Below are 109,757 nucleotides of genomic sequence, written 5' to 3'. Positions count from 1 at the left end.
GTTCTCGAGGCAACCGCTGCATCGACGGCCTCGGCATGTTGCTGCACCAGGGCCGGCCGGGTTTCGAGGCCTGGTTCGGAGTCAGGGTCGACGTCTCGGCGGCGCAGCGCCATGCGGTCGCGGCCGATCTCGGAGCCTGACCCGTGGACGACAGCAACCTGCCAGTCTCCGATCCACCAGCCGGCTACAAGCCGCTGTTCCGCACCAGCCCGTTCCTCGACCATAACGGGCCGTTTTTCTATCGCGAGAACGCCGACGGCACGTTCGTGGTGGGATTGCGCATCCAGCCCAAGCACGCCAACGCACGCGGTGTCGCCCATGGCGGCATCCTCATGACCCTGTGCGACATCTCGCTGGGCTATCGCACGACACGCAGCCAGACGCCCTCGCCGCTGATCGTCACCGCGAGCGTGAAGACCGATTTTGCGGGCTCCGCCAAGATCGGCGACTGGGTCGAGGCCCATGTCGACGTTCACAAGGTTGGCGGGCGACTGGCCTTCGCCAACTGCTACCTGAAGGTCGGCGAGGAGCGCATCGTCCACGCGAGCGCGGTATTCGCCAGGACGGGCGACCGCTCTTGAGGCTCGCCCTGACGGCGTTCCTGCCGTTTGCCCTCGGCTACTTCCTGAGCTTCCTCTTCCGCTCGCTCAATGCGGTGGTTGCGCCCGCGCTGCGCAGCGAGCTCGGTCTCGACGATGCCGCCATCGGCGTCGTGACGTCGATGTACCTGGCGGCCTTCACGGCGGCCCAGCTTCCCGCCGGCGTGGCGCTCGACCGCTTCGGCCCGCGCCGCGTGGCGCCGGTCATGCTGCTCGCGACCGCGCTGGGCGCCGTCGTCTTCGCCCTGGGGCAGGACGTCGTCACGCTCAGCATCGGCCGCGCACTGATCGGGCTCGGCCTGTCCGTCGCCCTGATGTGCGGCTTCAAGGCCAACGTCCTCTACTGGCCGATCGGTCGGCTGCCGCTGGTCAACGCCGTCATGATGACGTTCGGCGGACTGGGCGCCGCGATGGCGACGCGCCCGGTGCAGTGGCTGCTGGTCGACTTCGACTGGCGGCAGATCTTCCTGGGTCTCGGCGCCGTCACCGTCGCCGTCGCGCTCTACCAGCTGCTGGCCGCTCCCCGATACGAGCGGGGCGGAAAGGGGCGCCTGGCCGACGAGCTGCGCGGCCTGGCCGGCGTTCTCCGGACGCCGCTCTTCTGGAAGGCCGGGCTCGCGCCGACATTCTCGCTCGGCGTGTGGGTCTGCTACGCGAGCTTCTGGGCGGCGGGATGGCTGCGCGACGTGGCGCATCTCGATGAACCGTCGGTGGGCGTCGCGCTGTTTGCCCTCTCGATCGCCATCGTGCCCGGCTACTTCTTCAGCGGCATGATCGTCGACCTGCTGCACCGGCGCGGCGTGCGCGGCGGCCGGGTGCTGCTGATCTACGGGTTGCTGTTCCTCGCCATCCACGTGCCGATCGCGCTCAACGTCACGGCGGCGCCGAAGCTCCTGTGGTTCGCCTATGTGATGTTCGGCGGCATGTCGGTGGTCTGCTACGCGCTGGTGACGCGCGCCTTCGCGCCCGAGCTGGCGGGCCGGGTCAATACGACGCTCAACCTCATCTGCATGCTGATCGCCTTCGTGGTGCAGGCGGCGATCGGGCCGGCACTGGCCTGGATGGACGCAGCACATGGGCTGTCGCGCGCCGAGGCGCATCAGGTCGTGACGGTCGCGCTGCTGGCGGTGCAGGCGGTGATCTGGCTTTGGTTCGCCATGAGTCGGGAGGCTCGGGATCTGCCGTAAACAAGAAGAGCGCCGCTTTCGCGGCGCTCCTTTGAGTTCTTATCTATTCTGAGCCGTGCGGGTCGGCGCTGTTTACAGCGCCTGACTCGCGCTTGGTTACAAGCGCTGCCGCCCTATTGGTTCATCGACCCGAAGAAATCCTGGTTGGTCTTCGAGGTGCGCAGCTTGTCGAGCAGGAACTCGATGGCATCCACGGCGCCCATCGGCATGAGGATGCGGCGCAGCACCCACATCTTCGACAGCGTCGCGCGGTCGACCAGCAGTTCCTCCTTGCGGGTGCCCGACTTGGTGATGTCGATCGCCGGGAAGGTGCGCTTGTCGGAGACCTTGCGGTCGAGGATGATTTCCGAGTTACCGGTGCCCTTGAACTCCTCGAAGATGACCTCGTCCATGCGGCTGCCGGTGTCGATCAGGGCGGTCGCGATGATGGTCAGCGAGCCGCCTTCCTCGATGTTGCGGGCCGCGCCGAAGAAGCGCTTCGGACGCTGCAGGGCGTTGGCGTCGACACCGCCGGTCAGCACCTTGCCGGAGCTCGGCACGACGGTGTTGTAGGCACGACCCAGCCTCGTGATGGAATCCAGCAGGATCACCACGTCCTTCTTGTGCTCGACCAAGCGCTTGGCCTTCTCGATCACCATCTCGGCGACGGCGACGTGGCGGCTGGCCGGCTCGTCGAAGGTCGAGCTCACGACCTCGCCCTTCACCGTGCGCTGCATGTCCGTCACTTCCTCGGGGCGCTCGTCGACGAGCAGCACCATGAGGAAGACCTCGGGATTGTTGGCGGTGATGGCGTGCGCGATGTTCTGCAGCAGCACCGTCTTGCCGGTGCGCGGCGGCGACACGATCAGGGCGCGCTGGCCCTTGCCGATCGGCGCGATCAGGTCGATCACGCGGGTCGAGATGTCGAGCTGCTGCTGCGGCGTCGTGCCGGCCTTCTTGGTCAGGGTGCCGGTGCGGCGCGTGCCGACACGGCCCGACGAGGTCGCCTTCGAACCGCCGATGGCTTCCTCGGTGATGGCCGGGGCCATGGCGGCAGCACCGCCGTCGAGCTCGAGCTTCAGCTTCTCGTCGGGATAGAGCGGCGTCAGCGAGTCGAAGTTGATGCGATGGCGCAGCGCGTCGGGATCGTCGAAGTTGATCTTGTTGATCTGCACCATGGCGAAGTAGCGCTCGCCGTCCTTGGGGGCGCGGATCTCGCCTTCGACCGTGTCGCCGGTGCGCAGGCCGAACTTACGAACCTGCTGGGGGCTGACATAGATGTCGTCGGCGCCGGGCAGATAGTTGGCTTCCATCGAGCGCAGGTAGCCGAATCCGTCGGGGATCACCTCGATGGTGCCGACGCCGAAGATCGCCTGGTCGGCGGCGGCGAGCTTCTGGAGGATGGCGAACATCAGCTCCTGGCGGCGCATCATCGCCGCACCCTCCACGCCCTGCTCTTCGGCAAAGGCCAGGAGTTCGGGGGGCTTCTTCTTCTTGAGGTCCTGGAGATTCATGGGTCTTCGATCTGGTGGGGGAAATGACGCACGCGCTTGCAGCGACCGGGCGGCCGAGCCTTGAAATACAGCGCTGTGTCGTACTGGAAGGCGCCTCGTCGAGTTGCCGCCGGGGAGACGACGCCAGAGGCCCTGGGTGGCCTTTATATAAGGGCCGATTCCGGCGCTGTAAAGGCAGCCTCGTAGTGGCGGGCTACCGCATTAAGGGACCTTTGGGCCACACGGGTCAGCCCGATCTCAATAGAGAATCGGGCCTTACTTCTCCTCGGCCAGCATTTCGGCGTAGCGGAAGATCTCGGTGTGATCGGCACCCTTGCCCAGCTTGCCGTCGGCGTCGGTCCAGTAGGCCACCGCCTGCTCCAGGCCGGGCACATGCAGCTTGAGATGCGCCGCGACGTCGCCCGCGGTGCGCAGGTCCTTGGCCATCAGCGCGGTGGAGAATCCCGCCGAGAAGTTCCGCGGCACGACGAACTGGCGGCCCTTCACTTCGGTGGCGTTGCTCTTGCCGGTCGAGCTGTTGAACACGTCCACCATGGTGCCGGGATCGAGCCCGAACGATTCGCCGACAACCAGGGCTTCGCACATCGCGACCAGGCCGGCGGCCGAGAGATAGTTGTTGAGCGCCTTCAGCGCATGGCCGGCGCCGGCCGGGCCGCAGAGCGTGATGGTCTTGCCCATCGCGCCGAAAACGGGCCGCACCCGCTCGAGGTCGGCCGCCGCGCCGCCCACCATGATGCTGAGCGAGCCGTCGATCGCGCGCTTCACGCCGCCCGACACCGGCGCGTCGAGCAGGGCCACGCCCCGGGCGGCGAGGTCCTTCGCGAGCTTCTGCGTGTCCACCGGATTGGAGGAGCTCATGTCCATGACGACGGCGCCCGCCGCCAGCCCCTCGATCGCCGGGTCCCGCCCTTCGAGGATGGCCTGCCGCACGATCTTGCCGTCGGGCAGCATGGTGATCAGCGCCGCAGCGCCCTGGGCGGCGGCCTTCGCCGACGCCGTCGCCAGTGCCGAAGGATGGGCGCCGACGAAATCGGAGACCGCCTTCTGCGAGACGTCGAACACCCGCAGGGTGAAGCCGGCCTCGACGAGGCGTTTGGCCATCGGACGGCCCATCATGCCGAGACCGATGAAGGCGATGGTGGCGGGAGGCGCGAACGTGGTCATGACGAAGCTCCTGACGTGAGATCGTATTCATAGAACGGCAGGACGCGGCCGGGAATCGCATCCGACGGCTCGTTTCGCAGGAAGCGCGCGCCCATGCGCTCGTAGAACGGCGCGGCGTTCACGTCGGCGAGAATGGTCATGCGCCGGTATCCCAGCTCCCGCGCCAGCGCGACGGCGGCCTCGAACAGTTGGCGTCCCGTCCCGCCGCCCATGGCGGCAGGCTCGACGAACATCAGCGCGAGTTCGGCATCGTCGCCGTCGCGGCCCACACTGACGGTGCCGGCCGTCCGGCCGGTTCCGTCGATTGCCACCAGCACGCGGCCCTCGGCGATGCTCTGCTCCTCGACCGTGAGCGAGGGCACGCAGAGTTGCATGAACTCCGCGTCGTAGCCCCAATGGGCCTTCGAGCGCAGGCAAAGCGCGGTGAGGCCTGCCGCCTCACCGGGCCGTGCCGGCCGAGTCGCCGCCATGGTTCAGAGGCCGCGGTCCTTGAAGACGTCGCGGGCGGTCTTGAAGGCGTCGAGACTGGCGGGAATCCCGCAATAGATCGCGACCTGGAGGAAGATCTCCTTGATCTCGTCCTTGGTGAGGCCGTTGTTCAGCGCGCCGTTGATGTGCAGCTTGAGCTCGGGGCCGCGATTGAGCGCCGCCAGCATGGCGAGGTTCAGCATCGAGCGGTTCTTCTTCGACAGGCCCGGCCGCGTCCAGGCATAGCCCCAGCAGTACTCGGTGGTGATGTCCTGGAAGGCCATCATGAATTCGTCGTTGGCGGCGCCGGCCAGGGAATTGTCGACATAGGCCGCGCCCAGCACGGCCTTCCGCATCTTCATGCCCTCGTCGTAGAGCTTCTTGTTGCGCGGCTGGGGTTTGGCTTTCTTCGCCTTCGCGACAGCGGTCTTCTTGGCCATGTCTTGCTCCTCCGGATAAAAACCGGGGAGCTGTATATCAGATCGCTGCGTGGCCTGCGTGCGGCGACTGGGACGCCGAAACGGCGAGCCCCTTGGTGTGAGCCTGCCGGCAGAGATCCTCGATCGTGACGCTGTCGAGCTGCGCCATCATCTCCTCGCGCAGCTTCTCCCAAAGCGGCCAGACCACTTCATGGGCAAGCGGCGACCCGATCGACGGATCGCTGGGCTCGGTCTCGACCTCCAGATTTCGCACCACCCGCACGACCTCGCCCAGGGTGATGGTCGATCGGTCCCGCCCCAGGCGGTAACCGCCGCGCGGTCCACGCTTGCCGGCCAGGATGCCGGCCCGCACCAGATGCTGCAGCACCTGCTCGAGATACCGCTTGGGAATCCGCTGGCGCTCGGTGATGTCACCGCTGCGCACCGGATGTTCCCCGACATGGAAGGCCACGTCGAGAACCGCCTCGATGGCGAACATCGTCTTCTTGCTGAGGCGAGGCATCCCGTTCTCGTCCCCCTTCAGGCCCTCTTGAGTGAGCCGGCCGTTACTCCCGTCGAACCAAAGCCGCCCGCACCGCGCGCCGTCTCGTCGAGGGCGGAGACCTCTCGCCAGACGGCACGGGCATGCCGAGCAATGACGATCTGTGCAATTCGCATGCCGCGCTCGATGCGGAAAGGCTCCTTGCCGAGATTGATCAGGATGACGCCGACCTCGCCCCGATAGTCGGCATCGATGGTCCCGGGGGCATTGGCCACCGTGATCCCGTGCTTCGCGGCCAGGCCCGAGCGCGGACGGACCTGGGCCTCGAAGCCCACGGGCAGAGCGATCGAGAGACCCGTCGGAACGATTCGGCGTTCCAGCGGCGCCAGTTCGATATCCTGGTCGATGGCGGCCAGCAGATCGGCACCGGCGGCGGCGGCCGTCGCATAGTCGGGCAGTTGCAGGCCCTGCGCGTGGGGCAGCCGCACGATCTCGATCTCGATGCTCTCGACGCCCGTCATCGGCCCCCCGTTGAATTACTCTGCAGCCTGCTTCTTGCCTGCCTGCGCGAGATGTAGCGCGATCCGGCCAGCGAGCCGCATGGCGACGTCGCCCTTGCCGAGCGGCGGCCAGTCCTCGACCCCCAGGGCCGTGATCAGGTGCACCGTGTTGCGCTCGCCGCCGAAGGTGCCGGTGGCCGGCGACACGTCGTTGGCCACGATCCAGTCGCAGCCCTTGCGGGTCCGCTTGTCGATGGCATTGGCCACCACGTTCTCGGTCTCGGCGGCGAAGCCCACCACCAGCGCGGGCCGCCGGGGACCGGCCTTGGAGAGCGTCGCCAGGATGTCGGGGTTGGGCGCCAGTTCGAGCGCCGGCGGCGGGGCGCCTGCCTGTTTCTTGATCTTGCCGGTGGCGGGCCTGGCGGCTTTCCAGTCGGCAACCGCGGCGGCGCAGACGGCAATGTCGAGCGTCCCGGCATCGAGCCCCCCCGCGTCCAAACACGCCGCCAGCATCTGGTCGGCCGACTCGATGGGCACGACCTTCACACCCGGTGGATCGGGCACCACGACCGGCCCGCTCACCAGGGTCACGTCGGCGCCGAGCGCGGCCAGGGCCGCCGCGATGGCATGGCCCTGCTTGCCCGACGAATGGTTGGAGATGAAGCGCACCGGATCGAGTGCCTCGCGCGTCGGCCCCGAAGTGACCAGCGCACGCTTGCCGGCAAGCGGCTGGTCGCGCACCAGCATCGCCTCGATCGCCGCCACGATCTCGAGCGGCTCGGACATGCGGCCGGGGCCGAATTCGTTGCAGGCCATGGCGCCTTCGTTCGGCCCGACGAAGGTGACGCCGCGCTTCTTCAGGGTCTCGACGTTCGCCACGGTCGCGGCATGCGTCCACATGCGCACGTTCATCGCCGGCGCCGCGAGCACCGGCTTGTCAGTGGCGAGCAGCACGGTCGCGGCGAGATCGTCGGCCAGGCCGCCGGCCATGCGTGCCAGCAGGTCGGCGGTGGCGGGCGCCACGACCAGCAGGTCGGCATCGCGCGAGAGCTGGATGTGGCCCATCTCGCTCTCGTCGGTCAGCGAGAACATGTCGCTGTAGACGCGGTCCTCGGTCAGGGCCTGCAGCGAGAGCGGTGTCACGAATTTGGCGCCGGCCGCGGTCAGCACGCAGCGCACCGACGCGCCGCGCTCGCGCAGGCGCCGGATCAGGTCCAGCGACTTGAAGGCGGCAATGCCGCCCGCGACGATCAGCAGGATACGCTTGCCGTGCAACATGGCCGTCAGCCTATCACAAGAGCCGGGTGGCGACAGTATAGAGGCCGGTGGCCAGCAGCGCCCAGAACACGGCCTGGCGGAACTGCTCGACCGAAAGGCGCGAGCGGATCTGCTGGCCGAGCCACATGCCGCCGATGGCCGGCACGATCGCGGCGCCCGAAACGATCGCCCGCGGCCCGTCGAGCACGCCGAAGAACAGCAGCGAGGCCGTCAGGGTCAGGGAGGTGGCGCACAGCACCACCCCCAGGGTCTGGACCAGCTCGACCGGCTTGATGTCGAGCCCCTGGAGATAGGGCATCAGCGGGACGATCGGCACGCCGACCACGCCCGCCACGAAGCCCGACACGACGCCGATGACGGGCGCCAGCGGCTTCTCGAGATCGGCGTGGATGGTCAGTCTTATGCGGAACAGGCCGAGCGTGCTGTAGATGATCAGCACCGTGCCCAGCACCAGGAAGGCCCAGCCGGGGCCTTTCTGGCCGACCAGCCAGACGGTCAGGTAGAGCATCACCGAGAGCGGCAGGATCAGCGGCCACTGGCGGCGCACGATGTGCCAGAAATGGCCGCCGACCGATGCCTGCCAGACGTTGGTGACGACCGTGGGCAGCGCGATCAGCGCGATCGCCTCCGACAGCGGCAGGAAGAGCGACATCAACGCGATGGAGATCGCCGGCAAGCCAAGCCCAACCAGGCCTTTGACGGTGCCCGCGAGCAGGAAGATCGCCAGCCCGATGACGATTTGATCGGTGCTCACGAGGTCAGTGCCACCAGGCGGCGATGGCGGCGACCAGGGCGAGAAGAGCCACGAGCTCGGCGAAACGCGGGCGCAACCGGCCGCTTTGCGACGGCTGGTCCGCATCGCGCTCGGCCTTGCGTCGTTCGTGTTCGGCCACCACGTGCAGGCTGTCGATCAGGCGCGGCAGGCGTCGCAGGCCCTGCGCCAGATCCTCGATGGCGCGACCTGCCGTGGCGCGCGGGCCGAAATGGGTGACCATCCAGTCCTCGATCAGCGGCCGCGCCAGCTCCCAGATGTTGACGTTGGGATTGAGCTTGGTGCCCATGCCCTCGGCCATCAGCATGGTCTTTTGCAGCAGCAGGAGCTGCGGCTGCACGGTCATCTCGAACTGCTCTGTGACCCGGAGCATCTGCGCCAGCAGGCGGGCGATCGAAATCTGGTGGCTGGGCTTGCCGAAGATCGGTTCGCCGATCGAACGGCAGGCCTGGGCGAAAATCTCGAGCGACTGGTCGGGCGGCACATAGCCCGCCCGGAACTGGACCTCGGCGACGGCGCGATAGTCGCGCCGCAGGAAGGCGACCAGCAGCTCGGCGAGATAGCCGCGCGTATCGGAGTCGACCCGGCCCATGATTCCAAAATCGACCGGCACGATGGTGCCCTGGCGATCGACGAAGGCGTTGCCGCCATGCATGTCGGCATGGAAGAAACCGTCGCGGAACACCTGGTAGAAGAAGGCCTCGGCGCACTTGCGCATGATCTCGTGCGGATCGTGGCCGGCGGCGATGATGGCGTCACGATCGCCGATCGGGATGCCGTCGACCCGCTCCTGCGTCATCACGCGCTCGGCGGTGCGGTCCCAGTCGATGCGGGGGGCGCGATAGTTCGGATCGTCGGCGAAGTTCTCGCCCAGCTCCTCGGCCGCCGCGGCCTCCATGCGCAGGTCCATCTCGACCCGCACCACGTCGGCGAAGGCGCGCACCGACTCGACCGGCTTCAGGCGGCGGAAGCGCGGCTGCGTGCGCTCGACCAGCTCGGCCATCCAGTAGAAGAGGTCGAGGTCCCGCTCGAAGGCCTTCTCGATGCCCGGCCGCAGCACCTTCACGGCGACGTCGCGGCCATCGGTCGTGACCGCGAAGTGAACCTGCGCGATCGACGCCGCCGCCACCGGCACGTCGTCGAAGCTCGAGAAGATCGCGCCGAGCGGCTGGCCGAGTTCGCTTTCGATGATGCGGCGGGCCTCGGCGCCGGGAAACGCCGGGATATGATCCTGCAGGCGCGCGAGGTCGGCGGCGACCTCCTCGCTCAGCAGGTCGGCGCGGGTCGACAGCGCCTGGCCGAGCTTGATGAAGGACGGGCCCATATCCTGCAGCGCCGCCGCCAGCCGCTCGCCCGGGCGGCGCGGGTCGCGGCGCGGCGCGAAGAGACGGGCCCAGGCGATCAGCGCCGGCGCGATGCCCAGCGTCTCGAGCGGAAACAGCGCGTCATGGCGCGCAAAGCTCACCGCCATGCAGAGCAGGCGCCAGCCGTTGCGGAGTGCGCGGAACATCTAGATGCGCCAGCCCTGGTGCAGGGCCACGACGCCGAGCGACATGTTGCGCCAGGAGACGTTGGCGAACCCGGCTTTCCGCATGCGCGCCGCCAGCTCGTGCTGCGGCGGGAAGCGGCGGATGCTCTCGTGCAGATAACGGTAGGACTCGGCGTCCCGGGCGATGACCTTGCCGAAGAACGGCAGGGCGCGCTCGGAATAGGCATCGTAGACGCTGGCGACCGGTGCCGAGGTCACCTTGCTGAATTCAAGGCAGTAGAAACGGCCGCCGGGCTTCAGCACGCGCCAGGCGTCGCGCAGTGCCTGGTCGATGTCGGTGACGTTCCGCAGGCCGAAGGCGATCGTGTAGGCGTCGAACGAGCGATCCGGGAACGGCAGGTGTTCAGCATCGCCCGTCGCCCAGGTGAGCCCCTGCAGCAGGCCGCGATCGACGGCGCGGTCGCGCCCGACCTCGAGCATCGCCGGATTGATGTCGCAGACGGTGACGTCGGGCCGTTCGCCCTGACGGCGCAGCAGGCGGAAGGCGATGTCGCCGGTGCCGCCGGCCACGTCCAGCAGCTTCTCGCCCGGCCGCGGGTTCACGACGTCGACCATGGCGTTCTTCCAGAGCCGGTGCACGCCGCCCGACATCAGGTCGTTCATCAGGTCGTAGCGCGGCGCCACGCTGGCAAAGACCTCGCGCACCAGCCCGGCCTTTTCGGCCGCGGGCACGTCGCGGAAACCGAAGGAGGCACGCTCCTCCGGGGCCAGTTCCTCGAGGGTCTGGCCCTCGGGGCGGGCTGCGCTAGGATTGTCGGAGAAGGCACGGTCCATGGGGCCGCAACCTAGAGGAATCGCCATGCTGCTGAAAGACCGGGTCATCCTGATCACGAATGTCGAGAAATTCGCAGGCCACGGCACCACAAGGGTCGCCCTGGCCCAGGGCGCCACCGTTCTGGCGCACGATCCCTCGTTCGAGGCGCCGAGCGCGCGGCGCAAGTACGAGGCGGAGTTCCCGGGCGCCCATGCCCTCTCGGCGACCGAGCCGGCGACGATGGTCGAACTCGCCCTCAAGCGGCATGGTCACATCGACGCACTGGTCAACAACGACGCCTATCCCGCCCTGCGCGCGCCGCTCGGCGAGGCCCGCATCGAGGATTTCCGCGATGCGCTGGAAGTCATGGCCGTGGCGCCGTTCCGGCTGACGCAGCTCGTCGCGCCGTCGATGCGCAAGCGCAAGTCGGGCCGCATCGTGTTCGTCTCCTCGGCGGCTCCGCTGCGCGGCATCGCCAACTATGCGCCCTATGTCTCGGCGCGCGCGGCCGGCAATGGCCTCGTCTCCTCGCTCGCCAAGGAACTGGGACGCGACGGCATCACGGTGAACGCGGTCGGCTCCAACTACGTCGAGAACCCCGACTACTTCCCGCCGGCATTGCTTGCCAACAGCGAGGCCATGGCCAAGATGACGGCACAGATCCCGCTCGGCCGGCTCGGCAAGTCGGATGAGCTGGGCGCCACCATCTGCTTCCTCTGCTCCGACGGCGCCGGCTTCATCACCGGGCACGTCCTGCCTCACGCCGGCGGCTGGGCGTGACGGCCGTCAGCACCACATCGCGCAGCTTCGACAAGGCGCGTTCGATCTCAGCCTCGGGCGTTCCGGCGTAACCCAGAATGAGGCCGTGCCGCCGCACCTTGCCGGCGTAGCAGACCGAGAGCGGCTGGACGGTCAGCCCCTTGGCCGCTGCCGCAGCCGTCACGGCAACATCGTCGAAGCGTCGCGCGACCTGCGCGGCCGGACGCGCGATCAGGTGCATGCCGCCGGGATCAGGCGCCACCGTGAGCAGCCCGTCGAGGCGCTGCGCCGCCGCCTTCAACAGGGCTTCGCGGCGGCCGGCATAGAGCTGCCGCGTACGGCGAAGATGCGTGGCGAAATGGCCTTCGGCGATGAACCGCGCCAGCGCGCCCTGGCCCAGCAGCGGCGCGCGAACCGAGACGCGGTCCATGATCCGCCCCGTGGCTTCGACCAGCGACAATGGCAGGACGAGGAAGCTCAGACGCAGCGCAGGGAAGAGCAGCTTGGAGAAGCTGCTGAAGTAGGCGACGCGGCCGACGCGATCGAGGGTGCGCAGCGGCGGCAACGGCCGGCCGCTGTAACGGTATTCGCCGTCGAAATCGTCCTCGGCGATCCAGCCTTTGGTGCGCTCGGCCCAGCTCAGCAGCTCGAGACGGCGCTGCAGGCTGAGCACGGTGCCGAGTGGAAAATGATGGGCGGGCGCCACGATGGCCAGCCGCGCGTCAGGCGCAGCGGCAAGCGCAGCCTCGGGTGAGAAGCCCGACTCGTCGATGTCGACCGGCACGGCGTCGACGCCCGAATTCGCCAGCGCCTCGCGCACACCGACGAAGCCCGGCTCCTCGATCCAGGCTTGGTCACCAGCATCGAGCACGACCTGCGTGAATAGCGAGAGCCCGTGGCGGATGCCCGTGGTGACGACGACCGAACCGGGATCGCAGGTGAAGCCGCGCGCCACGCCGAGATAGGTGGCGATCGCCTCGCGCAGGCCGGCATGGCCGAACGGATGAACGGCGCTCGCCGCCTCGATGCCCGGCCGGCGCCATTCACGCTCCAGCAGCTTGGCCCACAGCGCGAAGGGAAACGCCTCGCGATCGGGCTGGCCGGTGGGAAAGGCCAGAGGCGGCCCGGCGGGAACAGGCGACGGTGTCTCGGCGAGCAGCGCCCGCGTACGACGCGCGACAGCCGGTTTGGCGACGGACTTGCCCTGCGTCGGTGCGCCGGTGCGCGGCACGGTCAGCATCTCGTCGGGCAGGTTGGCCGCGACCGACATGGCCGAGCCGGCCTGGCTCACGACATAGCCCTCGGCCACGAGCTGGTCGAAGGCCAGCACCACCGTGCCGCGCGCACAGTCGAGATCCTGCGCCAACACGCGCGACGACGGCAGGCGTGTACCGGGCTTCAGCCGGCCGTCGAGGATGGCGCGCCGCATCTGCTCGCCGATCTGCCGGTGCAGCGGCTCGGACGAGGAAGGATCGAGCGACAGGCCGAGCGGCGGGACGCGCCGGGCGCGGGCGCTCGAACGAGGTTTCAAAACTGGTCCAGTCACTTTCCACCAAACCGGCTCTTTCACCTGATCCGTATCGCGACGATGGTCGCCCCGCAAGCAACCCCTTTTCCGGTGCGCCAAAGGTCAAGCCATGAGCCCTCCCGATTCCGTCACGCCTCCCGACAGCTATCCCGTCACCAACGTCAACAAGGTGAAGCGCGTCCACGAGCGCGGCCGCTACGACAAGGAAACCATCCACGCGATCCTGGATGCGGCGCTGGTCTGCCACATCGCCTACGTGATCGACGGCCGCCCCTACTGCACGCCGACCGCCTTCTGGCGCGAGGGCAGCCACCTCTACTGGCACGGCTCGTCCGCGAGCCGCATGATCCGCAGCCAGAAGGAAGGCGTCGACGTCTGCCTCACCGTCACGCATCTCGATTCGCTGGTGATGGCGCGCTCGGGCTTCCACCATTCGGTGAACTACCGCGCCGTCATGGCCTTCGGTAAGGCGCACGTGATCGACGATCCGGAAGAGAAGCTGAAGCTGATGGACCGCTTCATCGACCGCATCTATCCCGGCCGCTCGAAGCTCATCCGCCAGCCGAACAAGCAGGAGTTCAAGGCGACGACCATGATCGGCATGGAAATCGAAATGGCGTCGGGCAAGATCCGCGACAAGCATGTCGCCGACGAAGAGGAAGACTACGCAGGCGTTCCCGCCTGGTCGGCCCTGTATCCGGTCACCCAGGTGATCGGCGAGCCGTCCGACTGCGCCCGCCAGCTTCCAGGCCTCACGCGGCCGGACGAGATGTGCGACTTCGTGCCCGGCGCGCGCCTCGACGAGGTGATGAGCAAGACCTACAAGCGGACCTTCGGCGAAGGCTGAGCCGCGCGGCGGACCCTCATGGTCTGACCCGTCGTTCTTTCGGCCTCCGCAATCGCCCACGTCACGAAGCGACTTACGCGCTCGTCGCCCGTCAGGGCGGCGGGCCAGCGCACGATATGGGCCTTGCTCGACGGCATGTCCCAGGACGACGGCAGTACGCGCACAAGCCGGCCGTCCTTCAGCGCATCGTGCACCAGCAGCGAGCGCGCCATGACAACGCCCGCTCCCTGCAACGCCGCCGAGATCGCGGTGTGGATGTTGGCGAAGCGTAACGCCGCCGTCGGCGGCTTGCCGGGGATGCCCAGCCGCTCGAACCAGACCGGCCATGACCATTCCGCGCCCTGGCCGCGGCCGGGCGTTCCCTTGTGCAGCAGCGGCAGCGTCGCCAGCGCCCTGGGATCGCGCAGCGTCCGGCCGGCCGGCAGCAGTTCCGGAACACACACCGGGAAGACCTGCTCCTGGAACAGGAGCCGCTGCGTCGAGGAGGAGCGCGCCGTCGCTGTGGGCTGCCACAAGATATGAATGTCGATGTCGGTCGCGCGCAGTTCGGCCTCGCTCTCCACGATGGTGAGTTCGACTTCCAGGCCGGCATTCGCGGCAGCAAAAGCCGGCAGCCGTCGCACGAGCCAGTAGTCCGCAAGCGCCGCTCCTACACCCACCCTGAGCCCGGACGGCATGGCAACCGCACGACAGCGCGCACGCAAATCCGAGAGGCCGTCGAGCAACTCGGTGAGACCAGCGGCCAATGTCGTGCCGGCCGGCGTCGCGCTGAGGCCGGTGCTGGAGCGATGGAGCAGCGGCGCACCGACATAAGCTTCGAGCCGGCGCAGCCGGTGGCTGACCGCGCTCTGGGTCATGCCGAGCTCGGCCGCCGCCCGCGTCATGCTGCGATGGCGGAGCGCGGTGTCGAAGGCGACCAGGGCGTCGAAAGGCGGGAGGGAGCGCATTTCCCGTATCATGAACCATATTCATGCCGAAGTGAATGCTTGGCGCTCGGGCCGGCGCGCGCGAGGCGTCATCACTGCCGTCATGAAAAGATTCCGGCGCACGCCCGCTCTCGCCCTCTCCTTCGCGGGCTTCCTCACCCAGCTCGACGTCACCGCCGTCGTGGTCGCCCTGCCGACCATCGGCGACGATCTCGGCTTCGGCCTCGCGGCCTATGCCTGGACGATGGATGCCTACAGCCTGGCCTTCACCGCCACCTTGCTCGCCTCGGGCGCGCTGGCCGACCGGCACGGGCGACGACGCGCGCTGCTGGCCGGCAATATGCTGTTCGCCGTGGCCTCGCTCGCCTGCGGGCTGGCGTGGGACGGCCCGAGCCTATGGGTCGCGCGCGTCGCACAGGGGCTCGGAGCCGCGTTCGTGATCACCGGCTCGATCGCGCTGACCGCCAGCGCCTATCCCGATCCGGCCGACCGTGCGCGCGCCTTCGGCCTCGCGGGAATCGTCTCGGGCGCGGCGATGGCGCTCGGCCCGACCCTGGGCGGTGCGGTCGCCGCCTGGTTCGGCTGGCGCTGGATCTTCCTCGCCAACCTGCCGTTCTGTCTCCTGGCCGCGTGGATCGTGCCGCGGCTCGTCGCCGAGGAGCGTGCCGACGCGGCAAGGCCGCTCGATCTCATGGGCATCGCCCTGCTCACCCTGGCGCTCGGCATCGCCATCGAGACGTTGCTGGCCGGCCGCACGACGCTGCATCTCGCGATCGGCACTGGGGCAAGCCTGGCCTGCGCCACTCTGTTCGTCATGCAGCAAAAACGCCGACCGCACCCGGTCCTCGATCCCGCGCTGCTGACCCAGCCGGCGATGATCGCCGTCGCCGTGCTGCTGATCACCGTGTCGATCGGCTATTGGGCGGTGCTGGTCTACCTGCCGCTGTTCCTGACGACGGCCTTCGGCCTCTCCACCGCGCAGGCCGGCGTCGCCCTCCTCGCAGCGACCGTGCCGATGGTCTTCCTGCCGCCGCTCGCCGGCCGCCTGGCGACGCGATGGGGATGGCGTGCGCTGTTCACCTGCGGGCTCGTGACGATCGCCGCGGGCGACCTTGCTCTGGCGCTGCAGCCCACCTGGACGATGGCACTCCTCGGCATGGCCGTGATCGCAACCGGCACGGCGCTCGTGCAGTCGCAGCTTTCGGGCGCGGTCGTCACGCTGGCGCCGCCCGCGCAAGCGGGCATGGCCTCGGCGCTCACCATTGTCATGCGCCAGGGCGGCTTCGCACTCGGGATCGCAGCGTTGGGTGCCGCGCTTGGGTTGGAACAGGAAGCGAGCGCCTACGCCTCGGTGTTCCTGCTCGCCTCCGCCGCATCCGGACTGGGTGCCGCGGCGGCGATCCTGCTTCTGCCGGCCGGTGCTACTCGGCCTTGATGCCGGCGGCCTTGATCACCTTTGCCCACTTGTCGGTGGCCTCCATGAGGATCGCGCCGAATTCCGCCGGCGTGCCCCCCATCGGCGTGCCGCCCAGCTCGACAATCCGGGTCTTGATCCTGTCGCTGGCGAGGCCGGCATTCAGTTCCTTGTTCAGCAGGGTGATGATCTCGATCGGCGTGCCCTTGGGTACGCCGATGCCGGCGAAGCCGCTGGCTTCGTAACCCGGCACGAATTCCGCCACCGTCGGCACGTCCGGCAATACCTCGAGACGCGTCTTGGTCGTCACCGCCAGCGCGCGCAGCTTGCCGGCCTTGACCTGCTGGATCGACTCCGACAGCGGCGCGAAGATGACCTGCACGTGGCCGCTGATCAGGTCGGCGACGGCCGGTGCGCCGCCCTTGTACGGGACATGGACCAGGTTCACGCCGGTCATCATCTTGAAGAGCTCGCAGGCGATGTTCTGCGGCGTGCCTTGCCCCGCCGATCCGTAGTTGATCTTGCCGGGGTTGGCCTTGGCGTAGGCGATGAACTCTGGCAGCGTCTTCGCCGGCACCGACGGATTCACCACGACGAGGTAGGCCAGTCGCGCGGAATAGATGACCGGCGCGATGTCGCGCATGAAGTCGAAGCTGAGATTGGAATAGAGCGCCGTGTTGATCGCATGCGGCGTCACGACCTGCAGCAGCGTGTAGCCGTCGGGCGCCGCCTTGGCGACCGTCTCGGTGCCGATGTTGCCGCTGGCGCCCGGCTTGTTCTCGACGATGAACTGCTGCCCGAGCCGCTCGGTCAGCCATTCGGCCATCAGGCGGCCCTGGATGTCGGTGGCGCCGCCGGCAGGAAAGCCGACAACGATGCGCGCGGTTCGTGACGGATAGGCCTGTGCCCGCGCCGGGCCGGGCGCGAACGGCAACGCGGCGGCACCGACGGCGAGATGCGCCAGAGAACGGCGACGAATTTTCATGCTTGCGGCCTCCACAGTTTCATTACGACGCGTGTACGCAACGCAACTGGATGCTCAGCTGAGGAAGCCTACATCGGTCGTGTGGGGAGGCGGAAGGGAGCAACGCTCCTATCGGAGCATCGAATCTTTTCGCTGCGCCGCAATATTTTCTGAGTGCCCGCGACGCCTGGGCCGCCCGGCCCAGGTTCACCCACTGACCTCATCCTGAGGAGCGCGCGCCGCGCGCGTCTCGAAGGATGGACAACAAGCGTGGTGTGTATAGCCCATGCTTCGAGACGGCTGCTCCGCAGCCTCCTCAGCATGAGGTGGTTATGAGTGCTGCGGATCCACCCGGGACGAACCTAGCTGAACGCCTCTTCCCAGGTGCCGCGCGTCGAGGCCTTGGAGTATTCGGTCGAGCGGTTCTCGAAGAAGTTGGTGTGCTCGATGGCGTTCAGCATCTGGTCCATCCAGGGCAACGGGTTCTTGGCGTCCGCGCGATAGATGGGCTGCAGGCTGAGCTGGGTCAGGCGGCGGTCGGCGATGTAGCGGATGTAGCGCTTCACGTCGACGGCGGTCATGCCCTCGATACCACCCTGCTCGAAGGCGAGGTCGATGAAGGCGTCCTCATGGTCGACGATGGTCGAGCAGGCAACGTAGATCTCGCGCTGCAGCTCCTCGGTCCAGACTTCCGGATTCTCCTGGATGAAAGTGCGGAACAGCTTGACGATCGAGTTGCAGTGCAGCGTCTCGTCGCGCACCGACCAGGTCACGATCTGGCCCATGCCCTTCATCTTGTTGAAGCGCGGGAAGTTCATCAGCATGGCGAAGCTGGCGAACAGCTGCAGGCCTTCGGTGAAGGCGCCGAACACGGCCAGCGTCTTGGCGATGTCGGCCTTCGAGTCGACGTTGAAGCCCTGCATGTAGTCGTACTTGTCCTTCATCTCCTTGACGGTGAGGAAGACGGAGTACTCGGTCTCGGGCATGCCGATCGTGTCGAGCAGGTGGCTGTAGGCGGCGACGTGCACCGTCTCCATCGCCGAGAAGGCGGCCAGCATCATCTGCACTTCCGTGGGTTTGAAGACCCGAGAATAGTGCCGCATGTAGCAGTTGTTCACCTCGACATCGGCCTGGGTGAAGAAGCGGAAGATCTGCGTCAGCAGGTGACGCTCGCTGTCGGTCAGCTTGTTGCGCCAGTCCTTGACGTCGTCGGCCAGCGGCACTTCCTCGGGCAGCCAGTGGATGCGCTGCTGCGTCAGCCAGGCGTCATAGGCCCACGGGTAATGGAACGGCTTGTAGATCGGTTTGGCGTCGAGGAGTGACATGGCGCGCGTGTCCAATATGTCGGGCGAATGAATGGGGTCGCTTGAAATTAAAATCCCCTGTCGCGGTCCCGAACGCCGGGAACGCGACAGGGGGACAACGCTCGTTACTGGCAGCTAAGACATTCTTCGTAGTCGTTGCTCTGAGTACCCGGCGGCGTTCCGAGCGGCAGAGAAGAGGGAGCATCGATTCTAGGCGCCGTAAGGGCATGGTCGCCGAGCGGTGCAGCGAGAGCTTCGCCGGCCACGCTTTCGGCGCGCTGGATGGAGAGCGAGCGGCAGTAGTAGAGGCTCTTCACGCCGCGCTTCCAGGCCATCATGTGGATCTGGTGCAGGTCGCGCTTGTGCACGTCGGCCGGCAGGAAGATGTTCAGCGACTGGCTCTGGCAGATATAGGGCGTGCGGTCGGCCGCGTGCTCGATCAGCCAGCGCTGGTCGATCTCGAACGCGGTCTTGAACACCGCCTTCTCGTGGTCGTCGAGGCAGTCGAGATTCCGCACCGATCCCTGGTCGGTCATGATCGCCGTCCAGGTGTCCTCGTCGTTTCGGCCCTTCTGCGCCAGGACCTTCTCGAGGTACGGGTTGCGCACCACGAAGGAGCCCGAGAGGGTCTTGTGGTTGTAGACGTTGGCGGCCGACGGCTCGATGCCCGGCGAGGCGCCGCCGCAGATGATCGAGATCGACGCGGTCGGCGCGATCGCGAGTTTGTTGGAGAAGCGGTCCTGGAAGCCGAAGTCGGCGGCATCCGGGCAGGCGCCGCGCTCCTTGCCGAGCGTCAGGGACGCCTCGTCGCACTGGGCGCGGATGTGCTTGAACATCTTCTTGTTCCACACCTTGGCCATCACGGATTCCAGCGGAATGCCGTTGGCCTGCAGGAAGGAATGGAAGCCCATGACGCCCAGGCCGACCGAACGCTCGCGCATCGCGGCATAGGTGGCGCGCGCGAAGTCGGAGCCCGCGGTGTCGATGAAGCCCTGAAGCACGTTGTCGAGGAACCGCATCACGTCCTCGATGAACGTCGGATGCTCGTGCCATTCGAGATAGGTCTCGAGATTGAGCGACGACAGGCAGCAGACGGCAGTGCGCTGCTTGCCGTGATGATCGACGCCGGTCGGCAGCGTGATCTCGCTGCACAGGTTCGAGGTCTTGACCTCGAGGCCCGCGAGCTTGTGATGCTCGGGCCGCGCGTTGTTCACGTGATCCACGAACACCAGGTACGGCTCGCCGGTCTCGACGCGCGCGGTCAGGATGCGGATCCACAGGGCGCGCGCCGAGACGGTGCGCTGCACGGCGCCGTCCTTGGGGCTGACCAGCGCCCACTCCTCGTCATTCTCCACCGCGCGCATGAAGGCGTCGGAGATCAAGAGGCCATGGTGCAGGTTCAGCGCCTTGCGGTTGGGATCGCCGCCTGTCGGCCGGCGGATCTCGATGAACTCCTCGATCTCGGGATGGTTCACCGGCAGGTAGACGGCGGCCGAGCCGCGGCGCAGCGAGCCCTGGCTGATCGCCAGAGTGAGCGAGTCCATGACGCGGATGAACGGCACCACGCCCGAGGTCTTGCCGTTCATGCCGACCTTTTCGCCGATCGAACGGAGATTGCCCCAGTAGGAGCCGATGCCGCCGCCACGCGATGCCAGCCACACGTTCTCGTTCCACAGGCCGACGATGCCCTCGAGGCTGTCATTCGCCTCGTTGAGGAAGCACGAGATCGGCAGGCCGCGTTTGGTCCCCCCATTGCTGAGCACGGGCGTGGCCGGCATGAACCACAGATTGCTGATGTAGTCGTAGAGACGCTGGGCATGGGCGTCATCGTCGGCATAGGCCGAGGCGACGCGCGCGAACATGTCCTGGTAGTCTTCGCCTGGCAGAAGATACCGGTCGGTCAGAGTGGCCTTGCCGAAGGCCGTCAGGCGGGAATCCCGGGCGGAATCGGTCACAACCCGCGCACCGCTTCGAACTTGAACGACATCAAACACTTGCGGTCCCCTTTTTCTTTTTGTCCACAGTTGTGGATAGAACACTCTGTGGAAGATACCTACATCTTGGGAGCCGTTGGCCGCTCCCCACTATCCATAGATAGTACGCACGGCGCCGACCCTGTCATTGCGAAATTTATTCCCCGTTTGTGAATCTCAAGAATGGTTGGTTAAGCACCTGAAAAGACGCGCAAAAAATCGGTTTGAAATTCTGTTTCCCGAGGGGTTTTCGGCTCTTCGCAGGTGCAGCATCAGACGAGAACAAAACGCGCTTTCCCGCGGATTCCGTGGGCCTCCAACAGAAACCGCAGCGAATCGGCCTGCCATCGCCGGGGCACCCCGCCAAATGTGAGATTCGATGGGCATTCCCGGCTTCGCCAAGAGTCCGTCGTCAGAATGTCATGGTCCGGCGTAACATCCGCCCAGGATTCCCGGAGGAATGCACAAAATATGGTCACCGCTTCGGTGCCGCGCGTCTATGGGCTGGACGCCATTTGCGCCGCCGCCCTCCAGGCCGGCGGCGAGGACTCCGCACAATTTGCGCGCAGGCTGTTCGGCCGGCTGTCCGACAAGGACCTGGCCGCCGCGCCCGCGGATCAGCGGGGCGCGGCCGCGATTTCCCTGCTGGCCTTCGCCCGCCGCCGCCTGCCGGGCGTCGCCAAGGTCCGCATCTTCAACCCGTCCCTTGCCGACCACGGGTTCGAGAGCCGTCATACGATCGTGCAGATCGTGAACGACGACATGCCGTTCCTGGTCGATTCGATCGCCAACGAATTCAATCGCCGCGAGATCGCCGTGCATCTGCTCGCGCATCCGGTGATGGCGGCGCGCCGCGACCTCGACGGCGACCTGGTGGGAATTGCCCTCGAGGCCGGTGAACGGGCGCGGCCCGAATCGATGATGCACATCGAGATCGACCGACAGACCGATCCGGTGCTGCTCGACGAGATCGCGGCGGCGCTGACGCGCGTGCTGGCCGAGGTACGGCTGGCGGTCGACGACTGGCGTGCGATGCGCCGCGCCTGCCTCGACGCCATCGCCGACCTGGCACCGGGCCGCGCACCGGGCCTCGCGGAGTACGAGGACTTCCTGCGCTGGCTCGAGGCCAACCACTTCACCTTCCTCGGCCATCGCCGCTATCGCTATGTCGAGGATGCGAGTCAGCCCGCCGGCCTGCGCTACGAGCTGGTGCCAGGATCGGCGCTGGGCATCCTGCGCCGCGACGAGGTCCGGCTGTTCGGTGTCGGCGTCGGCAGCGGCGAGGCGATGGCCCGCTTCGCCCGCGGCCCGCACAACATCCTGATCGTGAAGACCGACCGCCAGTCGCTGGTCCATCGCATCGGCGCGATGGACTGCGTGATCGTGAAGACCTGCGACGCCGACGGCAGGGTCACGGGCGAGCATCGGCTGGTTGGCCTGTTCACCTCGGCCGCTTATCACGCCGCGGTGCATGACGTGCCGCTGTTGCGCGGCCGGGTCGAGACGCTGCTGCGCCGCTCGGGCTTCGACCGCCACGGGCACGACGGCAAGACGCTGCTGGCGATCCTCGATTCCTATCCGCGCGACGAACTGTTCCAGATCGACGAGGAGACGCTCTACGACCACGTGCTGGGCATCCTGCAGCTGCAGGAGCGCCGTCGCGTGGCGTTGTTCTCGCGCCTCGACACGGTCGGACGCTTCGCGACCGCCCTGGTGTTCGTGCCGCGTGAACGCTTCGGCGCCGCCCTCTCCGATCGCTTCGCTGCAATCCTGGAGACGGCCTGGAACGGCGAGGTGGCGTCGGTCGCCACGTCGGTCGGCAGCGGTGCCGCGCTGGTCCAGTCGCTCTATACGCTGAAGCTGCGCGCGCCCGAGCAGGCCGGCCCCGACCTCGCCGCCCTCGAGCGCGACCTGGTCGAGGCGGCGACGTCATGGAACGACAGGCTGCGCGCGGCCCTGCAGGACAAGCTCGGCGAAGCCGAGGGCCGCGCGGCTGCCCGGCGCTGGCGCGGCTGGTTCCCGTCGGTCTATCGCGAGACGTACGACGCGGCGCAGGCGCTGCGCGACATTGAGCAGTTGCAGGCCTTCGCGGACGGCGCGGGATTCGGCGTGCAGGTCGGCCGGCGGACTGGCATGCCGGCGCATCGCTTCGCGCTTCGGCTGTATCATCCGCGCAAGCCCGTCGCCCTCTCCGATATCCTGCCGCTCGCCGAGAACCTCGGACTGCGCGTCATCAGCGAAACGCCGTTCCTGCTGCGCAAGGACGGCGGAGACGACCAGGCGTATGGCGTGGCGATGCAGGTGCTGAGGGTCGAGACCGCGGACAAATCGCCGGTCGATCTCGCCGCGTCGGGACCACGCTTCATCGAGGCGCTGGAGAAACTGCGCGCGGGCCTGCTCGAGAACGACGGGCTGAACCGGCTGATCCTCGGCGCCGGCCTCGCCTGGCGCGAGATCGCCATCGTGCGCGCCTATGCGAAATATCTGCGGCAGGCCGGCATCCCGTTCAGCCAGGAATACATGGAGCGCGCCCTGGCGGCCTATCCGAAGGTCGCGCGCCTGCTCGTCGACCTGTTCATCGCCCGATTCGATCCGGCGCTGGGCGAAGCAACGTCCGATGACCGTATCCGCAGGATCGCTTCAATCGACGCGGACTTCGCCTCTGCCCTCGAAGCCGTCACGACGCTCGACGAGGACCGGATCCTGCGGCGCTTCCACAATGCCGTGACCTGCACCTTGCGCACCAACTACTGGCAGGCCGCCGGCACCAAGGACTGGATCTCCCTCAAGATCGACAGCCGCGCCATCGACGAGCTGCCGGCGCCGCGCCCCCTGGTCGAGATCTTCGTCTACAGCCCGCGCATGGAAGGCATTCATCTGCGCGGCGGCCGGGTGGCGCGCGGCGGCATCCGCTGGTCCGACCGGCGCGAGGATTTCCGCACCGAGATCCTCGGCCTGATGAAGACGCAGATGGTGAAGAACGCCGTCATCGTTCCCGTCGGCTCCAAGGGCGGCTTCTACGTGAAGCAGCCTCCCATCGGGGGCACTCGCGAGCAGGTCCAGGCCGAAGGCATCGCCTGCTACCAGACCCTGATCCGCGGCCTGCTCGACATCACCGACAACTATGCCGCCGGGGCCGTCGTCTCGCCCGCCGACGTGGTCCGCCACGACGGCGACGATCCCTATCTCGTGGTCGCCGCCGACAAGGGTACCGCCACCTTCTCCGACATCGCCAACGCGCTGGCGCGCGACTACGGCTTCTGGCTCGACGACGCCTTCGCCTCGGGCGGCTCGGCGGGCTACGACCACAAGAAGATGGGCATCACCGCGCGCGGTGCGTGGGAATCGGTGAAGCGCCACTTCCGCGAACTCGGCCAGGATATCCAGACCACACCGTTCACGGTGGCCGGCGTCGGCGACATGTCGGGCGACGTGTTCGGCAACGGCATGCTGCTGTCGCCACACATCAAGCTCGTGGCCGCCTTCGACCATCGCCACATCTTCATCGATCCCTCGCCCGATCCCGCGACCAGCCTGACGGAGCGGCAACGGCTGTTCGCCCTGCCGCGCTCCTCATGGATGGATTACGACAGGAGCCTGCTGTCGGCGGGCGGCGCGATCTTCGACCGCGCGGCCAAGTCGGTGGCGCTGTCGCCCGAGGCACGCGCCGTGCTGGGCATCGACCAGCCCGCCATGGCGCCGCTCGATCTCCTGCGCGCCATCCTGACGGCGCCGGTCGACCTGCTCTATTTCGGCGGCATCGGCACCTACGTGAAGGCATCGGGCGAGACCAATGCCGATGCCGGCGACCGCACCAACGATTCCATCCGCGTCGATGCCGCCCAATTGCGCGCGCGGGTGATCGGCGAAGGCGCCAATCTCGGCTTCACGCAACGCGGCCGGATCGAAGCGGCGCTGGCCGGGCGCAAGATCAACACCGACGCGCTCGACAATTCGGCGGGCGTCGATACGTCCGACCACGAGGTCAACATCAAGATCGCGACCGGCGGCGCCATCGCCTCGGGTGCGCTGGCCGCCGACGAGCGCGACGCGCTGCTCTTCTCCATGACCGACGAGGTCGCGAGCCTGGTGCTGCGTCACAACTACCAGCAGAGCCAGGCGGTCAGTGTCGCCGAGGGCCAGGCGGCCGAGGAGCACGACCGGCTGGAGCGCTTAATGCGCGGACTGGAACGCAAGGGCCGGCTCGACCGCACCGTCGAGTTCCTGCCCGATTCCGCCGCCATGCGCGGGCGCGCCCAGAACCGCCAGCCGCTGACGCGGCCCGAACTCTCGGTGCTGCTGGCCTACGCCAAGATCGACCTCAACGAGGAGATCCTCGCCTCCGGCCTGCCCGACGATCCGCGCCTGGAAGAGGAACTGCTGCGCTACTTCCCGACGGCCCTGCAGGAGAAGTACCCGGCAGCCCTTCGGGGTCATCGCCTGCGCCGCGAGATCACCACGCTGCAGGTCGTGAGCTCGCTGGTCAATCGATGCGGGCCGACCTTCGTGCACACGGTGGCGCAGCGGACCGGCGCCTCGGCGGCTGCCATCGCACAGGCCTTCACGGTCGTGCGCGACGCCTGGAAGCTGCGCGACCTGTGGGCCGACGTCGAGGCACTCGATCCCGCGCTCAAGGCCGCGGCGCAGGTGCGCATGCTGACCGCTTCGCAACGCTTCGTGCTGCGCGGCGTGCAATGGGTCCTGCGCCGCCTGCCGCAGCCGCTCGACACGACGGCGGCAACGGCTCAGCTCGGCCGCGCCGTCGCCGAGCTGGGCGACCTGCCCGCGGATCTGGTGGGCGAGGCCGAGGGCGCGGCGCTGGGCGAACGCTCCGCCGCCCTCGAGGCAATGGGTGCGCCGGCCGATCTCGCGCGCCGCGCCGCCGCTCTCGAAACACTGGCCGCCGCCGGCGACCTCGCTCTCGCGGCAGAAGCCAACGGGTGCACGATCGGCAGCGCCGCGAGGCTCTATTTCCGGCTGGGCGAGCGGCTGTCGCTCGCGCTGCTGGCCAATGCCGCTCTGAAACTGCCGCGCGAGGGGCTTTGGCCCTCGCAGGCGGCACTCGCCCTGCAGGACGAGCTGGCCGCACTCCATGCCGATTTGCTGCGCTCTGCCCTGCGCGCGAGCGGCGGCAGCGACTGCGACCCCGACACGGCCCTCGCCGCCTGGAGCGAACCGCGCAAGCTCGCACTGGAGCGCGTGGACAGGCTCCTGAAGGAGGATCTCGCCGCGGCCGGTGCGATCGACCTTGCGATGCTGTCGGTCGCCACCGCCGAGCTGCGGACCCTCGTCTAGCGACGGGACGACGCGACCGGCCGGTCGGGGAGCGCGTAGAGCACCTCGACCAGCCGGCGCAGGTTGACCTGTACGGCGCGCTCGTTGGCGAGGACCAGTCGCGTGTTGTTGTCGATCGCGTCGTCCAGGGTCGCGGTGCCGGGCGTCGCGAGCGAGGCGTCGTAGACCACGGCCCCCGTGACCGTGTCGGTGAGCCGGTAGGCGACCACCGCCTCGACGGTCATGCCGTAGCCCGCGAAGGGCCTCTCGAGCTTCGCCAGCGTGGCGTCGAGCCGGTAGCGGCCGCCGGCGGCCTGGCCGAGACCGGCATTGGCGAGTGTGCTCACCAGCGAGGCCTGGAATTGGGCGTTGTCGATCCTGGCTGTCCAGAGCGGCGAGACACCGCGACCTCCGGCGACCGGCGCGGCGGTGATCGACTGGCGATAGGCCGGTGCCGGACCGGGCGCCAGCCCCGCGAGATCGGGCACCATCGCCGAAGGCTGCACGGGCGGCGGGGCGCAGGCGCCCAGCAGCGCCATCGCGAGGGCGGAGGCCACGAGGGCTCGACGGTGAGCGTGCATCTGTCTTCTCTCAGAGGCTCTTGAGGAACTCTATCAGCAGGCCGTTCACCTCGGCCGCGCGCTCCTGCTGCACCCAGTGGCCGGCTCCCTCGAGGATGTGGCTGCCGCGCAGGCCCGGCAGGGTCGTCGGATAGGCATCGAGCTGGCTCTTGGCGGCGGGGAAACGCAGCACGCCGTCGCGGCTGCCGGCGATGAACTGCGAGGGCTGGCGGATCGGCTGGCCTCGCCACGGACCGCTGAGTTCCCAGTTGCGCCGCAGGTTGCGATACCAGTTGAGCCCGCCGCGGAAGCCCGCGCGGGCGAACTCACCGGCGTAATAGTCGAGGTCGGCATCGCTCAGCCAGGCGGGCAGCGCCTCGGGCGCGACGGTGTTGGCCAGCAGCGTGCCGCCGGTGAGCCGGCCGAACCCCTTGTCCTTCTCCAGCATCTCGCCGCTGGCGGTGTAGTAGAGCTTGAGCAGGGCGCCGCGAATGTCCTGCTGAAGCTCGGCCTCGGCGACGCCGGGCTTCTGGAAATACTGCAGGTAGAAGTTGTCGATGCCGAGCTTCTCCAGGGCCGACAGGATGTCGACATATCCCGGCGGCGCATAGGGCACGCTCATGGCCGAGACGGCGGTGAAGAGATCCGGCCGCCACAGGGCGGCATGCCAGGCGACGGGCGCGCCCCAGTCATGGCCCACGATGACCGCCTTGGTCTCGCCCAGCGCCTTCACCAGCTCGGCCATGTCGCCCACGAGATGGAAGAGCGTGTACTGGTCAATCGGCTCCGGCGACTGCGTGCCGCCATAGCCGCGCATGTCCGGCGCCACGGCGCGGAAGCCCGCCGCGCTCACCGCTTGGAGCTGATGACGCCACGAGTACCAGCTCTCGGGCCAGCCATGACAGAACAGCACCAGCGGACCGGTCCCGGCCTCGGCGTAGCGCATATGGATGTTGTTGGCGGTCGTCGTCTTGAGCGTGACGCCCGGCAGCGGTGAGCTGGTCATTGTGGTTTCCTCCGAGGAGGTCACCCTAGCCTGACGCGTCAGCCGCGCAAGTGAACCGGCCGTGACAGGCGCGCACGCACCGAGGCTCGCGAACCGAAGAGCAGCGACAGGAGAAAAAAGAAGCTGGCGAACAGCACGATCACGGGGCCCGATGGCAGGCCGGCGTGGAACGACACCAGCAGGCCGACCGCCGCCGAGGCGAATGCCATTGGCGCCGCGACCAGGCTCATCGACCAGACCTCGCGCGCCCAGAAGGAGGAAGCGACGGCCGGCAGCAGGATGAGCCCCAGCGCCATCAAGGTCCCCAGCGCCTGAAAGCCCGCCACCATGTTCAGCACGGCGAGCGACAGGAAGAGATAGTGGTAGAGCGAGCCGCGCACGCCCATGGCGGTGAGGAAGCCCGGATTGAAGCATTCGACGACCAGCGGGCGATAGATCGCGGCAAGTCCGGCCAGGGTCAGCGTCGCCGTGGACACGACGAGGATCAGCGCCTGCTCGTCGACGGCGAGAATCGCGCCGAACAGGATGTTCATGAGATCGACCGCCGAGCCGCGCAAGGAGACGATGAGCACACCCAGCGCCATCGCCGTGAGATAGGCGGCGGCGAAGCTCGCATCCTCGCGCATGCTGGAGAAGCGCGCGATGATGCCCGACAGCAGCGCCGTCGCGACGCCGGCGATGAAGCCACCGAGACTCATCGCCGGGAGCGACAGGCCGCCGATCAGGAAGCCCATCGCCGCGCCTGGCAGCAGCGAGTGAGCCAGCGCATCGCCCATCAGGCTCATGCGCCGGAGGATCAGGAACACGCCGATCGCCGAGCCGCCGATCGACAAGGCAAGGCTTGCGACCAGCGCACGGCGCATGAAGCCGAAATCGGCGAAGGGCGCGATCACATACTCATAGAACATGACGTGAAACGATCGATCAGGCGCTGAGCCGCATCGGCGCTTCGCAGGCGCCGGCCTGGTCGTCCCAGGCCTCGGCCATGGCGCGGGCGCGCAGCAGGTTCTCAGGCGACAACACGCGTGCGGTCGGGCCGGCATCAACCAGCTCGCGCGCCAGCAGCAGCGCGTGCGGGAAGTCGCGACGGACCTGGTCGAAATCGTGCAGCACGGCGACGACGGTGCGCTTCTCCTCCCGCCAGCGGCGAATCACGACCATCAGATCGGCCACGGTCTTGCTATCGATGGCGGCGAACGGCTCGTCGAGGAGTACGAGATCGGCATCCTGCAGAAGCAGGCGCGCGAACAGCACGCGCTGGAACTGGCCCACCGACAGCGTGTCGATCGGACGCCGCTCGAATCCGGAGAGACCGACCGCCTCGATGGCGTGCTGGGCATCGTGCAGATCGACCGGTTGGGCGGCCCTGAAGCCGCCGAAGCGCGACCAGCGGCCGAGCAGGACCGTGTCGAGTACCGAGATAGGGAACGATCGATCGACCTCGGCCTGCTGCGGCAGGTAGGCGATGCGCCGGGCCGTGCATTCGATGCGGCCCTCCATACGCGGCGCCAGCCCCAGCAGGGCCTTCAGGAGCGTGCTCTTGCCGGCGCCGTTGGGGCCGACGATGGCGGTCATCTCACCGGCCGGAATTTCTGCCGACACGTGATGAACCGCCGGGTGCCGATCGTAGCTCACGGTCAGGTCGGTGAGGCGTAGCGCGGCATCCATGGCGGGCCTACAGCGCCCACCAGGCGCACAGCCACAATACGGCCGAGAGGCCCAGCGCCGCCGCGATGCGGGCGGGAGCGCTCATGGCGAGCAGGGTCGTCCCGGGAGAGGTCGGTCGGTGCATGCGAACCGATTGTTATAATATTACCCTCAAGGAGTCCATAAGGGGGCGCCAGCCCAACGTCACCGGCTGGTGAGCGGTGGGTGAGCGATTGTTGATTGGCAGGCCGGGGACAGCGCGCGCATCTTGTCGGCCATGTCGCTTCCCCTCCTTCCCCGCCGCAGATCCCTGCTGGTCGGTGCCGCCGCGGTCGCGGCCGGCCTGTCGCAGGCGGCGTCGGCACGGCCGACCGGCGAAGGTCCATGGGCGGTCGAGCTCTTCACGTCGCAGGGCTGCAGTTCCTGCCCGCCGGCCGACGCTCTTCTCGGCCGCCTATCCATGCGGCCCGACATCGTCGCCCTCGCCTTCCATGTCGACTATTGGGACTATATCGGCTGGAAGGATCCGTTCGCTTCGCGCGACACCACTGAACGCCAGCGCGCCTATGCCCGCGTGCTGAAGCAACGCTACGTCTATACCCCCGAGATGGTGGTCGACGGCATCGGCCACGACACCGGTCGTGATCGCGCACCCATCGAAGCCCTGCTGGCCAGAGCGCAGGCCCAGTCGCCCCGGCGGGCGACCCCCACGCTTTCGCGAGGCGTCGGCGGTCCGCTCACCATCAGGCTGGCCGCCTTTCCGCTCGACGGCCGCAGCGCGGACGTAACGCTCGCCATTTACGACCGCCGGCACACCACGCCGGTGAAGAGCGGCGAGAACCAGGGCCGCATGATCGAGAACTTCAACGTGGTGCGGCAGCTCGAACTCGTCGACCGGTGGGACGGCACGGCAAGGGACTGGACGATCGCCGGCGATCGCATCGGCCCCACGCAGGGTGTGGCGGTCCTGGTGCAGCAGACCGACCACGGTCCGATGATCGGCTGCAACAAGCTGGAACCCGCCTACTCGGGCTGAGCCGCGAGCCCGGAACCGTCTGCCTTGCTTCCGCCGCGCCTGCGGGCGAAGGTGCCGCCATGTCGCTTTCCGGCGCCTCCGGCCGCCTGACCGCCGTCCTCGGTCCCACCAACACCGGCAAGACCTATCTCGCGATCGAGCGCATGCTCGGCCACGATTCGGGCATGATCGGCTTCCCGCTGCGGCTCCTGGCGCGCGAGAACTACGACCGCATCGTCAAGCTGAAGGGTGCCGCCCAGGTCGCGCTGATCACGGGCGAGGAGAAGATCGCGCCTTCCAGCGCGCGCTACTTCGTCTGCACGGTCGAATCGATGCCGGTCGACCGGCCGGTCTCCTTCCTGGCCGTCGACGAAGTGCAGATGGCGTCCGACCCGGAGCGCGGCCACTTCTTCACCGACCGGCTGCTGCATGCGCGCGGCCTGAACGAAACCATGCTGCTGGGTGCCGACACGATCCGCCCGGTGCTGAACCGGTTGCTGCCCGACATCGACGTGGTGGCACGCCCACGCTTCTCCAATCTCACCTATGTCGGATCGAAGAAGGCGACGCGCCTGCCGCGCCGGTCCGCGGTCGTCGGCTTCTCGGCCAACGAAGTCTACGAGATCGCCGAACTGATCCGCCGCCAGCGCGGCGGCACGGCGGTGGTGATGGGCGCGATGAGCCCGCGCACGCGCAACGCACAGGTCGACATGTTCCAGTCCGGCGAGGTCGACTACCTCGTGGCGACCGACGCGATCGGCATGGGACTCAACATGGACGTGAACCACGTATGGTTCGCGTCGTTGCGCAAGTATGACGGCCGCAGCTCGCGACCGCTGCGAACCGGCGAGCTGGCACAGATCGCCGGACGCGCCGGCCGCCACATGAACGATGGCACGTTCGGCACGACCGCCGGCGTGAGCGGGCTCGAGCCCGATGTGGTGGAGGCGATCGAGAACCACCGCTTCGATCCGCTGCGTGACCTCCAGTGGCGCAACAGCGAACTCGACTTCCGTTCAGTCCAGACACTGATTGCCACGCTGAACGCCAGTCCGCCGCATGCCGCGCTCCAGCGCGTGCGCGAGCAGGACGATCAGCTCGCTCTGCAGACCCTGGCCATGCACTCGGCGTTTTTGCCGCGTCTGCACTCGCCCCGGCGGGTCAAGCTCCTGTGGGAGGTCTGCCAGGTCCCCGACTTCCGCAAGACGATGACGGAAGAGCACACGACCCTGCTCGGCCAGATCTTCGGGCATCTGACGCAGGGTGGGGAAAGGCTGCCGGAAGACTGGATCGACAGCCATGTGAAACGCCTGGAGCGATTCGACGGCGACATCGACACGTTGATGGCAAGGATCGCACACGTCAGGACCTGGACCTATATTTCACACCGGCCAGACTGGATTCAGCGGGCGAGCCATTGGCAGGAACGCGCGCGTGCCATAGAGGATCGGCTTTCCGACGTTTTGCATCAGCGTCTCACGCAACGGTTTGTCGATAGACGCGCGGCGTTGCTTGTACGAAGATTGCGTGATGAGGGTGAAATGAACTCGACAGTCGCCGCTGCAGGCGAAGTCACCGTTGAAGGCGAGCATCTCGGGCGCATCGAAGGCTTCCGTTTTGTGCCGGATGCAACCGAAGGACAGGCCGACCAGAAGGCGGTGCTGAGCGCGGCCTTGCGCGTGCTGCGCCAGGATCTGCCCGATCGCCTGCAGGCCTTCGTGAACAGTCCGGACGGCGAGATCGTCTTCGACGGCCAGCTGCGCGTCTGCTGGGGCGGCGGTCCCGTGGCGCGGCTATTGCCCTCGGGCGACGTGCTGGCGCCCAAGGTCGAGGCCATCGCCTCCGATCTGCTCGACGGCCCGGCCCGCGAGGAAGTGCGCAAGCGTGCCGCGACCTGGGTGGAAACCCGCATTCGTCTCGGCCTCAGCGAATTGATGGATGCACGCGCCACGACCGAACTGCCGGCCGGGGCGCGCGGCGTCATCTTCCAGCTCTGCGAGGGCCTCGGCGTCCTGCAGCGCCGCCCGGTCGAGGAACAGCTCGCCCAGCTCAGCGACGAGGATCGCAAGGCGTTGGCCCGTCTCGGCGTCCGCATCGGCGTCTTCTCGCTGTACTTCCCCAGCATGCTGAAGCCGGTGCCGATCCGCCTGCGCGCCGGCCTCTGGATGGTCGCCAAGGGCCGCGAGACGATCCCGACGCTGCCCGCCGAGGGCCGCACGTCGATGGACCTGCCACGCGACGCCGAGCGCGATTTCTACGCCGCCATCGGCTACCTGCCGCTGGGCGACCATGCGATCCGCGCCGACATGGTCGAGCGCCTCGCCGCCATGGCGCGCGCCGCCGTGCGCGAGAGCCGCGAGTCGTCGCGCCGCTCGCAGCAGCAGGACAGACCGGAAAAGAAGCCCGCCGCCCAGCCGACGGGCACCGCGCCCGCGATCCCCGCACCGGCGACGGCCGAGGAAATCAGCGAATGGGCGATCGTCGCCGCCGCATTCGGCGAGACGGAACCCGCACCGGAGCCGGAGACGGCGCCGGAAGCCACCGCTCACGAGCCTGTCGTCGCCGCCGAGCCGGCCGTCGAGCCTGTAGCGGAGGCCCCCGCCGCCGAAGCAGTGGTCGAAGCCGCCCCTGGGGCCGAAATGGCTGCCGCTGAGGAACCCGTGGCCGAATCGCCGCCGGGCGAAACGGCGCCGGAAGCAGCGGCCGAGGATGCGCCCCCGCCGGTCGAGGACGCCGCTCCCCGGGCAGAAACCACGCCGGCCAAGAAGGAGCCGCGGCCGTTGCCACCGGGCTGGTTCCGCGCGACGCCGCAGATGATGTCGCTGGTCGGCTGCTCCGAGCCCGAAATGGCCAACGTGCTGCGCGGCCTCGGGTATCGCGTGCATCCGCCGTCGGAAGAGAACGGGCCGCTCCACGCCTTCTCGATCAAGCCGCGCTTCGTGCGCGAGCGCGAGGAGCAGCGTGATCGCCAGCGCCAGCAGCAGCGTGAGCAGCGCGACCAGCGCCGCCGCGACCGGCCGGAACGCCCGAACGAGCGCCAGTTCTTCGCCGACACGCCACGCCCGCCGCGCGGCAGGGACGACGGTCCGCGCAGTGGACCGCGTCCCGGCGGCGGTCAACGTGCCGACGGTCCGCGGCCCGAGGGGCCGCGGCAGGATCGCAACAAGGATGGGCGGCCGCCGCAGGAGAATCGCGGGCGCGACGACCGGCGTGGCCCGCGTCCTCCGCGGCGCGACAGCGGTGGTCCGGCCTTGCGGCTCTACGCGACGACCGAGACCAAGGGCGATGCGGCAGCCGATTCGCCGTTCGCCAAGCTGCTCGAACTCAAGCTCGGTGGAAAGAAGTAACCACCCCGTGACGCGCTGACGCGCCATGCGGCTCGACAAGTGGCTCTGGCATGCACGCTTCTTCAAGACCCGTACACTGGCCGCCCGCTACGTCGAGAAGTCGCGCTGCCGGATCGATGGCCGGGCCGTCGAGAAGCCGCATGCTGCCGTCGTTCCCGGCATGGTACTCACCTTCGCGCTGGGCCCCCAGGTGAAGGTGGTGCGCATCATGGCCCTGGGAGAGCGGCGCGGTCCGGCGCCGGAAGCACGGACGTTGTATGAAGAGATCGACCCGACCTAAATGACGCCCCTCCATCGCCAGCCTTGCGTCGCCGGGGCCCGCGCGTTAAGCAGCCGCCGCTCGTTCCTGGAGCCTTTATGACCTATGTCGTTACCGAAGCTTGCATCAAGTGCAAGTACATGGATTGCGTTGAAGTGTGCCCCGTGGATTGCTTCTACGAGGGTGAGAACATGCTGGTCATCAATCCAGACGAATGCATCGACTGCGGCGTGTGCGAACCCGAATGCCCGCCCAACGCCATCCTGCCCGATACCGAGAAGGGCCTGGAGAAGTGGCTGGAGCTGAACCGCAGCCTGTCGGTTTCTTGGCCGAACATCACGCGCAAGGGGGAAGCCCCCGCGGATGCGGAGCAGTACAAGGACGAAAAGGACAAGTTTGAGAAGTATTTCAGCGACAAGCCTGCCGCCCGCTGAATTTCCCTCTTACAAGTCTCTTATTGTACCTTTTGCAATAGTCATGCAGTTTCTGCATGGCTAGACCGTTGCTGAAATGCAACATAAAGCGCGACTCTGCGCTTGATTTCTGCTATTCATACTCCCGCTGGAAGCGGTCCGGGGTCCGGTCCGCCGCTGGCTCGGTGTCCGTGTCGGTATCCGAAAGAAACTTACCGATGCTTGGGACGCCGGGCCGAATGCGCAGGGGAGCGTATGCGGTGGGTCGCGGTATCGCAGAAAGCGGGGCTGTTGTGAAGGGACTAGACGATATGGCCAAGCCGAAGAAGGCGCCCGTCAAGGCGAAGGAATTCGCCTTCGAGAAGGGCGATTTCGTGGTGTACCCGACGCATGGCGTCGGCCGCGTGATTGATATCGAGGCGAAGGAGATCGCGGGTCACAAGCTCGACCTGTTCGTCATCTCGTTCGAGCAGGAGCGCATGATGCTGCGCGTTCCGGTGGCCAAGGCGAAGATCTCCGGTCTGCGCAAGCTGAGCTCGCGCAAGATCATGGAAAGCGCGCTGGTGACCCTGAAGGGCCGCAGCCGCGTGAGCCGCGCCATGTGGAACCGCCGCGCCCAGGAATACGAAGCCAAGATCAACTCGGGCGACCCGGTGTCGATCGCCGAAGTCGTGCGCGACCTGCATCGCAATGCCGGCCAGCCCGACCAGTCCTACAGCGAACGGCAGATCTACGAAGCCGCTCTGGACCGGCTGGCCCGCGAGCTCGCCGCCGTCGAGCGGATCGACAAGGATCTCGCGACCCAAAAGCTCAACAGCGTTCTGCAGAAGGTCGCCTAGGCGGTTCTGTCACGGAATGAGATAAAAGGCGGCCGACACTCCACTGTCGCGCCGCCTTTTTCATGTCCGCCTGTTAGAGCCCTTCCTGATTCATGAGCAAAGTCGCCTCGATCGCCCGCCTGCGTGACGGCGGTACCACCTGGGCGCTGGGGTCCCTGAAGGGCGACGACACGGCCCTGGAAAGGCTGGGTGGCGCCCTGATGCAGCGCTGGCACCCCGGCGACCGGCTGGTCGTGCTGGGCAACATGCTGGGCGCGGCCGGCAACACGCCCCGCACGGTCGACCTCATGCTACTGCTGCGCCGCCGCCTGCTGGCGCGGCCCGGCGCCGAGGTGGAGGATTTCGTCTTCCTGCGCGGGCCGCAGGAAGAGATCTGGCACAAGGTATTGCAGCTCCAGTTCGCCCTGGCGCCGCTCGACGTGCTCGACTGGATGCTGTCGCGCGGGCTGGACGCCATCATCGAGGCCTATGGTCATTCGATCGCCGAGGGCCGCATCGCCAGCCGCAACGGCTCGCTCGCCATCGCCCGCTGGACGTCGGGCCTGCGCGAGCGCCAGGCCGCCCGCCCCGGCCATAGCGATCTGCTGAACGCCCTGTCGCGCGCGGCCCTCAGTGCCGACGGACGCCTGGTTTTTGCCGCCACGGGCGTCGATCCCGGTCGCCCGCTCGATGGACAGGCCGATGCCTTCTGGTGGAGCACCCAGACCGATTCGGCGCTCGACGAGGCGCTGGGCAGGGCCCGCGACGGCGGCTGGCCCGACATCGATCGGATCGTGCGCGGGACCGGCCCGTCGAAGAACGTCGCTCAGGACACGGGACGTGTGCTGACCGTCACGCGCGACACGCCGGCGCTGGTGGCGCTCGATGCCGATGGCGCGGTGCTGGAGCGGATCGAGCCTTAGGGCTGAGCTTCGCTCAGCCCTAAGGCTGGACGATCTTGATCTCGGATCGGCTGCCGAGGTCGGCCGGCATCTGCGCCGCATTGAGCACGAGCAGGCGCTCCATCCGGAGATCGGGATAGGGCATCCGCGCCGCGAGCTGCGCCGGCGTCGAGCCCGCCGGCGAGACGATGCGCAGCCGGTAGGGCTGCAGAGCCGCCGCCTCGGCCGGCGTGAGGGTGCGGAACGTCCGCGCGGCCCGGATCATCGCCTCGATCTGCCGGTCCTGGTCGGCGCCCTCGCTCACGAGGGCGAAATTGCACACCCGGTTGCCGTCCCGGATGGCGACGTAGCGCGCCTGGCCCAGGCCGGTGTCCGAGCCGCGCGGCCGGGCGCCCATCGCCGCCTCGCTGCCATTGATCTCCAGGGTCTGGATGTCGGTGGGCGTGGGCTTCAGCTTGTTGCGCATCCAGTCGTCGAGCGGGCCCGACACCGGTGTGGGCAGGCAGGAGAACAACATCAGCGAGCGGTCGCGGTTCACTGCCACCACACCATCGCTGTCGTTGAACAGCCGGAAGCCAGGCGGGGCGGTGAAAGAAAGGCGCAGGGTCGGATGCAGGAACGACCGGCCGCGGATGAAGCCCTCGCTCGGCGGATCGTCGACCGACATGCCGTCGATGGCCGCGAAGTAGCCCTTCTCGTTTGATTCGCCGGGCGCGTTTGCGAGCGGCAGGGCGGCGATCGCCGAGGTGCGCTCCACCGGAACCGGATGGGTCGACGCCGCGCTCGGCCGGTCGCCGATATCGGGGGCCTCGCCCATGATCTGGGCCTCCAGCGCGCTCTGCCGGCGAAGCCGGTCGATCAGGGAGGCCATCGCATCGCCGCGATACCCCGCCTTGACGATGTAGCCGAGGGCCAGCCTGTCGGCTTCGAACTCCTGTTCGCGCGAGTAGCGCCGCAGGGCGAGCAACCCGTCCTGCGCCACCGCACGGCCGACGGTGACCGAGCCGCTGGTGGCGGCCGCCTCGACCGCCGCATCGAGCACGGTCTGGCGGACGCGCGCGCGCTGCGCGGCATGGCGCCGCACCAGATGGCCGAGCTCGTGGCCGATCGCGGCGGCCAGTTCGGCCTCGTTCTCGAGCAGGGCCAGGAGGCCGCGCGTGACGAAGATGTAGGACTGGACCGCGTGCGCGTTGGCGACCGGCGAATCCAGCACGACGAAGCGGAAGCCGCCGACGCCCGCCGCCGCGACCACGCGCTGGCCCACCCGGTCGACATAGGCCTGGAGGGCGGCGTGCTGATCGGCCGGGCCGACGAGCTTCTCGATCTCCCGCGGCAGGACAATGGTTCCGCGTCCGGTCGCCGCAGCCGAAGCCGCTGTGACCGGCGGCGCTCCGGCCGGCGTGCAGGCCCCGATACTGGCCACGACGCCAGCCAAAAACGCGACCAGCGCCAGAATACGGCGAACTTCCACGGCCCCTCCTCGGACACCTCGACCTTAGACGCTCGGTGGACGAGGCGGCAATCGCCCCGGGAGGCTGGCACGAAGGCCGCCGCTATGGCACTGATGCCCCAAGGACAATCGCATGCCGCGTTCAGAGACTCCGCTCCGTTCCGACCTGTTCCCCGAAATCTCGCCCTACGCCAGCGGCATGCTGGCGGTCGACGGGCGGCACACGATCTATTGGGAACAGAGCGGCAATCCCGAGGGCGTGCCCGTCGTCTTCCTGCATGGCGGGCCGGGCGCCGGTTCCGCGCCGGTCCATCGCCGTTTCTTCGATCCGCAATTCTATCGCATCGTCGTGTTCGACCAGCGCGGCTGCGGCCGCTCGATGCCGCTCGGCGAACTCCACGACAATACGACGGGCCATCTCGTGGCCGACATGGAGAAGCTCCGCACGCATCTCGGCATCCCGAGCTGGCTGCTGTTCGGCGGTTCGTGGGGCAGCACGCTGGCGCTGGCCTACGGCCTCACCCATCCCGAGCGCGCAACCGGCTTCATCCTGCGCGGCATCTTCCTCGGCGCGCGGCCCGAGATCGACTGGTTCCTCCACGGCATGCGCACGATCTTCCCGGAAGCCTGGCGCGATTTCGCCGAGCACCTGCCGCCCGACGAGCGCGGCGACCTGCTGGGCAACTATTACCGCCGCCTGATCGATCGCAATCCCGACCTGCACCGTCCGGCGGCGCGCGCCTGGAGCCGCTACGAGGCGGCCTGTTCGACGCTCTATCCGACGGTGCGTGCGCCGTTCGAGACCGACCATGGCGGCTTCGCGCTCGCCCTCTCGCGCATCGAGGCTCACTACTTCGCGAATGGCACCTTCGTGCCGGAAGGCTGGCCTTGGTCCGATCTCGGCCGCATCCGCCACCTGCCCGGCACGATCGTTCAGGGCCGCTACGACATCGTCTGCCCGCCGGTGACTGCCGATGCGCTGGCCCGCGCCTGGCCCGAGGCGCGCTACGTCGTCGTGCCCGATGCCGGCCACAGCGCGCTGGAGCCCGGCATCCGCGCCGCGCTCGTCAACGCCACCGAGAGCTACCGGCTGTCAACCAGCGACACCGAACTCTTCGCACCCCGATTTCCATGGGACGCCTGAGCTGAGGGCGATTCGCTCCCGGCCATGAAACCTTGCGTCGAGCGGCTGCAGCGCGCTCCCTCGCCGTCTTGACGGCCGGCCGCAACGGGTGGAATGACCTTGCAACGAAAGCGGGGAATCAAGCCTCCACCAAAGAGATCGAGGGACGAAACGAGATGAACTTCGAATTGCCGCCGGAGCAGACCGGTGCCGCCGCCTGGTACGGGCCCGAGATCGCCAAGCGCACCGACTGGCAGATGCCGCTCAGTGGCGCCGAGGTGGCGGAAATCGAGGCGGCAACCCGCGCCCTGGTGGCGCGCGATGCCGATATCGCGGTGCTGAAGCCACAGGATTTCCCGCTGCCCACCCTCGGCCCCAAGCTCCGGTCGCGGGTCGACGACGAGGTGCTGAACGGCCGCGGCTTCCTGTTGTTGCGCGGCCTGCCGGTCGAGCGCTGGTCGATCCGCGAATCGGCGACGGCCTTCTTCGGCCTGGGCGCCCATCTCGGCAGCGCCCGCTCGCAGAACGGCAAGGGCCATGTGCTGGGCCACGTCCAGGATCTCGGGCTCGACGTGAACGATCCCAACGTACGCATCTACCAGACGCACGAGCGGCAGACCTATCACACCGATTCCTGCGACATCGTCGGGCTGCTCTGCCTCAAGACCGCCAAGTCGGGCGGCCTGTCGGCGCTGGTGAGCTCGACCACCATCTTCAACGAGATGCGCCGACGCCGGCCCGACCTGCTGAAGCTGCTGTTCCAGCCGATCGCCACCGACCGGCGCGGCGAGGTGCCGGAGGGCCAGAAGCCGTACTTCGAGATCCCGGTGTTCAACTGGCACCAGGGCTACCTGACGGCGATCTACCAGCGCCAGTACATCGACTCGGCCCAGCGGTTCCCAGACGCGCCGCGGCACACGCCGGAACTGGTCGAGGCGCTCGACATGTTCGACCAGCTGGCCAACGATCCGGCGCTCAACATCTTCACGGAGTTCAAGCCGGGTGACGTGCAGCTCGTTCACAACCACACGATGCTGCACGACCGCACGGGCTTCGAGGACTGGCCCGAGCCGGAGCGCCGCCGCCACCTGCTGCGCCTGTGGCTGGCCGCCGAGCGTGCCCGGCCGCTGCCCGAGATCTTCGCCCAGCGCTACGGCCAGGTAACGATTGGCGACCGCGGCGGAATCATCGTGCGCGGCACCCGGCTGCAGGCCCCCCTGCAGGCGGCCTGAACCAGTTGACCGGGAGCGGGGTCGTCCCTAAGTGAAGGCCGCTTCAAGAGACCAACATACAAAGGGACAACACATGGCCAGCGATCCAACCGCGGGCGGCGCCCCGGCGGATATGCCGGTCGACCCCGACAATCTCGACATTCCGCCCCGGCCGGAAAGCGCTGCCGAATGGCAGCGCCTCGTCGAGCAGCTCCAGGCCGAGAAGGCCGACCTTCAGGACAAACAGCTCAGGGCCCTGGCCGAGGCGCAGAACGTGCGTCGCCGGGCCCAGCAGGATGTCGAGAAGGAGCGCAAGTTCGGGGTCGAACGCTTTGCCCGCGACGTGCTTTCGGTGGCCGACAATTTCGGCCGCGCTCTGTCGGCCCTGCCGCCGGACCTCGGCACGCTGGACCCGGCGCTGCGCAACGTGATCGTCGGCATCCAGGCGACCGACCGCGAGCTCCAGTCGGTGCTGGAGCGCCACGGCGTCACCCGGATCGAGAGCCTCGGCAAGCCGTTCAACGCCGAATTCCATCAGGCCATGATGGAGGTCGAGAATGCCGACGTGCCGCCGGGCACCGTGGTGCAGGAGCTGATCCCCGGATACCTGATCGCCGGCCGCCTGCTGCGCGCGGCCATGGTCGCGGTGTCGAAGGGCGGCCCGCCTGCCAGTACTGAGAAATAGGACGGGCCGACGCGCTGTCAGCCCGCCTCTCGCGAATCCGCCGGTAGTGTCGAAAACGGCGCTTTCCGGCGGAGATTTTGGTCCTTAGGTCCATTGTAGGCAGCCGGATAGGACCTATATAGCCCCTGTCCTGACCCGGGTTTTCCGGCAGGTAACATTCATACGGGGGTCGATCGGGTGCCTTTGGGGTCCGGCCGATCTGCCGAAGGAAGAGAGTAGAATCATGGCGAAAGTCATTGGCATCGACCTAGGTACGACCAATTCGTGCGTCGCGGTCATGGAAGGCGGCGACACCAAGGTCATCGAGAATTCCGAGGGCGCGCGCACCACGCCGTCGATGGTCGCCTTCACCGACGGCGGCGAGCGGCTGGTCGGTCAGTCGGCCAAGCGCCAGGCGGTCACCAATCCGCTGAAGACCCTTTACTCCGTGAAGCGCCTGATCGGCCGTCGCTTCGACGACCCCATGGTCGCCAAGGAAAAGACGCTCGTCCCCTTCAAGATCGAGAAGGCCGCGAGTGGCGACGCCTGGGTCGAGGTGGCCGGCGAGCAGTACAGCCCCAGCCAGATCTCGGCGTTCATCCTGGGCAAGATGAAGGAGACGGCCGAGGCCTATCTCGGCGAGAAGGTCGACCAGGCGGTCATCACCGTCCCGGCCTACTTCAACGACGCCCAGCGCCAGGCCACCAAGGACGCCGGCCGCATCGCCGGCCTCGAAGTGCTGCGCATCATCAACGAGCCGACCGCGGCTGCCCTTGCCTACGGCATGGACAAGCGCAAGTCCGGCACGATCGCGGTCTATGACCTGGGCGGCGGCACGTTCGACGTGTCGATCCTCGAGATCGGCGACGGCGTGTTCGAGGTCAAGGCGACCAACGGCGACACCTTCCTGGGCGGCGAGGACTTCGACCAGCGCATCATCAGCTACCTGGCCGACGAGTTCAAAAAGGAGCAGGGCATCGACCTGCGCAACGACAAGCTCGCCCTGCAGCGCCTGAAGGAAGCGGCCGAGAAGGCCAAGATCGAACTCTCCAATTCCAAGGAGACCGAGATCAACCTGCCGTTCATCACCGCCGACGCCAGCGGTCCGAAGCATCTCGTCATCAAGCTCTCGCGCGCCAAGCTCGAGTCGCTGGTCGACGATCTGGTGCAGCGGACGCTCGAGCCCTGCAAGGCGGCGCTCAAGGATGCCGGCCTGCAGGCCGGCCAGATCGACGAGGTCATCCTGGTCGGCGGCATGACCCGCATGCCGAAGGTCATCGAGGTCGTGAAGCAGTTCTTCGGCAAGGAGCCGGCCCGTAACGTCAATCCCGACGAAGTCGTCGCGGTCGGCGCGGCGGTCCAGGCGGCCGTGCTGAAGGGCGAGGTCAAGGACGTCCTGCTGCTCGACGTGACGCCGCTGTCGCTCGGCATCGAGACGCTGGGCGGCGTGTTCACGCGCCTCATCGAGCGCAACACGACGATCCCGACCAAGAAGAGCCAGACCTTCTCGACGGCCGACGACAACCAGACCGCGGTGACCATCCGCGTGTTCCAGGGCGAGCGCGAGATCGCCGCCCAGAACAAGATGCTGGGCCAGTTCGACCTGGTCGGCATCCCGCCGGCGCCGCGCGGCGTGCCTCAGGTCGAGGTCACGTTCGACATCGATGCCAACGGCATCGTGCAGGTCTCGGCCAAGGACAAAGCCACCGGCAAGGAGCAGCAGATCCGCATCCAGGCTTCGGGCGGCCTCAGCGAGGCCGACATCCAGAAGATGGTGAAGGACGCCGAGCTGCATGCCGAGGAGGACAAGAAGAAGCGCGAGCTGATCGACGCCCGCAACCAGGGCGAGGCGCTGGTCCACTCCACGACCAAGCACCTCGCGGAGTACGGCGACAAGGTGAGCCCCACCGAGAAGGCCGAGATCGAGGGTGCGCTCGAGGGTCTCAAGACCGCTCTGGCGGGCGAGGATGTCGAGGCGATCAAGAGCAAGACCAACGACCTGACCCAGGCCGCGATGAAGCTCGGCGAGGCCATGTACAAGGCCCAGCAGGCCGAGGCGCAGGCCGGTGCGGGTGCCGCGCCCGGCGGCGGCGCGACCGACGCCAAGGGCGAGAAGGTCGTCGACGCCGAGTTCGAGGACGTCACCGACAAGAACAAGAAGACAGGGTCCTGAACCGGGACATCCTGGAAGGCAAGGCGGCCTCCCGCGCAAGCGGGAGGCCGACCTGTAAGGGGCGAGTAGGGGCTGCGTAGATCATCATGTCGCAAGACTTTTACGAGCTGCTGGGTGTCAGCCGCACGGCCAGTGCCGACGACATCAAGAAGTCGTACCGCAAGCTCGCGATGCAGTATCATCCGGACCGCAACGACGGTAACGCGGAAGCGGAACGGAAGTTCAAGGAAATCAACCACGCCTACGACATCCTGAAGGATCCGGAGAAGCGTGCGGCCTACGACCGCTACGGAGCCGCGGCCTTCGAGGGCGGCGCGGGGCCGGGCGGGCCCTTCCAGGGCGGCCAGGGATTCGATTTCGGTTCGGTGTTCGGCGACATCTTCGAGGAGATGTTTGGCGCCGGCGGCCAGCGCGGGCGCGGCGGACGCGCCGACATGCGCGGCCAGGACCTGCGCTTCAATCTCGAGATCACGCTGGAGCAGGCCTACGCCGGCACCGAAGCCACCGTGCGCGTGCCGAGCTCCGTTTCCTGCGAGGTCTGCCACGGCAGCGGCGCGGAAGCCGGCTCCAAGCCGCAGCAATGCCCGACCTGCCAGGGCCGTGGGCGCATCCGCGCGCAGCAGGGCTTCTTCACCGTCGAACGCGCCTGCCATACCTGCCATGGCGCCGGTCAGGTGATCGACAAGCCGTGCAAGAGCTGCGGCGGCCAGGGCCGCGTGCGCCGCGAGAAGACGCTCAAGGTCAACATCCCCGCCGGCGTCGAGGACGGCACGCGCATCCGCCTGAGCGGTGAGGGCGAGGCGGGCGCGCGCGGCGGTCCCGCGGGCGACCTCTATGTCTTCCTCTCGGTGCGCCGCCACCAGCTGTTCGAGCGCGAGGGCGCCGACGTGCATTGCCGCGTGCCGATCTCAATGGTGCAGGCGACGCTCGGCGGCAACATCGAGGTACCGACGCTCGACGGCAAGATGGCGCGCATCAACATCCCCGCCGGCGCGCAGGGCGGCCACCAGTTCCGCATGCGCGGCAAGGGCATGCCGATCGTGCGCTCCAGCCAGCGCGGCGACATGTATATTGAGATCAACGTCGAGACGCCGACCAATCTCACGTCGAAGCAGAAGGAACTGCTCAAGGAATTCGAGAAGGCCGGCAAGACCAGCCCCGAATCCGAAGGCTTCTTCAGCAAGGTGAAGGAAATGTTCGGCGGTTGATCCCGGCGCCGGGGATCGGCCGCGTCGCAACGCCCAAAAGCTTTCACAACAGACGCAACGGCAGGAAGGAGAAGCACGTTGGATGCGACCCATCATCCAACGGAGGCACTTCATGCTCAATCGGATCATCCTGGCAACTCTGTTCACGGCGGGCGCAATGTCTGCCTACGCCCAGTCCCCGACCGCGGCGCCCCAGCCCACCGCCACCCCGCCGGCCGCCAGTTCTCCCGCGGCCAAGCCGATGCCGTCTCAGGCCGCGAGTGCCGACACCCGCAAGCTGATCGGCCGCAACATCCAGAACGCTCAGAACGAGACGATCGGCGAGATCAAGTCGGTCTTCATCGGCAAGGACGGCAATGTCGACAGCGTGATGGTCGGCGTCGGCGGCTTCCTGGGCATGGGCGAGCGGGAGGTTCGCCTGAACTGGAGCGAGCTCAACATTTCCCAGAACGGGGAGAAGGTCACCGTCAATCTGACCAAGGACCAGCTGAAGGCAAAGCCCGAGTACAAGTACAGCAACACGGCCTACCGCGGCCAGGTCTTCAATGATTCCGGCGTCTGGAAGAATGACGGCGCGCGCACCGACATGACGACGCGTTCGTCTTCGCCCAATCCGCAAACCGCCACCAACACGCCGGCGCGCAGTGGCGGCGACTTCAACGCCGAGGGCAATGTGTCCGGCAATGCCCTGCTCGGCGCGAACGTCAAGAACCAGGCAAACGAAACGGTTGGCGAGATCGAGGAGGTCTTCGTCGGCACCGACGGCGCTATCAAGACCGTGGTGGTTTCGGTCGGCGGGTTCCTGGGGGTCGGAGCCAAGAATGTCGCGGTGAAGTGGAGCGACCTCAAGCTGGAACGCGACGGCAAGGACCTGCGCGTCAAGTCCAACTGGACCAAGGACTCGCTGAAGGCGATGCCGGAGTACAAGGAAAATCAGGCGGCTGCGCCGGCCACCAAGTCGGGCGGCTGATCGGACTTAGGGGGCGCAGCTGGGCTGCGCCCCCTCTTCCTATTGGGCCGCGATCTTCGACGCCGCCGGGGCGAAGTCGCGCTCCATCTCCCGGCGCAGCTTCACGGCGGTGAGCGATTCGTCCATCACCACGTCGGCGTAGGTCAGCGACTGGCCGGCCTTGATCGGCTTCACCAGCTTGACGTTGTGCGCGAGGCCGAGCGGCAGGCTGCCGAGGCCGGTCGACTTCTCCGACGGGAACAGCTTGCCGTAGACCGTGTAGCCGCCCTCGCCATCGAGCATCTCGCCCGGCTTGAGGTCGCGCTTGGCGGTGGCGATGACGTCCGCATGGAAGCCGATCGGCGTGCCGGTCGGCTCCTTACGCAGGCCGATCGAGGCGACCGACATGCCGACCTCGAGGCCGATCAGGTGCCAGCGCTTGTACATGACGGAGTACCGGCCGCTGGGGTCGGTCTGCAGCATGTACTCCTCGAAGCAGTTCTTCTGGTACTCGGTGGCCGCCTCGAACACGACCCACACGCCCTTGCGGATCTCGTAGGGGATGGCGCGCCCGTCCTTCTCCAGCGACGAGGCGACTTCGACCTGGCCCTTGTGATGGAGTTGGCCGCCCTCGGAGATCGGCCGCATCACGAAGGGCAGGTCCTCCACGGAGCAGGGCGGGAAGGCGAGCCCGTCCGGTGCCGGCGTGAGGCCGGTGGCGTTGGCAACGGCGGTGCTCTCGATTGCGGGCTTGGAGCCGTCGAGGAACGAATTGAACATCTTGGGGTTCAGGCCGCCGCGCTTGGCCTGCTCCTCGTTGAGGCCCCAGTACTTCCACACCGTCTCGGGCGTCGACTGCGCGAAGTGCGGCAGCCACTTGTGGCCGCGACCGGCCGCCGTGACCTCGAAGCCCGAGGTGCGCGCCCAATCGACCAGTTCGCAGATCAGCGCCGGCTGGTCACCATAGGCCAGGCTATAGATCACGCCGGCCGCCGCGGCGCGCTTCGCGAGCAGCGGCCCGCAGAAGGCGTCGGCCTCGACCGTTACCATCACCACGCTCTTGCCATGCTTGAAGGCTTCCAGCGCATGCTCGACGGCGGCGATCGGGTCGCCGGTCGATTCGACGATGATGTCGATCTCGGGATGGCTGACCAGCGCGCGCCAGTCGTCCGTGAGGTGGGTGCTGCCATGCTTGCGCGCATCGGCGAACGAGGTCGCCGAGGTCACGTCGGGCTTCCAGCCCAGCCGCGCCAGGTTCTCTCGCGCGCGGTCGGGCGAGAGGTCGGCGATGCCGAGCAGATGGATGCCCGGCGTCGTCGGGATCTGCGACAGGTACATCGAGCCGAACTTGCCGGCGCCGATCACGCCGATGCGCAGCGGATTGGCTTCGGCCGCGCGGGCCAGAAGCATGCGATGGAGACTCATGTTTTCCTCCGGCGTTTCCTGATTATTCCGCCGCGACCTTGCGGTTGACGGCGCGGATCACCGCGTCGTCCTCCCAGGCATCGACCGGCGTGAAGTCGCGGTGCGCGATGTATTCCGGCCGCTTGAACTGGCGGATCGCGTTGCTGACCGCGTTGTAGGTCACGTAGATGATCTGGCGATCCCACGGCGACAGGTTGGGCGGGCTGCCATGGACCAGCGTGCCGTGGAAGAAGATCGCCGAGCCGGGCCCGCCCTTGGGCGAGACGATGCCGCCCTGGTCGACCAGCTTGGCGATCGTGTCGTTGTCGATCGTCCACAGCGGATAGGAGGTCGTGGTGAGGTCGTGCTTGGCCTCGATCGCGCCCTTCTTGTGGCTCTTCGGGATGAACCAGAGCGGGCCGTTGAACTCGTTCACCTCGTCGATGAACACCGCGAGGTTCATGGCGCGGGCCTCGGGCATGGCGTCGTCGGCCTTCCACGTGCCGTAGTCCTGGTGCCACTGCCAGACGTCGCCGTCGAACGCCGCCTTCCCGTTGATCTTGAACTGGTGGATGTAGGTCTTGTCCTTCAGCAGCTGCTCGGCCGGCTCGACGAAGCGCGGATGATGAACCAGCGCCTCGAACACCGGATGATAGGTATGGACCGCGAAGGCGGTGCGGACCACGTCGCCGGTCTTCTCGCGCACGTTCTCGGGCCGGCGCTGGGCGAACACCTCGGGCACCGAGGATTTCAGGATCTGCGTCTCTTCCGGCGAGAAATACTCGGGGAAGAAGAGATAGCCCTCTTCGTCGAATTGCTTCAGCTGCTCAGAGGTGAGCTTCATGGCGGTTCCTCCTTTGCCTTGTCGTCTTGTTTGTCGTGAGCGCCGTCTTCAGGCGGCGCGGGAAATCACGATCTTCAATCGTTTCGTCAGAATGTCGGCCATCTGTTCGGCATGGCCGCGGCACAGCGCTTCGGCCTCGGCCGCCTGCCCTGCTTCGAGCGCGCGCAGAATGGCTTCGTGTTCGTCCCACACACTGATCCGCAGATCCTCTTCGCTCAAGGCCGCGGCCATCACCCGGCGCAGATGCTGCCAGTGCGGCTGGGCGGTCTCGCCGATCACGGGATTGCCGGAGGCCTCGTAGACGAAGAGATGGAAATCGATGTCGGCTTCGATGACCGACGGCACGTAGCCGCTCGCCACGGCACGGCGGCCGACGTCGAGCAGGGCGCGGCCGCGCTGCACGAGATGGGGCGTATAGTTCGACGCGGCGAGCCGGGCGGCGGCGCCGTCGAGGGCGGCGCGGACGACGTAGAGATTGCGTGCCTGCTGGACGTCGAGCGGGGCGACGCAGACGCCCTTGCGGCCGGCGTCGATCAGGAAGCCCTCGCGGCGCAGCAGCATCATGGCCTGCAGGACCGGCTGGCGCGATACGCCGAACTGCTGGGCGATCTCCTCCTGGGTGATACGGGCCCCGGATTTCAGCTCCCCGGAGCAGATCGCTTCGAGGACCGAATCGTGAATCCGCTCGGAAAGATCGGGCTCAGGCTGGATGGGGCGCATGTCTGTATACAGAACACAGAGGCTCCCCGAGTCAACCGCCTAGCGAGCTTTCAGACCTTTAGAGCTGAGAATTTGCGCCCCGCGGTCCGGATAGTCGGTGATCAGCCCGTCCACCCCCAGCTCGATCAGCCGCCCCATCTCAGTCGGGGCATTCACGGTCCAGGGCACGACCTTGAGGCCGAGCCCGTGGGCTTCCTTCACGTTCTCCGCCGTGACGTTGCGCCAGAAGGGCGACCAGGTTGCACAGCCGGCCGCCTGGGCGAGCCGCGGCAGCGAGCCGCCATGGGCTGCCAGGTCGAGCCCGCCTAGCCAGGGCGAGGGTCGGCCGCTGCTGCGCTGGACGGTGTCGAAGTTGTTGCTCTCGATGCTGAGGCAGCCGGTGGCGATCTCGGGCGCCAGCTTCCGGACCTCGATCAGGCCGCGCCAGTCGAACGACTGCAAGGTGCTGCGGGCCTCGGCCTTGCCCTTGCGGACGCCCTCGACCGCCAGTTTCGCGAAAGCGGCCGGATCGAGCGTGAGGTCGGGTTTGCCCGGATCGGTCTTGATCTCGATGTTGAAGCGTACGCCGGGTGCGGCCTGCGCGAAGAACTCGGCCAGAGTCGGGAAACGCTGGCCATCGGCCGGCTTCTGCACCGGGAACTGCTGGACGTACTTGCTGGCCGGGTTCACGCGGCCGATGTCGTAGCGCTTGAGCTCATCGAGGCTCAGCGTGCGGATGGCCGGTCCTGAAGCCGTGAGCCACTGCCCGTCCGGTCCGCGCGTCAGGTCGGGATTGAGATAGGGGTCATGGCTGATGACGACGATTCCGTCGCGCGTCACCGCGAGGTCGGTCTCAAGGGTCGTGACGCCGAGATCCTGCGCCAGCTTGAAGGCGGCCAGCGTGTTCTCGGGCGCCAGCCCGCGCGCGCCGCGATGGCCCTGCAGGTCGAACGCCGCGGCGAGGCCCGCGCTAGCCGCCCAGATTGCGCAGGCGAGCGATGCGATCCTCGATATCGGGATGGGTGGCGAGGAGGGCCGGCGTCTTTGAGGTGAACTGGTTGATCGGATTGACGATGAAGAGATGCTGCGTGGCACGACTCACTCCGGGAAAGGGGGCTGCCTGCTCCGCGAGCTTGCCGAGCGCAGAGATGAGGCCATTGGGATTTCGCGTGAACTGCACGGACGTCGCATCGGCGAGATATTCGCGCTGACGCGACACCGCCATCTGCACGGCCTTGGCTGCCAGCGGCGCCAGGATCGCGACGACCAGCAGGACGATGATCAGAAGGCCGCCGCCCGAGCTGCCCTTGCGGTCGTCGCTGCGCATCCGGCCCAAATTCATCGTGCGCAGCGCCATGTCGCAGACCAGCGCGATCAGGCCGACCGTGACGCCGACCACGACCATGTAACGCGTGTCGAGGTTGCGCAGATGCGCCATCTCGTGGGCCACCACGCCCTGCAGCTCGTCGCGGTTCAGCGCATTCAGCAGCCCGCGCGTGACCGCGATCGTGCCGCTGCCGATCCTGTTGCCGGTGGCGAAGGCGTTCAACGCGTCGGTCTCCAGCACCATGACCCGGGGCATCGGCACACCCGCGGCAATCGAGATCTCCTCGACCACGTTGAAGAGCTGCGGCGCGTCCTGCTTTTCGATCGCCTTGGCGCCGGCCATGGACAGCACCATCCGGTCGCCCACCGCCAGCGAGATCGCGCTCCAGCCGATGCTGGCGGCCGCCATCAGGCCGGCGGCCGCGACGCCGACCTGGCTCACCGCCGGCAGCGAACCCGAGGACTCGGTCTCCAGCAGCGCGCCGATCAGATAGCCGATCCCGCCGGCCAGCAGGGTGAGCACCGCCAGCAGCACCATCGTGTTGCGACGGTTTTGGTTCTGCGCGGCGACGAAATCGGTAGTGGCGCTCATGCGCCTCGTCCCCTCAGCGCAGCGCGACCTTCGGTACTTCGCGCTCGGACTCCGGCATGTTGAACAGGTCCATCGGCCCGAAGCCCAGCGAGGCCGCGGCCAGAACGGCCGGGAAGCTCTGGCGGCGGGTGTTATAGGCGTTCACCGAGTCGTTGTAGAACTGGCGCGCGAAGGCGATCTTGTTCTCGGTGGTCGTGAGCTCCTCCTGGAGCTGCATGACATTGTCGTTGGCCTTGAGCTGCGGGTAGTTCTCCATGAGGGCGAACAGGCCATGTGTCGCCTGGCTGAGCGCCGCTTCCGCCGGCCCGGATTGCGCGGCGTTGCCGCTCGCCGCCACTGCGTTGTTGCGCGCCTGGATCACCTTGGTGAGCGTCTCCTGCTCGTAGCCCATGGCGTCCTTCACCACCTGCACCAGGTTGGGAATGAGGTCGTGCCGGCGCTTCAGCTGCACGTCGATCTGGCTCCACGCGGTCTGGGCCTGGTTGCGGCCGCCGACGAGGCCGTTATAGACGGCGATCAGCCACAGGCCGATGGCGACGACGATGCCGAGGAAGATCCATGTGCTCATGCCAGTTCTCCTTTGCCTCGGCCGCCAGTCTAGTCATGATTGTGGCCGTACGGGAGGAATAACCATGGATACGTCAGAGCTTCTGAAGGCCTTCTGCTCGGCGGTGGAGCACCGCGACGGCAAGGCGTTCGCGAGCCTGTTCACCGAGGACGCCGTCTATCACGACGTGTTCTACGGCGATTTCGTGGGCCGCGAGCGGATCGCCGAGATGATCGACGACTGGTTCCATCGCACTGCGCACGAGTTCCGCTGGGACATGCACCGGCCGGTCAGCGACGGCAGGATGCTCTACGCCTACTACACGTTCAGCTACGTCTCGAAGCTGCCCGGTGCCGAGGGCAAGAGGGTCGGCTTCGAAGGCTGCTCGATGATGCAGCTGCGCGACGGGCTGATCCTCGACTATCGCGAGGTGGCCAATGTCGGCCCCGCCTTCGTCGAGCTGGGCTTCGCGCCCGAACGCACCTCGAAGATCCTCGCCAAGGAAGGCGCGCACCTCAGGGCGCAGCCGGAGTGGAAGCGCCACACCGGCTGACGCCCGTGGCGGAGACTAGTCGCGCAGCAGGTCGTTGATCGAGGTCTTGGAGCGGGTGCGCTCGTCGACGGTCTTCACGATCACGGCACAGTAGGTCGAGGGACGATCCGGGCCGCCGCCGATGTTGCCAGGCACGACCACCGAGTAGGGCGGCACCTTGCCGATGTGGATCTGGCCGGTGGCGCGATCGACCACCTTGGTGGTGGCGCTGATGAACACGCCCATCGAGAGCACCGCACCGGTGCCGACGATCACGCCCTCGACGACCTCGGAGCGGGCGCCGATGAAGCAGTTGTCCTCGATGATGACCGGGTTGGCCTGCAGCGGCTCGAGCACGCCGCCGATGCCGACGCCGCCCGAGAGGTGGCAGTTCTTGCCGATCTGGGCGCACGAGCCGACCGTCGCCCAGGTGTCGACCATGGTGCCGGTGTCGACATAGGCGCCGAGGTTCACGAAGGACGGCATCAGCACGACCGACGGCGCGATGTAGGAGCCGCGGCGCACGATCGAGCCAGGGACGGCGCGATAGTTCGCCTTGGCGAAGCGAGCGGCGTCCCAGCCCGTGGTCTTGAGCGGCACCTTGTCGAACCAGGGCGCGGCGCCCAGGCCGGGGAACGAGGCGCCGCCGTCCATCGGGACGGAATCGTAGAGGCGGAACGAGAGCAGCACGGCCTTCTTCAGCCACTGGTTCACGACCCATTCGTCGCCGAACTTCTCGGCGGTGCGATAGGTGCCGTCGTCGAGGCCGGCGATCGCCGCTTCGACGGCGTCGCGCACTTCGCCCTTGGTGGCGCTGTTGACGCCGTCCCGTGCTTCCCATGCCGCGTCGATGGTGGCCTGTAGCTGCTTGCTCATTGTTCCCTCGGAAATCTGCCGCGGGACCTTATATGCTGCTCGCGATGGCCTTCAAGCTCCCAGAATCGGTGCTGGTCGTGGTCCACACGCCGCGTTTGGACGTCCTCCTGCTGGAACGCACGGGAACCGGGCTCTGGCAATCCGTGACCGGCTCGCGCGAGCCCGACGACCCGGACCTCGAGGCGACGGCACGCCGCGAGCTGCTGGAGGAGACCGGCCTCGCGGTCGGCACGCTTACCGACTGGCGTCAGACCAACCGCTACGAGATCTGGGCGCAGTGGCGGGCGCGCTACGCGCCGGACGTCACCCACAATGTCGAGCATGTCTTCGGTTTCCAGGTGCCCGAGCAGACGGTGGCGACCCTCGATCCGTCCGAGCATGTCGCCCAGCTCTGGCTGCCCTGGCAGGAGGCCATGGAAAAGGTCTTCTCGCCCACCAACCGCGACGCGATCTGGCAGCTGCAGCGGCGCGTGAAAGCGTAGAGGGCTCTCGCTCAGGGGGCTTATGAAGAGTGCCTGCTCTCGGGCATAGTGGGGTCGCATGACAGATTCTCACGCGGCCGCGCCGCCCGTCCGTGAAGCCTCGAAGCTCGGCCAGTTCAGCTGGGCGCTGTTCGACTGGGCGAACCAGCCCTTCTTCACCATCATCACCACCTTCATCTTCGCGCCCTACTTCGCCAACGTGCTGGTGGGCGATCCGGTGAAGGGCCAGTCGGCGTGGGCGTTCACCCAGTCGGCCTCGGGCATCCTGATCGCGCTGATGAGCCCGTTCCTCGGCGCCATGGCCGACGCGGGCGGACGGCGAAAGCCCTATATTCTCCTCTTCCAGCTGCTGCTGGTCGCGGGCTGCGCGGGCCTGTGGTTCGCCTATCCCAACCGGCCCGACCTCATCCTGCCGATCAGCTGGGCGGTCATCCTGGCCACCGTCGGCGCCGAGATGTCGATCGTGTTCAACAATTCCCAGCTTCCTAACATCGTGCGGCCTGAGCGCATGGGCTGGCTGAGCGGATTCGGCTGGGGGCTGGGCTATTGCGGCGGCCTCGTCTCGCTGTTCGTCGTGCTCGCCGTGTCGATGCCCGCGATGTTCGGCCTGGCGGCCTCGAACGACCGCCCGCTGTTCGGCCTCGATCCCGCCACGCACGAACTCGAGCGGCTGGTCGGTCCGGCCTCGGCGCTGTGGATCATGATCTTCGTGCTGCCGATGTTCCTGTTCACGCCGGACTCCGCCGGTGCGCGCCGCCAGCCGCTGCTCACCGCCGCGCTCGAAGGCGGCCGCTCGCTGGTCTCGACGCTGAAGCGCATCCCGCGCTTCGGCAACGTGCTGCGCTACCTCATCGCCTTCATGCTCTACAATGACGGGCTCGCGGCCATCATCGCCTTCGGTGGCGTCTATGCTGCCGCGACGTTCGGCTGGAGCACGGTGACGCTCGGAATCTTCGGCATCATCCTGACCGTGTTTGCGATTCCCGGCGCGTTCCTCGGCGGACGGCTCGACGACTGGATCGGCAGCAAGCGCACGGTGCAGCTCGCGATCGCCGGCGTGATCGTGGCGACCCTGGGCATCGTCGGCGTCACCGCCACGCACATCCTGTTCGTCGTACCGGTCGATCCCATCAGTCCGACGCGCGGCCTGTTTGGGTCGGTGCAGGAGAAGACCCTGATGGGCTTCGCGCTCCTCCTCGGCTTCTGCATGGGCCCGATGCAGGCGGCCAGCCGCACCATGGTCGGCCGCATCGCGCCTCCGGGCATGACCGGAGAGTTCTACGGGCTGTTCGCGCTGTCGGGCCGCGCCACCGCCTGGATGGCACCGCTGGCCATCGGCATCGTCACGACCGCCACCGGCTCGACCCGCATCGGCATGGCCTGCGTCCTGTTCTTCCTGGTGGTAGGCTTCATCCTGCTGTGGAAGGTGCGCGAGGAGCGCGCAACAGTCTGAAGGAGAACCGCATGATCACCGCCATCGTGAACTTCAAGCTGCCGGCCGACGTCGACGCGAAGAAGGCCGCCGAGCTGTTCAAGGGTTCGGCGCCGAAGTATCGCGGCATGAAGGGCCTGGTCCGTAAATACTACCTGTTCGACGCGGAGAAGCGGATCGGCGGCGGCGTCTATCTGTGGAAGAGCCGCGCCGACGCCGAGGCGGTCTACACGCCGCAGTGGCAGGCCTATATCGCCGAACGCTACGGCGCTCCACCCGACATCCGCTATTTCGAGACCGCCGTCGTGGTCGACAACGACAGCGACACGATCACCGCCGACGCCGCCTGAGCGGCATCGGCGGCGTCGTTCATCAGTTGCCTCGACGCGCTGCCTCGATCCGGGCGACGTCGATCTTCTTCATGCCCATCATGGCTTCGAAGGCGCGCCTCGCCTCGTCGCCGCCGGCCGCCATCGCCTCGGTCAGCGCGCGCGGCGTGATCTGCCACGACAGGCCCCATCGGTCCTTGCACCAGCCACAGGCGCTCTCCTGACCGCCGTTGCCGACGATGGCGTTCCAGTAGCGGTCGGTTTCGGCCTGATCGTCGGTGGCGATCTGAAACGAGAAGGCTTCGGTCTGCTTGAACATCGGCCCGCCGTTGAGGCCGAGGCAGGGGATACCGCAGACCGTGAACTGCACGGTCAGCACGTCGCCCTTCTTGCCCGACGGATAGTCGCCCGGCGCGCGATGGACGGCCATTACCCTGCTGTCGGGAAAGGTCGCGGCGTAGAAGCGCGCCGCGTCCTCGGCATCCTTGTCGAACCAGAGGCAGATCGTGTTCTTGGGAACAGTCATCTTCCGGCCCTCAGACGTCGAGGATCGGCGCGAAGCCGCCGTAGATCATGCGCTTGCCGTCGAACGGCATCTGATGATCCTTCATGCGCTGGTCTTCCATCATCTTCTTCCAGCCCTCGTCGCGGACCTGCTTCGACGGCCATTCGACCCACGAATAGACGATCTTCTCGTCTTGAGTGGCCTTCACCGCGCCCTTGTAGTCGGTGACCTTGCCGTCGGGCACGCTGTCGCCCCAGGTCTCGACGATGCGGACCGCGCCATAGTCCTTGAACACGGCCGCGGCCTTCTTCGCCATGTCGAGATAGGCCTGCTTGTTGCCGGCCGGTACCGCCGCAAGGAAGCCGTCGACGTAGCCGGTCTTGCCCCCTGTCTTGCCGGCCTCGTCGAGGATCGGCGTGAAGCCGGCGACGATCATGCGCTGTCCGTCGAACGGCATCTCCATGTCATGCATGCGCGGGTCGTTCATCACCTTCTGGTGGGCCGCCTCGGCGACTTCCTTGCTGGGATACTCGATCCACGAAAAGACCACGACCTCGTCGGACCTGGCCTTAACGGCGCCCTTGAAGTCGGTGAGCTTGCCGTCCGGCACGTCGTCGCCCCAGGCCTCGACCTGGCGCGCGGCGCCGAACTCCTTGGCGATCGGCGAGAAGTCGGCGGCGGCCTTGCGATAGGCTTCCTTCCTGTCGGCGGGCACCGGCAACACGAATCCCTGCACGTAGGTCATCAAGTCCTCCTGGTCGGTGGTTGATTTCAGCGCGATGGGTTGATATCAACGTAATTGCATCATGTCAAAGAAACTGAACGCCTCCTTCGAGACGACGTTGCACGTCTACGACCACTGCCTGTGCTTCGCCGCGCAGCGTGCTGCACGCGCCTTGGCGCGGCGCTTCGACGAGGCCTTGTCACCGCTTGGTCTCACCAGCGGCCAGTTCTCGCTCTTGACCTCGCTCAATCAGCCCGAGGCGCCGTCGATGGGCTCGATCGCCGCATTGCTGGTGATGGATCGCACGACGCTCACGGCCAACCTGAAGCCGCTGGAGCAGCGTGGCTTCGTGAAGATCGCCGTCGATCCCGCCGACCGCCGCGTGCGACGGCTCATTCTGACGCCGGCCGGCCGCCAGATGCTGCAATCGGCGATGCCGATCTGGGTGGAGACGCACGGCGAGATCGACCGTCTCGTGACGCCGCACGACGGCAACGCATTGCGCAGCGGCCTGCGGGCGCTGGCATGACACTTCTCGCCTGCACTTGCGGCAAGGTCGAATACGAGGCGACCGAACCCGCGATCCTCTCCGTCGTCTGTTATTGCGACGATTGCCAGGAAGGCGGGCGGCGCATCGAGGCGCTGCCCGACGCACCGCCCGTGCTCGACGCCGACGGCGGCACGGCCTGCGTCCTCTATCGCAGGGATAGGGTCCGCTGCACGCGTGGCGCCGGGCTCGTGACCAGGCTGAAGCTGCGCGACAAGACGGCGACGAACCGGCTGGTCGCGACCTGCTGCAATTCCGCGCTGGCGATGAGCTTCGACGATGCGAAGCACTGGATGCCGCTGTTCCGGACGCGCCTGCGCGGCAAGGTGCGGCCGCTCGACATGCGCATCTGCACGAAGTTCGCCCCCCGTCCCGCCAATATCCCGCAGGACGTGCCGGCGCACGAAAGCTTCGCCTTCAGCTTCATCTGGAAGCTGTTGGGCGCGCGGCTCGCGATGATGTTCGGCCGCTAGGCGGCGAGGATGCCGATGCCGGCGGCCACGAACGGCAGGGCGACCAGCGCGAAGAGCGTCTGCATCGCCGTGATGCCGGCCATCAGCGGCGCGTCGCCGCCGAGCTGGCGCGCCATGATGTAGGCCGAGGACGCCGTCGGCAGGGCCTGGAAGAGAAGCGCCGTGACGAGCGCCGGTCCGGTCAGGCCCATGAGCGAGGCGACGAGCACGGTCACGACCGGCATGGCCAGGAACTTGATCGCCGATGAGGTGGCGACCGGCGCGATCCAGCCGCGCAACGAGCCGAATTCCAGCGCCGCGCCGACGCAGAGCAGGCCGAGCGGCAGCGACGCCGCACCGAGCGCCCGCAGCGCCGGCTCGATACCAGCCGGAAGGCTGAGCCCGAGAAGCTGAAAACCGATGCCGGCGAAGGAGCCGAGCACCATCGGATTCGTCACCAGTTGCCGGGCGATGCCGCGGCCGCTCAGCCTCGCGGCGCCGTGGCGGGCGAAGACCAGCACGCAGAGAATGTTGACCGTGGGCACGATGGCGGCGCTGCACAGGGCCGCCAACGCAAGGCCCTGCGCGCCGAACAGGCCGGCGGCCAGGGTCACGCCGACATAGTTGTTGAACCGGATGCCGCCCTGGAAGATCGACGTGAAAGTGGGCCCGTCGACCCGCAGCACCGGCCGCAACGCGACGAGGAGCGCGGCCACGGCGAGGATCGAGAGGATCAGGGTCGTGACGAGCTCGCGCGCCGGCAGCGAGTCGAGCCTGGCCGTGGCGAGGCTATGGAAGAACAGGCACGGCACCAGCACGTAGTAGCTGAGCCGTTCCGCCTGCGGCCAGAATCCGTCGGCGAGGAAGCGCAGGCGCCGCAGCCCCATGCCCAGCATGATCAGCAGGACGATAGGCAGAAGGGCTAGGATCACGTCGGCGCTCATCGCCCGATCTGTACGCCCCGACGACCCCGAGTAAAAATTCTGAATACTCAATCGATCAATGACAATTTATCATCAATTGCATGTCGCTCCGCGCCCTCCGCACGCTGCAGGCCATCGCCCGTCATGGTTCCTTCGCCGGCGCCGGCAAGGCGGTCGGGCTGACCCAGTCGGCCGTGAGCCTGCAGGTGAAGGCACTGGAGGAGGAGTTCGGCGCGCCGCTGTTCGATCGCTCGCGCCGCCTGCCGGTGCTGACGGAGGCTGGCCGGATCGTCGTGGCGCGGTCCGCCGAGGTGCTTGCGCTCTACGACGACATCGCGGCGGCGCTGGGTGACGAGCGGTCGCTCGCCGGCCGGCTGCGGGTCGGCGCCGTGCAGACGGCGCTGGCGGGCGTGCTGCCGGATGCGCTCGTCGCCCTCAACCGCGCCCATCCGCGCGCGCGCGTCTCGGTGTCGGTCGGCCTGTCGGCGGAGATGGCCGAGAAGGTCGCGGCCGGAGAGCTCGACGCCGCGCTGACCACCGAGCCGGTGCGGCCCTATCCGGCCGGCCTCGTCTGGACACCGCTCTACCAGGACCGTTTCTGGCTGTTCGCGCCGCCGGGTCAGGGCCAGCGCAGCGCGCGCGACCTGCTGTCGGAGCTGCCCTTCATCCGCTTCGACAGCAAGGCCTGGGCCGGCCGCGTCATCGACCGCGAGCTGCGGCGCATGCGGGTGGAGGTCCACGAGGAGATGGTGCTCGACAGCCAGGACATCATCCTGCGCATGGTCGAGAAGGGCCTGGGCGTCGCCGTGCTGGCGGTGTCCGACGAGATCTTCGCCGGCCTGAAGCTCACCTGCCTGCCGTTCGGCGAACCGCAGCTCATCCGCAACATCGTGATGCTGGAACGCCAGGACCGCCGGGGCGGCCGTCTCGCCGCGGCGCTGGCCGAGGCCGTGAAGGGCGCGAAGAAGGAGGCCTCGACCCCGAAGCGGCCGAAGACCCGCAAGACTAGGCCGCGACGGTCTTCCCCTTGAAGGTGCAGAGGTCGTTCACGACGCAGGCGGGACACAGGGGAGTGCGCGCCTTGCAGGTGTAGCGGCCGTGCAGGATCAGCCAGTGATGGGCGTGCAGCCGGTACTCCTCGGGCACGCGCTTCAAGAGCTTCAGCTCGACCTGCAGCGGATTCTTGCCCGGCGCCAGCCCGGTACGGTTGCCGACGCGGAAGATGTGCGTGTCGACGGCAATGGTCGCCTCGCCATAGGCGACGTTCATCACCACATTGGCGGTCTTGCGGCCGACGCCCGGCAGCGCCTCCAGCTCCGCGTGCGTGCGCGGCACCTCGCCGCCATGCCGCTCCAGCAGGAGGTGGCTGAGCGCGATCACGTTCTTCGCCTTGGTGCGGAACAGGCCGATCGTCTTGATGTGGTCGATCAGTTTCGCCTCGCCCAGCGCCACCATCTGGGCCGGCGTCTTCACGAACTTGAACAGGGGCCCGGTGGCCCGGTTCACCCCGACATCGGTGGCCTGCGCCGAGAGCACGACGGCCACCAGCAGCTGGTAGACATTGTCGTAGTCCAGTTCCGTCTCGGGCTCGGGCATCGCCTTCTTGAGGCGTGCAAAGAAGTCGGGGATGACGGCGGTCTTCATCAGGGCCATATAGGTCCATACCATGACCGAAGCGCCCGTTCCGGCGGTTCATTTCGCCACCTCGCTGAAGCCCTATCGCAGCCTGTCTGCGGATGGCTTCCGCTTCGTCATGCTGGCCGCCGTGGCGGCCAACGTCGTGATCGGCCTGCCCCTGTTCCTGATGGGCGCCTGGCCGGTCTTCGGCTTCATGGGCCTCGACGTCTTCCTGCTGTGGTGGCTGTTCCAGCGCAGCTATTTCGACGCCAGGCGCAGCGAGACGCTGACCCTGACCGACCATGACCTGGTCGTGGTCCGGATCGCGCCCGACGGTGAGCGCGAGGAGCTGCGGCTCGATGCCTACTGGCTGAAGGTCGAGGCGACCGAGGAGCGCCTGGTGGTCACCTCACGCGGCAATCGCGCCGTGATCGGCCGCTTCCTCGGCCCCGACGAGCGCTTGCGCGTCGCCGACCAGCTCAAGGCCGCCCTCGCCGATATGCGCAGCCCGCGCTACGACCACGCCTGGGACGAATAGGCTTCCGGATTGCCAATACCGAGACTACGCATTCGCTCCGAGAGTTATCTATCGTCTTAGCCCGGTGATCCCTTCACCGGGAATCGCTCAAGGATCTGTCTGCAGCCGTTCAGAGTTTCAGGTAGATAAGACTGATCAATCGAGAAGGTAAACTGGTGCTTCTGTGTCAGGTGGTCCGGAGTTATCTCGATGAAGAGTTCCATCTTTCCCGATTTGTCGCAGGTTGCCTTAAGCCGCAGATTCGGCTCCATGCAATTCAGCTCAGCTGTGCCCTGAAGGTTCGCGTAGAGCTCCTCCAGCTGTCTTGTAAAACCTGCGACTTCGTCGGTACGTAAGCAAGGCCCGCTTATCCTGACGGTCGCAGAAGGGGTTTCGACAAGCGCCTCTATTTGGAGCCAGTTACCGTCCCAATAGTCTTCGCTGTCAGGAAATTCCCGGCCCAATACCCAAAGATGAAGGCCAGCTATCTGCATGTCTGGTTCCTGCTCGCGCGCTTTCTTCATGAGGGATTGCCTCTTCCCGCGAGCGAGAAACCTAAAGCCCCAGCACGTCCTTCATGCCGTAGAGTCCGGGCTTCTTGCCCTCCAGCCACTTGGCCGACGTCACCGCGCCGGCCGCGTAGGTCTCGCGGCTGAAGGAGCGGTGGTTGAGTTCCAGCCGCTCGCCGGCCGCCGCGAAGTAGACCGTGTGGACGCCCACCTCCTCGCCGCCGCGCAGGGTGGCGAAGCCGATCTCGCCGCTCGGCCGCGCGCCGGTATGGCCGTCGCGGCTCTTGCGCCAGACCTCCTCGAGCTGGACCTTGCGGCCTGCCGCGGCGGCGCGGCCCAACGCCAGCGCGGTGCCCGAGGGCGCATCGATCTTGTGGCGATGGTGCATCTCCAGCACCTCGATGTCGTAGCTGGGATCGAGCATCGACGCGGTCTTCTCCACCAGCGCCAGCAGGATGTTGACGCCCAGCGCCATGTTGGCCGCCCACAGGATCGGCACCTTCTTCGCCGCGTCCTGGATCAGCTTGGTCTGGATAGGATCGAGGCCGGTCGTGCCGATCACCATGGCGACGCCGTTCTCGCTGGCGACCCTGGCATGCGCCACCGTCGCCTCCGGCACCGTGAAATCGATCACGCAATCGGCGGCCCGGATGGCCGCGGCGCTGTCGTCGCCGATCAGCACGCCGTTCGGCTCGATCCCGGCAAGCTCGCCCGCATCCTTGCCCAGTGCCTTGCTGCCCGGCCTCTCGCTGGCGGCGGCCAGGGTCATGCCCTCGGTCCGTGCGATCTGGCGGACCAGCATCTGGCCCATGCGCCCCGAGGCGCCGACGACGGCGATCTTCATTTCGTTCCTCTCGAATTCCCTGGAGTAAACTAACGAATTCAACGCGAGGGGAACACATGCTCTTCATGGTGATCGAGAAGCTGAAGAACCAGGACGGCAAGGCCGTCTATCGCAAGCTGCAGAAGGGCCGCGGCCTGCCTGACGGACTCGAGTTCGTCGCGAGCTATGTGACGGCCGATCTCGGCCGCTGCTTCCAGCTGATGCGCACCGACGACATCACCACCTTCCAGAAATGGATCGCCGACTGGCAGGAAGTGGTCGAGTTCGAGGTCGTGCCCGTCGTCGAAGGCAAGACGACGCGCGAGGCGCTGGAGCCGCTACTGTAGCGGCTACTTCCAGGGATCCGCGACCTTCGGCCAGAACGGTGTCTTGCGCTTGGTGTAGGGCCAGCGCGTGACGTCAGGGTCGGCGGCGCCGGGGGTGGCGACGTAGAGGATCTCCTTCGCGACGCCGACGAAGCCGTTATAGAAATGCTGCGCCGACTTCACGACGACGACGCGGTAGTCGGCCGGCTCGGCGCCGACCGCGCGGAAGGCGTCGGCGTGGAAGGTCTGGTTGCGGCGCGTGCAGATCGCGATGTCGACGTGCTCCGACGACAAGAGCGCCATGTCGCCCAGCGGCGACATCACCGGCCCGTAGGGCTGGAAGACGTTGCGCGCGATCTTCTTCACCGTGACGTCGAGGTCGACCGGATCGCCGCTCACCGTGCCAGACTTGCCGCCCAGCCGCATGCGGATGCGCGCGCCCTCGCCCGCCTCCTCGGCGATCTGGAAGGCCATCGGGTCCCACATCACGCCAAACAGGGCGGGGCCGATCTCGCGCTCGACCAGCGCCTTCAGCACAAAGGTCGAATCGCCCGGCGCGCCCGAGCCGGGATTGTCGGCGCGGTCGGCCAGGACCAGCGGACCCTGGTTGTGCGAGGCGGCACGGTCCATCGCCTCCTCGACGGTCAGGTACTTGGTGGCATAGCGCTCGCGATTGTCCCACAGCTCCTTTCCGAGCTGCTCGGCCAGCGCCTCGGCCTTTGCCTTGTTGCCATCGGCCACCACGAGGGTGCGCGTGCCGACATCCTCGACATCGGCGAAGGAGAAGCCGTGGCTCAGCGACACCGAGAGGATGCCGTCCTTGCCTTCGAGGCTCTTCATGCGCACCACGAACTCGCTGATCGGCGGCACGGAGGTGCGGTATTGCGCGATCATGCGGCAGTCGTAGCGCGCCATTACGGGCTTCACCTTGCCTTCGACCGTGTCGGCGATGATCGCGAACAGTTCGGCCGCCCGCTCCATCGTGTCGGTGTGCGGGTATTCCTTGTAGCCCACCAGCACGTCGGCGCTGTCGAGCATCAGGGCGCTCAGGTGACAGTGCAGGTCGAACTCCGCGCCGATCGCGACCTTGGGCCCGACGATGGCGCGGATGCGCGACAGGAGATCGCCCTCGCAGTCGTCGTAGCCGTCGGCCACCATGGCGCCGTGCACGTTGATCAGTACCGCGTCGAGCGGCAGGGCGGCCTTGATGCCGTCGAGGATCTCGTCGCGGAAATCCTCGTAGACCTTGCGCACGGTCGTGCCCGAGGGCGCGGCGAAGGTCGAGAGGCCCTCGATCACCGTCCAGCCGCGCTTCTCGGTCTCCTTGCGCCAGACATGCACCGGCGCCGTGAAGTTGGTCGGCGCGTGCTTCGTGGCGTCGCCGTGCCAGATGCCATGCTCCTGGTAGCCGCGCAGGCCGGTCGGAAAGGGGACGAACTGGTTGGTCTCGGTCCCGAGGGCCGCGATGTACACACGCTTTGTCACGATTACTCCTTGGCGCAGTGGCAGCCGACGACATGGTCGTCGACCATGCCGGAAGCCTGCATGAAGGCATAGCAGATGGTGGAGCCGACGAACTTGAATCCGGCCTTCTGCAGCGCCTTCGACATGGCGTCGCTTTCCGGCGAGCGCGCCGGCACGGCTTTCAGGTCCTTCGGACGGTTCTTCTTCGGCTTGCCGCCGACGAAGCCCCACAGGAACTTCGCGAAGGAGCCTTCGCGCTCCCTCAGGGCGAGATAGGCCTGGGCGTTGCTGACGCTGGCGGCGATCTTGCCCTTGTGGCGGATGATGCCGGGATCGAGCAGCAGCTTCTCCAGCTTCGCAGGGCGATAGCGCGCGATCTTCGCAGGCTCGAACCCGTCATAGACCTTGCGATAGTGCTCGCGCTTGCGCAGCACCGTGATCCAGGAAAGGCCGGCCTGACAGCCTTCCAGCGTCAGGAGTTCGAACAGCGCGCGGTCGTCGCGCAGCGGACGTCCCCATTCCGTGTCGTGGTATTCCCGGTAGAGCGGATCGTCGGAGACCCAGCCGCATCTTGGCTTGCCGTCCGCGCCGCTCACTCTATCGTGCTTCCAAACCATTTGAGGAAGCTACCCAATGTCCAAGGTTCCCGCCAATCTGAAGGTCTGCATTTTCGATGTCTTCGGCACCGTCGTCGACTGGCGCGGCAGCCTGATCCAGGATCTGCCCGCTCTCGGCAGGAAATACGGAATCGACACCGACTGGACCAGCTTCGCCGACGACTGGCGCGGCCTCTACCAGCCGCAGATGGGCCGCGTGCGCAAGGGCGAGCTGCCATGGACGCGCATCGACGATCTCCACAAGGAGGCCTTCGAGATGCTCCTGAAGAATCGGGGGCTCAAGCATCCGGGCGAGGAGGGCGCGTGGGAGTTCACGCATCTCTGGCACAAGCTCCGGCCGTGGCCCGATTCGGTCGAGGGCATCGGCATGATGAAGAAGAAGTTCGTCGTGGCCACGCTCAGCAACGGCAACGTCGCGCTCCTGATCAACATGGCCAAGAACGGCGGCATCCCCTGGGACCACTGCTTCTCGGGCGAGACCTTCCATCACTACAAGCCCGATCCCGAGGCCTATCTCGGCGTGGTCGACAGCATGTACGTGAAACCCGAGCAGGTGATGCTGGTCGCCGCGCACAACGGCGACCTGGCGGCCGCACAGAAGTGCGGCCTGTCGACGGGCTTCGTTTTGCGTCCCACCGAACACGGCCCGAACCAGAAGCACGACCTCAAGGCCGAGGGTGACTGGAACGCGGTGGGCACGTCGATGATCGACCTCGCGAAGAAGCTCGGCTGCTGAGGGGGAGCACATCGACGATCCACTTGCCACCCTGTCCCCCGATCGCCGCGCGCGAGCACGCCAGGCGCTGACCGCCGCCTTCGGCTCCGCGCCCGTCGTGAATACGCAGCCAATCGTGACGGGCGCCTCGGCCTCGATTCTTCGCATCGAGGTCGGCGGCCAGCGATGGATTCTGCGGCTCGAATCCTCCCTGCGCGACGAGATCCGCGATCCGCGGCGCGCCTATGCCTGCATGCGCGCAGCGGCGGAGGCAGGCCTCGCGCCATCGATGCTTTATGACGATCCCGAGGCCGGCGTGGCGATCATGGCGTTCGTGGAGAGTCGGCCGCTCGACACCTATCCCGGCGGGCCGGAGGCGCTGGCGCGCGCCCTCGGAAGTCTCGCGGCTCGCCTCCAGGTCACGGAGCTGTTCCCGCCCGTCGCCGACTACCCTTCGCTGCTCGGTGGCCTGCTCGACCGCCTGCAGGCGACCGGTCTCTACCGAGGCCTGCTCGGTCCCCACCGTGACGCATTCGATCGATTGCGTGCGGCCTATCCGTGGAACGCATCCGGCCTCGTCTCCAGTCACAACGATTCGCACCCCGGCAACATCCTGTTCGACGGCGACCGGCTATGGCTCATCGACTGGGAGACGGCGTTCCGGAACGATCCCGCGGTGGACCTCGCGCTCATGACGATGTACCGCGCCGGCACACCAGACCTGCAGGAGGCGCTGCTGACGGCGTGGCGCGGGCGGCCCTCCGACTCCGTGTTGCGGGCCCGGGTCTTTCTGATGCGGCAGTTCGTGAGGCTCTTCCATGGCTGCGCGACCGGCCTGTATGTGCTCGAGAGGAAGCCGGACTTCGCCGAGACGGACATGACGGCCCCCTCGCCGGCGGAGTTCAGCGCCGCCTTCCGCGAGGGAAGGCTGACCTCGAATTCCTTTGAGGCTCAACGTATCGGCGCGCGGGTGGCCCTGCGGAGCTTCCTCGAAGGCGTCAGGTCGCCGGCCTTCGATGAAGCGGCCGCAATCCTCCGCACCGGCTGAGGCTCACACCCCGATCGTCGTGAGGTCCTGGAACCAGTGCTGGGCCTGGACGTAGGATTTGATCCTGGGCGACAGGGCGTGCGGGTTGGTGTCGTGGACGACCCAGATCAGCACGGCGTCGTCGACCACCTTCTCGTGGACCCTGGCCATGATCGCGTCCTGCTTCGCCGGGTCGAACTCCGCCAGCGCCTGGTCGATGAGCTTGTCGACCTCGGGGCTGGCATAGTTGCTCCAGTTCACGCCGACCGGCGCGCCCTGGTTCGAGGCGAAGAAGCGCGTGAAGGCGTAGAGCGGATCGGACGTCACGTAGGCGATGTTGTTGGCGGTAACGTCCTTGTTCATCTCGGCCTTGGCGCCGGCCCGCCACGCCGTGTAGAGCGCCTCGAGCTCGACGACCTTGAAGTCGAGGTCGATATAGACGTCCTTGAACATCTGCTGGATGGCCTCGTTCATCGGCAGCGACAGCATCTGGCCGCTGCCGCCCGAGGCCACAACGAATTTCGTCTTCAGCGGCTGCGCCTTGCTGAAGCCCGCGGCACTCATCAGGGTGCGCGCCTCGTCGGGCGCGAACTTGATCTCGAAGCTCGGCTTGCCGAACCACGGGCTCGATCTGTCGACCTGGCCGAAGGCCGGCTGGGCGAGACCGCCCAGCAGCTGCACAATCGCATTCCGGTCGATCGCGAGGTTGGCGGCCTTACGCAGGCGGATGTCGGTCCAGGGCGAGCCCGGCAGCATCGAGGGGTGATAGTTCCAGACGTGCGGCGTTACGTTCTGCACGATCTTCATACCGGCCTTGGTCAGGCGATCGACCGTGTCGGGAGTCGGCGTCTCGATCAGATCGACCGAGCCCGAGAGCAACGCAGCCGTGCGGGTCGCACCCTCGGGGGCGACCACCAGTACCATGCGGTCGGCCTTGGGAATGCGCTTGGGATTCCAGTACGCCTCGTTCCTGACCAGCTCGGCGCGTTCGCGCGGTACCAGGCGGGCGAGCTTGAAGGGGCCCGTGCCCGACGGTTCGGACGCGAACTTGTTCCAGTCCTTGCCGAGCTTCTCGAACTGCGCCGGGCTCGACACCAGGAACCACAGCATCTGGTAGGGGAAGAGCGCGTCGACGACCTTGGTCTTCACCTCGACGGTCATGTCGTCGATCTTGCGGTAGCTGGCGACCGACGGCAGGCGCGGCCGCACCTGCGAGGCCTGGCGCTGATCGAACTGCGGGGCCTTGGTGTCGAACACCTTGTCGAAGTTCCAGATTACTGCATCGGCATTGAAGGCCGAGCCGTCGTGGAACTTCACGCCGTCGCGCAGCTTGAAGGTCCACAGCGTCTTGTCGGCGTCACTGACCTTCCACTCGGTGGCCAGACCGGGGATCAGCTTGCCCGGCCGGTCGGAGACGTCCATCTCCCAGGCGACCAGCGGATCGTAGAGCGTGTAGCCGGTGAACTTGTAGGCCCCGGCGCCCCGGTCGGGCTGGCCGGTGGTGAGCGGCACGTCGGCCATCGAAATGCCGAAGCGCACGACTTTTTCCTGCGCGAAAGCGGGCAGCGGCAGCGCCGCCAGCGCACCGGCGGCAATGAACGAACGGCGGGACACGCTCATGAGGGAAAATTCCTGTCAGAGTTTCGGTCGGTGCGAACGCCACGGCGTGGCGCGTTCATAGGCGGCGCCGGCGGCCAGGACGCTGGCTTCGTCGAACGCGCGGCCGGCCAGCTGGAAGGCGAGAGGCAGGCCGGCGGCATCGAAGCCGCAGCACACCGTGGCCGCGGGCTGGCCGGTGACGTTGAAGGGCATGCTGAGCGAGGGTTTGCCCAGGAAGTGGAAGATCGGCGCCGGGTCCTCGAAGACTTCCGGCGGCCCCCACTGGTTGGCGGTCATCACGAGATCGTAGCCGCGCATCGCCGCGCGCGTGTCCTGCTGCAGCTTGCGGCGGAACCGCAGCGCCGAGAGGTACTGCTCGGCCGACAGGAAGGCGCCGAGCTGGAAGCGGCGCCGCGTCGTATAGCCGAACTTCTCGGGGCGCTCGATCACGTCGCGGCGATGGATGGCGTGCGCCTCGGTCGTGATGATGACCCGGCCGCAGATGTGATAGTCGCGGATATCGGGGAGCGTCACTTCCTCGACGATGGCGCCGAGATCGCGCATCACGCGCACGGCCTCCTCCATGCCCGCCGCCATGTCGTCGGAGAGACTGCCGTAGGAGCCCTCGTACCAGCTCCGCGCCAGCGCGATACGCATGCCCTTGATCGGGCGTTGCGCCGCAGCGCCGTAATCGACCTTGGCCGCGTGCGCCGAGGCCTGGTCGTTGGGATCGTGCCCGGCCAGCACATCGAGCATCAGCGCGCAGTCTTCCGTCGTCCACGCCATCGGCCCGGCCGTGTCGAGGCTGAAGGAGAGCGGGAAGATGCCGCAACGGCTCACCAGACCATAGGTCGGCTTGATGCCCGCGACGGCACAATAGCCCGCCGGGTTGCGGATCGAGCCGCCGGTATCGGAGCCCATCGCACCCATGCAGAGGGCGGCCGCGATCGCCGCGCCCGAGCCGCTCGACGAGCCGCCGGGCTGATAGGCGGTGTTCCACGGATTGCGCACGGGCGGGAAGGGTTGGTCCGCTGTCATCGCACCGTTCGCGAATTCATGCGTGCCGAGCTTGCCCAGGATCACGGCGCCCGAATCCTTGAGGCGGCGGACCGTCTCGGCGTCGATGGCGGGCACGTAGTCGAACTTGAGGTGCGAATGGCCGGTCGTCTTGATGCCGGCCGTCTCGTAGATGTCCTTCAGTGCGATCGGGATGCCGTGCATCGGCCCGCGGCGCAGGCCGCCCTTCATCTCCATGTCGGCCTGGCGCGCGGCGTTCAGCGCGATGTCGGCCGTCACGGTGACGTAACTGTTGAGAGTGCGATCGATGGACTCGATGCGCGCCAGGAACGCCTCGGTCAGCGCCGTCGCGGTGAGTTCGCCGCGCGCCATCAGGCGGCCGGCCTCGGCGATCCCCAGTGTCGTGAGATCGCTCGTCGTCAGATCGGTCATGGGAAACTCTACTCGTCGGCGCGGAAGACGTGCGGCGGCTCGGCAGCCCAGGCCCAGCGCTCGGGGATGCGCTCCATCAGGCCGAGCAGGCCGACATAGCCCTTGTGCAGGTGGCCGATGTCCTCCTCGGTCAGCGTGAGACCGGTCAGCGCGGCGCGCGCCCGGAATTCCTCGAGCGTTGGCGCCCTGGTCGACGATGTCATGACATCCCTCCGCAACTTCAATCGCATGCAATCGACATGCCGCCTCACGCCTAGCGCGGACATGTTGCGTTGGCTTGGCCCTTGCATGACGGAACGCACAGCGTCTCGCATTGGGACTGCCGAACCGGAGAGTGGTGAATGTTCAAACGTCTTCGCGTCACTGTCGCCGGCCTGGCGGTCCTCGCAGCGACGGCGACGCCTGCCTTCTCGCAGGGCACTCTGCGCATCGGCATGACAGCCGCCGACATTCCCTTGACGACCGGTCAGCCCGACCAGGGATTCGAGGGATTCCGCTTCGCCGGCTACACGATCTATGACGCGCTCGTGAACTGGGACCTGTCGAAGGCCGACACGATCGCCGACATCCGGCCCGGCCTCGCCGTGTCCTGGGCACCGGTCGAGGGCGAGCCGACCAAATGGGTCTTCAAGCTGCGCGAGGGCGTCAAGTTCCACGACGGTTCGGACTTTGACGCCGACGCCGTGATCTGGAACCTCGACAAGGTGCTGAACGACAAGTCGCCGCAGTTCGACCGCAAGCAGATGGCGCAGGTGCGGGCGCGCATTCCGACCTTGGTCGGATACAGGAAGATCGACAAGTACACGGTCGAGCTCACGACACGCATCGTGAACTCGCTGTTTCCCTACGACATGTCCTACGTCTTCTATTCCAGCCCGGCGAACTGGGAGAAGCAGGACAAGGACTGGAACAAGGTCGCACTCAATCCGTCGGGCACCGGCCCGTTCAAGGTCGATCGCGTCGTGCCGCGCGAGCGCATGGAACTCTCGCGCAACGCCGACTACTGGGAAAAGGCGCGCGTGCCGAAGCTCGACAAGGTGATCCTGTTCCCGATGCCGGAAGCCGCGACCCGCACGGCGGCGCTGCTGGCGGGCCAGGTCGACTGGATCGAGGTGCCCGCGCCCGACGCCATCCCGCGCCTCAAGCAGGGCGGCATGACCATCGTCACCAACAAGTATCCGCACAACTGGGCCTACCAGCCCAGCATGGTCGAAGGGTCGCCCTGGACCGACATTCGCGTGCGCAAGGCGGCCAACCTCGCCATCGATCGCGCCGGCCTGAACAAGCTGCTGGGCGGGCTGATGATCGAGTCGAAGGGCCATGTCTATCCGGGCCACCCCTGGTTCGGCACGCCCGCCTTCGACATCAAGTACGATCCGGCGGCGGCCAAGAAACTACTGGCCGAGGCCGGCTACAGCGCCACCAAGAAGCCCAAGATCAAGATCGCGATCTCGACCTCGGGCTCGGGCCAGATGCTGCCGTTGCCGATGAACGAATACGTGCAGGAGAACCTGAACGCGGTCGGCTTCGACACTTCGTTCGAGGTCATGGAATGGAACGCGCTGGTGAACTTCTCCTTCCAGCCGGTGACCGGCGAGAATGCGAAGAAGGCGGGCGTCAACGGCATCAACATCAGCCGCGCCACGGTCGATCCCTATTCGGCGTTCACGCGCCTGATGAACAGCAACTTCGTGCCGCCGGTCGGCGCCAACTGGGGCATCCTGAAGGACGAGAAGCTCGACGCCATGATCAACAAGGCGCACACGAGCTTCGACAAGGCCGAGCAGACCAAGGCGCTGGCCGAGGTGCACGGCTACATCGTCGACCAGGCCTACTGGGTGTGGATCGCGCACGACCTGAACCCGCGCGCCATGAGCCCCAAGGTGAAGGGCTTCGTCCAGGCGCAGAGCTGGTTCCAGGACCTGACGCCGGTCGAAATCAAGTAGTTCCCAGCAACAATAGAAGAGGCGGGCCGCAATGCTCCTCTATGCCCTACGCCGCCTGATCTACCTTATCCCCGTCGCCTTCGGCGTGTCGCTGCTCGTCTTCGCGCTGGTACACTTGGCGCCGGGCGACCCGATCTCGGCTATCGTGCCACCGGATGCGCCGAAGGAAGTGGTCGACAAGCTCAAGGAATATTACGGCTTCGACAAGCCGCTGCCGGTCCAGTACCTGCGCTGGCTCGGCGTCACCCTGACCGGCGATCTCGGCACCTCGATCGGCACCGGCCGCTCGGTCGCCTCCGAGGTCGGCAGCGCCTTCGGCAACACGATCATCCTGGCGATCGCCGCCACGCTGTTCGCCTTCACCCTGGCGGTGATCCTGGGCACCGCCGCTGCCTATGCGAAGTCGCGCATCGTCGACCGCCTGGTGACGGTGATCTCGCTGATCGGCGTCAGCGTGCCCCACTTCTGGCTGGCGATCGTGCTGGTCATCATCTTCGCGGTCGAGCTTGGGGCCCTGCCACCAATGGGCATCGGACCGGAGAACTCCACCGGCTGGCAGTTCGATCGTGCCCACCTGGCCCACATGGTCCTGCCGACCATCGCGCTCTCGGTGATCCCGCTCGGCGTCGTCACCCGCACGGTGCGCTCGACCGTGAAGGAAACGCTCAACATGGAGTTCGTGACGGCGCTGCAGGCCAAGGGCATGCGCGACAGCCGTATCCTGTTCCATGTGCTCAAGAACGCCGCCCCGACCTGCCTCGCCGTCATGGGCCTGCAGGCCGGCAACCTGATCGGCGGTTCGATCCTGATCGAGACGGTGTTCGCCTGGCCGGGCACCGGCTTCCTGCTGAACAGTGCCATCTTCCGACGCGACCTGCCGATCCTGCAGGGCACGACCCTGGTGCTGGCCGGTTTCTTCATGCTGCTCAACCTGACCGTGGACATCATCCAGACCATGGTCGATCCGCGCATCAAGCGAGGCTGAACCCATGGCGCTGCAAAGTCCTTCGCTCGATGTCGGTGGCGCCGTCCTGGTGACGCCGAAGCCCACGGCCGGCGGCCGCGGCTACTGGCAATCGGTCGGCCGTCGCCTGCGCCGCGATCCGGTCACGCTGATCTGCGCGGCCATCCTGATCCTGCTGGTCGTGGCGTCGATGGCCGCGCCGTACCTCAACCTCGCGGATCCCTACAAGACCTCGATGCTGCGTCGCCTGCATCCGATCGGCTCGCCCAACCACTGGCTGGGCACCGACGAGCTGGGACGCGACATGTTTGCCCGGCTGATCTATGGCGGCCGGCTGTCGCTGTTCATGGGCGTGACGCCTGTCGTCTTTGCGCTCCTGATCGGCGGAAGCCTGGGCATTCTCGCCGGGTTCGTGGGCGGCAAGACCAACATGGCGATCATGCGCATCATGGACGTCTTCTATGCCTTCCCGTCGGTGCTGCTGGCGATCTCGCTGTCCGGCGCGATGGGCGCCGGCACCGAGAACACGCTGCTGTCGCTCACCCTGGTGTTCATCCCGCCGATCTGCCGCGTCTCGGAGAGCGTCACCACGCAGGTGCGCGGCTTCGACTTCGTCGATGCCGCCAAGGCGAGCGGCGCCTCGGCCTTCACCATCGTGCGGGTCCATGTGCTGGGCAACGTGCTGGGGCCCATCCTGGTCTATGCGACGTCGCTGATCAGCGTCGCGATCATCCTCGCCGCCGGCCTGAGCTTCCTCGGCCTGGGCGTGAAGCCGCCGGAGCCCGAATGGGGCCTGATGCTGAACACGCTGCGCCAGGCGATCTACGTCAATCCGGTGCTCGCGGCGCTGCCGGGCGTGATGATCTTCGTGACCTCGATCTGCTTCAACCTGATGAGCGATGGCCTGCGCGCGGCCATGGATGTGAAGGCCTGACATGGACACGCTGCTTCCCATTGAGGATCGAGGCGGCCCGGCGCAACCGCTGCTGCTGGCGAGCGGGCTGCGCAAATACTTCCCGGTCACGGGCGGGCTCCTGGGGCGCACCACCAAGGTCGTGCGCGCGGTCGATGATCTCACCCTCTCGGTCGCCAAGGGCGAGACGCTGGGCGTGGTCGGCGAATCGGGCTGCGGCAAGTCGACGGTGGCGCGCCTGCTGATCCGCCTGATCAAACCCGACCAGGGCACGATGGTGCTGGACGGCGATCCGGTCGACGAACCGCACGGCATCACGGTGAACGAGCTGCGCCGCCAGGTGCAGATGGTGTTCCAGGATTCCTATGCCTCGCTCAATCCGCGCCTCACCATCGCCGAGACGCTGGCCTTCGCACCGCGCGCGCACGGCCTGCCGGCGGCCGAGGCGCGCGAGCGTGTTCGCGACCTTTTGAGCAAGGTCGGCCTCGACCCGGCCAACTACGCCACGCGCTATCCGCACGAACTGTCGGGCGGCCAGCGCCAGAGGGTGAACATCGCCCGGGCGCTGGCGCTCAGGCCGCGGCTGATTATCCTCGACGAGGCGGTGTCGGCGCTCGACAAGTCGGTCGAGGCGCAGGTGCTGAACATGCTGGTCGACCTCAAGACCGAGCTCGACCTCACCTACGTGTTCATCAGCCACGACCTCAACGTGGTGCAGTATCTCAGCGACCGCGTGCTGGTCATGTATCTCGGCAAGATCGTCGAACTGGGTCCCGTGGAGGCGATCTACGGCAACCCGCAGCATCCCTATACGCGCGCTCTGCTGTCGGCCCGGCCGTCGATGGATCCGCGCAAGCGCACCAGGGAGGCGCCGATCCAGGGCGATCCGCCCAACCCGATCGATCCGCCGTCGGGCTGCCGGTTCCGCACGCGCTGCCCCTTCGCGGAAGAGGTTTGCGCCCGCACCGAGCCGCTGCTGGCCGATACCGGGCACCAGGCCGTGGCCTGTCACATGCGCGTGGCGGGCTCGGGTCATTCCAAGGCGAGGGCGGCATGACCAACCTGCTTCAGGTCCGCGATCTCCACGTCACCTTCGTCACGCCCGACCGGACGGTACACGCCGTCAACGGCGTCAGCTTCGATCTCGCGCGCGGCGAGACGCTCGGCATCCTGGGCGAATCTGGCTCTGGCAAGAGCGTCACCCTGCGCTCGATCCTGCGCCTGCATCCCGAGCATCGCACGCGCTGGTCCGGCAGCATCAAGCTCGAGGGCGACGAGGTCCTCGACATGGCGCCCAAGGCGCTCTCCGACCTGCGCGGCCAGCGGGTCTCGATGATCTTCCAGGAGCCAGCGACCGCCTTCGACCCGGTCTTCACCATCGGCCAGCAGATCGCCGAGACGGTGCGCCGCCACACCGGAAAGAGCGAAACCGAGGCGATGAAACGCGCCAAGGACCTGCTGGAGATGGTGCGCATTCCCTCGCCGGCGCAGCGGCTCAAGGCCTATCCGCACGAGATGTCGGGCGGCATGCGCCAGCGCGCCATGATCGCGCTCGCCCTGTCGTGCAATCCGACCCTGTTGCTGGCCGACGAACCGACCACGGCGCTCGACGCCACGGTGCAGATCCAGGTGCTGCTGCTGGTCCGCGAGCTGCAGCGCGAATTCAATCTCGGCGTCATCTTCGTCACCCACGATATCGGCGTGGCCGTCGAGGTCTCCGACCGGATCGGCGTCATGTATGCCGGCAAGCTGGTCGAGATGGCCTCTGTCGAGCGCATGGTCGACGCGCCACAGCATCCCTACAGCCGCGGCCTGCTGGCCTCGACGGTGCACGACGGCATGCGCGGCCAGCGCCTCGAATCCATCCCCGGCGCCCCGCCCGATCTCGCGGAAGTCCCGTCGGGCTGCAGCTTCGCCCCGCGCTGCAAGTTCGTGCGCCCCGACTGCACGACGGCCGTTCCGTCGCTGCGCGACGTCGAAGCTGCACACGCCGTGCGCTGCGTGCTGGCGGCGTAGGGCCGCTCGCTCTTCCTTCGGCGCTCCCGGACATTGCCGAAGGCAATGTCCTGCCGCTTAGCCGGCCGAGCTTCGCTCAGCCGTCCCTTCGCTTGACGTCTTCGAATGTTCATATGAAAGTAATATGAACGAAAACAATGACCTGCAGAGTTCATTCGAACCATGCAGATCGATCGGGACAGGAAGCGGGCTCAGGATCCGGGAATGCAGGCGGAAGAACGCGCCCGCGCCATCGTCGAACGCGTCCGCGGGGACGGCTTCCAGTCGATCGAGGCGCTGGCTCTCCAGTTTGGCGTCACGCCGCAGACGATCCGGCGCGACGTGAACCTGCTCTGCGACCGCGGCCTGCTGCGCCGGCGCCACGGCGGCGTCGAGCTGCCGCCCGAGGGCGAGAACCTCGCCTATCCCGCCCGCCAGGTCCTGAACATCGACGCCAAGCGCCGCATCGCCCGGCTGGTGGCGCGGGAGGTGCCGGACGGCGCCTCGCTGTTCTTCGGCATCGGCACCACGCCCGAGCAATGCGCGCTGGCACTGGCCGACCATGCCGGCCTGCGGGTAATGACCAACAATCTCAACGTCGCCCTGGCGCTGAGCCGCAGCGCCTCCTGCGAGATCACCGTCGCCGGCGGCCGCCTGCGCAACCTCGACCGCGACGTAGTGGCGGGCGAGGCCCATGGCTTCTTCGGCCGCTTCGCCGCCGACATCGGCATCTACGGCGTCGGCGGGGTGGCCGAGGACGGCACCCTGCTCGACTTCAGCACCGACGAGGTGACGATGCGCAGCGCGCTCGCGGCCCACTGCCGCCAGCGTTTCCTGGTGCTCGATCATTCCAAGTTCGGCCGCGGCGGCACGGTGCGGGGCGGCACCATCACCGAGGCGAGCGCGGTGTTCAGCGACCGCCCGGTGCCCGCCGCCATCGCCGGAAAGCTGCGCGAGGCCGGGGTCCGGCTCGTCTGCTGGCCGGAAGACGACGCGTCCAACGGTTCGACAAGTCAAACAAGGAGGGGTTGATCTCATGCTGAAGAAACTGGCCATCGCGGCCGCCCTGGGCCTCGCCGCCTTCGGCACCGTATCCGGCGCCGCCGCCCAGCAGCGGGCCATCTGCTACAACTGCCCGCCGGAATGGGCCGACTGGGGCTCCCAGCTCAAGGCCATCCAGGCCAAGCTCGGCATCACCGTGCCGCCGGACAACAAGAACTCCGGCCAGGCCATCGCCGCGCTGATCGCGGAGAAGGGCAGCCCGGTGGCCGACGTCACCTATCTCGGCGGCATCGCGGCCGACCCGGCCAAGGATGCCGGCGTCCTCACGCCCTACAAGCCGAAGAACTGGGAGAAGATCCCGGCCGACCTCAAGGACCCCGACGGCAACTGGTTCACCATCCACTCCGGCACGCTCGGCCTGTTCGTGAACAAGGCCGCACTGGGCAACAAGCCGGTGCCGCAGAGCTGGGCCGACCTGCTGAAGCCCGAATACAAGGGCCTGGTCGGCTATCTCGACCCGACCTCGGCCGCCGTCGGCCAGCTCGGCGTGATGGCGATCAACCTGGCGCTGGGCGGCACCTACGACAATCTCGATCCGGCCATCAAGTTCTTCAAGGAACTGGCCAAGAACCAGCCGATCGTGCCGAAGCAGACCTCGTATGCCCGCGTGATCTCGGGCGAGATCCCGATCCTGCTCGACTACGACTTCAACGCCTATCGCGGCCAGTACACCGACAAGGCGCCGGTGCAGTTCGTCATCCCGAAGGAAGGCACGCTGGTGTTCCCCTACGTGATGGCGCTGGTGAACAAGGGCCCGAATGCCGAGAACGGCAAGAAGGTGCTCGACTTCGTCCTGTCGGACGAGAGCCAGGCGATGTGGGGCAATGCCTATCTGCGCCCGGTCTTCGCCGACCGGCTGTCGGCCGAGGCCAAGGCCAAGTTCCTGCCCGACGCGGAATATGCCCGCGCCAAGCCGGTCGATCTGAAGAACCTCGCCAAGGCGCAGCCGCAGATCGTCGAGCGCTACCGCAAGGAAGTGAACTGAACTCCAACAGGCCATCGACAACGCAGCGGGGCGGCCGCAAGGCCGTCCCGCTTCTGCTCGTTTGAGGAACCGCCAACCATGCGGCACGAAACCCGCCGACTGATCCTTCTGCTGCTGCCCGCCGGCATCGTCTTCGCGGCCTTCTTCCTGCTGCCGATGGCGCGCCTGTTCTTCATCGGCGGCAGCGGCAAGACCGGCTGGGCGGCCTATGCCGCCATCCTCACCGACGACCTCTATCTCGGCAGCCTCGTCTCGACCTTCGCCGTGGCGGCGGCGACCACGGCGGCGACGCTGGTCATCAGCGGCATCTCCGGCGTGTTCCTGCAGCGGCACAAGTTTCCCGGCAACGCCCTCCTGGTGTCGATGCTGACCTTTCCGCTCGCTTTCCCGGGCGTGGTGATCGGCTTCATGGTGATCATGCTGGCCGGCCGCCAGGGCCTGATCGGCCAGGTGACGCAGGCGCTGACCGGCGAGAAGCTGGTCTTCGCCTACACGCTCTCCGGCCTGTTCATGGGCTACGTCTATTTCTCCATCCCGCGCACCATCCTCACCGTGATGGCCGCCGCCGAGAAGCTCGACCCCAAGCTCGAGGAGGCGGCCCGCTCGTTGGGCGCTTCGCCGTGGCGCGTGCTGATGGACGTCATCATTCCCGGCCTGAAGCCCGCCTTCATCTCCGCGGGCGCGATCTGCTTTGCGACGGCGGTCGGCGCGTTCGGCACCGCCTTCACGCTCGCCGCCAGGATCAACGTGCTGCCCATGGTGATCTACACCGAGTTCACCCTGTCGGCGAACATCGCCATGGCGGCGGCCCTGAGCTTCGTTCTGGGCATCGTCACCTGGCTGGTACTGGCGCTGGCGCGCACGGCCGCCGGCTCCAGCGTCGCGGCGGCAGGCTGACATGAAGCGCCGCGGCCTCTTCTACCTTCAGCTCGGTTTCACCCTGCTGGTCTCGGCCTTCCTCGTGGTGCCGGTGGTCCTCTCGATCATGGCCGGCCTCACGGTCAACTACTTCGTCGGCATCGAGAGCGGCCTCACCCTGCGTTGGGTCATGGAAGTGTGGAGCGGCTATCGCGACACGATTTTCCTCTCGATTGGCCTGTCGCTCGCCTGTCTCGCCGTCACCCTGGTGATCGGCATCCCGGCGGCCTATGTGCTGGCCAAGCGGCAGAACGCGCTGACCCGCGCGCTGGAGGAGATGCTGGTGCTGCCGGTGGCGGTGCCGGGGCTCGCGACCGCGCTGGCGCTGATCGTCACCTACGGCAGCCTGTCGGGCTTCCGCACCTCGTGGGCCTTCATCCTGGTCGGCCACGTGTTGTTCACCCTGCCCTTCATGGTGCGCAGTGTGCTGGCGGTGCTGAGCGCCATCGACCTCAAGACGCTCGAAGAGGGCGCAGCGTCGCTCGGCGCCGGCTTCTGGCCGCGCTTCCGCGACATCGTGCTGCCGAACTGCCGTCAGGGCATCCTCGCCGGTTCGCTGATGGTCGTGACGCTCTCCATGGGCGAGTTCAACATGACCTGGCTGCTGCACACGCCCTTCACCAAGACGCTGCCGGTGGGTCTCGCCGACGCCTATGCCTCGCTGCGGCTGGAAGTCGGCAGCGCCTACACCCTCGTCTTCTTCCTGATGATCATGCCGCTCCTGCTGGCGCTGCAGGCTTTCGCCAAGCCGCGTCCGGCGAAGTTCGTGGCAGAGGATTCCGAATGACCGACACCGCCAAACCAGTATCCATTTCCCTGACGAACTGCGCCAAGACCTTCGCTGACGGCACCCGTGCGCTCGAGCCGCTCGACTTCGCCATCAACGCGGGCGAGACGGTCGTCTTCCTCGGCCCCTCGGGCTGCGGCAAGACGACGACGCTGCGCATCATCGCCGGCCTCGAAGAGCCCGACGCCGGCGGCAAGGTGCTGTTCGACGGCACCGACGTCACGCACCTGCCGATCGAGCAGCGCAACGTCGGCATGGTGTTCCAGTCCTATGCGCTGTTTCCCAACATGACCGTCGCCGGCAACGTCGGCTACGGCCTGAAGATCCGGAAGGTGCCGGACGCGGAGATCAGGGCGCGCGTCTCGGAGATGCTGGCGATGATGCAGATCACGCGTCTCGCCGACCGCCGCATCGACCAGCTCTCGGGCGGCCAGCGGCAGCGCGTGGCACTGGCGCGCGCCATCGCGGTCCGGCCGCGGGCGCTGCTGCTCGACGAGCCGCTGACGGCGCTGGATGCCAAGCTGCGCGACACGCTGCGCCTGGAGATCGACTCGCTGCTGCGCTCGCTCGGCATCACCGCGATCTACGTGACGCACGACCAGGCCGAGGCGATGGCGCTGGGCGATCGCATCGTCGTCATGGAACATGGCCGCGTCGCCCAGATCGGCAAGCCGCGCGACATCTACCAGCGACCGGCGACGCGCTTCGTCGCCGAATTCATCGGCACGATGAACCGCCTGACCGGCTCGATCAGCAACGGCGCGTTCTCCTGCAAGGCCGGTCGTGTCGCCTGGGCCGACGCGCCGGCCACCGCCACCGAGATCCTGTTCCGGCCCGAGGACATCCGCGTCGTCGAAAGCGGCGAGGCTACCGGGCTGAACGGCACGGTCGCCGCCGCCTTCTTCCTGGGCGATCGTACGCGTCTGTTCGTGGACGTGGGCGAAGCGCAGCCGCTGGTGATCGAGAGCACCGCGCGGCGCGAGTTCAGCCATGGCGATCCGGTCGGGCTCGCCATCGATCCCCGCGGCCTGCTGGTGCTGTGAGGAGCCCGCCATGCTGATCGCCCAGATCACCGACACCCATATCAAGCTGCCGGGCAGGCTCGCCTACAAAAAGGCCGACACGGCCGCCATGCTGCGGCGCTGCGTGCAGGAGCTGCTGGCGCTGAGCCCGCAGCCCGACATCGTCCTGCTGACCGGCGACCTGGTCGATCTCGGACGACCGGAGGAATACGAGCACCTGAAGTCGATCCTGGCGCCGATCCGGCAACGCATCATCGCCATTCCCGGCAACCACGACGAACGCGAGGCAATGCGCGAGGCCTTCCGCGACGGCGGCTACCTGCCGGAGCAGGGGAAGTTCCTCCAGTTCGCGATCGACGACTATCCGCTGCGCCTCATCGGCCTCGACACGCTGATTCCCGGACAGGGCGGCGGCGAACTCTGCCGCGAGCGGCTCGACTGGCTCGACCGTGCGCTGGCCGACCGGCCCGACGTGCCCACCCTCGTAATGATGCACCACCCGCCCTTCGTCACCGGCATCGGCCACATGGACAAGATCGGCCTCTCAGGCCGCGAACCCTTCGCCGAGATCGTGGCGCGTCACCGCCAGGTCGAGCTGATCCTGTGCGGCCATCTCCATCGCACGATCCACGCCCAGGTCGGCGGCCGTCCGGCCATGACCTGTCCCAGTCCGGCGCATCAGGTCGCGCTCGACATCCATCCCGATGCCCCGAGCCGCTTCCGCATGGAGCCGCCGGGTTTCATGCTGCACTGGTGGAACGAGGGCCAGCTCGTGACCCATGCCGCCGTCATCGGCGACTATGACGGGCCGTATCCGTTCTTCGACGCCGACGGCAAGCTGATCGATTGAATTGATTGCGCGGAGCCTTGCTCCAATACCGTTGTCATCCCGAGCGTAGCGAGGGACCCTTGGCGGCGCACGATCAAAGGTCCCTCGCTAGGCTCGGGATGACAATGGCGATTGGGTCGATGTTTCGTGTCAGAAAGACACGGTTCAGATCGCGTGCTCGGGATCCTTGACCTTGGTCTTCACTGGACCGCGCTCGGCCGCGTCGCGTTCCTGTTCCTTGCGCGCCTTGAGGAGCTTGCGCAGGATCATGTTCCGCTTCAGCGCCGAGATGTGGTCGATGAACAAGATGCCGTCGAGATGGTCGATCTCGTGCTGGACACAGGTCGCCAGCAGGCCTTCGCAGGCCAGTTCCTGGGTCTTGCCGTCGCGGTCGAGGTAGCGGACCTTCACCGCCGCCGGACGAACCACGTCGGAATAGTGGTCCGGCACCGAGAGGCAGCCTTCCTCATAGGACAGGTCCTCGTCCGAGGCCTCGACGATCTCGGGATTGGCCATGAACAGCGGGCCGGTCTTCGTATCCTCGCGGTCGATGTCGAGCACGATGACGCGCTTCAGCACCCCGACCTGCGGCGCGGCGAGGCCGATGCCCGGCGCGTCGTACATCGTCTCCAGCATGTCATCCATGAGCTGCCGCACGCCGGCGTCGACCGTCTCGACGGGCAGGGACTTCTTCTTCAGGCGCGGATCGGGCGCGGTAAGGATGGGCAGGAGGGCCATGCTGAGTAAATATGCAGCAATATCAGGCTATTCAAGGCCCATCAGGAACGCTTGACCATGGTACCGATGCCGGCCTCGGTGAAGATCTCCAACAGCAGCGCATGCGGCACCCGGCCGTCCATGATCGTGGCGGCCTCGACGCCGCTGTTCACCGCGTCGATGCAGTTCTCAACCTTGGGGATCATCCCGCCGGAGATCGTGCCGTCGGCGATCAGGGCGCGGGCCTGCTCGACCGTCATATCCTGGATGAGCTGGCCATTCTTGTCGAGCACACCGGGCACGTCGGTCAGGAACAGCAAGCGTTTGGCCCGCATGGCGCCGGCAATCGCTCCCGCGGTAGTGTCGGCATTGATGTTGTAGGTGAGTTCATCGTCGACGCCGAACCCGATCGGGGCGACGACCGGGATGACGTCGGCCCGGCGCAGCTGCTCCAGTACCATGACGTTGATCTTGGCGGGCTCGCCCACCTGCTTCAGGTCGACCTTGAGCAGCTCGCCGGTCTTGGGATCGCGTATCTCGGTGACCTTCCTGGCCAGGATCAGGTTGCCGTCCTTGCCGCAGATGCCGACGGCGATGCCGCCGCATTCATTGATGTCGGCCACGATCGCCTTGTTGATCGAGCCGGCCAGGACCATCTCGACGATCTCCATGGTCGCCGCGTCGGTGACGCGCAGCCCGTTCACGAACGTGCTCTTGATGCCGACCCGCTCCAGCATCTTGTTGATCTGCGGGCCGCCGCCATGGACCACGATCGGGTTCATGCCGACCTGCTTCATCAGCACGACGTCGCGGGCGACCAGGTCGCCGAGCTTCGGGTCGGTCATGGCATGGCCGCCATATTTCACCACGAAGGTCGCGTCGTTGTGCCGGCGCATGTAGGGCAGGGCCTTGGAGATGGTCTCCGCCATGCGGATGAGCCGCTTCTGCTCCTTGTCCGGTTGAACAACCTCGGCCATTTCACAGCATCCCCAGTTGAACGAAAGCCCTCTCCGGGTCGGGAGAGGGCCGAGCAATTCGCCGAGGCGCATAATATATCAGGCGGCTTACGGATAGAAGAACCGGCCCCGCCGCGTCAGGATGTCCGCATGGCAGCTTCCCACCTTCTAGAGAGCGAACGCCTGGCAGATCGCGGCTTTGCCGTGGTGCGCAACCTGATCGGGCCGGACGAGTGCCGCGCGCTGGCCGCGCTGTGGCCCGAGCAGGCGCGATTCCGCAAGCACATCGTCATGCAGCGCCACGGCTACGGCCAGGGCGAGTATCAGTATTTCGCCTATGACCTGCCCGCGCCGGTGCAGCGGCTGCGCCAGGCGCTCTACCCCGAGCTGGCCGGAGTGGCCAACCAATGGAACGAACGGCTGGGGCGGCCCAGACGCTTCCCGCCGGCCCTGAAGGACTGGCTGCGCGAGTGCCACGAGGCCGGCCAGACCCGGCCGACGCCGCTGCTCCTGCGCTACGGGCCGGGCGACTACAACTGCCTGCATCGCGATCTCTACGGCGAGATGGTCTTCCCGCTGCAGGTCGTGGTGCTGCTGAGCGCCCCGGGCCGCGACTTCACGGGCGGCGAATTCATGCTGGTCGAGCAGCGCGCGCGCATGCAGTCACGCGGCGAGGTCGTGCCCCTCGAGCAGGGCGACGCCGCGATCTTCGCCGTGAACGAACGGCCCTCGAAAGGCGTGCGCGGCTGGCACCGGACCGCGATGCGCCACGGCGTCTCGAGCGTGCGCGAGGGCGAGCGCTTCACCCTGGGTCTCATCTTCCACGACGCGGCTTAGGAAGACGCGGCACGAGGCTTGTCATTGGAGCGCGCCACTCCAGTTGCGCTCACGATCTCGAGGCGCCACTGGAGTGGCGCGATCCAATGACTAAACCTGCGCGACGGCGACGATCTCGGCGCGCAGCTCGGGGATGCCGAAGCCGGTCTCGCTGCTGGTCGGCAGGACCACCGGATGGGCGGCGCCATGCTTGCGCGCGATCGCCTCGGCGGCCGCGACGGCGCGCGGCACGTCGGCGGCGCGCAGGTAGTCGGTCTTGGTCAGCAGGATCTGGTAGGAGACGGCGGCGCTGTCGAGGTTGCGCATCGTCTCGCGATCGCTCTCCTTCACCCCGTGACGGCTGTCGATCAGCACGAAGATGCGCATCAGGGTCGGCCGGCCGCGCAGGTAGGCCGAGGCGAGGTCCTGCCAGGTCTCCTTCATCGAGCGCGAGACCTTGGCGAAGCCGTAGCCCGGCAGGTCCACCAGCATCAGCCGGTCGGCGAGGTTGAAGAAATTGACCTGTCGCGTGTGACCGGGATTGGCCGAGACGCGCGCCAGCGTGCGCCGGCCGGTGAGCGCATTCACAAGGCTCGACTTGCCGACGTTGGAGCGGCCGGCGAAGGCCACTTCCGGCAGCGAGATGCCGGGCAGCGATTCGACCGATGCGGCGCCCGAGACGAAGTCGCAGGGACCCGCAAACAGCTTGCGGGCCGCCTCGATCTCTTCAGGCGAGCGGCCTTCGTCCTTCGTCTCGTCGGGCGACTTGTCCGGCATCAGCCCTTCTTGCCGGAGCTCTTCCCGCCCTTCTTGTCCTTGGCGGGGGCGGCCGGAGCCGGCACGGCTGCCGCCGGCGCACCCTTGCCGCCGATCGGCGCGCCGTGGCGGCGCATGATCGTGTACTGCTGCGCGATCGAGAGCGTGTTGCTCCACGCCCAGTAGATCACCAGGCCGGCGGCGAAGGGCGCCAGCATGAAGGTGAACAGGATCGGCAGGAACTGGAACACGCGCGCCTGCACCGGATCGGTGGGCTGCGGGTTCAGCTTCTGCTGCAGATACATCGTGATGCCCATGATCATGGGCCAGATGCCGATGTTGAAGAAGTGCAGGAACTGCGGCACGTCCCACGGAAACAGGCCGAAGCCGGTCAGGATGGTGAGCGGATCGGGCGCGGAGAGGTCCTTGATCCAGCCGTAGAACGGCTGATGGCGCATCTCGATGGTGGTGTAGAGCACCTTGTAGAGCGCGAAGAACACCGGGATCTGCACCAGGATGGGCAGGCAGCCCGCCGCCGGGTTCACCTTCTCGCGGCGATAGAGCTGCATCAGCTCCTGGTTCATGCGCTGGCGGTCCTCGCCATAGCGCTCCTTGAGCTTCTCCATCTCGGGCTGGAGCCGCTTCATCTTGCTCATCGCCGCATAGGACTTGTTGGCCAGCGGGAAGAACACGGCCTTCACGATCACGGTCAGCACCAGGATCGACAGGCCGAAATTGCCGAGATGCACGTAGAGCCATTCGAGCAGCCAGAACAGAGGCTTGGTGAAGAACCAGAACCAGCCCCAGTCGATCGTCAGGTTGAACTTCTCGATGCCGTACTTGCTTTCATAGTCGGAAATCACCCGCACGATCTTCGCGCCGGCGAACAGGTGGCCGTCGGTCTGCCCGATCGCGCCCGGCGCAATGGTCTCGCCCGCACCGATATAGTCGATCTGGTACTTGGCGCTGGCACCCGCGCCCGTGCCCTTCAGCGTCACGTCCACCTTGGACTTCTGATCCGGCACCAGGGTGGCCATCCAGTACTTGTCGGTGATGCCGACCCAGCCACCGGTGGTGCTGATCTTCTGCTGCTTGTTGTCCTTGAAGTCGCCGTAGCCGAATTCCTTGAGGCTGCCGTTGAAGACGCCGTAGGGACCCTCATGCAGGATGTAGGTCCCCTCGGCCGTCGGCGTGCCGTAGCGAACGACCAGGCTCCACGGGAAAACCGTAACCGGCTTGTCCGACTTGTTCTCGACGCTCTGCTTCACGTCGAACATGAAGAATTCGTCGATCGAGACGGTGAGGCCGAAGATCAGCCCATCGCCATTGTCCCAGGTCAGCTTCACCGGCTTGCCTGGCGCCACGGTCGGCGCGTCGGCCGTCCACAGCGTGTCCGGGCCCGGCACCTTGATCGCGGGGTCGGACGAGGACCAGCCGTACTCGGCGTAATAGGGATGGGCGGTGCCGACCGGCGACAGGACCGGCACGGGCGGGCTCTTGGGGTCGATGGTCTCGCGATATTTGACGAGCTGCACGTCGTCGATGCGCGCGCCCTTGAGCGAGATCGAGCCGGTCAGCTCGGCGGTGTTGAAGGTGACGCGCGGCGTCAGCGCGACGGCCTCGCCGCGGCTGACCACCGGCTGCTGTACCGGCGCCACGCCCGGACCGGGCTGCGTGCCGGGCGCGCCGGGCTGGCCGGTGGGGGCCGCCGGGGCGCCGGACTGCGTCGTCGCCTGCTGCTGGGCCGTGTTGGTCGCCTGCTTGGACGGCGGGAACGCCACCTGCCAGCCCACGATGATCAACACCGACAGGACGATGGCGACGATAAAATTCTTCTGATCCATTGGTCGGCGATCTTTCGTGGCGCGTCAGGAGCGCCGGGCGGGGTGACAGGAAAGCGGCGCGCGCGAGCGGGCGGCGGCCGGCGGAACGGGATCGTAGCCGCCGGCACCCCAGGGGCCGCAGCGGCACAGGCGATGGACGGCGAGCCAGCTTCCCCTCAACCCGCCATGCTTCGACAGCGCCTCGACCGCATAGGCCGAGCACGAGGGCTCGTAGCGGCAGGCTCCGACGAAGAAGTAGGCGAGCGTGAGTTGGTAGAAGCGAATCGCGCCGCGCAGGACCTGGGACATCATGCGGCCCGGAAACTGGCGATTTAAGCGGTCCGGCGCAAGCTGCCAATGCACGTCATGGCGTCGCTGTCGGCGCCGCAAGCGCCTTGAGGCGCCGCAGCGCCTCCTGCAACTCGGCCCGCATCGCCAGGAAGTCGCGGCCGAGGGCGCCCTGGCGCCCGACCAGCACATAGTCATGGTCAGCGCGGGCCGTTTCCGGAATCACCTGGCGGGCAATCTCGCGCAGGCGGCGGCGGACCCGGTTGCGAACCACGGCATTGCCGACCTTGCGGCTGACCGTGAAGCCGACCCGGATGGCTGGAAAAGCCAGTTCCGGTGGAACGGGGGCGATCTGCAGCACGAATCCGGGCATGGCGCATCGCCGCCCGGCCTGGACGCGCAGGAAGTCGCTACGATTCGGCAGACGCCCGAGGCGCGCCGCAGACAATCGGACTAGGCCGACAGACGCTTGCGGCCGGACCGGCGGCGGTTGGCGATGACCTTGCGGCCACCGACGGTCGCCATACGGGACCGGAACCCGTGCCGACGGGCGCGGACCAGCTTGCTCGGCTGATAGGTGCGTTTCATGACGCAACTCCTTTAAACACAACAAGGCCCCCGCGCGGTGCACCGGGGGCGAATTCCGTGGGCGAGGGTAATAAGCGGCTGACCTCCCAGAGTCAACGCGCGCTAGGATGCCCCATGGCCCTCTTTCTTCATGGCTATCGCTATAGCGTCTACGTCCGGATCGTTCGCCTGGTCCTGGCGGAGAAGGGCGTGGCCCATGAGCGGGTCGAGGTAAACCCGTTCGGGGCCGACATGCCGGCCGAGTATCTGAGGCTTCATCCGTTCGGCCGGGTGCCGGCGCTCGTGCATGACGGCTTCGCCCTCTACGAGACAGGCGCGATCACCCGATATGTCGATCGCGCCTTTCCCGGTCCGGCCCTCCAGCCCACGGACCCGAAGCGGCTGGCACGCATGGACCAGATCGTCGGCGTGGCCGACGCCTACGCCTATTGGCCGCTGGTGCGGCAGGTCTTCGTCCACGATGTCGTTCGACCCCACATGGGCACGGCCGGCGACGCCGCGGAACGGGAGAAGGGTCTCGCAGACTCCGCGAAGGTGCTCGATGCGCTGGAGGCGCTGGCCGCACCGGACACCTGGCTGACGGGCCCCGACATCTCGCTTGCCGACTTTCATCTCGGCGCGATGGTCGCCTACTTCGCGCAGTCGCCGCGCGGCGCGGCGCTGCTGACGGTCCGGCCGCGTTTGTCGATCTGGTGGCAGCGCTTCAAGGCAAGGCCGAGCGCCATCACCACGGATCCGGGCTTACCAGTCACTCAGGCGTGACAGCATGTGCTTTGAGGATCGGCCCCACAGCGTCAATATCGAGGCGGGGCGAGACGAAAGGCGAGATGAACACATCGACACTGCGCCGGCTGCTGCCAGTGGCGATCCTGCTGGCAGGGCTCGCGATCTTCCTGCTGCTCGGGCTCGACCGCTATTTCTCCTTCGAGATGCTGGCCCGCCACAAGGCGACGGTGACGGCGTGGGTCGCCGCGCATCGCCTGCTGGCGGCACTCGCTTTCCTGCTGGCCTACGCGATCATGGTCGCCTTCTCGCTGCCCGTCGCCATGGTGGCCACGCCGGTGGGCGGCTTCCTGTTCGGCACCTGGGCGGGGGCCGGCCTGTCCGCCATCGGCGCGACCCTGGGGGCGATCGCCGTCTTTCTCGCCGCGCGATATGCGTTTCGCGATCTCTTCCTCGCCCGGGCCGGCAAGAAGTTGGCGCGTCTCGAGCAGGGATTCCGGCACGACGATTTCAGCTACCTCCTCTTCCTGAGGCTTGTGCCGGTGTTTCCCTTCTGGCTCGTCAACATCGTGCCGGCGCTGCTCGGCATGCAGCTTCGCCGCTACGTTCTCGCGACGATGCTGGGCATCATCCCGGCCTCCATCATCTATTCGGGCCTGGGCGCCGGCCTCGGCGCCATGCTGAAGCGGGGCGAGCATCCCGATCTCGGCATCATCTTCGAATGGCACATCCTGCTGCCGCTGCTGGGGCTTGCCGTCCTGGCGCTGCTGCCGGTCGTCGTCACGCGTTTGCGCCGCCAGCGGTCCACCTGAGATGAGCAGCCTGCTCACGCCCGACGTCTGCGTCGTCGGCGGCGGCTCGGCCGGCCTCGTGGTGGCGGCCGGCGCCGCGCAGCTCGGCCTCGAGGTCGTGCTGGTCGAACGCGCACTGATGGGGGGCGACTGTCTCAACTTCGGCTGCGTCCCCTCGAAGGCGTTGATCGCGGCCGCGCGCGCCGCCCAGGCACAGCGCAGCGGCGCGGCCTTCGGCATCGCGCCGGTCGAGCCCGCGATCGACTTCGGCAAGGTGATGGATCACGTCGCCGGCGTGATCGCCGCGATCGCGCCCAACGATTCGGTCGAGCGCTTCGAGAAGCTCGGCGTGCGCGTCCTGCCGGAAGAGGCGCGTTTCGTCGGACGCACCGAATTGCAGGCCGGGCCCCATCGCATCCGCAGCAAGCGGATCGTCCTGGCGACGGGCTCGCGGCCCGCGCTGCCGCCGGTACCCGGCCTCACGGACGTACCGCACTTCACCAACGAGACGATCTTCGCCAACCGCGTCCTGCCCGCGCACCTCGTGGTGCTGGGCGGCGGCCCGATCGGGCTGGAGATGGCGCAGGCCTTCCGGCGGTTGGGCTCGAAAGTCACTGTTCTGGAAGCCGCAACCTGCCTCGCCAAGGACGATCCGGAACTTGCCGCCATCGTCGTCGCGCGCCTGCGCGGCGAAGGTATCGCCCTGCATGAGAGGACGCGAGCCACCAGGGTCGAGCGCACGGCCGGCGGAATCGCGGCTGTCCTGGACAGTGGCGCGCGCATCGAAGGCTCGCATCTGCTGGTCGCCACCGGCCGCACGCCCGCCATCGACGGGCTGGGTCTCGACCAGGCCGGCATCGTCCACGACCGGCGCGGCATCACGGTCGACGACTCGCTGCGCACTTCCAATCGCAACGTCTGGGCGATCGGCGACTGCAATGGCCGCTATGCCTTCACGCACATGGCGGGCCACGAGGCGTCGCTGTTCATCCGCGGCGCGTTGTTCCGCGCCCCGGCGAAGCTCGATCCCGCCATCGTGCCCTGGGCGACCTATACCGATCCGGAGCTGGCGCAGGTCGGCCTCAACGAACGCGACGCGCGCGCCCGGCACGGCGACCGCATCAAGGTCCTGCGCTGGAACTTCGCCGAGAACGATCGTGCGCAGACCGAGCGCGAAACCGACGGGCTGTTGAAGGTGGTCACCGACGGGCGCGGCCGCATCCTGGGGGCGGGCATCGCCGGACCGCAGGCCGGCGAGCTGATCCAGAGCTGGTGCCTGGCCCTCTCCGCCCGCCTCCGGATCTCGACCCTGGCGGGCTTCGTGCCGCCCTACCCGACGCTCGGTGAAACCGCGAAGCGGGCCGCCGGGAGCTACTATGCCGGGACACTGTTCGGCCCGCGCACGCGCGGGCTCGTGCGGTTTCTCGCCCGGTTGCCGGTCTGGTAGATTGAGACATGACCGCTGACGCCACCCTGCCGGTCCAGTCCGCCCACCCGGTCCGCCGGCGGCCCGCCACTTTCGGCCTGTCGTGGCGAATCCTCGGCCTCGTGATCGTCGCCGTGATGACGGCCGAGGTCGCGATCTTCCTGCCGTCGATCGCGCGCTTCCGGCTGGTCTATCTCGAGCAGCTGATCGAGAGCGGTACCCTGGCGGCGCTCGCCCTCGACGCCACGCCCGACAACATGGTTACGGAACAGGTGAAGGGCTCGCTGCTGGCGCACGCCCGCGTCGAGGCGGTCGTGCTGGTCGAACCGAACAAACCCAAGCGCGCGCTGATGAACATCGAGCCGCGGCCCGAGATGCAGGGCTTCAACCTGAAGGATCGCGGGGCGCTCGGCCTGATCTGGGACGCGCTGGAGGCGATGGCGCGGGACGGTTCGCATTTCATACGGGTGGGCGGTGAATCGATGCGCCTGCCCGGTGCGATGGTCTGGATCGTCGTCGACGAAATGCCGATGCGGGCCGCGATGTACGGCTACACGAGCCGCATCCTCGTCCTGTCGATCATCATCGCGCTGTTCACCGCCGCCCTGCTCTATCTGGCGCTGCGCTGGCTGGTCATCCGGCCGCTGCAGGACCTCTCCCGCGCCATGATCAACTTTCGCCGCGCGCCGGAGGAGGCCGACACCGCGCGTGCGCCGGTGCGGCGAAACGACGAGATCGGCGTGGTCGACCGCGAGTTCCAGCTTCTCCAGCGCGAGCTGCGCACCTCGCTGCGCCAGAAGTCGCGCCTGGCCGAGGTCGGCGCCGCGACCAACAAGATCAACCATGACCTGCGCAACATGCTGTCGACGGCGCGCCTGCTGTCGGACCGCCTGGCGCGCAGCGACGACGAGCGCACGCGCGCGCTGGCGCCCACCATCCTCAATACCATCGACCGCGCCGCCCGCCTGGCCAGCGACGCCATCGAATATGTCCGGGAGAAGCCGTCGCCCCGGCTGGCCGAAGTCGATCTCGCCGACCTCGTCGACGAGGTCGGGATCGCGCTGCAGGAACAGGGCGAGGAGAAGGACCCCAATCTCCTGCGCACGTGGATCAACGAGATCGGCAACGGCGGCCTCGCGCGGTGCGACCGAGACCTGCTCTACCGCGTGTTCGTCAATCTCGGGCGCAATGCCTTCGAGGCGGGGGCGACCTGCGTCACCATCCGCACCCGGCGCAGCGGCGGCTTCATGCTGGTCGAAGTTGCCGACAACGGGCCGGGCATTCCCGCCGCGGTGGCCCGACAGCTCTTCAGGCCCTTCACCACCGGTGGCCGGCAGGGCGGCACCGGTCTCGGTCTCGCGATCGCCCGCGACCTGGTGCGCCTGCATGGCGGCGACATCACCCTGATCGAATCGAACGCACAGGGCACGCTCTTCGGCTTCACCCTGCCGGTTGCCTGAGGTTGTTCGTCACCCCTCGCTCTTCAGCCGGGCAATGAAGGCGCGCACGCGGTCGGCATTGCCGCCGAGATCGGCCTCGCCGATACGGCTCTTCGAGCGGATGTCGACCCGGCTGCCGGTGCCCTGGGGGCGAATTCGTACGACGACGTCGTCGCGAAAGCCGAACCACGGGCTGGTCACGACGGCTTCCAGGCGACCATCCGCCGGCACCCGCGCCACGATCTCCCAGTTGAGCGCCGTCGCCACCCGCTCGACACGCTTGAAGGCCTCGGCCGGCGGCACGGCGAGCAGAACGGGTTCGATATCGGGGAAGGCGGCGCGCTGGAGGGCGGCGTTGTCCTTCGGGTAGGTCGGCGGATTGGGCGCCCCGCGCCGCAGTTGCGCCGTCGCCACGAGCGGCGGCGGATTGGCCGTGTCGGTCGTGATGTCGTTGATGGCCGGCCGCTGCTGCGCCTGCAGGAACCAATGCAGCGGGACCCAGGCGCCCGCGCCGCCGATCACGATCGCAAGGAAGGCGGCAACGCTGCCGCGGCGCCGGTCGCCGGGACGGGCCGGAAGGATGGTGGCGAGTCCCAGCGCGACGCCGGCAACCGTGAGATAGAAGCCATAGCGGAAGACGGCGATGGCCGCCTCGATATCGAGACCGGGATAGCGGTGCAGGGGCCCGGAAACGGCTACGATCAGCGAGCCGACAGCCGCTAGGATAAAGGCGATACGCGCCAGTCGATAACTGATCGGATTGGTCGGCCTAACGAACATCCAGGCTCCGCTGCAATCGCATCGTAACCATGAAACGCATCCAGCGCATCTTCTCGACAGTTCCCGCTTCAGTCTCTATGCGGCGGCAATGACGACAACCGACACCGCGCGGCGCCGGGCCATGGCGGCCGGCCTGGTTTCCATCGGCCTGTGGAGTTCGCTCGCCCTGCTCTCGGTGCTGGCCGGGGCAATCCCGCCCTTCCAGATGGTCGCCATGACGTTCGCGATCGGTGCCGCCATCGGCATCGTCCGCGCCCTGGCCAACGGGGTCGGCTGGGCCGGACTGGTCGGCTGGCCGCCGCGCGTGTGGCTGCTCGGGATCGGCGGGCTGTTCGGCTACCATGCTCTCTACTTCGCGGCCCTCCAGCTCGCCCCGCCGGCCGAGGCCAACCTGATCAACTACCTGTGGCCGCTCCTCATCGTGCTGCTCTCGGCGCCGCTGGCGGGCGAGCGCCTGGGCGGGTCGCATCTCGCCGGCGCGGCCCTGGGCTTCGCGGGCGTCGTGCTGCTGGCCCTGGGCCGCGGCCTCGACTTCGCGGACAGCCATGCGCTGGGTTACCTGCTGGCGCTGGGATGCGCCTTTGCCTGGTCGATGTACTCCGTCCTGTCGCGCCGCTTCGGCGAAACGCCGACCGACGCCATCGCCGCCTTCTGCGCCGCCTCGGCCCTGCTCTCGCTCGCCTGCCATCTCGCCTTCGAGCGCACCGTCTGGCCGGCGAGCGGCACGGCCTGGCTCGCCGTGCTGGCGCTGGGCCTGGGGCCGGCCGGATCGGCGTTCTATTTCTGGGATCACGCGGTGAAGCGCGGCGACATCCGCGCGCTGGGCGCGATTTCCTATGCAACGCCGATCCTGTCGACGGCGATCCTGATCGTATTCGGCCTGGCCGAACCGACCGGCACGCTGATCGCCGCGGCCCTGCTCGTCACCGTCGGCGCCGTGCTCGCCTCGCGCGATCTCTGGAAGCGCTAGGCGCCCGGCTTCCAGCCGGGCGGAGCGAGTTCGAAGCCCGCGAAGTCGAAGGCCGGCGCCACGGTGCAGCCGACCAGGGTCCAGTGGCCGAGCGACCGGGCAGCCTGCCAGACGCCGCGCGGCACGACGATCTGCGGCGTCTCGCCCAGGGCGAAGTCGCGGCCCAGGCGCAGATGCCGGGCGGTGCGGCCATCGTCGCTCATCGAAAGCTCGAGCGGCGCGCCGTAATAGTGATGCCAGACCTCGTCGGCATCGACCCGGTGCCAGTGCGAGCGCTCGCCGGCCTTCAGCAGGAAGAAGATCGCGGTGCTGGCGCCGCGCCCGTCCCTTGCGGCGCCGGCACGGAACGTCTCGCGGTAGTGACCGCCCTCGGGATGCGGCTGCAGGCCGAGGCGGGCGATGATCTCGTCAGCAGTCATGGGGGTGGTCATGACATCAGGCCGGCGGCGGCACCGTGGCCTTCATCGACGGCGTCTTGGCGAAGGCCGCGAACCACTTCGCGAGCTTCGGCCGCTTCGCCCGCCAGTCATGGTGGCCGAAGCGGAAGTCGAGATAGCCCAGGGCGCAGCCGATGGAGACGGTGCCGATGGTCGGCTTGCCCTTGAGGGCCTTCGATTCGGCTTCCAGCTGGTCGAGCACGCCGTCGATCTTCTTCATCTGGCCCTTCGACCAGTCGGGCCAGCGCTTCTCCTCCGGCCGCAGGAAGCTCTCGTAGCGGGCGAGCAGCGCGGCATCGAGCAGGCCGTCGGCCATGGCCTGCTGGCGCAGCGCCATCCAGCGCTCGCGGCCCTTGCGCGGGAACAGCTTGCGCCCCTTGTGCTGGCTGTCGAGATACTCGCAGATCACGGGCGAGTCGAAGAGGTCCATGTTCTTGGTCGACAGGGCCGGGATCTTGCCGATCGGATTGTGCTTGTCGACGTCGGCATTGGGCGCGACCGGCGTCAGCGCGACGTTCACCATGTCCATCTTCTTGTCGAGGCCGGCCTCGATCGCCAGCACCCTGACCTTGCGGGCGTAGGGTGACGACGGCGAGTAGTAGAGCTTCATCTTGGCCATGGTCGGTCTCTCCTGTCGTCTTCCGGTCGCGTCAGGCGCCGGCCATCTGCGGGATATCCGTATCGTTCAAGCGCACCTTGCGGGCCGTGTCGACGAGCTGCTGCCAGGTCGTGGTATCGATCGGCACGCCGTTCTTCTCGCGGTCGAGCTTGCGCGCCCGCTCGGGCTCGCCCGGCACCAGCACCTCGGCGACGCCGGGTTGAGGCCGGGCCGACTTCACCCAGCCGATGAAATTGTCGACCTCGTCCTCGAAGAACGCCGTGCCGCCCATCGAGTCGGGATCGATGATGATCGACAGCATGTTGTTGATGATGTCGGTGCCGTCCTTCTTGATCGTGCGCGGGCTGTGCGTACGGCCGCCGGTCAGGGCGCCGGCCAGCAGGTCGCAGATCACGGCGAGGCCGCCGCCCTTGTGCAGGCCGAACGGCAGGATGGCGCCGTAGGGAGGATTGTACATCACGCCGGGTTCGGTCGTGGGATTGCCGGCGGCGTCGATCAGGAGGCCTTCCTCCATCTGGATCTTCTTGTTGTTGGCGACCCGCACCTTGCCCATCGCCACCTGGCTGGTGGCGAAGTCGAGCACGATCGGTTCCTGGCCCTTGCGTGGAATCGCCGTGCAGTAGGGGTTGGTCGTGAAGCGCGCCTCGGCGCCGCCGAACGGCGCGACCAGCGATTTGTGGCCGTGCACGTTCACCCAATGGGTGCTGACCATGCCGGCGCGCGCGCATTGCTCGCCCCAGTGGCCGATCCGGCCGATGTGATGGGAATTCTTCAGGCCGACGACGCAGACGCCGTGCTTCTTCGCGCGCTCGATGCCGATGTCCATCGCCTCCTTGGCGATGACCTGGCCGTAGCCGGCGCCACCCTCGACCACGATCACCGCGCCATTGTCGCGATCGATCGTGGCGTGGTGGTTGCGCTTGCAGGCGCCGTTGAGGGTGTTCTGGATATAGCTCGGCATCATGCCGACGCCATGGCTGTCATGGCCGAACAGGTTGGCGAGGACGAGATGGTCGGCGACGAGCCTGGCTTCCTCGGCGGAGCTGCCGTCGGCCCGGCAGATCGCCATTGTGAAATCGTGCAGGCGATCGGGCTTGATGCGAACTTCGCCAACCGAACCTTGGCCCTCGGCCATACCTTGTTCTCCCCTTGATTTTTCGGGCGGCAAGGTTCCGCGTCGTCACGGCGCTGTCAACGACGAAGCGGTAACGGTCGAGCAAGCCCGCCGAAAGCCGGGCACTGTCTCAGTTTGAAATCTGATGCCTGAAACATCTAGAGGGCGCCCTTGATCGTGATCGCTCCCTCTGCTCATTATGGGGCATGGCGCACGAAAAGCTGATCGCTGAACTGCGAAAAGAAGTCGAGATGTATAAGGATTCCCTAGCCTTCTGGGAGCAGCAACCCGAGTCCCAGGTGCCCGGGTTTTCTGTCGCCCTGCAGCGCCAGAAGCTCAAAGATGACATTGCGGAGAATGAGAAGGCGATTGCCATTTTGGAGGGCGAATAATGCCCACCGGACCTAAAGGCCAGAAGCGCCCCGCCGACGTGATCGGCAACGCCGTGAAGGTGATGCGGATCGCCACGGGCGAAGAAGAAGAAAACCTTGCAGCTAAGGGCGATGATGCCGCCGCCGCATCCGCAGCTCGCAAGGGTGGCCTGAAAGGGGGCAAGGCACGCGCTGCCAAGCTGACTGATAGGCAGCGCGTGGAGATTGCCCAACTGGCGGCGCAAGCGCGCTGGAAGAAGTCCTAAGCGGCCTCGGCGGCGCCACCACCGGATCCTTCGTCGTCGTCTTGTTCATCTGCTGCCTTCCGGATCTGAATATCCAGCGTCAGATCCATCGGGAGTTGAATGGGCTCTTTGTCCGGATTCATCGCGTTCCAATGATCCGTGTCGTCGGTAAGATTCACGCCGTCGCTCACCATCTGTTCCCGTCGCTGGACCGAGGACTTGAGCATCTGGGGGCGGGTCGCTTCGTCGATATCGACGTATACGAACAAGTTCCCCTGAGCCGGAACCGCATGATAGACGCGGTATGGGCGCCCGGTCTTGCTGCTGCGCTTCGTTTCATCGCGAGCGGCATCTACGAACTGGGTAGCGAGCATGTCCACAGCGGACTGTGGCGTCGGCATTTTCCAGCCCATTGCTTGGGCGAACTCCGCCACCTTGTGCATGTCGACCTCGCGCTCGCCGGTCACGTCCTTGTAGTGCCGGATGAAACGCTGACGCTCTGCGCGTGAAGCCATTGCCTATTCCTTTCTATTCATCGACTGGAGCAACATCACCCCAGCCATCCTTGATCGCGTTGGGCGCGATAATGTCGCGAACCTTCACCTGATGGTCGCGAAGCAACGAGTATCGCTTGGTCCTGTGCTGAAGTTGGCCGACGACGAGTCCCGGGTGGACTTTCATCAATCGAGCAAATCCGATCACGTCCCTCTCGGTAAAGAACGGCGCCTTGCGCGCAATGAATGCTTCCATTTGCGATGTCGGCACGCAGAAGTCAGCGGCGGCGGCATTCGCCATCCGCTCTTCCTCCGAAATTGCGGGCCCGGTTCCGGCGCGATCGCCCACCAACTCGGCATCGAGCATGGCGGCGAATAGGCCATGCCGTTGGATGACGTGCTCCAATTCGTGACGAAGCACGAACCAGAAGTTGTCATTGCGATCAAACCGCATCGACATACCGATAACGGGGGACCGATCATCCAGCCAGAAGCAGACGCCATCAATCTTGGCCGACGGCAACGTCTCCACCAGCACGTAACGAATGCCGCACTCTGCCATCAGGCGGGGCACCCGCGCGACGCCCTCGCGCGAGGCGGTAAGCGAGCGAAGCTTTCCTACTACGCTCCGCACTGCATCCGGCGAGTAAGGTGCCACCAACATATCCTTGGCGATCTGACGGACGCGATAAAGCCACGCCATCTGAGCCGGTGACGCGGCCTCATGCACCGCCGTCTTCTTCGCGGCATGCGGCAAGATTTCAATGTCTTGAATCCTGTTGGCGCCAAAGAAGCGCAACAGCTCACGCTCGACTTTTTCCGTGTCGCGGACGCTATCCGCTTCGATCCAGCCGCGCCTGATCATGTCGGCCAACGGCAAATCACCGTAAAGCGCCGCTCGCGTGGCACGCCCAGGATCGGGATGGGTCACGATTCGCGCTTGAGCCAGCTCGTATTCCTTCTGGAGCGCCAGGAAGCGCTCGGCTGGCTCCCCGAACACCTCCTCCAGCGCGAGCGCAATTTTTGCGTCGACGGGCTGCTTGCCGCCCGTCAGCCGTGTAATGCGCTGCTCGCTCACCCCTAGGATCACGGCCAAAGTACGTCTCGTCCAACCACGCTCAACCAGAAGGTGCTCGATCAGCTGTCCGGGCGTTCGGAAGTTCTTGTTTTCGCTGCCCATATTCGAAGAATGACAGATTTCCAGAAATCTGGAAAGAGGCGTTTATGCTTGACGAACATCAAAAAGTTCATTATGAAAATGGTCCATGAACAAGCTCTCGACCGCCCAGCGCGCCCAAATCCTCGGAATGCTCTGCGAGGGTATGTCGATGCGGGCAATCTCCCGGCTGGCGGACGTGAGCATCAACACCGTGACCAAGCTGCTGATCGATGCTGGTCTGACTTGCGCCCGCTTCCATGACGAGAACGTGCGCGGCGTGAAGGCCAAGCGGGTCCAGTGCGATGAAATCTGGTCGTTCTGCTACGCCAAGGCGAAGAACGTCGCGAAGGCCAAGGCCGCCCCGGAGCGGGCCGGCGATGTCTGGACGTGGACCGCCCTCGACAGCGATAGCAAGATGATCCTGTCCTATCTTGTCGGCGGCCGTGACAGCGAGTACGCGCTGGAGTTCATGGACGATTTGCGCGGCCGGCTGGCGAACCGGGTGCAGCTCACAACAGACGGCCACAAGGCCTATTTGGAGGCCGTGGAAGAGGCCTTCGGCGCTGATATCGACTACGCCATGCTGGTTAAGCTGTATGGCGAAGGCCCCCAGACGGAGGCCCGCTATTCCCCGGCAGAGTGCATCGGCTTCCGGAAGGACATCGTTACCGGTCGCCCGGTCAAAGCCGATATCTCAACCTCGCACGTCGAACGGTCGAACTTGTCGATGCGGATGCACATGCGCCGCTACACGCGGCTCACGAACGCCCATTCGAAGAAGTTCGAAAACCACTGCCACATGGTCGCGATCTACACCGTTTGGTACAACTTCGTCCGCATCAACAAGGCCGTGAAGATGGCCCCGGCAATGGCGGCTGGCGTGTCCAAGACCCTGTGGACCATGGACAATATCGTGGCGCTGATCGATGCTGCCGCGCCCGCGCCGAAGAAGCGTGGGCCCTATAGGAAGACGGTAAGTGCATAAGGCCTCAGTGCAGAGACTGGTTGGCTACGGTTTCCGGATCACCGGCGAGTGGCGCACTCCGGAAAGCCGCGTTCATCGCCCGCCATGGCTGCGCCGTGCGCCTGGGCTATATGCGTTCGTAGTCAGCGGTCGCGTCTGCTACATCGGAAAAGCGGATATGCTTCATCGGCGGCTTCGCAACTACAGCAATCGCTGCTTCAGACCGCTCGGTTCGAAAGCTCATCGATACTGTCACGGCCAGATACTCGAAACCCTCAAGGCTGGTCTAGCCGTTGAGGTTTATGCCCTGATCTTTAGTGGAAAGGGCGTCGCGCTTACCAAGCGCGAAACCGAACTGATCAAAGAGATTGACCCGCCTTGGAATCGGACGGCCTAAATTTCAAACTGAGACAGTGCCGAAAGCCGCCCTGATTTCGCCCTTCTGCGCAGCCAGACACGCTCAGCGGCGTGGCCCGGTCCGGTCCGCCCGTGGTAGTTGACACCAAACTCCTTTCTTCGTTTCCGGGAATCGCGCACCGAATGCGACCTCTAGCCCGCCTCGCATTGTTCGTGCTGCTGTTCGCAAGTGTCGCGGCCTCGGCCCAGACCGTTCCACCGCCGCAGCGGCCCTTTAGCCAGCTCGTCGAACTCTGGGGTCGCCAGCTCGACCGTATCGCCTCCCGCACCGAGCAAGCGGACCTGCTGCCGGTCGAGATCGACGGCTTGCGCGAACAGACGACCGACGTGCGCACGGCCGCGATGGCCGCCGCCGCCTTCGCCCGCAACGACCTGGCCGACACCAAGAAACTCCTGGCCCCGCTCGAGCTGAAGCCCGGCACCGACGCGCCGCCCGAGACCGATGCCGTGAAGGCGGATCGTGAAAGGCTGACCGAACAGGCCACGATCGCCGAGAGCCGGGTCAAGCAATGCGAGGTGGTGATCGCGCGCGCCGACCAGCTGCTGGAGCGCCTGACCAAGGTGCGCGGCCAGCTGGTGCTGCAAACCCTGCTGCACCGCGATCCGTCTCTGCTCTCGCCCAGCGTCTGGCACAAGATCGGCCCGCAGTTCCTGACATCGGTGAAGGTGTTGACCAGCGCGATGGCGAACTGGAGCCGCGAGGGCTTCCTCACCCTGAGCTCGGGCAGCCCGGAGCTGGTACCGCTCGGCCTCTGGGCCGCGCTGACGATCGTCCTGTGGTGGGTCGGGCGCGCGTTGCGTCGCCGATTCGGCCGGGGCGGAACGCACATCGATGCACGGCACGACCAGACCATCATCAGCGCCATCGACGGGCTCGGCCTCGTGCTGGTGCCCGTCCTGGCGGTGTGGCTGATCGGCAAGCTCCTGCTGGCGAGCAATCCGCCGGCCCCGATCGATGCGCTGATCCCCGAAGCCGTGGGGCGCCTCATCCTGCTGCTGCTGGTGTTCGGCATGACGGCGGCGGGCCTGTCGCCGGCACGTCCCGAATGGCGCGTCCTGCCGTTGAGCGACGACAGCGCCCAGTACCTGTCCCGGGCGCTTCGGCGACTCTATTCGATCAGCCTGCCGCTCGAGTTCGCCTACATCGCACTCAGCCGCGGCGAGGGCCGCGAGGCGGTCGCCGCGGTCGGTGCCGTCGTGCTGACGAGCGTCGTGGCCGTTCTCAGCCTGCCGGCCCTCTCCAACCGCGCCTGGCAAGCCGCCCGGCCTGAAGGCTCGGAACTGCCGCCGATGATCGGCGGGACCTGGTGGGCGGTCGCACGGCTGCTGCTCATCCTCGCCGTCCTGTCGTCGATCGTCTGCGCGCTGATCGGGTATGCGACCCTGGGCGCGCACCTGCATACGGCGATTTCGACGACTTGCCTGTTGATCGCGATTGCCTTCCTTCTTCACAAGCTGGCGGCCGATCTCCTGGAAGCGGCGGCCGCCCCGGGTTCTCCCTCCGGCATCTTCGTGCGCCGCACCTTCGGCCTGCCCGCGGACAGTACGTTGCGCGGCCAGTATCTGGTGCTGCTGGTCTTCGACGCGGCCCTGGTGCTGCTGCTGGCAGTCGCCATTCCGGCGGCCTGGAGCGTCGACACCGATGCGATGATCGACGGACTTGGCCAGCTCGTGCGCGGCGTCAAGGTCGGCGGCGTCACCATCTCGCTCGGCAATGTCGGCATGGCCATCGTGGCGTTCTTCGTGTGCATGCTGCTGGCGCGCCTGACGCGTAGCGTCGTGCGCGATCGCGTGATGCCGACCGTCGATGCGCCGATGCCGTTGCGTCAGTCGATCGACGCCGGCCTCAACTACGCCGGCGTGATGATCGCCATACTGGTCGGGATCGGCGCCCTTGGCGTCGATTTCACCAACCTCGCCATCGTTCTGGGTGCGCTGTCGGTCGGTATCGGCCTGGGCTTGCAGAACATCGCCAACAACGTGATCTCCGGCGTCATCCTGCTGGTCGAGCGGCCGATCAAGGCCGGTGACTGGGTGACCGTGAGCGGACACGAGGGCTTCGTGCGGCGCATCAACATCCGCGCCACGGAGATCGAGACGTTCCAGCGCACGCACGTCATCGTGCCCAACAGCATGTTCCTGCAGAACCCGGTCATCAATCGCACCTATTCCGACACGTCGAGCCGTATCGAGATCAAGCTGACCGTGCCGCTCGCCACCGACGTCGACGCCATGGAGGCGATCCTGCGCGAGGCGGCGCTGGGGCATGCCCGCGTCCTGCGCATCCCGCCGCCGATCGTGCGCTTCGTCAAAGTCGGGACCGACGGCCTCGAGTTCGAACTGTTCGTGTTCGTCGCGCGCCTCGAGGACCGGCTGATCGTGACCAATGACCTCAATCGCGCGATATTGGCCAAGCTGATCGATCAGAAGATCATCAATCCAGCCGCCGTGCCGGAGTTCAAGGTGCGCGGCCTCGACAGGGTGAACTTCTCGCTGCACGCCGATCCTTCGCCCGAGGCGAGGGAAAGCTTCACCGACAGGCCGGGCGATGCCCCCGCGGCGTCGTAGGGACGAGGCGCCGCGCCGGCGCTGGCCGCTCTATGCGCTGTTCGCGGCGGCGGTGGTCGCGGGCGTTGCGATGTGGGCATACGCGCCGTCGCTGCCGCCCGAAACACTGATCGCGCGCTACGCCAACGATCGTTCGCGCTTCGTCGATGTCGGCGGCGTCAACGCCCATGTCCGCGAGCAGGGCAATCCCGACGGCGTGCCCATCGTGCTGATCCACGGCTCGAACGGCTCGCTGCATGCGTGGGAAGGCTGGGCGCGGGAACTGGGCAAGGAGGCGCGGGTCATCTCCGTCGACCTGCCGGGCCATGGCCTGACCGGCGCCTGGCCGCGCGACGAATACACGGTCGAGGCCTACGCCGACTTCATCGAGGTGCTGATCGACACGCTGCACCTCGACAAGGTCGTCGTGGCCGGCCATTCGCTGGGTGCCGCCGTCGCCTGGACCTTCGCGGCGACGCGACCCGATCGCGTCATCCAGCTCGTCCTGGTCGATGCCGCCGGCTATCCGAGGCCGGGCGGCGAGGCGCCGCTGCCGACTCGCCTGGCCCGCACGCCGCTCTTCGGCGACGTCGGCATCTACTTCAAGCCGGAAGCCCTGGTTCGCCGGTCGCTCACCGAGGCCTATGCCGATCCGGCGATGGTGACGCCCGAGCGGGTCAAGCGTTATGCCGAACTTCAGCGTTTCCCCGGCAATCGCGAGGCCACCCTGCAGCGCGCCCGCACGCAGGAGCCGCTCGATCCCACGCCGCTCAGGCGCATGGACGTGCCGACCCTGATCATCTGGGGCGCCAAGGACCGCTGGGTGCCGGTCGCCGACGCCTTCCGCTTCCAGGAGGACATCAAGGGCGCCAGGCTCGAGATCTTCGAGAATCTCGGCCACAACCCGATGGAAGAAGCGCCGCGCGCCACCGCCGCCGTCGTCGCGGCCTTCATCGCCAACGCCCCGCTGCCGCCGCAGTCGAGCGCCCCCGTGGAATCCGAGCCGGAAGCGACCGTCGAGGAGACGGTCCAGCCCGCCGTCGTGCCGGAGAAGGATTAGCAAATACTCCGTCGTCTCGTCCGGAGCCTCGCGAAGCGATCGTCGAGACGACGGGATATTCTATCTAAGCGCTCTTCAACAGGGCCATCACCTGGGTGAAGGCGCGGTCGGCGATTTCTTCGACTTCGGCCTTCGTCCGGTTCTGGATCGGATGGGGCACGTAGACGACCGCCGGCTCGAAGCCCAGCGCATCGCTTTGCGCGGTGACGCCGTCCACGAACTCGGTGGTCACGATGTTGACGCCGGGAAGGCCGCGTCCGTCGAGATTATGAAGGTCGTGCAGACTGCACGATGTGCAGGAGCCTCAATCGCTTAAGGCGATCACCGCGAGCTGCGCCTCGGCCGCGATGGTCTGCAGCACCGAGGCCGGCGCCACCTTGGTGTTGGTGGGCTTGCGGTAGCGCTTCGTGGCGACGCCGGCCGACCTGAAATGGCCTTCGAGCCGGTCGAGGAACACCGCGCCCCCCGACTTGCCGATATCCATCAGCGCCACGACCTTGCCGTCGAGCGAGGGCGGCGGCGCGAGCCGGGCGCGGCGCGTCGGCGAAGTCTCGGCCGTGGGATCGCGCAGCTTGCTCGAATAATTCATCGATCTACGTCCTTCAGCGGATCTCGTGGGTGACGGCCTGGCATTCCTCGCGCACGCGCTGTCCGGGCCAGCCGCCGATGATGGCGGAGAATAGACCGGCGGGACCGCCGGCGCGAACGATCAGCAACCCGTCAGGCGGAAACTTGTCGACGATCTTGTCGGCCATCGACGCGGGCAGCCCTTCCGCCACGCCCTGCGCGCCGTGGACCAGGTCGCGGCCGGGGCGCTTGAGCGCCTGATAGAGCTCGTCCTCGATGCGCCGGCGGTTCCAGCCGCCATCCTTGAAGATCCCGTAGTGCTCGGGCGAGAGCACCAGCACCGCGTTGCCCGAATCGCAGAGCTTGGGATGGCCGACCCCGAACAGGGCCATCGCCAGCGAGCGCGTGAGTTCTTCCGGCGTGCGGGACTTCTGGTCGATGAAGCCGTGCACGCCCTCGGCATGGAACAGCGTGACGGCGCTCTTGCCGGCCGCGATGCCGCGGCGTTGCGCCAGCGGCTCCCAGTCCGGATCGGATTCGTCCTCGGCGAAGCAGAACGTATACTTGCCAGGATTGCCCAAGGTGGCGCGATCCATGCCGCCCGGCAGGCCGCCGCCGACATTGCGCACGATGAGCTGCAGGGCGCGGCCGATCGTGGCATTGGCGCGATTGCCCTGCCCCAGCGCATTGATGCCGGAATTCATGCCGACCGCCTTCGCCGCCGGTCCGTTGATGATGACCAGCGGACCCGAGAAATGCGTCGTGCAGAGCAGCCCGTGCAGCACGAACAGCGGATCGAGTGCGGCCTCCAGCACGCCCAGCACGACCGGCATGTATTCCGGCTTGCAGCCGGCCATCACCGCGTTGATCGCCACCTTCTCGACTGTGCAGGGCGCGAGGTTGGGCGGGATCAGGCCGACGATCTCGTCGGGCTTGCGGTCGGTGCCGCCCAGCATGCGCAGGATGCGCTCGTCGGTCGGCGGCACGACGGGCAGGCCGTCGCTCCAGCCGCGTTCGAAGCAGGCCTCGATCGGATCGTCCCACTCGCCCACGGGAATCTCGCGCGACTTCAATCCGGGGTCGCCATAGCGCGCGATCAGCGCTTCCTGCACGCCGGGCTCGACGCTGCGCGAGCCGCAGCCGGGCTGCCAGGCCGGCAGGCCTTGTCCCTCGGCGGCGGCGCCGGCGATGCGGGTCCACTCGGCACGATCCCAGCCCACGGTGCGGTCGACCTCGCGGCCGCCTTCGTAGCGGATCAGGGTCGGCACGGCCTCGACCTTGAGATGGAAGGAGCGTTCGAGTTGCTGGTCGTCGAGCACGCGGCCGACGCCACGCGGGAATTCCGGATCGTCCTGGGTGATGACGGTGAGCGGACCCGCCTTGTCGAGGCGCTGCATCACCGGCTCGACCAGCACGCAGGTATGGCATTCGCGCTTGGCGACGATCACCAGCCCGTCCGCGGGCAGCACCTCAATCATTCAGCAGAGCCTCCACCTGGGCATCGATGAACGCGGCATCCTCGGGATTGTTGCGCGGATTGCCGGCGCGATGACCCCATACGGACGGGATCTCCACCAGCTTTCCATATCTGAGATGCGGCAACTCTTCCCTGTTGTCGTCCGTCTGGAAATAGAGATCGGTCGCCGACGGCATCAGCAGGACCTTGGCCTTGATGCCGGCCAGCGCCATGTGAAGGTCGCCGCGATAGAGATCGTTGGCCGAGATGTCGCCGTGCTGCCAGGTCCAGAGTTGGGCCAGCAGGTCGCGCGGGTCGCGGCGCAGGAAGTTCGCCTCCCAGGAGCGCACCAGGAAATCCTCGAGGCTCGCGAAGCCCAGGCCGCGCCACATCTCGCGGCGATAGAAGGTCTGGCTGAGCGCCCAACCGGCATAGATGCGGCCCATCGCGCGCAGGCCCTGCTGCGGCGTCGCGGCGGCCTGAAGGGTGGTGCGAATTCCCTCGAGGAAGACGAAGTTGTGCGGCGCCGTGCGAGCCGAGCCGCAGTTGACGACGATGCGCTCGACCGCCTCGCCGAACAGCGCGCCCCAGTGATAGGCCTGCTGCGCCCCCATCGACCAGCCATAGACCAGCTTCAGGCGGTCGATGCCGAACAGCTCCACCAGCATCTGCCGCTGCAGCATGACGTTGTCGTAGGTCGTGACCTCGGGGAAGTCCGGCGTGTTGGACGGCGACGAGGACAGGCCGTTCGTCAGCATGTTGGGGATGACGATGAAGTAGCGGCTGGGATCGAGGCAGTGCCGCACGTCGACCAGCCATTCGATTTCGGTGTGATGGGCACCGTAGCTGGTCGGGTAGAGGATGACATTGTCGCGTCTGGGCGACAGCGTGCCGTAGGTCTTCCACACGATGCGGGCCTGCTTCAGGGTACCGCCGCGCTGCAGCCGGACATTGTCGACCGACCAGGTTCCTTCTTTCGTCCGCATCCTCCGATCCTAGCCGAAGCTGCGGATGATCTCTGCATGTGTCTGGGTATAGCTCCTCGCCACGTATTTCAGGTGCGGCCGCAGATGCCGGTGCGCCTCGGGCAGGTGATGGAACGGGATGTTCGGCAGGAGATGATGCTCGGCGTGGTAGGGCAGGTTCCACATCAGGAAGCGCACGATGGGATTGGAGATCGTCGTGCGCGTGTTGGCGAACCCGTCGTCGCTGTTGGGGCACAGCGTATGTTCGGTCAGGAGATAGAGCCGCAGCAGGGGCAGGCCGACCAGCAGCGGGATGAACCAGACCCAGAGCAGCACGTCGGTCCTGAGCAGGATCGAGCTTACGATCAGCACCGCATAGAAGGCGAGCAGCCAGCGGCCCCAGCGCCGCACTTCCGGCCACGCCTGGTCGTGGATGTAGGTCACGTCGCCCCGGAAGCCGAAGGGGAACAGGAAGATGTCGCGCACCCGGATCATCAGGAACGGGATGGCGCTCACACGATACAGATAGCTGCGCCATCCCGTCGGCGTGACGGAGGTGATCAGCTCGGGGTCGCGCTCGGGATCCTGGGTGTAGCGATGATGGGCGAGATGGTAGTGCCGGTAGAAGCCGGCATTGTTCAGGATCGCCGCGCCCGAGAAGAAAGCCAGCAGGTCGGCCATCCAGCGGGTCTTGAACGAGCCGTAATGCACCGACTCGTGCATGGCGCCGAACAGCGCGTTGATGAAGATGCCCTGCAGCAGCAGCGCCGGCAGCACCCACCAGGTGCCCCGCGTTTCGAGCACGAGCCAGCCGCCGAGCACCAGTAGCGCGAGATGCGCCGCCGTCTGGATGAGGCCCTTGGTGTCGTCGCGGGCATAGAGCCGCTTCAGCACCTCCGACGGCACCACCCGCATCTGGCGGGCGCGCTGGCCGGTTACTGTATAGGCGCCCACAGTCCCTCCTTGTACGCGTGTTCGGTGATGGCCTCGCGCTTCTTCTTCTCCTCTTCGCTGAGGCCGATCTGGTCGCCGACCATGCGCGAGATCGAGGGGAAGGTGCCCTTGGGCTGGACATAGTCCGGCGACCACAGGCGCGAGCGCAGCAGCGCCTTGGCGCAGTGCAGGTAGGCCTGGCGCACCGAGACGACGATGGCGCATTTCGGCGCCTTGCCCTGCACCGCCATCGAGTCGAGCAGCGCCGGATCGACCGAGAGGCGGGCCGTGCCCGCCACCCGCACCGTCTCGTTGACGCCCGGCAGCAGGAAGATCAGCGCGACTTCGGGGTTCTCCAGCAGATTGCGCAACGTATCGAGACGGTTGTTGCCCGGCCGGTCGGCGAGCGCGATCGTCTTCTCGTCGAGCACCTTGAACGAACCCGGCGGGTCGCCGCGCGGAGTTACGTCCTGCTTGCCCGCCGCATCGGCGGTGGCGATCAGGCAGATCGGCGAGAGACCGATGAAGCGGCCCATATGGGCATCGATGCGGCCGATGTCCTTCACCGCAGCGGTCACGCTGACCGGGGCATAGGACGCGACCAGCGCCCGCGCACCCGCCTCGTCGAGCAGCGCCGGTTCCTGCGGGACCGCCGAAAAAGGCGATGAATCGGGCATTTTCCAGACCTCCTGAATTTGCAAGGCAGGGTATCAGGCACCCCCCTCCGGCGAAACCATCTGACGCAAGGAGTCGTTGGTCCTGCAGTCACAGCAAAAGGAGGACCAGATGAGCGACTACGATCCCAACCTCGGTCCGGGCCGTCCGGGCTATGATCCCACCGACCCCTACCGCGCCCCGGACAGCGGCCGTCCCGGCTATGTCCTGCTGGCCGCGCTCGCGGGTGTCGCCCTGATCGGTGGCTTTCTCTATTTCGGCAATCCGCAGAACACGACCGGTCCCGAGCAGGCGCAGGCCCCGGCCCCGATCGAGCGCACCGTGACGGACACCCCGGCCTCCACACCGAATGCCGACCGTCCGGCGGCGATCCCGCTGCCGGCCAACCCGGCCACACCGGCTCCGGCCGCGACGCCGGCGGCGCCTCAGGAGTAGGGGGCGATGAGCGATCATGACCCCAGGCTCGACAAACCCACTTACGAGGACGTGGCTTTCGAGCCCCGCCCACCGAGCCGAGGACTCTATCTGGTGGTGGGCGTGGTGGCCGCGATCGTGGCGGCGACAGGGCTGATGTTCTTCGCGGGCCATCGGAGCGACGGGAACGACCTGGCCCGCAGCCCGGATCCGGCGGCGATCGATACGCAGACCAACGGGACGCGGACGCCCGCCGTTCCCCGGGTCGCGCCGATCCCGGCCACGCCGGCGCCCGAACCGGTGACGCCGGCCCCCCGCCAGCAGCCGTAAACGCGGCAGCGCCTGGACAAAAAATAGCCCGACCGCGAGATCCGCGGTCGGGCGCACAGGCCTTTATTCTCTGCATCCCTCACCTAGCACGGCGGGCTGTGGGGGCTCGTGACTCAATCCTGCAGAGCTGATCTGCACTTCTTCATGACTTCGCGAGTTCAACCTTCAGCGCGTCGCCGAGCGCACGGAAGGTTTCGGCGCGGGGCGAGGAGCGCCGCCAGACGAGACCGATGCGGCGATGCGGGACCGCGCCGGCCAGCGGATGCACCGTCACGTCGAGGCCGCGCAGGATGCCCGCATCGATGGCCATCTGCGGCATCAAGGTGACGCCCAATCCGTTCGCCACCATCTGCGCCAGCGTGTGCAGGCTCGTCCCGTTGAACCCGGCATTGCGGCGCGCGCCTTCCAGCTCGCAGGCCGCCAGCGCCTGGTCGCGGAGGCAGTGGCCGTCTTCCAGCAGCAGCAGGTTCTCGTCGGCGATGCTGGCGGCCGGGACGTGGCCCGCCGGCTGGACGATCGAGAACCGGTCCTCGCCGAGGTCCATCACCTCGAGATCGCCCAGCGCATAGGGCAGCGCCAGCAGCACGGCGTCGAGCACGCCCGCCTCCAGCCGCTCCAGCAGGCGCGCCGTCTGGTCCTCGCGCAGGTAGAGCTGCAGCCTGGGGAAGCTCTCCCGCAGGCGCGGCATGGCCCTGGGCAGCAGGAACGGCCCGATGGTCGGGATGACGCCGAGATGCAGCGGCCCCGAGAGCGGATCGCGCGCCGCCTGGGCCAGGTCGACCAGATCCTCGGCCCCCTTCAGCAGGTCGCGCGCGCGGTCGGCGACCTGCCGTCCCAGCGCCGTCGGCACGACCGAGCGTTTGGTGCGCTCCAGCAGCGGGGCGCCCAGCAGGTCTTCGAGTTCCTGGATGCTGGCGCTCAAGGTGGACTGGCTGACGTTGCAGGCCGTGGCCGCCTGCCCGAAGTGACAGCGATCCACCACCGCCACCAGGTAGCGGAGCTGTCGCAGTGTCGGGGTAGGTTTCATCGGGGGCATATAATCGTTTTTACCGATTATTCAATTCGGTATTTTGCGCTTTAAACGATCTTAGAATGCCCCTAAGTAACCGTTGCCAAGCGTTAACCAAGGAGTTTCAAGCCAATGTCCCTCATCAACACCGAGATCAAGCCGTTCAAGGCCACCGCCTTCCAGAAGGGCAAGTTCATCGACGTGACCGACGCCGACCTGAAGGGCAAGGGCAAGTGGTCGGTCGTGTTCTTCTACCCGGCCGACTTCACCTTCGTGTGCCCGACCGAGCTTGAGGATCTGGCGACGAACTACGCCGAGTTCAAGAAGCTGGGCGTCGAGATCTACAGCGTCTCGACCGACACCCACTTCAGCCACAAGGCGTGGCACGACACGTCGGAAGCTATCAAGAAGATCGAGTACGTCATGGTCGGCGACCCGACCGGCACGATCACCCGCAACTTCGGCGTGATGATCGAGGAAGCGGGCCTGGCCGATCGCGGCACCTTCGTGATCGACCCGGACGGCAAGATCCAGATCGTCGAGATCACCGCCGGCGGCATCGGCCGCGACGCCAAGGAGCTGCTGCGCAAGGTCAAGGCCGCCCAGTACGTCGCCTCGCACCCCGGCGAAGTCTGCCCGGCCGCCTGGAAGGAAGGCGAGAAGACCCTCGCCCCCAGCCTCGACCTGGTCGGCAAGATCTGACGAAGGGCGGAGGGGCCTCATCGGGGGTCCCTCCACTCCGCTTCGCTACATTTCAGTAGGAGTACCTCCCATGTTGGACGCCAACCTCAAGACGCAGTTGAAGGGCTATCTCGAGCGCCTGACCTTGCCGGTCGAGCTGGTGGCGTCGCTCGACGGCAGCCCCAAGTCGGCCGAGCTGAAGGAGCTCTTGCAGGAGATCGCCACCCTGTCGGACAAGGTGAGCTTCGCCGAGGCCGACGAGGACATGCGCAAGCCCTCCTTCGCCATCGTGCGGCCCGGCACGGACATCTCGGTCCGCTTCGCCGGCATCCCGATGGGCCATGAATTCACCTCGCTGGTGCTGGCGCTGCTGCAGGTCGGCGGCCACCCGAGCAAGGAAGCGCAGGACACGATCGAGCGGGTCAAGAACCTCGACGGCGACTACACGTTCGAGACCTATTTCTCGCTGTCGTGCCAGAACTGCCCCGACGTGGTGCAGGCGCTGAACCTGATGAGCGTGCTGAACCCGCGCATCCGCCACACGGCGATCGACGGCGCCCTGTTCCAGGACGAGGTCGAGAAGCGCGGCGTGATGGCCGTGCCCTCGATCTTCCTCAACAGCCTGCCGTTCGGCCAGGGCCGCATGAGCCTGGAGCAGATCCTGGCCAAGCTCGACACCGGTGCCAGCGAACGCGCGGCCGAGGAGATCGCCGCGAAGAAGCCCTACGACGTGCTGGTGGTCGGCGGCGGCCCCGCCGGTGCCGCTGCAGCGATCTATGCCGCCAGAAAAGGCATCCGCACCGGCATCGCGGCGGAGCGGTTCGGCGGCCAGGTGCTGGACACGATGGGCATCGAGAACTTCATCTCGGTCTCCCACACCGAGGGCCCGAAGATGGCCGCGGCGCTGGCCGCGCACGTCAAGGACTACGAGGTCGACGTGATGGACCTGCAGACCGCCACCAAGCTCGTGCCGGCGGCGACGCCGGGCGGCCTGGCCACGGTCGAGCTGCAGAACGGCGCCACGCTCAAGGCGAAGACCATCGTGCTCTCGCCCGGCGCGCGCTGGAGGCAGATGAACGTCCCCGGCGAGGCCGAGTATCGCAACAAGGGCGTGGCCTACTGCCCGCACTGCGACGGCCCGCTGTTCAAGGGCAAGCGGGTGGCGGTGATCGGCGGCGGCAATTCCGGCGTCGAGGCGGCGATCGACCTCGCGGGCCTGGTGAGCCACGTCACCTTGATCGAGTTCGACGGCCAGCTGCGCGCCGACGCGGTGCTGCAGGCCAAGCTCCGCTCGCTGCCCAACGCCACGGTGATCGTCTCGGCGCAGACCACCGAGGTGCACGGCGACGGCGCGAAGGTGACGGGCCTCGCCTACAAGGACCGCACGAGTGGCGAGCAGAAGACGATCGAGCTCGAGGGCATCTTCGTGCAGATCGGCCTGGTGCCCAACACCGAGTGGCTGAAGGGCGCGATCGGCTTGAGCCCGCGCGGCGAGATCGAGGTCGACGCCCGCGGCCAGACCTCGGCCCCCGGCATCTTCGCCGCCGGCGACGCCACGACCGTGCCCTACAAGCAGATCGTCATCGCCATGGGCGAGGGCGCCAAGGCCGCGCTGTCGGCGTTCGACCACCTGATCCGGAGCGAGCCGGTCGAGGTGAAGCAGGCGGCTTAGGGCCTTCCCAAGCACAGACCTCATCCTGAGGAGCGGTCCGCAGGACCGCGTCTCGAAGGATGAGGTTGGGCGGTCGGTTCGCGATGGCAACGTTTCGGGCTGAGCGCCTGCCACGATGCAAGCACCGCCATCATCCCGTGCATGGCGGGAGGGGTGCGACATTGCTTTCGTTTGTTTCGTCTATTTCGACTGTTTCGTTTGCAAGGCCTTTTTGTCCGCCGGCACGGCGTGCTGGCACTGACAGCATTCCGTCACCGGACCGATCTGAGTATAGCACATCGGATGGGACGAGAGATTGCCGTCCTCCGGCGGACGGCAACCCCCGCGTGCCGTCTCACCCCGGCATCTTGTCGATGAAGCCGACCACGGATGCGAGCCGGCCGTCCGGCGCCAGGGTGCAGAAATCGACGCCCTCGACGACCGGGGGCCCGTCGGCCGGACCCAGCGACCAGGTGAAGCGCAGATAGCGCCCCACCGGGCTACCAGAGGCGCCACCATGGGCGTCGACCTTCGAGGTGCGCTTGAGCACGAAGCCCGGGAACTTCGCCTGCACGCCCGCCAGCATGGCGTCGATCCCGGCCGGCCCGTCGCCCGCGATCACCGGATCGCGGTAGATCCCCGTCTCGGTCCAGGCCGCCGCAAGGCCGGCGCGGCGGCGCGCGGGATCGGTCTCGTTCCAGGTGGCGACGTAGGCCTCGACGACGGCGTCCGGCGTGGCGGTGGGATGGGACATGGCTTCCTCCTGCGGATGGTTGATCCACGCGGGAGTTAGGCCAGCACAGGCGAGGCGGCGATTGTCTGGGAGGTAATGAGGCTCGCTCTTCACGCTGGAGCAAAC

Annotated in this window: 114 protein-coding genes and 2 pseudogenes (1 of these 116 cut by a window edge); 57 read left to right on the top strand and 59 right to left on the bottom strand. The window is 67.1% G+C overall.

The annotated features are described in order from the left end of the window. The 3 genes in view from Q0Q48_RS04420 to Q0Q48_RS04410 are tightly spaced (at most 3 nt apart) and all read left to right on the top strand, a layout consistent with a single transcriptional unit that may run on beyond the window. On the top strand, positions 1-140 hold the end of the coding sequence (locus Q0Q48_RS04420; protein WP_295134605.1) for a shikimate dehydrogenase. The gene continues 751 nt to the left of window position 1, outside the view; the window shows 140 of its 891 coding nt (coding positions 752-891); its start codon lies beyond the left edge, outside the window; its stop codon occupies positions 138-140. Positions 141-143: 3 nt separating this feature from the next. Then, positions 144-581 (top strand): PaaI family thioesterase, encoded by a 438-nt coding sequence (locus Q0Q48_RS04415; RefSeq protein WP_295134602.1) that lies wholly within the window; start codon positions 144-146, stop codon positions 579-581. Beyond that, on the top strand, positions 578-1,786 hold the full coding sequence (locus tag Q0Q48_RS04410; protein ID WP_295134598.1) for an MFS transporter: 1,209 nt from the start codon (positions 578-580) through the stop codon (positions 1,784-1,786). The genes Q0Q48_RS04415 and Q0Q48_RS04410 overlap by 4 nt, the downstream gene beginning before the upstream one ends. Positions 1,787-1,899: 113 nt before the next feature. On the opposite strand, the pseudogene rho reads toward Q0Q48_RS04410, so the two are convergent. The 11 genes and pseudogenes from rho to ubiE all read right to left on the bottom strand — a co-directional run. Next, a pseudogene (rho, locus tag Q0Q48_RS28670) lies at positions 1,900-2,691 on the bottom strand (transcription termination factor Rho); the annotation flags it as partial. A gap of 138 nt (positions 2,692-2,829) precedes the next feature. Continuing rightward, positions 2,830-3,279: pseudogene (locus Q0Q48_RS28665) on the bottom strand (Rho termination factor N-terminal domain-containing protein); the annotation flags it as partial. 255 nt (positions 3,280-3,534) lie between these two features. Then, positions 3,535-4,443, bottom strand: a complete 909-nt coding sequence (locus Q0Q48_RS04400) for an NAD(P)-dependent oxidoreductase (protein ID WP_295134592.1) — start codon at positions 4,441-4,443, stop codon at positions 3,535-3,537. Beyond that, positions 4,440-4,913, bottom strand: a complete 474-nt coding sequence (locus Q0Q48_RS04395) for a GNAT family N-acetyltransferase (protein WP_295134589.1) — start codon at positions 4,911-4,913, stop codon at positions 4,440-4,442. The genes Q0Q48_RS04400 and Q0Q48_RS04395 overlap by 4 nt, the downstream gene beginning before the upstream one ends. Positions 4,914-4,916: 3 nt before the next feature. Further along, positions 4,917-5,351: a carboxymuconolactone decarboxylase family protein gene (locus tag Q0Q48_RS04390; RefSeq protein WP_295134587.1), complete on the bottom strand. Its 435-nt coding sequence runs from the start codon at positions 5,349-5,351 to the stop codon at positions 4,917-4,919. A 37-nt stretch (positions 5,352-5,388) separates the two neighbouring features. Continuing rightward, positions 5,389-5,853, bottom strand: coding sequence for an Rrf2 family transcriptional regulator (locus Q0Q48_RS04385; protein ID WP_295134585.1), 465 nt, complete (start codon positions 5,851-5,853; stop codon positions 5,389-5,391). Positions 5,854-5,870: 17 nt separating this feature from the next. Next, complete coding sequence (dut, locus tag Q0Q48_RS04380) at positions 5,871-6,353, bottom strand: dUTP diphosphatase (RefSeq protein ID WP_295134582.1); 483 nt, start codon at positions 6,351-6,353, stop codon at positions 5,871-5,873. A 15-nt stretch (positions 6,354-6,368) separates the two neighbouring features. Beyond that, entirely contained in the window at positions 6,369-7,610 is a 1,242-nt protein-coding gene (gene coaBC / locus Q0Q48_RS04375) for a bifunctional phosphopantothenoylcysteine decarboxylase/phosphopantothenate--cysteine ligase CoaBC (RefSeq protein ID WP_295134579.1), read from the bottom strand. 13 nt (positions 7,611-7,623) lie between these two features. After that, a complete protein-coding gene (locus Q0Q48_RS04370; protein WP_295134576.1) occupies positions 7,624-8,364 on the bottom strand; it encodes a sulfite exporter TauE/SafE family protein in 741 nt (246 codons plus the stop codon). Positions 8,365-8,368: 4 nt separating this feature from the next. Next, entirely contained in the window at positions 8,369-9,892 is a 1,524-nt protein-coding gene (gene ubiB, locus Q0Q48_RS04365; RefSeq protein ID WP_295134574.1) for a 2-polyprenylphenol 6-hydroxylase, read from the bottom strand. Next, complete coding sequence (ubiE, locus tag Q0Q48_RS04360) at positions 9,893-10,705, bottom strand: bifunctional demethylmenaquinone methyltransferase/2-methoxy-6-polyprenyl-1,4-benzoquinol methylase UbiE (RefSeq protein WP_295134571.1); 813 nt, start codon at positions 10,703-10,705, stop codon at positions 9,893-9,895. It abuts the gene before it with no gap. Positions 10,706-10,730: 25 nt separating this feature from the next. Between ubiE and Q0Q48_RS04355 the strand changes: the two genes are divergently transcribed. Further along, positions 10,731-11,465 (top strand): SDR family oxidoreductase, encoded by a 735-nt coding sequence (locus tag Q0Q48_RS04355; RefSeq protein WP_295134568.1) that lies wholly within the window; start codon positions 10,731-10,733, stop codon positions 11,463-11,465. On the opposite strand, the gene Q0Q48_RS04350 is transcribed toward Q0Q48_RS04355, so the two are convergent. After that, positions 11,425-12,975 (bottom strand): PLP-dependent aminotransferase family protein, encoded by a 1,551-nt coding sequence (locus Q0Q48_RS04350; protein WP_295134566.1) that lies wholly within the window; start codon positions 12,973-12,975, stop codon positions 11,425-11,427. The genes Q0Q48_RS04355 and Q0Q48_RS04350 overlap by 41 nt on opposite strands. 106 nt (positions 12,976-13,081) lie before the next feature. On the opposite strand from Q0Q48_RS04350, the gene Q0Q48_RS04345 reads away from it, so the two are divergent. Next, positions 13,082-13,819, top strand: a complete 738-nt coding sequence (locus Q0Q48_RS04345) for a pyridoxamine 5'-phosphate oxidase family protein (protein ID WP_295134563.1) — start codon at positions 13,082-13,084, stop codon at positions 13,817-13,819. Here Q0Q48_RS04345 and Q0Q48_RS04340 read toward each other — a convergent pair. After that, positions 13,792-14,766 carry a LysR substrate-binding domain-containing protein gene (locus Q0Q48_RS04340; protein ID WP_295134560.1) on the bottom strand — a complete coding sequence of 325 codons (975 nt, stop codon included), beginning with the start codon at positions 14,764-14,766 and terminating at the stop codon, positions 13,792-13,794. The genes Q0Q48_RS04345 and Q0Q48_RS04340 overlap by 28 nt on opposite strands. An 82-nt stretch (positions 14,767-14,848) precedes the next feature. Between Q0Q48_RS04340 and Q0Q48_RS04335 the strand changes: the two genes are divergently transcribed. Further along, the gene (locus Q0Q48_RS04335; RefSeq protein ID WP_295134557.1) at positions 14,849-16,180 is read left to right on the top strand and encodes an MFS transporter; all 1,332 of its coding nucleotides are present in this window, start codon (positions 14,849-14,851) and stop codon (positions 16,178-16,180) included. Here Q0Q48_RS04335 and Q0Q48_RS04330 read toward each other — a convergent pair. The 3 genes from Q0Q48_RS04330 to Q0Q48_RS04320 all read right to left on the bottom strand — a co-directional run bounded on the left by Q0Q48_RS04330 (position 16,167) and on the right by Q0Q48_RS04320 (position 20,421). Then, positions 16,167-17,144, bottom strand: a complete 978-nt coding sequence (locus Q0Q48_RS04330; protein ID WP_295134554.1) for a tripartite tricarboxylate transporter substrate binding protein — start codon at positions 17,142-17,144, stop codon at positions 16,167-16,169. The two genes, Q0Q48_RS04335 and Q0Q48_RS04330, sit on opposite strands and share 14 nt — an antisense overlap. A 341-nt stretch (positions 17,145-17,485) precedes the next feature. Beyond that, positions 17,486-18,448 (bottom strand): ribonucleotide-diphosphate reductase subunit beta, encoded by a 963-nt coding sequence (locus Q0Q48_RS04325; RefSeq protein ID WP_295134551.1) that lies wholly within the window; start codon positions 18,446-18,448, stop codon positions 17,486-17,488. A gap of 104 nt (positions 18,449-18,552) precedes the next feature. Further along, positions 18,553-20,421, bottom strand: coding sequence for a ribonucleoside-diphosphate reductase subunit alpha (locus Q0Q48_RS04320; protein ID WP_295134549.1), 1,869 nt, complete (start codon positions 20,419-20,421; stop codon positions 18,553-18,555). Positions 20,422-20,871: 450 nt separating this feature from the next. Here Q0Q48_RS04320 and Q0Q48_RS04315 point away from each other — a divergent pair, with 450 nt between their 5' ends. Then, complete coding sequence (locus Q0Q48_RS04315) at positions 20,872-25,695, top strand: NAD-glutamate dehydrogenase (RefSeq protein ID WP_295134545.1); 4,824 nt, start codon at positions 20,872-20,874, stop codon at positions 25,693-25,695. Here the strand turns inward: Q0Q48_RS04315 and Q0Q48_RS04310 are convergent. From Q0Q48_RS04310 to Q0Q48_RS04295, 4 genes are all read right to left on the bottom strand, one after another. Beyond that, positions 25,692-26,231 (bottom strand): hypothetical protein, encoded by a 540-nt coding sequence (locus Q0Q48_RS04310; RefSeq protein ID WP_295134542.1) that lies wholly within the window; start codon positions 26,229-26,231, stop codon positions 25,692-25,694. The genes Q0Q48_RS04315 and Q0Q48_RS04310 overlap by 4 nt on opposite strands. A 34-nt stretch (positions 26,232-26,265) precedes the next feature. Next, a complete protein-coding gene (locus Q0Q48_RS04305; protein WP_295135208.1) occupies positions 26,266-27,180 on the bottom strand; it encodes an alpha/beta hydrolase in 915 nt (304 codons plus the stop codon). Between the two features lie 98 nt (positions 27,181-27,278). Beyond that, positions 27,279-28,148, bottom strand: coding sequence for a metal ABC transporter permease (locus Q0Q48_RS04300; RefSeq protein ID WP_295134539.1), 870 nt, complete (start codon positions 28,146-28,148; stop codon positions 27,279-27,281). A gap of 16 nt (positions 28,149-28,164) precedes the next feature. Continuing rightward, positions 28,165-28,908 (bottom strand): metal ABC transporter ATP-binding protein, encoded by a 744-nt coding sequence (locus Q0Q48_RS04295; protein WP_295134536.1) that lies wholly within the window; start codon positions 28,906-28,908, stop codon positions 28,165-28,167. A 256-nt stretch (positions 28,909-29,164) separates the two neighbouring features. Here Q0Q48_RS04295 and Q0Q48_RS04290 point away from each other — a divergent pair, with 256 nt between their 5' ends. From Q0Q48_RS04290 to Q0Q48_RS04265, 6 genes are all read left to right on the top strand, one after another. Next, positions 29,165-29,923, top strand: coding sequence for a thioredoxin family protein (locus tag Q0Q48_RS04290; protein ID WP_295134533.1), 759 nt, complete (start codon positions 29,165-29,167; stop codon positions 29,921-29,923). A 59-nt stretch (positions 29,924-29,982) separates the two neighbouring features. After that, positions 29,983-33,249: a helicase-related protein gene (locus tag Q0Q48_RS04285; protein ID WP_295134531.1), complete on the top strand. Its 3,267-nt coding sequence runs from the start codon at positions 29,983-29,985 to the stop codon at positions 33,247-33,249. A 25-nt stretch (positions 33,250-33,274) separates the two neighbouring features. Then, the gene (locus tag Q0Q48_RS04280) at positions 33,275-33,529 is read left to right on the top strand and encodes an RNA-binding S4 domain-containing protein (protein WP_295134528.1); all 255 of its coding nucleotides are present in this window, start codon (positions 33,275-33,277) and stop codon (positions 33,527-33,529) included. Between the two features lie 77 nt (positions 33,530-33,606). Continuing rightward, positions 33,607-33,942, top strand: coding sequence for a ferredoxin FdxA (gene fdxA, locus Q0Q48_RS04275; protein WP_295134526.1), 336 nt, complete (start codon positions 33,607-33,609; stop codon positions 33,940-33,942). Between the two features lie 290 nt (positions 33,943-34,232). Then, on the top strand, positions 34,233-34,760 hold the full coding sequence (locus tag Q0Q48_RS04270) for a CarD family transcriptional regulator (protein ID WP_295134523.1): 528 nt from the start codon (positions 34,233-34,235) through the stop codon (positions 34,758-34,760). Positions 34,761-34,852: 92 nt separating this feature from the next. Then, complete coding sequence (locus Q0Q48_RS04265; RefSeq protein WP_295134519.1) at positions 34,853-35,662, top strand: hypothetical protein; 810 nt, start codon at positions 34,853-34,855, stop codon at positions 35,660-35,662. Between the two features lie 19 nt (positions 35,663-35,681). Here Q0Q48_RS04265 and Q0Q48_RS04260 read toward each other — a convergent pair whose 3' ends face one another. Continuing rightward, positions 35,682-37,112, bottom strand: coding sequence for a M48 family metalloprotease (locus Q0Q48_RS04260; RefSeq protein WP_295134517.1), 1,431 nt, complete (start codon positions 37,110-37,112; stop codon positions 35,682-35,684). A 112-nt stretch (positions 37,113-37,224) separates the two neighbouring features. On the opposite strand from Q0Q48_RS04260, the gene pip reads away from it, so the two are divergent. The 6 genes from pip to Q0Q48_RS04230 all read left to right on the top strand — a co-directional run bounded on the left by pip (position 37,225) and on the right by Q0Q48_RS04230 (position 44,440). Beyond that, a complete protein-coding gene (pip, locus tag Q0Q48_RS04255; protein WP_295134514.1) occupies positions 37,225-38,235 on the top strand; it encodes a prolyl aminopeptidase in 1,011 nt (336 codons plus the stop codon). Positions 38,236-38,390: 155 nt separating this feature from the next. Next, a complete protein-coding gene (locus Q0Q48_RS04250; protein WP_295134512.1) occupies positions 38,391-39,446 on the top strand; it encodes a TauD/TfdA family dioxygenase in 1,056 nt (351 codons plus the stop codon). A 73-nt stretch (positions 39,447-39,519) separates the two neighbouring features. Further along, entirely contained in the window at positions 39,520-40,110 is a 591-nt protein-coding gene (locus tag Q0Q48_RS04245; RefSeq protein WP_295134510.1) for a nucleotide exchange factor GrpE, read from the top strand. A gap of 223 nt (positions 40,111-40,333) precedes the next feature. Then, a complete protein-coding gene (gene dnaK / locus Q0Q48_RS04240; protein WP_295134507.1) occupies positions 40,334-42,262 on the top strand; it encodes a molecular chaperone DnaK in 1,929 nt (642 codons plus the stop codon). An 83-nt stretch (positions 42,263-42,345) separates the two neighbouring features. After that, a complete protein-coding gene (gene dnaJ, locus Q0Q48_RS04235) occupies positions 42,346-43,470 on the top strand; it encodes a molecular chaperone DnaJ (protein ID WP_295135205.1) in 1,125 nt (374 codons plus the stop codon). Between the two features lie 112 nt (positions 43,471-43,582). Further along, the gene (locus Q0Q48_RS04230; RefSeq protein WP_295134504.1) at positions 43,583-44,440 is read left to right on the top strand and encodes a PRC-barrel domain-containing protein; all 858 of its coding nucleotides are present in this window, start codon (positions 43,583-43,585) and stop codon (positions 44,438-44,440) included. Between the two features lie 39 nt (positions 44,441-44,479). Here the strand turns inward: Q0Q48_RS04230 and Q0Q48_RS04225 are convergent, their stop codons facing one another. From Q0Q48_RS04225 to Q0Q48_RS04200, 6 genes are read right to left on the bottom strand one after another with little or no spacing between them, the layout of a single operon-like run. Beyond that, positions 44,480-45,844, bottom strand: coding sequence for a Gfo/Idh/MocA family oxidoreductase (locus Q0Q48_RS04225; protein WP_295134502.1), 1,365 nt, complete (start codon positions 45,842-45,844; stop codon positions 44,480-44,482). Positions 45,845-45,866: 22 nt separating this feature from the next. Continuing rightward, complete coding sequence (locus tag Q0Q48_RS04220; protein ID WP_295134499.1) at positions 45,867-46,667, bottom strand: phytanoyl-CoA dioxygenase family protein; 801 nt, start codon at positions 46,665-46,667, stop codon at positions 45,867-45,869. Positions 46,668-46,715: 48 nt separating this feature from the next. After that, positions 46,716-47,387 (bottom strand): GntR family transcriptional regulator, encoded by a 672-nt coding sequence (locus tag Q0Q48_RS04215; protein WP_295134497.1) that lies wholly within the window; start codon positions 47,385-47,387, stop codon positions 46,716-46,718. Positions 47,388-47,426: 39 nt separating this feature from the next. Further along, on the bottom strand, positions 47,427-48,311 hold the full coding sequence (locus tag Q0Q48_RS04210; RefSeq protein ID WP_295135202.1) for a glycerophosphodiester phosphodiesterase: 885 nt from the start codon (positions 48,309-48,311) through the stop codon (positions 47,427-47,429). Between the two features lie 25 nt (positions 48,312-48,336). Continuing rightward, the gene (locus tag Q0Q48_RS04205) at positions 48,337-49,284 is read right to left on the bottom strand and encodes a M48 family metallopeptidase (protein WP_295134494.1); all 948 of its coding nucleotides are present in this window, start codon (positions 49,282-49,284) and stop codon (positions 48,337-48,339) included. A 13-nt stretch (positions 49,285-49,297) separates the two neighbouring features. Then, entirely contained in the window at positions 49,298-49,852 is a 555-nt protein-coding gene (locus Q0Q48_RS04200; protein ID WP_295134491.1) for a LemA family protein, read from the bottom strand. A gap of 64 nt (positions 49,853-49,916) precedes the next feature. On the opposite strand from Q0Q48_RS04200, the gene Q0Q48_RS04195 reads away from it, so the two are divergent. Beyond that, positions 49,917-50,384, top strand: a complete 468-nt coding sequence (locus Q0Q48_RS04195) for a nuclear transport factor 2 family protein (protein WP_295134487.1) — start codon at positions 49,917-49,919, stop codon at positions 50,382-50,384. A gap of 15 nt (positions 50,385-50,399) precedes the next feature. Here Q0Q48_RS04195 and dapD read toward each other — a convergent pair whose 3' ends face one another. Beyond that, positions 50,400-51,239: a 2,3,4,5-tetrahydropyridine-2,6-dicarboxylate N-succinyltransferase gene (gene dapD / locus Q0Q48_RS04190; protein ID WP_295134483.1), complete on the bottom strand. Its 840-nt coding sequence runs from the start codon at positions 51,237-51,239 to the stop codon at positions 50,400-50,402. Between the two features lie 44 nt (positions 51,240-51,283). Here dapD and nudB point away from each other — a divergent pair, with 44 nt between their 5' ends. From nudB to Q0Q48_RS04175, 3 genes are read left to right on the top strand one after another with little or no spacing between them, the layout of a single operon-like run. Then, the gene (nudB, locus tag Q0Q48_RS04185; RefSeq protein WP_295134480.1) at positions 51,284-51,721 is read left to right on the top strand and encodes a dihydroneopterin triphosphate diphosphatase; all 438 of its coding nucleotides are present in this window, start codon (positions 51,284-51,286) and stop codon (positions 51,719-51,721) included. A gap of 58 nt (positions 51,722-51,779) precedes the next feature. Continuing rightward, positions 51,780-53,174: an MFS transporter gene (locus Q0Q48_RS04180; protein WP_295134477.1), complete on the top strand. Its 1,395-nt coding sequence runs from the start codon at positions 51,780-51,782 to the stop codon at positions 53,172-53,174. Positions 53,175-53,185: 11 nt separating this feature from the next. Next, positions 53,186-53,503: a monooxygenase gene (locus tag Q0Q48_RS04175; protein ID WP_295134474.1), complete on the top strand. Its 318-nt coding sequence runs from the start codon at positions 53,186-53,188 to the stop codon at positions 53,501-53,503. 22 nt (positions 53,504-53,525) lie between these two features. Here the strand turns inward: Q0Q48_RS04175 and Q0Q48_RS04170 are convergent, their stop codons facing one another. Continuing rightward, positions 53,526-54,008, bottom strand: a complete 483-nt coding sequence (locus Q0Q48_RS04170; protein ID WP_295134471.1) for a VOC family protein — start codon at positions 54,006-54,008, stop codon at positions 53,526-53,528. A gap of 10 nt (positions 54,009-54,018) precedes the next feature. Continuing rightward, entirely contained in the window at positions 54,019-54,732 is a 714-nt protein-coding gene (locus Q0Q48_RS04165) for a DUF1428 domain-containing protein (RefSeq protein WP_295134468.1), read from the bottom strand. Between the two features lie 61 nt (positions 54,733-54,793). Between Q0Q48_RS04165 and Q0Q48_RS04160 the strand changes: the two genes are divergently transcribed. Both Q0Q48_RS04160 and Q0Q48_RS04155 read left to right on the top strand, forming a co-directional pair. Beyond that, positions 54,794-55,240 (top strand): MarR family transcriptional regulator, encoded by a 447-nt coding sequence (locus Q0Q48_RS04160; RefSeq protein WP_295134465.1) that lies wholly within the window; start codon positions 54,794-54,796, stop codon positions 55,238-55,240. After that, positions 55,237-55,731 carry a DUF6151 family protein gene (locus Q0Q48_RS04155; protein WP_295134463.1) on the top strand — a complete coding sequence of 165 codons (495 nt, stop codon included), beginning with the start codon at positions 55,237-55,239 and terminating at the stop codon, positions 55,729-55,731. Before Q0Q48_RS04160 ends, Q0Q48_RS04155 begins: the two co-directional genes overlap by 4 nt. Here the strand turns inward: Q0Q48_RS04155 and Q0Q48_RS04150 are convergent. Next, complete coding sequence (locus Q0Q48_RS04150) at positions 55,728-56,654, bottom strand: AEC family transporter (protein ID WP_295134460.1); 927 nt, start codon at positions 56,652-56,654, stop codon at positions 55,728-55,730. The two genes, Q0Q48_RS04155 and Q0Q48_RS04150, sit on opposite strands and share 4 nt — an antisense overlap. 80 nt (positions 56,655-56,734) lie before the next feature. On the opposite strand from Q0Q48_RS04150, the gene Q0Q48_RS04145 reads away from it, so the two are divergent. Next, a complete protein-coding gene (locus tag Q0Q48_RS04145) occupies positions 56,735-57,664 on the top strand; it encodes a LysR family transcriptional regulator (protein WP_295134457.1) in 930 nt (309 codons plus the stop codon). Here the strand turns inward: Q0Q48_RS04145 and nth are convergent. Beyond that, a complete protein-coding gene (gene nth / locus Q0Q48_RS04140) occupies positions 57,639-58,277 on the bottom strand; it encodes an endonuclease III (RefSeq protein WP_295134454.1) in 639 nt (212 codons plus the stop codon). The genes Q0Q48_RS04145 and nth overlap by 26 nt on opposite strands. Positions 58,278-58,299: 22 nt before the next feature. Here nth and Q0Q48_RS04135 point away from each other — a divergent pair, with 22 nt between their 5' ends. Continuing rightward, the gene (locus tag Q0Q48_RS04135; RefSeq protein ID WP_295134451.1) at positions 58,300-58,788 is read left to right on the top strand and encodes a DUF2244 domain-containing protein; all 489 of its coding nucleotides are present in this window, start codon (positions 58,300-58,302) and stop codon (positions 58,786-58,788) included. Positions 58,789-58,844: 56 nt separating this feature from the next. Here the strand turns inward: Q0Q48_RS04135 and Q0Q48_RS04130 are convergent, their stop codons facing one another. Both Q0Q48_RS04130 and dapB read right to left on the bottom strand, forming a co-directional pair. Continuing rightward, positions 58,845-59,291: a hypothetical protein gene (locus tag Q0Q48_RS04130; protein ID WP_295134448.1), complete on the bottom strand. Its 447-nt coding sequence runs from the start codon at positions 59,289-59,291 to the stop codon at positions 58,845-58,847. 31 nt (positions 59,292-59,322) lie between these two features. Continuing rightward, on the bottom strand, positions 59,323-60,120 hold the full coding sequence (dapB, locus tag Q0Q48_RS04125) for a 4-hydroxy-tetrahydrodipicolinate reductase (protein WP_295134445.1): 798 nt from the start codon (positions 60,118-60,120) through the stop codon (positions 59,323-59,325). Positions 60,121-60,176: 56 nt separating this feature from the next. On the opposite strand from dapB, the gene Q0Q48_RS04120 reads away from it, so the two are divergent. Continuing rightward, entirely contained in the window at positions 60,177-60,446 is a 270-nt protein-coding gene (locus tag Q0Q48_RS04120) for a DUF3303 family protein (protein ID WP_295134442.1), read from the top strand. A 3-nt stretch (positions 60,447-60,449) separates the two neighbouring features. On the opposite strand, the gene Q0Q48_RS04115 is transcribed toward Q0Q48_RS04120, so the two are convergent. Beyond that, entirely contained in the window at positions 60,450-61,910 is a 1,461-nt protein-coding gene (locus Q0Q48_RS04115; RefSeq protein WP_295134439.1) for a M81 family metallopeptidase, read from the bottom strand. A gap of 2 nt (positions 61,911-61,912) precedes the next feature. Beyond that, positions 61,913-62,506, bottom strand: a complete 594-nt coding sequence (locus Q0Q48_RS04110; RefSeq protein WP_295134436.1) for a DNA-3-methyladenine glycosylase I — start codon at positions 62,504-62,506, stop codon at positions 61,913-61,915. A 16-nt stretch (positions 62,507-62,522) separates the two neighbouring features. Here Q0Q48_RS04110 and Q0Q48_RS04105 point away from each other — a divergent pair, with 16 nt between their 5' ends. Further along, complete coding sequence (locus Q0Q48_RS04105) at positions 62,523-63,242, top strand: haloacid dehalogenase type II (protein ID WP_295134433.1); 720 nt, start codon at positions 62,523-62,525, stop codon at positions 63,240-63,242. Between the two features lie 97 nt (positions 63,243-63,339). Next, complete coding sequence (locus tag Q0Q48_RS04100; protein ID WP_295134430.1) at positions 63,340-64,269, top strand: phosphotransferase; 930 nt, start codon at positions 63,340-63,342, stop codon at positions 64,267-64,269. Between the two features lie 3 nt (positions 64,270-64,272). On the opposite strand, the gene Q0Q48_RS04095 is transcribed toward Q0Q48_RS04100, so the two are convergent. Genes Q0Q48_RS04095 through Q0Q48_RS04085 form a run of 3 tightly spaced genes read right to left on the bottom strand, consistent with a single transcriptional unit; the run spans position 64,273 to position 67,499 of the window. Then, positions 64,273-65,868, bottom strand: coding sequence for an ABC transporter substrate-binding protein (locus tag Q0Q48_RS04095; protein WP_295134428.1), 1,596 nt, complete (start codon positions 65,866-65,868; stop codon positions 64,273-64,275). Between the two features lie 15 nt (positions 65,869-65,883). Beyond that, positions 65,884-67,296, bottom strand: coding sequence for an amidase (locus tag Q0Q48_RS04090; protein ID WP_295134425.1), 1,413 nt, complete (start codon positions 67,294-67,296; stop codon positions 65,884-65,886). An 8-nt stretch (positions 67,297-67,304) separates the two neighbouring features. After that, positions 67,305-67,499 (bottom strand): hypothetical protein, encoded by a 195-nt coding sequence (locus Q0Q48_RS04085; RefSeq protein ID WP_295134422.1) that lies wholly within the window; start codon positions 67,497-67,499, stop codon positions 67,305-67,307. A gap of 138 nt (positions 67,500-67,637) precedes the next feature. On the opposite strand from Q0Q48_RS04085, the gene Q0Q48_RS04080 reads away from it, so the two are divergent. The 11 genes from Q0Q48_RS04080 to Q0Q48_RS04030 all read left to right on the top strand — a co-directional run bounded on the left by Q0Q48_RS04080 (position 67,638) and on the right by Q0Q48_RS04030 (position 78,738). After that, complete coding sequence (locus tag Q0Q48_RS04080) at positions 67,638-69,242, top strand: ABC transporter substrate-binding protein (protein WP_295134419.1); 1,605 nt, start codon at positions 67,638-67,640, stop codon at positions 69,240-69,242. Positions 69,243-69,273: 31 nt separating this feature from the next. After that, entirely contained in the window at positions 69,274-70,227 is a 954-nt protein-coding gene (locus tag Q0Q48_RS04075) for an ABC transporter permease (protein ID WP_295134416.1), read from the top strand. Between the two features lie 4 nt (positions 70,228-70,231). Next, positions 70,232-71,140 (top strand): ABC transporter permease, encoded by a 909-nt coding sequence (locus tag Q0Q48_RS04070; protein ID WP_295134412.1) that lies wholly within the window; start codon positions 70,232-70,234, stop codon positions 71,138-71,140. Between the two features lies 1 nt (position 71,141). Further along, positions 71,142-72,176 (top strand): oligopeptide/dipeptide ABC transporter ATP-binding protein, encoded by a 1,035-nt coding sequence (locus Q0Q48_RS04065; protein ID WP_295134409.1) that lies wholly within the window; start codon positions 71,142-71,144, stop codon positions 72,174-72,176. After that, positions 72,173-73,135 carry an ABC transporter ATP-binding protein gene (locus Q0Q48_RS04060; RefSeq protein WP_295134406.1) on the top strand — a complete coding sequence of 321 codons (963 nt, stop codon included), beginning with the start codon at positions 72,173-72,175 and terminating at the stop codon, positions 73,133-73,135. The genes Q0Q48_RS04065 and Q0Q48_RS04060 overlap by 4 nt, the downstream gene beginning before the upstream one ends. A gap of 162 nt (positions 73,136-73,297) precedes the next feature. Then, positions 73,298-74,146 (top strand): DeoR/GlpR family DNA-binding transcription regulator, encoded by an 849-nt coding sequence (locus Q0Q48_RS04055; protein ID WP_295134403.1) that lies wholly within the window; start codon positions 73,298-73,300, stop codon positions 74,144-74,146. A gap of 7 nt (positions 74,147-74,153) precedes the next feature. Then, on the top strand, positions 74,154-75,161 hold the full coding sequence (locus Q0Q48_RS04050) for an extracellular solute-binding protein (RefSeq protein ID WP_295135201.1): 1,008 nt from the start codon (positions 74,154-74,156) through the stop codon (positions 75,159-75,161). A gap of 78 nt (positions 75,162-75,239) precedes the next feature. Next, positions 75,240-76,058, top strand: a complete 819-nt coding sequence (locus tag Q0Q48_RS04045; protein ID WP_295134400.1) for an ABC transporter permease — start codon at positions 75,240-75,242, stop codon at positions 76,056-76,058. A gap of 1 nt (position 76,059) precedes the next feature. Next, the gene (locus Q0Q48_RS04040; protein WP_295134397.1) at positions 76,060-76,866 is read left to right on the top strand and encodes an ABC transporter permease subunit; all 807 of its coding nucleotides are present in this window, start codon (positions 76,060-76,062) and stop codon (positions 76,864-76,866) included. Then, on the top strand, positions 76,863-77,909 hold the full coding sequence (locus tag Q0Q48_RS04035) for an ABC transporter ATP-binding protein (RefSeq protein ID WP_295134394.1): 1,047 nt from the start codon (positions 76,863-76,865) through the stop codon (positions 77,907-77,909). Before Q0Q48_RS04040 ends, Q0Q48_RS04035 begins: the two co-directional genes overlap by 4 nt. Before the next feature lie 10 nt (positions 77,910-77,919). Continuing rightward, positions 77,920-78,738 (top strand): phosphodiesterase, encoded by an 819-nt coding sequence (locus Q0Q48_RS04030; RefSeq protein ID WP_295134391.1) that lies wholly within the window; start codon positions 77,920-77,922, stop codon positions 78,736-78,738. A 144-nt stretch (positions 78,739-78,882) separates the two neighbouring features. Here the strand turns inward: Q0Q48_RS04030 and def are convergent, their stop codons facing one another. Both def and argB read right to left on the bottom strand, forming a co-directional pair. Beyond that, complete coding sequence (gene def / locus Q0Q48_RS04025) at positions 78,883-79,455, bottom strand: peptide deformylase (RefSeq protein WP_295134387.1); 573 nt, start codon at positions 79,453-79,455, stop codon at positions 78,883-78,885. 41 nt (positions 79,456-79,496) lie between these two features. Next, positions 79,497-80,411 (bottom strand): acetylglutamate kinase, encoded by a 915-nt coding sequence (argB, locus tag Q0Q48_RS04020; RefSeq protein WP_295134384.1) that lies wholly within the window; start codon positions 80,409-80,411, stop codon positions 79,497-79,499. Between the two features lie 129 nt (positions 80,412-80,540). Between argB and Q0Q48_RS04015 the strand changes: the two genes are divergently transcribed. After that, entirely contained in the window at positions 80,541-81,227 is a 687-nt protein-coding gene (locus tag Q0Q48_RS04015; RefSeq protein ID WP_295134381.1) for a 2OG-Fe(II) oxygenase, read from the top strand. A gap of 90 nt (positions 81,228-81,317) precedes the next feature. Here the strand turns inward: Q0Q48_RS04015 and yihA are convergent, their stop codons facing one another. From yihA to rpmH, 5 genes are read right to left on the bottom strand one after another with little or no spacing between them, the layout of a single operon-like run. Next, positions 81,318-81,983 carry a ribosome biogenesis GTP-binding protein YihA/YsxC gene (gene yihA, locus Q0Q48_RS04010; protein ID WP_295134378.1) on the bottom strand — a complete coding sequence of 222 codons (666 nt, stop codon included), beginning with the start codon at positions 81,981-81,983 and terminating at the stop codon, positions 81,318-81,320. Then, positions 81,983-83,806 (bottom strand): membrane protein insertase YidC, encoded by a 1,824-nt coding sequence (yidC, locus tag Q0Q48_RS04005; protein ID WP_295134375.1) that lies wholly within the window; start codon positions 83,804-83,806, stop codon positions 81,983-81,985. Before yidC ends, yihA begins: the two co-directional genes overlap by 1 nt. 24 nt (positions 83,807-83,830) lie before the next feature. Then, a complete protein-coding gene (gene yidD, locus Q0Q48_RS04000; protein WP_295134372.1) occupies positions 83,831-84,097 on the bottom strand; it encodes a membrane protein insertion efficiency factor YidD in 267 nt (88 codons plus the stop codon). 52 nt (positions 84,098-84,149) lie between these two features. Next, positions 84,150-84,521: a ribonuclease P protein component gene (gene rnpA / locus Q0Q48_RS03995; RefSeq protein ID WP_295134368.1), complete on the bottom strand. Its 372-nt coding sequence runs from the start codon at positions 84,519-84,521 to the stop codon at positions 84,150-84,152. 5 nt (positions 84,522-84,526) lie between these two features. Continuing rightward, on the bottom strand, positions 84,527-84,661 hold the full coding sequence (gene rpmH / locus Q0Q48_RS03990; protein WP_068199953.1) for a 50S ribosomal protein L34: 135 nt from the start codon (positions 84,659-84,661) through the stop codon (positions 84,527-84,529). Between the two features lie 114 nt (positions 84,662-84,775). Here rpmH and Q0Q48_RS03985 point away from each other — a divergent pair, with 114 nt between their 5' ends. From Q0Q48_RS03985 to Q0Q48_RS03970, 4 genes are all read left to right on the top strand, one after another. Next, entirely contained in the window at positions 84,776-85,423 is a 648-nt protein-coding gene (locus Q0Q48_RS03985; protein ID WP_295134361.1) for a glutathione S-transferase family protein, read from the top strand. Positions 85,424-85,488: 65 nt separating this feature from the next. Beyond that, entirely contained in the window at positions 85,489-86,196 is a 708-nt protein-coding gene (locus tag Q0Q48_RS03980) for a VTT domain-containing protein (RefSeq protein WP_295134358.1), read from the top strand. A 1-nt stretch (position 86,197) separates the two neighbouring features. Next, the gene (locus Q0Q48_RS03975) at positions 86,198-87,622 is read left to right on the top strand and encodes an FAD-dependent oxidoreductase (RefSeq protein WP_295134355.1); all 1,425 of its coding nucleotides are present in this window, start codon (positions 86,198-86,200) and stop codon (positions 87,620-87,622) included. 8 nt (positions 87,623-87,630) lie between these two features. Continuing rightward, a complete protein-coding gene (locus Q0Q48_RS03970; protein WP_295134352.1) occupies positions 87,631-89,061 on the top strand; it encodes a HAMP domain-containing sensor histidine kinase in 1,431 nt (476 codons plus the stop codon). Positions 89,062-89,070: 9 nt separating this feature from the next. Here the strand turns inward: Q0Q48_RS03970 and Q0Q48_RS03965 are convergent, their stop codons facing one another. Further along, positions 89,071-89,820: a DUF1499 domain-containing protein gene (locus tag Q0Q48_RS03965; RefSeq protein ID WP_295134349.1), complete on the bottom strand. Its 750-nt coding sequence runs from the start codon at positions 89,818-89,820 to the stop codon at positions 89,071-89,073. Between the two features lie 88 nt (positions 89,821-89,908). Here Q0Q48_RS03965 and Q0Q48_RS03960 point away from each other — a divergent pair, with 88 nt between their 5' ends. Continuing rightward, positions 89,909-90,790 (top strand): DMT family transporter, encoded by an 882-nt coding sequence (locus Q0Q48_RS03960; protein WP_295134346.1) that lies wholly within the window; start codon positions 89,909-89,911, stop codon positions 90,788-90,790. Here the strand turns inward: Q0Q48_RS03960 and Q0Q48_RS03955 are convergent. From Q0Q48_RS03955 to Q0Q48_RS03945, 3 genes are read right to left on the bottom strand one after another with little or no spacing between them, the layout of a single operon-like run. After that, positions 90,787-91,209, bottom strand: a complete 423-nt coding sequence (locus Q0Q48_RS03955) for a cupin domain-containing protein (RefSeq protein WP_295134343.1) — start codon at positions 91,207-91,209, stop codon at positions 90,787-90,789. The genes Q0Q48_RS03960 and Q0Q48_RS03955 overlap by 4 nt on opposite strands. A gap of 16 nt (positions 91,210-91,225) precedes the next feature. Further along, on the bottom strand, positions 91,226-91,846 hold the full coding sequence (locus Q0Q48_RS03950; protein WP_295134340.1) for a glutathione S-transferase: 621 nt from the start codon (positions 91,844-91,846) through the stop codon (positions 91,226-91,228). A 31-nt stretch (positions 91,847-91,877) separates the two neighbouring features. Beyond that, the gene (locus tag Q0Q48_RS03945; protein WP_295134337.1) at positions 91,878-92,981 is read right to left on the bottom strand and encodes a malate/lactate/ureidoglycolate dehydrogenase; all 1,104 of its coding nucleotides are present in this window, start codon (positions 92,979-92,981) and stop codon (positions 91,878-91,880) included. Positions 92,982-93,166: 185 nt separating this feature from the next. On the opposite strand from Q0Q48_RS03945, the gene Q0Q48_RS03940 reads away from it, so the two are divergent. Continuing rightward, a complete protein-coding gene (locus Q0Q48_RS03940) occupies positions 93,167-93,352 on the top strand; it encodes a hypothetical protein (protein WP_295134334.1) in 186 nt (61 codons plus the stop codon). After that, positions 93,352-93,597, top strand: a complete 246-nt coding sequence (locus tag Q0Q48_RS03935; protein ID WP_295134331.1) for an RNA-binding protein — start codon at positions 93,352-93,354, stop codon at positions 93,595-93,597. The genes Q0Q48_RS03940 and Q0Q48_RS03935 overlap by 1 nt, the downstream gene beginning before the upstream one ends. Here the strand turns inward: Q0Q48_RS03935 and Q0Q48_RS03930 are convergent. Both Q0Q48_RS03930 and Q0Q48_RS03925 read right to left on the bottom strand, forming a co-directional pair. Continuing rightward, on the bottom strand, positions 93,594-94,091 hold the full coding sequence (locus tag Q0Q48_RS03930) for a hypothetical protein (protein ID WP_295134328.1): 498 nt from the start codon (positions 94,089-94,091) through the stop codon (positions 93,594-93,596). The two genes, Q0Q48_RS03935 and Q0Q48_RS03930, sit on opposite strands and share 4 nt — an antisense overlap. A 13-nt stretch (positions 94,092-94,104) precedes the next feature. Next, entirely contained in the window at positions 94,105-95,250 is a 1,146-nt protein-coding gene (locus tag Q0Q48_RS03925) for a helix-turn-helix domain-containing protein (protein WP_295134325.1), read from the bottom strand. 85 nt (positions 95,251-95,335) lie between these two features. Here Q0Q48_RS03925 and Q0Q48_RS03920 point away from each other — a divergent pair, with 85 nt between their 5' ends. The 4 genes from Q0Q48_RS03920 (at position 95,336) to Q0Q48_RS03905 (ending at position 100,217) form a co-directional block, all read left to right on the top strand. Next, a complete protein-coding gene (locus Q0Q48_RS03920) occupies positions 95,336-96,214 on the top strand; it encodes an IS1 family transposase (protein WP_295134323.1) in 879 nt (292 codons plus the stop codon). A gap of 7 nt (positions 96,215-96,221) precedes the next feature. Continuing rightward, positions 96,222-96,590 carry a hypothetical protein gene (locus Q0Q48_RS03915; RefSeq protein WP_295134320.1) on the top strand — a complete coding sequence of 123 codons (369 nt, stop codon included), beginning with the start codon at positions 96,222-96,224 and terminating at the stop codon, positions 96,588-96,590. A gap of 173 nt (positions 96,591-96,763) precedes the next feature. Beyond that, entirely contained in the window at positions 96,764-99,178 is a 2,415-nt protein-coding gene (locus Q0Q48_RS03910) for a DUF3772 domain-containing protein (protein ID WP_295134317.1), read from the top strand. Then, a complete protein-coding gene (locus Q0Q48_RS03905) occupies positions 99,159-100,217 on the top strand; it encodes an alpha/beta hydrolase (RefSeq protein ID WP_295134313.1) in 1,059 nt (352 codons plus the stop codon). The genes Q0Q48_RS03910 and Q0Q48_RS03905 overlap by 20 nt, the downstream gene beginning before the upstream one ends. Before the next feature lie 64 nt (positions 100,218-100,281). Here the strand turns inward: Q0Q48_RS03905 and Q0Q48_RS03900 are convergent, their stop codons facing one another. Genes Q0Q48_RS03900 through Q0Q48_RS03880 form a run of 5 tightly spaced genes read right to left on the bottom strand, consistent with a single transcriptional unit; the run spans position 100,282 to position 104,815 of the window. After that, positions 100,282-100,806: a UGSC family (seleno)protein gene (locus Q0Q48_RS03900; protein WP_295134310.1), complete on the bottom strand. Its 525-nt coding sequence runs from the start codon at positions 100,804-100,806 to the stop codon at positions 100,282-100,284. 13 nt (positions 100,807-100,819) lie between these two features. Next, positions 100,820-102,262: a thioredoxin family protein gene (locus Q0Q48_RS03895; RefSeq protein WP_295134307.1), complete on the bottom strand. Its 1,443-nt coding sequence runs from the start codon at positions 102,260-102,262 to the stop codon at positions 100,820-100,822. After that, entirely contained in the window at positions 102,255-103,226 is a 972-nt protein-coding gene (locus Q0Q48_RS03890) for an alpha/beta fold hydrolase (protein ID WP_295134304.1), read from the bottom strand. Before Q0Q48_RS03890 ends, Q0Q48_RS03895 begins: the two co-directional genes overlap by 8 nt. 9 nt (positions 103,227-103,235) lie before the next feature. Beyond that, complete coding sequence (locus Q0Q48_RS03885) at positions 103,236-104,159, bottom strand: fatty acid desaturase (RefSeq protein ID WP_295134301.1); 924 nt, start codon at positions 104,157-104,159, stop codon at positions 103,236-103,238. Beyond that, on the bottom strand, positions 104,141-104,815 hold the full coding sequence (locus Q0Q48_RS03880; RefSeq protein WP_295134298.1) for an MSMEG_1061 family FMN-dependent PPOX-type flavoprotein: 675 nt from the start codon (positions 104,813-104,815) through the stop codon (positions 104,141-104,143). Before Q0Q48_RS03880 ends, Q0Q48_RS03885 begins: the two co-directional genes overlap by 19 nt. A 109-nt stretch (positions 104,816-104,924) precedes the next feature. On the opposite strand from Q0Q48_RS03880, the gene Q0Q48_RS03875 reads away from it, so the two are divergent. Both Q0Q48_RS03875 and Q0Q48_RS03870 read left to right on the top strand, forming a co-directional pair. Further along, positions 104,925-105,248, top strand: a complete 324-nt coding sequence (locus Q0Q48_RS03875; protein ID WP_295134294.1) for a hypothetical protein — start codon at positions 104,925-104,927, stop codon at positions 105,246-105,248. Positions 105,249-105,254: 6 nt separating this feature from the next. Then, positions 105,255-105,557 (top strand): hypothetical protein, encoded by a 303-nt coding sequence (locus Q0Q48_RS03870; protein WP_295134292.1) that lies wholly within the window; start codon positions 105,255-105,257, stop codon positions 105,555-105,557. A 142-nt stretch (positions 105,558-105,699) separates the two neighbouring features. Here Q0Q48_RS03870 and Q0Q48_RS03865 read toward each other — a convergent pair whose 3' ends face one another. Next, entirely contained in the window at positions 105,700-106,584 is an 885-nt protein-coding gene (locus Q0Q48_RS03865) for a hydrogen peroxide-inducible genes activator (RefSeq protein WP_295134289.1), read from the bottom strand. Between the two features lie 114 nt (positions 106,585-106,698). Between Q0Q48_RS03865 and ahpC the strand changes: the two genes are divergently transcribed. Next, entirely contained in the window at positions 106,699-107,268 is a 570-nt protein-coding gene (gene ahpC, locus Q0Q48_RS03860; protein WP_295134286.1) for an alkyl hydroperoxide reductase subunit C, read from the top strand. 70 nt (positions 107,269-107,338) lie between these two features. After that, positions 107,339-108,919 carry an alkyl hydroperoxide reductase subunit F gene (gene ahpF / locus Q0Q48_RS03855; RefSeq protein ID WP_295134283.1) on the top strand — a complete coding sequence of 527 codons (1,581 nt, stop codon included), beginning with the start codon at positions 107,339-107,341 and terminating at the stop codon, positions 108,917-108,919. Between the two features lie 334 nt (positions 108,920-109,253). Here the strand turns inward: ahpF and Q0Q48_RS03850 are convergent, their stop codons facing one another. Further along, positions 109,254-109,652 (bottom strand): nuclear transport factor 2 family protein, encoded by a 399-nt coding sequence (locus tag Q0Q48_RS03850; protein WP_295134280.1) that lies wholly within the window; start codon positions 109,650-109,652, stop codon positions 109,254-109,256. Between the last annotated feature and the right edge of the window lie 105 nt (positions 109,653-109,757).

The organism is uncultured Reyranella sp., from assembly GCF_945957355.1.
In the GTDB taxonomy this organism is placed as follows: domain Bacteria; phylum Pseudomonadota; class Alphaproteobacteria; order Reyranellales; family Reyranellaceae; genus Reyranella.
Note: the sequence above shows the minus strand (reverse complement) of the source record. Positions and strands in the feature narration are given on the sequence as shown.

Excerpts from the sequence above, each read along its gene's own strand:
- Q0Q48_RS03945 (WP_295134337.1), bottom strand. The coding sequence starts at position 92,981 with ATGGCCGAGGGCCAAGGTTCGGTTGGCGAAGTTCGCATCAAGCCCGAT.
- Q0Q48_RS04130 (WP_295134448.1), bottom strand. The coding sequence starts at position 59,291 with ATGAAGAAAGCGCGCGAGCAGGAACCAGACATGCAGATAGCTGGCCTT.
- dut (WP_295134582.1), bottom strand. The coding sequence starts at position 6,353 with ATGACGGGCGTCGAGAGCATCGAGATCGAGATCGTGCGGCTGCCCCAC.
- Q0Q48_RS03905 (WP_295134313.1), top strand. The coding sequence starts at position 99,159 with ATGCCCCCGCGGCGTCGTAGGGACGAGGCGCCGCGCCGGCGCTGGCCG.
- pip (WP_295134514.1), top strand. The coding sequence starts at position 37,225 with ATGCCGCGTTCAGAGACTCCGCTCCGTTCCGACCTGTTCCCCGAAATC.
- yidC (WP_295134375.1), bottom strand. The coding sequence starts at position 83,806 with ATGGATCAGAAGAATTTTATCGTCGCCATCGTCCTGTCGGTGTTGATC.
- Q0Q48_RS04055 (WP_295134403.1), top strand. The coding sequence starts at position 73,298 with ATGCAGATCGATCGGGACAGGAAGCGGGCTCAGGATCCGGGAATGCAG.
- argB (WP_295134384.1), bottom strand. The coding sequence starts at position 80,411 with ATGGCCGAGGTTGTTCAACCGGACAAGGAGCAGAAGCGGCTCATCCGC.
- Q0Q48_RS04270 (WP_295134523.1), top strand. The coding sequence starts at position 34,233 with ATGGCCAAGCCGAAGAAGGCGCCCGTCAAGGCGAAGGAATTCGCCTTC.
- Q0Q48_RS04065 (WP_295134409.1), top strand. The coding sequence starts at position 71,142 with ATGGACACGCTGCTTCCCATTGAGGATCGAGGCGGCCCGGCGCAACCG.
- Q0Q48_RS04245 (WP_295134510.1), top strand. The coding sequence starts at position 39,520 with ATGGCCAGCGATCCAACCGCGGGCGGCGCCCCGGCGGATATGCCGGTC.
- Q0Q48_RS04145 (WP_295134457.1), top strand. The coding sequence starts at position 56,735 with ATGTCGCTCCGCGCCCTCCGCACGCTGCAGGCCATCGCCCGTCATGGT.
- Q0Q48_RS03865 (WP_295134289.1), bottom strand. The coding sequence starts at position 106,584 with ATGAAACCTACCCCGACACTGCGACAGCTCCGCTACCTGGTGGCGGTG.
- Q0Q48_RS03875 (WP_295134294.1), top strand. The coding sequence starts at position 104,925 with ATGAGCGACTACGATCCCAACCTCGGTCCGGGCCGTCCGGGCTATGAT.
- dapD (WP_295134483.1), bottom strand. The coding sequence starts at position 51,239 with ATGAGCAAGCAGCTACAGGCCACCATCGACGCGGCATGGGAAGCACGG.
- Q0Q48_RS04155 (WP_295134463.1), top strand. The coding sequence starts at position 55,237 with ATGACACTTCTCGCCTGCACTTGCGGCAAGGTCGAATACGAGGCGACC.
- Q0Q48_RS03850 (WP_295134280.1), bottom strand. The coding sequence starts at position 109,652 with ATGTCCCATCCCACCGCCACGCCGGACGCCGTCGTCGAGGCCTACGTC.
- dnaK (WP_295134507.1), top strand. The coding sequence starts at position 40,334 with ATGGCGAAAGTCATTGGCATCGACCTAGGTACGACCAATTCGTGCGTC.
- Q0Q48_RS04330 (WP_295134554.1), bottom strand. The coding sequence starts at position 17,144 with ATGAAAATTCGTCGCCGTTCTCTGGCGCATCTCGCCGTCGGTGCCGCC.
- Q0Q48_RS04180 (WP_295134477.1), top strand. The coding sequence starts at position 51,780 with ATGACAGATTCTCACGCGGCCGCGCCGCCCGTCCGTGAAGCCTCGAAG.
- Q0Q48_RS04340 (WP_295134560.1), bottom strand. The coding sequence starts at position 14,766 with ATGCGCTCCCTCCCGCCTTTCGACGCCCTGGTCGCCTTCGACACCGCG.
- Q0Q48_RS03935 (WP_295134331.1), top strand. The coding sequence starts at position 93,352 with ATGCCCACCGGACCTAAAGGCCAGAAGCGCCCCGCCGACGTGATCGGC.
- Q0Q48_RS04285 (WP_295134531.1), top strand. The coding sequence starts at position 29,983 with ATGTCGCTTTCCGGCGCCTCCGGCCGCCTGACCGCCGTCCTCGGTCCC.
- Q0Q48_RS03970 (WP_295134352.1), top strand. The coding sequence starts at position 87,631 with ATGACCGCTGACGCCACCCTGCCGGTCCAGTCCGCCCACCCGGTCCGC.
- Q0Q48_RS03880 (WP_295134298.1), bottom strand. The coding sequence starts at position 104,815 with ATGCCCGATTCATCGCCTTTTTCGGCGGTCCCGCAGGAACCGGCGCTG.
- Q0Q48_RS04110 (WP_295134436.1), bottom strand. The coding sequence starts at position 62,506 with ATGGTTTGGAAGCACGATAGAGTGAGCGGCGCGGACGGCAAGCCAAGA.
- Q0Q48_RS04335 (WP_295134557.1), top strand. The coding sequence starts at position 14,849 with ATGAAAAGATTCCGGCGCACGCCCGCTCTCGCCCTCTCCTTCGCGGGC.
- Q0Q48_RS04120 (WP_295134442.1), top strand. The coding sequence starts at position 60,177 with ATGCTCTTCATGGTGATCGAGAAGCTGAAGAACCAGGACGGCAAGGCC.
- dapB (WP_295134445.1), bottom strand. The coding sequence starts at position 60,120 with ATGAAGATCGCCGTCGTCGGCGCCTCGGGGCGCATGGGCCAGATGCTG.
- Q0Q48_RS04220 (WP_295134499.1), bottom strand. The coding sequence starts at position 46,667 with ATGAAGCTCACCTCTGAGCAGCTGAAGCAATTCGACGAAGAGGGCTAT.
- Q0Q48_RS04345 (WP_295134563.1), top strand. The coding sequence starts at position 13,082 with ATGAGCCCTCCCGATTCCGTCACGCCTCCCGACAGCTATCCCGTCACC.
- rpmH (WP_068199953.1), bottom strand. The coding sequence starts at position 84,661 with ATGAAACGCACCTATCAGCCGAGCAAGCTGGTCCGCGCCCGTCGGCAC.
- Q0Q48_RS04170 (WP_295134471.1), bottom strand. The coding sequence starts at position 54,008 with ATGACTGTTCCCAAGAACACGATCTGCCTCTGGTTCGACAAGGATGCC.
- Q0Q48_RS04165 (WP_295134468.1), bottom strand. The coding sequence starts at position 54,732 with ATGACCTACGTGCAGGGATTCGTGTTGCCGGTGCCCGCCGACAGGAAG.
- Q0Q48_RS04175 (WP_295134474.1), top strand. The coding sequence starts at position 53,186 with ATGATCACCGCCATCGTGAACTTCAAGCTGCCGGCCGACGTCGACGCG.
- Q0Q48_RS04295 (WP_295134536.1), bottom strand. The coding sequence starts at position 28,908 with ATGGATGCCGCGCTACGCCTCACCGACCTGACCGTGAGCTACGATCGG.
- Q0Q48_RS04390 (WP_295134587.1), bottom strand. The coding sequence starts at position 5,351 with ATGGCCAAGAAGACCGCTGTCGCGAAGGCGAAGAAAGCCAAACCCCAG.
- def (WP_295134387.1), bottom strand. The coding sequence starts at position 79,455 with ATGGCCCTCCTGCCCATCCTTACCGCGCCCGATCCGCGCCTGAAGAAG.
- Q0Q48_RS04070 (WP_295134412.1), top strand. The coding sequence starts at position 70,232 with ATGGCGCTGCAAAGTCCTTCGCTCGATGTCGGTGGCGCCGTCCTGGTG.
- Q0Q48_RS03965 (WP_295134349.1), bottom strand. The coding sequence starts at position 89,820 with ATGTTCGTTAGGCCGACCAATCCGATCAGTTATCGACTGGCGCGTATC.
- ubiB (WP_295134574.1), bottom strand. The coding sequence starts at position 9,892 with ATGTTCCGCGCACTCCGCAACGGCTGGCGCCTGCTCTGCATGGCGGTG.
- Q0Q48_RS04300 (WP_295134539.1), bottom strand. The coding sequence starts at position 28,148 with ATGTTCTATGAGTATGTGATCGCGCCCTTCGCCGATTTCGGCTTCATG.
- Q0Q48_RS03870 (WP_295134292.1), top strand. The coding sequence starts at position 105,255 with ATGAGCGATCATGACCCCAGGCTCGACAAACCCACTTACGAGGACGTG.
- Q0Q48_RS04230 (WP_295134504.1), top strand. The coding sequence starts at position 43,583 with ATGCTCAATCGGATCATCCTGGCAACTCTGTTCACGGCGGGCGCAATG.
- Q0Q48_RS03895 (WP_295134307.1), bottom strand. The coding sequence starts at position 102,262 with ATGATTGAGGTGCTGCCCGCGGACGGGCTGGTGATCGTCGCCAAGCGC.
- Q0Q48_RS04195 (WP_295134487.1), top strand. The coding sequence starts at position 49,917 with ATGGATACGTCAGAGCTTCTGAAGGCCTTCTGCTCGGCGGTGGAGCAC.
- Q0Q48_RS04135 (WP_295134451.1), top strand. The coding sequence starts at position 58,300 with ATGACCGAAGCGCCCGTTCCGGCGGTTCATTTCGCCACCTCGCTGAAG.
- Q0Q48_RS04160 (WP_295134465.1), top strand. The coding sequence starts at position 54,794 with ATGTCAAAGAAACTGAACGCCTCCTTCGAGACGACGTTGCACGTCTAC.
- Q0Q48_RS04395 (WP_295134589.1), bottom strand. The coding sequence starts at position 4,913 with ATGGCGGCGACTCGGCCGGCACGGCCCGGTGAGGCGGCAGGCCTCACC.
- Q0Q48_RS04150 (WP_295134460.1), bottom strand. The coding sequence starts at position 56,654 with ATGAGCGCCGACGTGATCCTAGCCCTTCTGCCTATCGTCCTGCTGATC.
- Q0Q48_RS03930 (WP_295134328.1), bottom strand. The coding sequence starts at position 94,091 with ATGGCTTCACGCGCAGAGCGTCAGCGTTTCATCCGGCACTACAAGGAC.
- Q0Q48_RS03960 (WP_295134346.1), top strand. The coding sequence starts at position 89,909 with ATGACGACAACCGACACCGCGCGGCGCCGGGCCATGGCGGCCGGCCTG.
- Q0Q48_RS04075 (WP_295134416.1), top strand. The coding sequence starts at position 69,274 with ATGCTCCTCTATGCCCTACGCCGCCTGATCTACCTTATCCCCGTCGCC.
- Q0Q48_RS04250 (WP_295134512.1), top strand. The coding sequence starts at position 38,391 with ATGAACTTCGAATTGCCGCCGGAGCAGACCGGTGCCGCCGCCTGGTAC.
- Q0Q48_RS03975 (WP_295134355.1), top strand. The coding sequence starts at position 86,198 with ATGAGCAGCCTGCTCACGCCCGACGTCTGCGTCGTCGGCGGCGGCTCG.
- Q0Q48_RS04015 (WP_295134381.1), top strand. The coding sequence starts at position 80,541 with ATGGCAGCTTCCCACCTTCTAGAGAGCGAACGCCTGGCAGATCGCGGC.
- Q0Q48_RS04400 (WP_295134592.1), bottom strand. The coding sequence starts at position 4,443 with ATGACCACGTTCGCGCCTCCCGCCACCATCGCCTTCATCGGTCTCGGC.
- Q0Q48_RS04315 (WP_295134545.1), top strand. The coding sequence starts at position 20,872 with ATGGTCACCGCTTCGGTGCCGCGCGTCTATGGGCTGGACGCCATTTGC.
- Q0Q48_RS03950 (WP_295134340.1), bottom strand. The coding sequence starts at position 91,846 with ATGGCCAAGATGAAGCTCTACTACTCGCCGTCGTCACCCTACGCCCGC.
- Q0Q48_RS04040 (WP_295134397.1), top strand. The coding sequence starts at position 76,060 with ATGAAGCGCCGCGGCCTCTTCTACCTTCAGCTCGGTTTCACCCTGCTG.
- Q0Q48_RS04080 (WP_295134419.1), top strand. The coding sequence starts at position 67,638 with ATGTTCAAACGTCTTCGCGTCACTGTCGCCGGCCTGGCGGTCCTCGCA.
- Q0Q48_RS04280 (WP_295134528.1), top strand. The coding sequence starts at position 33,275 with ATGCGGCTCGACAAGTGGCTCTGGCATGCACGCTTCTTCAAGACCCGT.
- Q0Q48_RS04215 (WP_295134497.1), bottom strand. The coding sequence starts at position 47,387 with ATGCGCCCCATCCAGCCTGAGCCCGATCTTTCCGAGCGGATTCACGAT.
- fdxA (WP_295134526.1), top strand. The coding sequence starts at position 33,607 with ATGACCTATGTCGTTACCGAAGCTTGCATCAAGTGCAAGTACATGGAT.
- yihA (WP_295134378.1), bottom strand. The coding sequence starts at position 81,983 with ATGCCGGACAAGTCGCCCGACGAGACGAAGGACGAAGGCCGCTCGCCT.
- Q0Q48_RS04105 (WP_295134433.1), top strand. The coding sequence starts at position 62,523 with ATGTCCAAGGTTCCCGCCAATCTGAAGGTCTGCATTTTCGATGTCTTC.
- Q0Q48_RS04035 (WP_295134394.1), top strand. The coding sequence starts at position 76,863 with ATGACCGACACCGCCAAACCAGTATCCATTTCCCTGACGAACTGCGCC.
- ubiE (WP_295134571.1), bottom strand. The coding sequence starts at position 10,705 with ATGGACCGTGCCTTCTCCGACAATCCTAGCGCAGCCCGCCCCGAGGGC.
- Q0Q48_RS03985 (WP_295134361.1), top strand. The coding sequence starts at position 84,776 with ATGGCCCTCTTTCTTCATGGCTATCGCTATAGCGTCTACGTCCGGATC.
- Q0Q48_RS03920 (WP_295134323.1), top strand. The coding sequence starts at position 95,336 with ATGAACAAGCTCTCGACCGCCCAGCGCGCCCAAATCCTCGGAATGCTC.
- Q0Q48_RS03955 (WP_295134343.1), bottom strand. The coding sequence starts at position 91,209 with ATGACTGCTGACGAGATCATCGCCCGCCTCGGCCTGCAGCCGCATCCC.
- Q0Q48_RS04290 (WP_295134533.1), top strand. The coding sequence starts at position 29,165 with ATGTCGCTTCCCCTCCTTCCCCGCCGCAGATCCCTGCTGGTCGGTGCC.
- Q0Q48_RS04095 (WP_295134428.1), bottom strand. The coding sequence starts at position 65,868 with ATGAGCGTGTCCCGCCGTTCGTTCATTGCCGCCGGTGCGCTGGCGGCG.
- Q0Q48_RS04205 (WP_295134494.1), bottom strand. The coding sequence starts at position 49,284 with ATGAGCGCCACTACCGATTTCGTCGCCGCGCAGAACCAAAACCGTCGC.
- Q0Q48_RS04305 (WP_295135208.1), bottom strand. The coding sequence starts at position 27,180 with ATGCGCTACGCCGAGGCCGGGACCGGTCCGCTGGTGCTGTTCTGTCAT.
- Q0Q48_RS04045 (WP_295134400.1), top strand. The coding sequence starts at position 75,240 with ATGCGGCACGAAACCCGCCGACTGATCCTTCTGCTGCTGCCCGCCGGC.
- coaBC (WP_295134579.1), bottom strand. The coding sequence starts at position 7,610 with ATGTTGCACGGCAAGCGTATCCTGCTGATCGTCGCGGGCGGCATTGCC.
- Q0Q48_RS04385 (WP_295134585.1), bottom strand. The coding sequence starts at position 5,853 with ATGCCTCGCCTCAGCAAGAAGACGATGTTCGCCATCGAGGCGGTTCTC.
- Q0Q48_RS04355 (WP_295134568.1), top strand. The coding sequence starts at position 10,731 with ATGCTGCTGAAAGACCGGGTCATCCTGATCACGAATGTCGAGAAATTC.
- nudB (WP_295134480.1), top strand. The coding sequence starts at position 51,284 with ATGGCCTTCAAGCTCCCAGAATCGGTGCTGGTCGTGGTCCACACGCCG.
- Q0Q48_RS04265 (WP_295134519.1), top strand. The coding sequence starts at position 34,853 with ATGAGCAAAGTCGCCTCGATCGCCCGCCTGCGTGACGGCGGTACCACC.
- Q0Q48_RS04090 (WP_295134425.1), bottom strand. The coding sequence starts at position 67,296 with ATGACCGATCTGACGACGAGCGATCTCACGACACTGGGGATCGCCGAG.
- ahpF (WP_295134283.1), top strand. The coding sequence starts at position 107,339 with ATGTTGGACGCCAACCTCAAGACGCAGTTGAAGGGCTATCTCGAGCGC.
- Q0Q48_RS04325 (WP_295134551.1), bottom strand. The coding sequence starts at position 18,448 with ATGTCACTCCTCGACGCCAAACCGATCTACAAGCCGTTCCATTACCCG.
- Q0Q48_RS04030 (WP_295134391.1), top strand. The coding sequence starts at position 77,920 with ATGCTGATCGCCCAGATCACCGACACCCATATCAAGCTGCCGGGCAGG.
- Q0Q48_RS04085 (WP_295134422.1), bottom strand. The coding sequence starts at position 67,499 with ATGACATCGTCGACCAGGGCGCCAACGCTCGAGGAATTCCGGGCGCGC.
- Q0Q48_RS03940 (WP_295134334.1), top strand. The coding sequence starts at position 93,167 with ATGGCGCACGAAAAGCTGATCGCTGAACTGCGAAAAGAAGTCGAGATG.
- Q0Q48_RS03890 (WP_295134304.1), bottom strand. The coding sequence starts at position 103,226 with ATGCGGACGAAAGAAGGAACCTGGTCGGTCGACAATGTCCGGCTGCAG.
- Q0Q48_RS03980 (WP_295134358.1), top strand. The coding sequence starts at position 85,489 with ATGAACACATCGACACTGCGCCGGCTGCTGCCAGTGGCGATCCTGCTG.
- Q0Q48_RS04200 (WP_295134491.1), bottom strand. The coding sequence starts at position 49,852 with ATGAGCACATGGATCTTCCTCGGCATCGTCGTCGCCATCGGCCTGTGG.
- yidD (WP_295134372.1), bottom strand. The coding sequence starts at position 84,097 with ATGATGTCCCAGGTCCTGCGCGGCGCGATTCGCTTCTACCAACTCACG.
- Q0Q48_RS03925 (WP_295134325.1), bottom strand. The coding sequence starts at position 95,250 with ATGGGCAGCGAAAACAAGAACTTCCGAACGCCCGGACAGCTGATCGAG.
- ahpC (WP_295134286.1), top strand. The coding sequence starts at position 106,699 with ATGTCCCTCATCAACACCGAGATCAAGCCGTTCAAGGCCACCGCCTTC.
- Q0Q48_RS04060 (WP_295134406.1), top strand. The coding sequence starts at position 72,173 with ATGACCAACCTGCTTCAGGTCCGCGATCTCCACGTCACCTTCGTCACG.
- Q0Q48_RS04225 (WP_295134502.1), bottom strand. The coding sequence starts at position 45,844 with ATGAGTCTCCATCGCATGCTTCTGGCCCGCGCGGCCGAAGCCAATCCG.
- nth (WP_295134454.1), bottom strand. The coding sequence starts at position 58,277 with ATGAAGACCGCCGTCATCCCCGACTTCTTTGCACGCCTCAAGAAGGCG.